Source organism: Blautia sp. Sow4_E7 (assembly GCF_052116245.1).
Classification (GTDB): domain Bacteria; phylum Bacillota; class Clostridia; order Lachnospirales; family Lachnospiraceae; genus Blautia_A.
The window spans coordinates 57,672-157,578 of record NZ_JBQKLL010000005.1; the positions used below are offsets into that span (position 1 = coordinate 57,672).

Consider the following 99,907-nt stretch of genomic DNA (forward strand, 5'->3'; position numbering starts at 1 on the left):
AACTGTTTATCTTCTCACCAACGGCGGCCCTGGAAACCGAACCCAGTTTGCTGCCAACTATCTGTACCAGCAGGCATTCAAGGCATTTAAATATGGCTACGGCAATGCCATCGGCGTGGTATTTATCATCATCTGCCTGATCACAACCGTAGTTTTAAATAAGATTTTTGAAGACCGTGACAGTCGTCCGGTAAAAGCAGGAAGGAGGCACGCATAATGGAAAAAGTTGGCGCAAAACAGACAAAAGCCGGAAAAATCGCATTGTGGGTGATCCTGATCCTGGTTGCCATTATCCAGATTTTTCCGTTGATCTGGCTGCTTGATTTCTCCCTTGCAAGCAGCACCGAAATGTTCACAAGCGGACTTCTGATCATTCCGGAGAAAATCCAGTGGGGCAACTATGTAAAAGCTTTTGTAGACGGACATTTTCTGTTATACTTAAGGAACAGTGTACTGATTAATGGACTTGCAGTAGTTCTGGTAATCGTAGTGTCCATTATGGCATCCTTTGCCTGCAGAAGAATGGAGTGGAAGCTCAGCGGTTTTGTGAAAACCCTGCTGCTTATGGGAATGATGATCCCCATTCATGCAACCCTGCTTCCAAACTATAAGATTTACAGCCAGATTGGTCTGACCGACACCATCTGGGCACTTTTGATCCCCTATGTGGCATTTTCCCTGCCCCAGGGCCTTTTCCTGATGACAAGCTTCCTGGAATCCATTCCGGTGGAGCTGGAGGAAGCGGCAGTTATGGATGGATGTGGAATTTACCGTATTATTTTCCAGATCATTACCCCAATGCTGAAGTCCTCTATTGCAACCGTGGCGATCATGACTTTCCTGAACAACTGGAACGAGTTCATGATGGCAAGTACGTACCTCAGTTCCCAGAAGTGGAAAACACTTCCTTTTTCAGTGCTTGAATTTACAGGACAGTATTCTTCCAACTATGCGGTCCAGTTTGCAGTTATGGCACTGACAGCGGCACCGGCGGTAATCGTGTATATCGCGTTGAACAAGCATATTACAAAGGGTGCGGCTATAGGAGCTGTGAAGGGCTAAGAACGAAAAAAAGGAGCAACAGGCTTATGAAGAAGATAAAAAACTGGGTAGACCACCTGAGCGTGAAAAAGAAGCTGGTGTTTTATGGCTACGTGACCATTGCGCCCGTACTGATCCTCATATGCCTGTTCCTTTTCCTTTATAACTATCAGAAGATCCAGAACGACAAGCTGGAAAATGACAAATCAGGAGTCGAAACTCTTGCGGAGAGCCTTGGTATCCTTCAGACGGATATCAAGGATTTTTCCACGTATATCTGTATAAATAATGATATCCACACCTTGCTTACCACAGAGGATGTGGAGGAGAAAAATAAGAATGCCAGACTCTGGTTTGAGGAGGCACCCATGGCCATCGTGCAGGATATGATGGCGTTGAAAGGCCATATCAAGACCATTGCCATTTATCCGGAAAACGGTATCCGCCCCTACCTTCGCTGTATGGACGCCAGTGCCTACATATCGGATCTGGACGTGATCCATGCCACAGATATTTACCAGGAAACTGGGAAAAGCAAAAATAAGATGATCTGGCGCAGCGTGCCCAAGGGAAGCGGAGACACCTACCTTACAAACCGTTCCGACAAAATCGTTCTTTACAGGGAGATTTACGATCTCACCCAGAAGAAAACCCTAGGTTATGTTGTGATCGGCGTGAGCCAGGAATATTTCCAGAACCTTTGCAAAAGCATTGTAAAAAACAGTGATGAGAGTGTGCTGGTACTGGATCCAAATGGCGGCGAGCTGGTAAAAATGGGAGATGTACCGGCGGCTGTTGAGGAAGAGCTAAGCGGGAAGGATTTTATAGAGCAGAATTATAAGGAACGGGAGGTTCATTTTACCAGAGGTGACTGTGAAGTCATCTGTACCCAGCTGGAGAAAAATTCCAGCATTGTGTGTAAAATCGTACCACGGTACAGCCTGCAGACCCAGATATTGGACATTGCCTATATGCCGGCGATTTTGCTCATAGGGTTACTTATTGGACTTTTGCCCCTGCTTCTGATCATTTCCAATATTGTAACCAAGCCGCTGCGGAAGCTGACAACTGCCATTAATGAGGTTTCTACAGGTGACTTTGAGCAGCAGGTGGAGGTTATGACACATGATGAAGTTGGTGAGGTGGCAGAATGCTTTAACCGCATGGTTCACGCCATCCGGGATCTGATCAATGAGAATTATGTGATTACCCTTCAGGAAAAAGAGAGCGAGCTGGCGGCGTTACAGGCCCAGATCAATCCCCATTTCCTGTACAATACATTGGACTCTCTTTACTGGCAGGCCATTGAAGCGGACAATGAGGAAATCGCAGAGAGCATTCTGGCTCTTTCCCAGCTTTTCCGTCTGGTGCTTAGCCAGGGAAAGAGAGAGGTGTCTGTGGGTCAGGAGGCGGAGCTTGTTTCCAGGTACCTCCAGATCCAGAAAATGCGTTTTTCCAAGAGATTGGAATACCGGGTGGAGATGGATGAGGCGATCAAAAAGGCGAAGATACCGAAACTGATCCTTCAGCCTTTTGTGGAGAACGCCATTGTTCATGGTTTTGAAAATGTAAGCACTCCCTGCGAGCTGACGGTGACAGGACAGCTTCAGGGAAGTATGATCCGGTTTGAAATTGCAGATACAGGTATTGGCATGCGGCAGGACCAGATTGATGAGATCTGGGAAGAAGAGCCGGATCAGTACCGGAAACAGCGTATTGGAAGATATGCTATCAAGAATATCAGAGAGCGTCTTCAGCGAAAGTATGGAGATCAGTTTTCTCTGGAGATTCAAAGTGAAGTAGGAAAGGGAACCAGGGTGATCCTTATGGTTCCGTATGAGGAGGAAGTATAGAAATGGGTTTGAAGCTTTTGATCGCAGATGATGAAGATACCATACGAAAAGGTGTGGCAAAATATATCCGCCTTCATTCAGACCGTTTTGCTCAGATTTATGAGGCGGAAAACGGGGAACAGGCACTTGAGTTCCTTTTGCAGTACCAGCCGGAGGTGGTTTTGCTGGACGTGCAGATGCCTCTTAGAAATGGGATTGAAGTTATGAAAGCAGCCAGAAAAGCAGAGCTGAATCCGGTTACGGTGATTCTCAGCGGATATGATGAATTTGCTTATGCCCAGCAGGCCATCCGCTTCGGGGCAAGGGAATATCTGTTGAAGCCGGTGCGGGCGGCGGATATTCTGGCATGCCTGAATAAGCTGGCAGATGAGGAATTTGGGTCAGAAGAAAGAGGAGAAGCTTCCGGGGAAAATGAGCAGGCCAATCATTTTGTACTGGAGGCCAAGGAATATATCGCAGAGCATTACGCTGAGGATATTGCTTTGTCCCAGGTGGCGGAGAAGCTTGGAATTTCCGGAGGTTATCTTTCCACCCTCTTTTCCCAGACTCTGGACTGCAAATTCGTGGATTACCTGAACCTGGTAAGGATTGACCGGGCATGTACCTATCTGAAACAGAATTATCTGAAGACCTACGAGATCGCTTACAAAGTGGGCTTCCGGGATGAAAAGTATTTTTCCAAGGTGTTTAAGAAGATAAAGGGCGTTTCGCCGAAAGAGTATAGGAGCGCGTGAATTATGAGAGAGGGGACTGTAGCTGTGGGAGGGACGGTCCCCTTTTTGCTGCACAAGGGGAATTTTAACTTGAAGAAGTTAAAGTTGAAATTGAGTACGAGTACGCTATAATATAAGTAGCAAAATCGCATATCTGTTTATGCGGAAATCACAAATATGAGAGTCAGCAGTCACATTTATAGCGTACTGTCGATGATTTTCATAGTAATTTACTTAGAAAGGGGATTTTACCATGGGAAAAACAATTCAGGAATTAACAGCGGATTTACTTGCCGCACCATCTGCGTGCAAAGAAGTAAAAGAGGCAGCACAGAACTATCTGGATTCTGTTGGAAAAGAAAATGAGGCAGAGGCTGCCAAAGCTTATGTAACAGAGCTGGAAGCTGACATTATGCCGATTGACGGACTGATCTCCTTCGCAGAATCTGACATGGGCGCAAAGGTTTTCGGTGCTGACGGCGCCAAAAACATCCTCGCTCACGCCAAAGACATCAAAGCTGCCGGTGCGAAATACTGCGACTGCCCAGCCTGCGCAGCATGTGAGGCACTGCTGGATAAAAAGGGTGAGATCTTACAATAACTGGATTGGTTAGGAAAACGGTGAGAGAAAGAGTCTGATGGGATTCTTTCTCTCTTTTTCAAATTTAAAGTCTGGTCATTTGAAGAAGGTTGTAGTATAGTTGCTGTAAATGAAACGAAGTGGAGGCGTAAAGATGGCGGGATATTTAATCGCAGAAACGACCCGCGAAGAGCGGGAGAAGATCGTTGCAGAATCACTGGGAAACATTGAAGCGAACTGCGACGGCTGTATGGCAGGTCTGGCAGAAATGTATCAGGATTATATTGACGGGAAGAAAGAGCTTCGCCAGATTAACATGGAATTTAACGCAAGATACGTAAAAGGTGAGGACATGCCAGGCAGAAGCCGGTGTCCAATGTAAAGTTATACGAGGAGAAATGATTATGAAAACAATAGCAAGAGATGAGGCATTCAATTTACTGAAAAAATATAACCAGGATCCATTCCACATTCAGCACGCTTTGACTGTGGAAGCCGTTATGAAATGGTACGCAAATGAACTTGGCTACGGTGAAGACGCAGAATACTGGGGAATTGTAGGACTTCTCCATGACATTGACTTCGAACTTTATCCGGAGGAACACTGCCTGAAAGCACCGGAACTGCTTCGTGAAGCAGGCGTTGGGGAAGATGTGATCCACGCAGTTGTATCCCACGGTTATGGAATCACCGTTGGCTGCGGCACCACTCTGGACGTAGCACCGGAACATGAGATGGAGAAAGTCCTTTTTGCAGCAGACGAGCTCACTGGACTGATCTGGGCAGCCGCCTTAATGCGTCCCTCTAAGAGCACGAAAGATATGGAACTGAAATCCCTTAAGAAAAAATATAAGAGCAAAGGCTTCGCCGCAGGATGTTCCCGTGAAGTGATCGAGCGCGGAGCTGAGCAGCTTGGCTGGGAACTGGAGAAGCTTCTTACCATGACACTCCAGGCAATGGCAGCAAGCGAAGATACCATTAACGCTGAGATGGAAGCAGAAAGCGCAAAATAACGGGATAAGAAATATCTCAATATTTGAAACTTTTAAGATGGACAATTCTTTACTGGCTGTAAAGGATATTAACTATAAATATATTGTAGTAGGAGGATTTTTGGTAAATGATACTTGAAACATGGTACTATGAAGTAGTTTCTATCGACGGAGACTACGCCAACCTGCGCCGCACCGACATAGATTCCCCCGAATTAAAGCTGGTGGCCCGGGCCCTTTTACCTGCGGAAATCAAAGAAGGCACCAAACTAAAATATGAAATGATGCAGTACGAAGTAATAGAATAAGGAAGCAACAAAAGCAGAAGTTTTCAGCAAATGTAATGAAAACTTCTGTTTTTTTTAACCAATTGTTACTGGTTCTTTTTTTATACTGGTGTTATTATGTAAAAAAGTCATAATATAGGCATATTAGAATATACTGTAACTGTTCAATGGAGAAGAAAATATGGACAAAAACGTATTAAAGGTTCGCATGCTTGGAACCTTTTCACTGGAATATAAAGGAAAAGAACTGGTGCTGGATCGAAATAAAGCGTCGAAGACCACACAGCTTTTTCAGCTGCTCATGCTTCACACCGAGGACGGCGGAATTTCCAAAGCGGCCATGATAGAAGCTCTTTATGGAAGAGTTGAGGTGGAGAATAAGAACGGAAGCCTGAACAACACCATTTTCAGGCTTCGCAAACAGCTGAAGGATATTGGACTTCCGGACAGCAAATACATAAATATCCAGTCCGGAATGTGCTGCTGGGACGAAAACATCCCGGTTCAGGTAGATGTAAACGAGTTCAAGAAGCTGGTAGAAAAAGAGCGGGCGGAGAAAAGAGAAGAGGACAAGATCCACCTCTGGATGCAGACCTGGAAAATTTATAAAGGTGAATTTCTCCTGGATATGATCGGTGAGGAATGGGTTGCCGTGGAGAATGTCCAGTGCAGAGATGATTACTTCCATATTACAGAGGAACTGTGCCGCTGGCTGAAAAACCATGAACGGTATGAAGATCTGCATAAAGTAGCCCACAGGGCCGCCGAGATTTACCCCTTTGACGAGTGGCAGGTCTGGGAAATCGACAGCCTGATCGGAATGTCCCGGTATAAGGAAGGCCTTGAGGTCTACAAAAACACCGAAAAGCTTTTGTTCGACGAAATGGGAGTAGCCCCTTCGGAGAGACTGTTAAAGCGTTTCAAACTGATGGGAGAGCGAACCTCGCAGGCAGCAGGCGCCCTCACCGATATCAAGGAAAGACTTCGGGAAAAAGAAGCCGCAGTGGGTGCGTACTTCTGCCCGTTCCCCAGCTTTATTGATATCTACCACGTATTCAGCCGTATGGTGGAGCGCTCGGGCCTATCTGTGTTTGTCATGCTTTGCACACTGGATTATAAGACCAATAACGTTTCGGAAGAGAAAGAACGTGAAAAGTCCGAACTCCTTAGACAAGCCATCCAGTCCTCCATACGAAAGGGGGATTTTTACACCAGATACAACGTTCGGCAGTATATTGTCATGCTGATCGAAATCAGCCAGGAAAACTGCCCTATTGTTTCCAAACGGATTGCCAAGGCCTTCAACAAGCTGTCGGGGGATAAGAAATCCACACAGGTTGATTTCTATGTGGCATCCATTGGAGAAATGTGCGAAACAGAGGTGTAAATTACAGTTCACCTTGCGGTCTGCGACAAGAGTGAACATATTTATCAATAATTTATAAAAAAGACGTGGAAAATGCTAAAATTGCCATATAAAATCTCACGTTTTCGCGACTCTTTCGGGAAATGAAAGAGTTGGAGAAAGAGCTAAAGTGATACAATAAACATAATAATCATATACTATCTTGCAACCGAAAATAATTCCCAATTCGGTTAAAAATAAATCTACATATCCAAAGAAAGGAATGAGAAATTATGAAAAAGAATGGGTATTTAAGAAGATTCCTAGCACTGTTTCTCGCTCTCGTGATGATCATGGCCGATTCATCCGTGACAACCTTTGCGGCGACGGTGGGAAGGGTGAAACAGCAGAATGCGACAGTGATTGATGTTACTATTAATGCACCAGATGGTACATATTATTTGGCGGCATTGCAATCACACGATTCTTGGTATGAGAAAAAGTCTAAGGTTGTTAAGGCTGAGGTAACTGGTGGTAGAGCAACAGTATCCTTACAACCTTTTTCAGATATTAGCAATGCTCAGATTGTATTGTTATCATTAAAACAGGGTAGTTATAAGGAAGACTACGATGGTAACGATTATAAAGTTATACCGAATAACAGTATATTAGATTATAGCAAAAAAGTATCATGTGGAGAAATTATTAACAATAGCGCAGAGGTAAATATTACCCAATTAGGAAGCAATACAGTTTCAAACGTATTTGGTTCATTAGGCTCTGCAACAAATTATGCAGTATTTGCTGGCGAGTTCCATAACGCTGGTGACATGGAAGGTAATATTGCAACAGATTCATTTTATTCAGACGGTGGCGACATTGGCGACAGTGGAAATGTAGGTAAGTATACAGATGCATTAACAGTTCATGTGACTAAAAGTGTTTCTGGATTAAAATCTGCTGAAACGTTCAATTTTGGACTGTTTGATAATAGCGACAAGTTAATTGAGGTAAAATCACTTACATTTAATAGTGATGGAACAAGTTCCTTTGACTTTACACAGATAAACACAAATAATTCAAACGGAACAAGTGCTTCTTCCTATAAATATTCAGTATATGAACTTGAAGAAAATACTAATGGAAATTATGCATATGGCAGCAAGAAATACAATAAAGTAGCTGACAAGTATAAAGATTTTTCTGTTTCCTATAATGAGAATACTGCAATTGAAATTTTTAATAATGATAACTTTGTTGGAACAGCAACAGGTAAAGTTAAATTAAGAGATGGAAATCTGTATACGAGAGCGAAAGCGGGTGAAATCACTGTAGAAGGTCAGGTAAATAATGTAAAGTATGGTTTATCTGAGAGTGATTTTACGTCAAGAGTTACCAATGGTGAGTATACTTCCGGTGGGGTAAATGCTATGATTTCCGGAAAATTAAACACATTGGCTAGTAATTTGGGAAAAGCTAAAACGGGTGATGGTACCCAGGTTATTTACATTACACCGGATGTTTTGACAGGAAATCAGGTTGATTTACCGTATAATGGAAATATATTATCTGATTCTGCACAAACATTGGTAATAAATGTGATTGCTCCTAACGGCACATCAGAGCTTAATTTATTAGGAACTAATATTGGACAGCTAAATGTTGGCGGAACCAATATTATGAATGAAAAAGAGTGGTCTAAAGCTGGACTTCATATTCTATGGAATTATATTGATGAAGCCGGAAACCCATTTACTGGAACTGTTAAGTTAGGCGGTGGCCAGGCTCCTGGTATTCAATTATTACCTGCGGGTACATTATACTCTGGAAATAATATTTCTCAGTTGGATATTGCGAAGGTTTTACATCAGTCTGGTGGAGAAATTCATAAGGCTCCTATTCAGGGAGAACATCATGCTTATGTAAGAATTTCCAATGCTACAAAGGAAAAGAATGGAACATATACTCCAGTTGTTAAGAAAGTACTGAATGGCCGTGAATTAAAAGAAGGCGAGTTCAGCTTTACAATTACAGAAGTTGATAAAGATGGAAAAGAGGTAAGTGAAGGCTATCATGATACTGCAAGCAATGCAGCTGATGGAACTGTAAACTTCAAGAAGATCACCTATACGGAGAAAGGAATCCACTACTATAAAGTAGTAGAAAACATTCCGTCAGAGGAAGAGAAGCTTGACGGAGTAACTTACACTAGCCAGGCTTATACAATTACCGTGAAGGTAGAGGATAACGGAGACGGAACGCTGACCGCAACAGCAGACCAGAAACTGAAGGATCTGGAATTCGTCAACGAATACAATGCAAAGGGAACTTATACACCGTCCGTGAAAAAAACTCTGAGGGGCCGGGACCTGAAGGCAGGCGAGTTCAGTTTCACAATCACAGAGGTAGATGAGAACGGAGCTGAGGTATCCGGAGGATATACAGACACCAAGAGCAATGCAGCGAACGGAACGGTAACCTTTGATGAGATCACCTATAGTAAGAAGGGAACCTACTATTATAAAGTAGTAGAAAATATCCCGTCCGAGGAAGAGAAACTTGACGGAGTAACTTACACCGACAAGACCTATACGATTACCGTAACCGTAAAGGATAACGAGGATGGAACATTGACCGCAACAGCGGACCAGGAACTGAAGGATCTGGAATTCGTCAACGAATACAATGCAAAGGGAACTTATACACCGTCCGTGAAAAAAACTCTGAGGGGCCGGGACCTGAAGGCAGGCGAGTTCAGTTTCACAATCACAGAGGTAGATGAGAACGGAGCTGAGGTATCCGGAGGATATACAGACACCAAGAGCAATGCAGCGAACGGAACGGTAACCTTTGATGAGATCACCTATAGTAAGAAGGGAACCTACTATTATAAAGTAGTAGAAAATATCCCGTCCGAGGAAGAGAAACTTGACGGAGTAAGTTACACTAGCCAGACCTATGCGATTACCGTGACCGTAGAGGACAATGGAGACGGAACGCTGACAGCGACGGCAGACCAGGAACTGAAGGATCTGGAGTTCGTCAATGAATACAATGCAGCCGGAAGCTATACCCCATCCGTGAAGAAGAAACTGACCGGCAGGGACCTGAAGGCAGGCGAGTTCAGCTTCACGATCACAGAAGTTGACGAAAACGGAAAGGCCGTAGAAAACGGATATACAGACACCAAGAGCAATGCAGCGAACGGAACGGTAACCTTTGATGAGATCACCTATACTAAGAAGGGAACCTATTACTATAAAGTAGTAGAGAATATCCCGTCTGAGGAAGAGAAACTTGACGGAGTAAGTTACACCAGCCAGACCTATACGATTACCGTGACCGTAGAGGACAATGGAGATGGAACGCTGACAGCGACGGCAGACCAGGAACTGAAGGATCTGGAGTTCGTCAATGAATACAATGCAGCCGGAAGCTATACCCCATCCGTGAAGAAGAAACTGACCGGCAGGGACCTGAAGGCAGGCGAGTTCAGCTTCACGATCACAGAAGTTGACGAAAACGGAAAGGCCGTAGAAAACGGATATACAGACACCAAGAGCAATGCAGCGAACGGAACGGTAACCTTTGATGAGATCACCTATACTAAGAAGGGAACCTATTACTATAAAGTAGTAGAGAATATCCCGTCTGAGGAAGAGAAACTTGACGGAGTAAGTTACACCAGCCAGACCTATACGATTACCGTGACCGTAGAGGACAATGGAGATGGAACGCTGACAGCAACGGCAGACCAGGAACTGAAGGATCTGGAGTTCGTCAATGAATACAATGCAGCCGGAAGCTATACCCCATCCGTGAAGAAGAAATTGACCGGCCGTGACCTGAAGGCAGGAGAGTTCAGCTTCACAATCACAGAGGTTGATGAAAACGGAAAGACCGTAGAAAACGGATATACAGATACCAAGAGCAATGCGGCCGACGGAACGGTAACCTTTGATGAGATCACCTATACCGAAAAGGGAACACACTACTATAAAGTAGTAGAAAACATTCCGTCTGAGGAAGAGAAGCTCAAGGGAGTAACCTATAGCAGCCAGAGCTATCTGATCACTGTAAAGGTAGAGGATAACGAAGATGGAACGCTGACAGCAACGGCAGACCAGGAACTGAAGGATCTGGAGTTCGTCAATGAATACAATGCAGCCGGAAGCTATACCCCATCCGTGAAGAAGAAATTGACCGGCCGTGACCTGAAGGCAGGAGAGTTCAGCTTCACAATCACAGAGGTTGATGAAAACGGAAAGACCGTAGAAAACGGATATACAGATACCAAGAGCAATGCGGCCGACGGAACGGTAACCTTTGATGAGATCACCTATACCGAAAAGGGAACACACTACTATAAAGTAGTAGAAAACATCCCGTCTGAGGAAGAACAAGTCAAGGGAGTGACCTACACTAGAGACAGCTACATTATCACGGTATCTGTAAGTGATAACGGAAAAGGAAAGCTGCTGGTAACCGCTGACAAGAGTTTGGAAGATCTTGTATTTACCAATGTCTACAACGCAAGCGGAAGCACAGAGCTGAAAGCAAGCAAGAGTCTGAGCGGCCGTGAATTCCAGGAAGGCGACAATTGGACATTCACCGTAACTTGCAATGATGCGAATGCCCCACTGCCAGAAAATCCAGTTGTTACCACAACTGCAACTAGTGGAATATCCACAACCCTTGACTTTGGCAAGATCCACTACACTATTGCAGATGTCAATAAGGATTACGTTTACACCATCACCGAGTCCGGAAATGTAGAAAACGTAACAAACGATCCAGTTGCTGCAAGAACTGTAACAGTAAACGTCAGAGACAACGGAGACGGAACTCTTAACGTAACTCAGGAAGTTACTGAAAACGGACTGACATTTACCAATAAGTACGCCGATGGCGAAACAACTCTTGGCGTAACCAAAGTATTAAGCGGTCGTGAATTCCAGGATGGAGATGAATGGACCTTTACATTAACCGCGGCTGAAGGCACTCCAATGCCAGCACAGACAGTTGTAAAGACAAATGCAACAAGTGGCTACAGCCAGTCACTGAGCTTTGGAACTATCAAGTACAGTCTTGAAGATGTAGGAAATACTTACACCTACACAATCCAGGAGACTGGAAGTGCAGAAGGTGTAACAAACGATCCGAATGCGACTCGTACAGTAACAATAACAGTAAGTGAGGGCAAAGACGGAAAACTGGATATTGCAAGAACTGAATCCGCTGGTGGAACCGTATTTACCAATACTTACGCTGCAAATGGATCCTTGACACTGGAAGCAAACAAGACTTTGAAGAACAAAGATCTTGAAGTTGACGATTTTAGCTTTGTGCTGAAAGATGAGAACGGAGAGACCATTCAGACCGTTGCCAACGATGCAAATGGAAATGTAACATTCAGACCGCTCAACTATACTCTTAAAGATGTTGGACTTCATACTTACACAGTATCAGAGGTTCAGAAAGCGGATGCTGAAGTTACTTATGATACTACAGTATATACTGTAGAGGTAACTGTAGCAGATGCTGGAGACGGAACACTGAATGTAAGCAAGACAATCAAGAAAGGCAGCGATACTCCTGGTACAATGACTTTTGAAAACATTTACAAAGGAGTAATTGAAATCAGCGGAACCAAGACCTGGAATGATGCAAACAACCAGGATGGAATGAGACCTACCAGTATCACTGTAAACCTTTTGGCAAATGGAACGAAAGTTGCAGATCAGAAGGTAATTCCTGATGCAAATGGAAACTGGAGTTACGTCTTCAAGAACTTGCCACAGTATGATTCTGAAGGAAAAATTGCTTATACAGTAAGTGAGGAAAAAGTAAATGGCTACGAAACAAGCGTAGATGGTTACAACCTTATTAATACTCACAATACTGAAAAAACAAAAGTTGAAATAACTAAAACCTGGAATGATGCAGATAACCAGGACGGAATGAGACCGACCAGTATTATTGTTAATCTCCTGGCAAATGGAGAAAAGGCTGCAAGCCAGGAAGTAACACCTGATGCAAACGGAAATTGGAAGTATACCTTTGACAATCTTGATAAATTTAAGAATGGAAAGGAAATTACTTATACCGTAGAAGAGGAAGCTGTTAAGGGATATGAGAGTAAGGTAGACGGCTATAACATCGCCAATACTCATATACCAGAAACAACTTTCATTGCCGGAAATAAGATTTGGGAGGATGCAAATAACCAGGACGGAATCCGTCCAGAACGCATTACCGTAAACCTTCTGGCAAACGGTACTCAGATCAAGAGCCAGACCGTAAGCGCTGATACAGACGGAAACTGGACCTATAGCTTCACAGACCTTCCGAAATATGCAAATGGCCAGGAAATCATCTACACCGTAACCGAGGATGCAGTTGAAGGCTACACCACAGAGCTTGATGGCAACAATATCATCAACACTCACCAGCCAGAGACCACCGAGATTACCGGAACCAAGACCTGGAATGATGCCAATAACCAGGACGGAAAACGTCCAGAGAGCATCACTGTAATCCTTCTTGCAAACGGAGCAGAAAAAGATCGCCAGACCGTAACCGCAGATGACGCAGGAAACTGGACTTACACCTTCAAAGATCTGCCGAAATATGCAAACGGCCAGGAAATCACCTACACCGTAGCTGAGGAGGAAGTAACTGATTACACTACAACCTATGATGGCAATAACATCACCAACAGCTACACTCCAGGAAAGACCAGTGCAACGGTAACCAAGATCTGGAACGACGCAGAAAACCAGGATGGAAAACGTCCGGAGAGCATCACCGTAAGTCTTCTTGCAGACGGCGAAGCAACCGGCGAGACAGTCACCCTGAGCGCCGAGAACAATTGGACACAGACCGTATCTGATCTTCCGGAAAAAGCAGACGGAAAAGCAATCGAGTACACCTGGAAAGAGGAAGCTCTTCCAGAAGGCTACGAACTGACCGATAACAGCAAGAATGGAACCGTAACCACCCTGACTAACACCTACGCTCCAGAAAATGTTTCCATCACCGGAACCAAGACCTGGGATGACGCAGACAATCAGGATGGCAAGCGTCCAGAGAGTATTATCATCAATCTTCTTGCAAACGGCGAGATCGCAGCAAGCCAGACTGTAACCGCAGACGGAGCAGGAAACTGGACCTACACCTTCACAGATCTGCCGAAATATGCAAATGGTGAAGAAATCACCTACACCGTAACCGAGGAAGCTGTGGAAGGCTACGAAACAAGTGTAGACGGATTTAACATCACCAACGCTTACACAACCGAGACAACTGAGGTGAAGGGCTCCAAGACCTGGAACGATGCAGACGATCAGGACGGCAAACGTCCGGAGAGCATTACGGTAAGACTTCTTGCAAATGGCGAGGAGAAAGACAGCAAGACCGTAACTGCAGATGAAAATGGAAACTGGACCTACAGTTTCGAAAACCTGCCGAAATATGAGGCTGGAAAAGAAATTGCATACACCGTAACCGAGGATGCAGTTGCAGATTACACAACCGAGATCACCGGCTACGATATCACAAACAGCTATGCACCAGGAAAAACCAGCGTCACAGTTACCAAAGCATGGGCTGACAACAATGACCGCGACGGCCATAGACCGAAAGAGATCAAAGTTCAGCTGAAAGCAGATGGCGAGAACAGCGGCGAGGAAATCACCCTGAATGCAGAGAACAAGTGGACTTACACATGGTCCGATCTTGACCAGAAGAAAGCTGGAAAAGATATCGTCTACACCGTAGAAGAAACCAGCGAAACAACTGGTTACATTTCTGCAGTAACAGGAGATGCTGCCGAAGGATTTGTTATAACAAACACAATTACCTCCGTCAAGATCAGCAAAGTGGATATCACCGACCAGAAAGAGCTGGCAGGTGCCCATATCCAGGTGATCGACAAGGATGGAAATGTTGTAGATGAGTGGGATTCCACTTGGGAATCACATGAAGTAACAGGTCTTAAGATCGGTGAGAAATACACCCTTCGCGAGACCGTAGCTCCAGACGGCTACACAGTTACAGCTGACACAACCTTTGTGCTGAAAGAAGACGGAACTCTTGACAAAGACAATACCAGCACAACCATTGCAGATGATGGAAGACTTCTGGTAGAAGACAGCAGAACTTCTGTAAAAGTAAGCAAAGTAGATATTTCTGACGGAGAAGAGCTGGAAGGCGCTCACATCCAAATCATTGATGAGGATGGAAATATCGTAGACGAGTGGGATTCCACGAAGGAAGCTCACGTTACCGAGAAACTGAAAACCGGTAAGACCTACACCCTTCGTGAGACTGTAGCTCCAGATGGATATTTACTTACAAACGACACCACATTTGTTCTGAAAGAAGACGGAACAGTTGATACCGAAAAGACAACAACTGTTTCCAAAGAAGGCGTATTGCTGGTACAGGATAGCCTGGCAACATCCGCATCTATTGCAGTAACCAAGAGACTTACCTATGTAGGTGAAAATCTGGTAGCAAAAGATCAGACCTTCTACGTAGCCCTGTATTCCGATAAAGAATGCACAAAGAGAGTATCTGATGTAAAAGCTCTTGAGTTCAAGAATTCAAATGCTTCCACCGTAGTATTCTCAGAGAATATTAAGGCAGGAAAGACCTACTACATTGCAGAGTGTACAAAAGACGGAATTTCTCAGGTTATTGGAGCGCTTGCAGATGGAACCACCTATGAAGCAGTATTTGGCGATGGTAACTCCACAACCGTAACCGAAGCCGATGGAACAACAACGGTTTCCTTCGAAAACGTATTCAGCAGCTTCCCGCCAGACGGTTTCTACAGACAGGGCCAGCTGACAATTACTAAGAGAGTTCTGGGAGCAGACGGAGATACCAAGAACAGCGATAAAGTATTTTATGCAGGTATCTTTGATGACGCAGCTCATACACAGCTTTCACAGCAGGTTGAGCAGAATATTATCGAACTCAAGATGGATGGTGGTTACGAAGTAAGCGAGATTATCAATGTTGGTCTTGCCCAGCCAGGAACAAAGGTAACTCTGTACGTAACCGAAACCGATTCCAACGGAAAACCAATTGCAGGATCCGAAGACTTTGGATATAAAGTTTCCGTAAGTGCAGACTCCGTTACAATCGATGATACCAATATGACAGCAGAAGTAGTTATTACCAACCAGGAAGAAGCTACAGAGACCCCAACCCCAACACCTTCTTCCGATGACGGAAATGGCGGTGGTTCCGAAGATCATTCCAGCAGCTACGGCGGCAAATCACCGAAGACCGGAGATGACACACCGATCGGAACCTACCTGATGCTTCTCCTTGCAGCCGCAATGCTTGCTGCTGAGACAGAGAGACGCCGCAGAAGAAACAAAAGATAATAAGGCATGAAAAGGTTTCTGGCCAGATCAGAAACCATAACATGGCAGGTACAAAGGAAGGCGGTCCGCACACAAAGCGGATCGCCTTTTTCCTGAAAAAAAGTCAAAAAAACATCCTGAAGAAAGAGTTGACGAAACAGCCCTGCTGGTATAATGAAGTTAAATTAAAGGATATTACATTTGGAAATGGCTTAATAGATTTCAGGAGGTTTCCATTATGAGAAAGAATACATTAAAAAAAGCAATGGCAGTTATGATGTCAGCAGCAATGCTGGCCACTGGATATACAGCAGCTTCCGCAGAAGGTTTCACAGATGCTGAGACACTTGCAGAGATGGAGGCTTTTAACGCAGGTGATGAAGCTGTATATGTAGAAGAAGTTCAGCCGGAGCAGACTCAGACAGAGGTTCAGCCAGAAGCCGCACAGACTGAGGAGGTTCAGGCAGAAGAAGCCCAGGAAGAAGAGGCTTTTGTTGATGGATTCACAGATGGCTCCGCAGAAGCTGAGACAGCTGAATTTACAGATGGAACAGGTGAGGTTGGAGAGGCAGAGGAAACTACAGCAGCTTCCGATTTCCGTTTTGAGAACGAGGAGGTTATCATCACTGCAAAAGTTTTCGATGAGACAGCTCTCCCAGAAAACGCAGAAATGAACGCTGTAAAGCTTGAAGCTGGCAGCGAGAAATACGAAGAAGCAAAACAGGCTTCCATCAGAGACCTTGGCACAACAGAAGATGACGAGTACACCTTCTATGATGTAACCTTCACAGTAGACGGCACTGAGATCGAAGTTCCAGACGAAGCAGTTGTGATCAACATCGAGTTCAAAGATGTTGCAGCAGAAGAGAACACAACCCAGAGTGCTCTTCACATCCAGGAAACCGAGGAAGGCGTAGTAGCCCAGGACGTAACCGCAGAGTCCACAGACGGAACGCTGAAATCCGTAGGATTTAACTTCTAAAATTCAATAACAACAAGCAGACACAGGACTTTCTGAAAAATCGGAAGGTCCTTTTTATTTTCGCGAGCAACGAGCCAAAGTCCATGCCTGCATGAGACCTTGGCGGCGGTCAGATATGCCCTTTTCTTCATTTATGCTGCTCCCGCCACGCACGCGGGGAAATCCCATATACATTTTTAAAAGCCCGGGAGAAGTGGAGGGCGTTTTCGTAGCCTACGGCGGAGCCGATATCCCCTACAGATAAGGTGGTTAATTTCAGTAATTCCGCCGCTTTTGTCATTCGGTAATGAATAAGAAACTCCTGTGGAGAATGTCCTGTGTTGGTGCGGAAAATCCGTCCCAGATAGCTTCTGTTAATGCCGCAAACAGCGGCCACATCCTCAATAGAAATATCATTCTGGAAGTTCTGTTCAATAAAATTGATCGCCTCTTTGATATAATAATCACTCATTTTACTGCTGGAGGCAGGCTGTGGCCTGGCAACAGATTGTGCAAGCAGATCCGCAAAAAGATAGAAATGTCCCATCAAATGAAAGGGGGATTGCTCTGAATTTTGAGAAATATAAATCAGTTCATCAGCCATTCTTTTTCGCATTTCTCCAGATCGGGCGGTATAGACTGGAGCATCCTTGGAAAAGCCGCAAACATTGAGGATTTCTGTAGTACGCAGCCCGTCAAACTCCACCCAGACGTATTCCCAGGGTGCCTGAATATCTGCCACATAAGTGGTGATCTGCCCGGGAAAAATCATAAAGCCCTGTCCACTTCGAATCTGATAATTTACATTCTGTCCCTTGGAATTGGTGGCCATCAGGGTGCCGGTTCCGGAAATGATATAGTGAAAAAGATAGTGATTCCGCGTCGCCGGACCAAATAAATGCCCCGGTGTACACTTCTCATGACCATATTGGTAAAGGCATAGATCGATGAAATTTTCGCTTGGAAAAATGTGAAAGTTGTTGTTCATATCTGGAAATCTCCCGTTTTATTTTTGAAAATTCTTTCTTTAACAGCATTTTAATAGAATTACTTAATTCAAACATGTCATAATACGATATTACATTTCATTATACCATAATAAAACATCATAAAGATATAAAACAAGAAAAATTAAGCTATTTAAGTGCTGATTTTGGTATGTTATACTTAACACATCATAAAAAAGGAGGTCCCCCACCCATGTCAATCACCTTCAACGAAAACACCCGAATTTTCACCCTCACCACCGCTCACACCACCTATCAGATGCAGGCGGATGCCAAGGGTTACCTTTTGCACCTGTATTACGGTGCCAGAACTGCTGGAGAGATGGATTATCTGCTGAACTATGCAGACCGCGGTTTTTCCGGAAATCCCGATTCTGCAGGCAGCGACAGAACCTATTCTCTGGATGCTCTGCCGCAGGAATATCCCTCCCTTGGCACCGGTGATTTCCGTAATTATGCGGTAAATATCCAGAACGGGGACGGTTCCAAGTGCTGCAATCCGGTTTACATAAGCCATAAAATTACATCAGGAAAATATGCACTGAATGGTCTTCCAGCTGTCCGCGCTGGCGAAGACGAGGCAGAAACACTGGAGATTATTCTGGCAGATCCGCTCACAAAAGTGGAACTTCATCTGCTCTACGGAGTGTTGGAAAAAGAAGACATCATCACCAGAAGTATAATCATTAAAAATGCTGGAGAAGCACAGATAACCATAAAAAAAGCCCAGTCTGCATGCCTGGATTTCCTTCACGGAGACTACGATCTGATCCAGTTTTACGGCAGACATGCCATGGAAAGAAACATGGAACGTGTACCTGTTTCCCATGGAAGCATCCGCATTGGAAGCCGTCGTGGAAGCTCCAGCCACCAGCACAATCCTGGGGTGATCCTTGCAGGAAAAAACACAACTGAGGACAGCGGAAGCTGCTATGGAATGCTCTTTGTATACAGCGGAAATTTCCTGGCAGAAGCAGAAAAAGACCAGTATAACCAGACCCGTATCCAAATGGGACTGACTGACGAGTTATTCGAATACCCGCTAGCAGCAGGGGCTGAATTTACCGCACCAGAGGTTATTTTATCCTATACCAACAAAGGACTTGCCAGGCTTTCCCAGCAGTATCACCATTGCATTATGAACCATATCTGCCAGGGAAAATACGTCCATGAGAACCGCCCGGTGCTGATCAACAGCTGGGAAGCTGCCTATTTCGACTTCACCGGTGACACCATCGTAGAGCTTGCAAAGCAGGCAAAAGAGCTTGGAATCGACATGGTTGTTATGGATGACGGCTGGTTTGGAAAGCGAAATGATGACAATTCTTCTCTGGGAGACTGGTATGTAAATGAGGAAAAATTAGGTGGAACTCTTGCCAATTTGATTCAGCGAGTAAATGCGGAGGGCGTGAAATTTGGTATCTGGATCGAGCCGGAAATGGTAAGCGAAGACAGTGATCTTTACCGGGAACATCCGGACTGGGCTATTGCGATTCCTGGCCGTAAACCTATCCGTTCCAGAAACCAGCTGATCCTGGATTTTTCCAGAAAAGAAGTGCGGGATGAGATTTTCAAACGCATTTGTGATGTGTTAGACCAGGGAAATGTAGAGTATATCAAATGGGATATGAACCGCAGTATGGCGGATGTTTATGGTCCAAAAGTGACCTATGATTACGTTCTTGGAGTGTATGATTTCCTGGAAAAACTCACCAGCCGATACCCGGATATTCTCATTGAGGGATGCAGTGGAGGCGGCGGAAGATTTGATGCTGGAATGCTGTATTATACTCCGCAGATCTGGTGCAGTGACAATACAGACGCCATCAATCGCACCCGGATCCAGTATGGAACCTCCTTCTTCTATCCAGTAGCAGCAATGGGGTCCCATGTCTCTGCAGTGCCAAATCACCAGACCGGAAGAGTGACCAGCATGCACACAAGAGGCGTGGCAGCTATGTCCGGAACCTTTGGATATGAGCTGAATCCTGCACTTTTAAGTGCAGAAGAAAAAGCAGAGATCCGTACCCAGCTGGCGAAATACCGGGAGCATCAGGAGTTGATCCGTGAAGGCAATTATTACCGCCTTTCTGATCCATTCCAGGATGAAATTGCTGCATGGATGGTGGTATCTGAGAACCAGGAGCAGGCACTTGTAAGCGTGGTAAGACTGAGTGCCGAAGCCAATGCACCAGCCACTTATGTAACCTTAAAAGGGCTTGCTGAGGATGCTTTTTATCTGGATAAAACTACTGGAAAAGTGTATCCGGGTGCGGCCCTTATGGAGGCTGGAATGCTGCTTCCTGTGGCTGGCAGGGAGTATGAAGCATACCAGATCGTATTGCAAAAAGTGGACGAAAAGTAAGGCTTTAAAATAAAAACGCCAGAATAGCAGAAGAACTTTTTTATAATATCTCCTGTGTTCTGGCGCTTTTTAGTTCATGAATTTTGATTAAGTGTGGTAGTACATATAATTATTGGTGACGGGATACTTCTGTCTTTACCAGTCCTGCTCAGTGACTATGTGTCCGCCGGTCAGCCTTCTGATAATAAGCTTTTTTCGCCTCATACATCCTGTGATCGGCTTCTTTCATCATCTCTTCCAGATCTGAGCAGCTTTCTTTCCACAGAGATCCAATGGAGATACTGACTTGATTCTCCTGCATCTCTTTCTGAAGCCTGTTTATCTTATTCTGGAAGTCTGCCTCTTCCAGATCCGCAGTCATAACCACAAATTCATCACCGCCGATGCGGTAAGAATTCTCTGGAAAAATACCGGAGAGTACCTTGGCTGCAGTACGGATAAATGTATCTCCGGCTTCATGCCCCTGGTTGTCGTTGATCTGCTTCAGACCATTCAGATCGATATAAGCAGCACCAACTTTTTCAATGATTTTGCCCTTGTAGGAATCCAGAACTTCGATATATTTATTACGGTTATACAGGTATGTAAGCATATCGTGATAGCTCATAGCCTGCAATAATGCCTGCTGTTTCTTGTTGGCAAGACTGTTGGTCAGGAAGAACTGGATAGAGGATAACAAGGTCGCATCATCATAAAATTGTCTTGGATTATCCACGCCCACAAAGCCAATTACCTGTCCCTTTTTTCCAAGAGGAACTGCAATAAGCTGGTTCACTTCCTGGGGCTTCAGCAGGTCATAGGAGGGATATCCTTTCTCCTGTTCCAGGTCGGAAATATAGTAAGGCTGGAATTTATAGAAGGTTTCCATCCAGTTTGGAAGTTCAGAAACAGGTACCTCCTGAAGGTTGTCAATTTGAGGTGTGATGCCCTCTTTTACATATTCGTAGGTATTGTTCAAAACATCCTTGGCCGGGTCAATTTCGAATATATAGGTCCGGTCAGAATTGAAGTACTGGGTGATGATTTCCAGCAGATTCTGAATGGAAATATCAATGCTTTTATTGGAAGAAAGCGCTGTGACACACTGGATCAGCGTGTTGGAGATCTTAAGCTGTTCTTTGGTCTCTTTCTCACTTTTGGCAAGCTGGTCTACAGTGTAAAAGTTCCATATAATGTAGAGAACCAGCAGCAGAAGCTCGATGATTCCGGCGAAGATCATCAGCTTTTTCAGATAAAGAAGACTGGAAAAAACAACGTCATCCTGTGCTATGACCAGAAGCTCCCAGTCGAAAAGACCAACAGGGGTATAATACATGTAACTGTCTTTCCCATTGGTGTTTGATTCAAAGGCGATCACGCCGGTTTTTAAAGCTTTTATTTCGCTTGTCAGATCAACGTTTTCGTAGCCCTTCAGCCGGGTGCGGTCAGGCATATCATAGGCGTTTCCAAGAGTGGGATGCCAGGTGTCAAGAACGTAATTTCCGTCTGCGCTGTCCACAAGACAGATAGCTGCGTGATCGTCATAAAGGGAAAACTGAAAGATGTCTGCCAGATCGGTGGTGTCGATCACTCCGGTAAGGATGGCTTTGATCTCGCCGTCCTTTTCCACAGGCATATAGTAATAAAAGGATTCATTTCCAGTTTCAACGTCTGCCAGTCTGTGGGAAATGTGCTCGCCAAGGGCTGCGATATCGTTGAAATCCACGTCTTCACGCAGGATGTCTTTCCGTCCGTCTTCATATAAAATGGTGTTGTCTGGATAGAGGACATCGATTCTGGAGAAAATTGTGTTCTCTTCAAATGCGTCAAGGTGAACGGAACCAATCTGCTCTGGCTTTAGCTTATCCTCCTGCACCATGGCGTTGGCCGCCAGTCCAAGGGTGGTGATATTGTCCTGGAATTTCATCTGGAACTCAGCTGAAATAGCTTTGGCGGAATCGCCAAGGGCTTGCCAACAGCGCTCCTTTTCCCGGTCCATAACTTTATCATACAGAAGAAATGAAACAATAATAGTAATTCCGATTACGATTGATACAGGCAGCAAACGCTTGAGATTCTGTTTCATGATAGAAAGGGTACTCCTTTTTGCATAGTCGTTAGAATGATTGTAGCACTCTTTTGCGAATAAAAAAAGGAGAAAAAAGGTTTTGAAGGGAAAGATTGTATTTTCATATGTTCTGAGATATACTTTCAGTATTCCAAATGGGAAGCGGGGTGATGACGGTGGTTTCAATGGTTCCTTTCGGGCTTCTTGCCGGATTTGCCGGAGGCCGGGAAGTTCGGATCACAGAGCTGGATGAGACGGGATTTTGCTTCCGGATCCGGAAAAAGGACAGCTGGAACATGGCTTCAGAAGAGTTGAAAGTGAGCTTTTATGATATAGAGAATAGCGGTTATCGAGAACTGGAAATTTCGGAATATGACATACAAAGATGTGATGCAGCAGGCACAGATCTCCAGGGATTTTACGTGAAATATAAGGTGAATGTGAAGGAAAAAGAGTATGCAAAGGCGGTTCAGAAGCTTCTTTACCAGTACAATCGTTACATTCACCTGAAGCTGGAGGAAGATGACAGTACACTGGCGAAAAGTATGACCGGATATCCGGGAGAACGGGATGTGGTGAAGTGTAGCAGCCTGGAAGAACAGATGAAGATATGGCAGGAGGAGCTTAAAACAGAGCCGGAGAGGGAAAGGCAGCCACTGTTGGAAACTGGGCTTGGAAGAGAAGACCAGTCATTACTGGAAAATGCCCCTGTGGAACTGGCTTTAGAAGTAGATTGCCCGGAATTATACCAGGCATATTTAAGTAGTACTTTAACAGAATTTTCGAAAATATTTGCAGAAAAAAGTATGGGAATCTGCGGCAGTCTGCTCAGAAAACGCCAGGTACCAGACCGACTTTACATTGGAAATCAGTTCTGTCATTTATTGTTTCCTGGAAAGGAATTGCTGTTTCAAATGCTGGAAAAAGCAGCAGCGGAACAGGTAAAGATCACCCTTGTTTTTTCATATATACGGGAATATATGCTAGATCAGGTACAGGCACTATTAGAAGAAGTGGACCGCTGGTGTGAACGCTGGCAGACTTGTATAGAGGTGGTTGTAAATGACTGGGGAATGGCGGATCTGGTAAAAAATAGGACCAGGAATCTGACTCCAAGTCTTGGAATATTGCTGAATAAACGTAAAAAAGATCCGCGGATCTCCTTCAAAAAAGGTGACCAAAGGTTGTTTGAAAAGAACAATCTTAACGCTGGATTTTACCGTGATTTCCTAAAAGAAGAGTTTGGAATTGAGAGATTTGAATGGGAATCCTGTGGCTATGAACAGGATTTTCCAGAGGAAAAAAACAGTCTGCATATTCCACTGTATCAGACCAATACCTCCCAGTATTGTCCCCTTCGGGCGGTCTGTTTGAATGGGGAAAGAGGCGCCCAGAAGCTGGAAAAGTCTTGTCCTCATTACTGCGCAGAGCGTGTATTTTTGTACCCGGAGCATCTGCATATGGTGGGAAGATATAACTCTTTATTTGGAATAGATATGGAGATTCTGAAGGACAGGAAACTGCTGGAGAGGTGTGCCCAAAAGGGTGTGGACAGGGTTGTGATAAGTGCTTTTCCTACACAGGGGCAAGATCCGTTTTCCCCTTGACATTATAGTATAAAAAGAAGGACAGGTTGGAAAAAACAGTATGAAAAACTGGATTGAAATAAAGAATTTTGAAGCACCGGAGCTGAATATTTATGCCAGACTTTCGGAGGTGCAGCTGTTAAGATACAAGGAACCAGAGCCAGGGCTTTTTATTGCGGAAAGTCCGAAGGTGATCCAGCGTGCGCTTACTGCCGGGTATGAACCCATTTCCTTTCTTGTGGAGCACAAGGATCTGGAAGGCGAAGCCCGGGAAATTCTGGAACAATTCCCGGAAATCCCGGTTTATACAGCAGAATATGAGGTACTGGTAAGGCTGACCGGCTTTGCGCTTACCCGGGGAATGCTTTGCGCTATGAAACGCCGGTGCTTGCCTTCTGCAGAAGAAATATGCAAGGATGCGCACAGAATTGCGGTGATGGAAAATGTGGTAAATCCAACAAATATAGGCGCCATTTTCCGCTCGGCAGCAGCCCTCCATATGGATGGAGTGCTTCTCACAGGTGGCTGCTGCGATCCCCTTTACCGCAGGGCTGCAAGGGTGAGCATGGGAACTGTTTTTCAGATTCCCTGGACCTATTTTCACAAGAAAATGGAGTGGCCTAAGGACGGAATGGAGCTTCTTGAGAAGCTGGGGTTTAAGACAGTTGCAATGGCACTTCGGGATGATTCAGTGAGTATTGATGATCCCCGGCTTCTGGCGAAGGAAAAGCTGGCTATTATCCTGGGAACGGAGGGGGATGGACTGGCAAATGAGACCATCGCAGACTGTGATTACACGGTGAAAATTCCCATGTCCCATGATGTGGATTCCCTGAATGTGGCGGCAGCCAGTGCCGTGGCATTTTGGGAGCTGGGAAAGCGGAATTTGTGAGGCATACAGGATGAAAATAGTAGCAGGATTGGGTTCCATCGATGAATATAGAAGGTTTGCAGATGCTGGAGCAGATGAGTTCTTTTGCGGATATGTGCCGTACTCCTGGGCGAAAAAATATGGCACTGTACTGCCCCTGAACCGTCGGGAAGTACTTTGCTATAACGTACAGCTTGGGGCATTTAGTGAGCTGGAAATCCTGTCAGAACTGGTGAAAAAATACGGAAAACCGGTCCATCTCACCTTTAATTCTTTGTATTATATCCCGGAGCAATACCCGGAAATTGGAGGGATTATAAGCAGGTGCATGGAGCTTGGTTTTCTTAGTTATATCATTGCAGATCCGGCTTTAATGGTGTATTTGCGGGAAAAAGGTGTAAACTGTGAGATCCATTTAAGCGGTGAATGCGGCGAGGTGAACGGCCGGATGGTAGCTGCATTTGGCAAAAAAATAGGGCTGAAGCGTGTGATTTTTCACAGGAAAAATACCTTTGAAGATATGAGAGCAGTTGCAGAAAAATGCGAAATTCCGGAACGGGAGGCTTTTGTATTAAATGAAATGTGCCAGTTTACAGGTGCCTTTTGCAACTCCTTACATTGTGATGAGATGGGGTATCTTTGCAGGGTTCCCTATGAATTAGGTACTGTAAAAACTGTGAAAACGGATGGCCAGGGATTGGAAAAAACTGCTTCTGCGTCGGATAAAATGGCATCTGTTTCCCAGTTAGAGACGCCAGATCCTGTTTATGATCCTACAGGTTATCTTTGCGGCGAAACTGGCTGCGGCCTGTGCGCCCTGTACCAGCTGAAACAAGCTGGAATTACCCATTTGAAGCTTGTAGGCCGGGGAAATTATACCGATTATATGGAAAAAGATATCCGCAATCTTCGGAATGCGTTGAGGATGCTGGGAGAATCCGGGGATGAAGCAGAGTTCAAGTTAAAACTGAAATCCGGGATTTTTCCAGGTGGGTGCAGTGGAAATTGCTATTATCGCTAATGGGGCTGGAGCGTGCAAAAAAATAGTCCCGCAATTTGCCTGTCCCACCAATTATGCCGTACATCTTGCAGGAAGCATTTTTCAAAGATGTTCTAGTATTGGGGATATACGAATGACGGATAGTAAGATATTTTTTATTTTATATCTTACTATCCGTCAATTTTTTTATCTGGCTATTTTATTATCCAATAGGCTCGAAATCTGCAGCTCCATGCTTGCACAGCGGGCAGATGTAGTCATCCGGGAGCTCGTCGCCTTCGTAAATGTATCCGCAGACCTTGCAGACAAAGCCTTTTTTGCCCTCTGTTTCTGGCTGTGGTTTTACATTTTTCTGGTAATAGGTGTAGGTCATGGTGTCAAGATCGTTCATTACGCGGGCCTCGGTAACGCTGCAGATGAACATACCGTGTGTGCCAAGATCTACATACTGCTCAACCTTCAGGGACATAAATGCGTTGATATATTTGTCCAGGAATACCAGTCCGTTATCGGAACGGTAGACCTTCTGGCCGGCAAATTTATCCACGCTGCGTCCTGTCTGGAAGCCGAACTGCTGGAAGACAGAGAACGGTGCGTCTACGGACAGGCAGTTTACATTGAGAACGCCAGTCTGTTTGATCACATGGTGGGAATAGTTTGCCTTGTTGATGTTTACGGCAATGCGGTTTGGAGTATCGGTGAGCTGGGTCACAGTGTTGACGATCAGTCCGTTGTCTTTTTTGCCGTCATTGGAGGTAACTACATAAAGACCGTATCCGATTCTGAAAAGGGCTGTCATGTCATTTTTATTTGCCAGCTCATCACTCTGGGCAATGTATTCTTTGCAAAGCTCACCTGCCATGGCTTCCAGCTGATCCTTATTTTCCTGGTTCACAGCAGAAAGTACCTTTACGGTAGTGTTCAGCCAGTTGATCTTTTTGCAATTGGAAAGCATTTCTTTCATCACCTTCGCAGCCAGAGGCGCCCAGGAACCGTTTTCGATAATGCCAACGGTGCGGTTCTGGAAATTGTGCTCTACCAGACGGGTGATGTAGTCGTGCATAAACGGGTAAATGCTTGCGTTATAAGTGGTGGTAGCCAGTACCAGCTTGCTGTAGCGGAACGCGTCGGATAAAGCCAGGGACATATCGTCTCTTGCAAGGTCGTAGACAACAACCTTTGGACATCCTTTGCCGCGGAGCTTGTCTGCCAGCATTTCAACGGCTTTCTTCGTGTGGCCGTAAACGGAGGTGTAGGCGATCACAATACCTTCGGTTTCTGGTGTGTAGGAAGACCAGGTGTCATAAAGTCCGATATAATGTCCGAGATTCTCGGTAAGGACAGGTCCGTGAAGGGGACAGATGATCTGGATATCCAGTCCTGCGGCAACCTTCAGCAGTTTCTGAACCTGTGGTCCGTATTTTCCAACGATTCCAATGAAATATCTGCGGGCCTCGTTGTCCCAGTCTTCCTCCACATCAAGGGCGCCGAATTTTCCGAAGCCGTCTGCGGAGAAAAGAACCTTATCTGTGCTGTCATAGGTTACCATAACTTCTGGCCAGTGTACCATTGGGGCAAAAACGAAGGTCAGGTTGTGGTTTCCAAGGTTGAGTGTGCCACCGTTTGTAACTTCCAGTTTCTGTCCTTCCAGGTCGAGACCGAAGAAGTTCTGGATCATAGTGAAGGTTTTGGCGTTGGCAACGACGGTAGTTTCCGGGTAAACCTTCAGGAAGTTTGCCACGTTTGCTGCGTGGTCGGGTTCCATGTGCTGTACGATCAGGTAGTCTGGATTGCGGCCCTCCAGAATGCGGTCCAGGTTGTCCAGCCATTCATGGGTGAAGTTGGCATCTACGGTATCCATGACTGCAATTTTGTCATCTAGGATCACGTAGGAATTGTATGCCATGCCGTTTGGAACTTTGTACTGGCCTTCGAAAAGGTCAACCTGATGATCGTTTACGCCTGCGTAGCGGATGGTGTCTGTGATTTTCATATGGGGTTCGTCTCCTTTTTGGTAAGATAATTTATTATTTGTGGTTTTTTGGTGATTATTTATTTTTTAGACTTTGTTATTTCTTTAACATGGTTTTAGTATACCAGAATTTGGAATAAATTCTGTTGCAAATACAACAAAAAGGTGTATTCTATAAAATAAAGTAGTAGAAAGGAATGGGAAAAATGACCCCGGTGACACTTTTTTCATATATAACTCCGGAAGAGCAGGAGCGCATGCGCGTCTGCTTCTGTATGCGTGAGGTGGTTTATCAGAATAACGAAACGATCATGGAATATGCCAGTTCCATGAAAAAAATTGGCCTGATCCTGGAAGGTCAGGCGGCTCTTTATTGCTGTGATGAAGAAGGAAACCAGTATATGCTGGACGATCTGAAAAAGGACAGCGTCTTTGGCGAACCCTTTCTTTTGCCCGAGGAATCCCAGCATTATTATGTCTGTGCAAAAGCAGCCACAAAAGTGCTGTTTATTGACTATGAACATGTGATCAAGCGTTGTGAAAATGCCTGCCGCTTCCACAGCCAGCTGGTAAGCAACCTGCTCCAGATGATCGCCATGCGTGCCAGCCAGCAGGCCAGCCGGATCTACGTGCTGTCAAGAAACAGCACCAGGAAGAAGATTATGGCCTATTTAAATTCTATTGCTGTGGAAAAGCAGACCAAAACCTTCACCCTCCCCATGTCCTACACCACTCTGGCGGAGTACCTCAGCGTAGACCGCAGCGCCATGATGCGGGAATTGAAGAACCTGGTGGATGAAGGAATCATAGAGCGGGATGGGAAAAAATTGCGGATTTTAAATGCTAAATAAAATCCTCCTAATTATCAGTTACTGCTAACTGATAATTAGGAGGATTGTCTCAGATCAAAAATTACAGCAAAAACGATTGCTGGAATATGTTCTACAAGCGGTTGTTTTATGTCACATAACTGCTGATTTTCTCCTGCGCCAGTTTATACTGCTCCAGAGACATGACTACTTTGCCCTTGCGGGTGTCAATGAGCCCGTCTTCTTTTAGCTTGGTGATGGTGCGGTTGATGGTTTTTACAGTCATTCCCAACTCTTCACGGATTCCCTCCCGGGTTTTTCGAAGCACAATTTCTCCGGAGGCTTCAATATGATGATTAGTTGCGTATTTCAGCAGATAATCCAGAAAAAGGAAAGTTGGTGGGTAAAAGAGCTTGGCACCCCGGTTATAGGAGGAGCGGTATAGCTTATAGGCAATTTTGTGCGCAACAAGCCGGAGCAGATGAATGTCCTGGGAAATCCACATTTCAAAATCTGCTCTGGAGATCATGAAAACTACGCATTCTGTCAGCGTTTCAATGGAGACAGAAGTGGTAGCCTTCTCCGCCAGAATAGCAACTTCCCCGATAAAGTCAATTGCCTCATTTTTCTCGATCATAAAAATATTGCCATTTTCAAATTCATTGATTACCCGGTGATCACCGCTTACAACGATGCCGAAATAGTCAAGAAGATAATCTTTCTGGTGGATAATGGTTCCGGGAGGAAATTTACGGATGGTATAGCGGGTTTTTAATTCCTCGGGCATGTATTTGAAATAAGTTTCCACATCTGGATAAGTTTGAATCAGTTCTTCAAGAGTCATGAGGTGCCTCCTGTAAGTGTTTGAGTGAATTTCTTTTGCGATTTACTGGGAATGTTCTGCGAAATGTTTTTGCGAATACAGTTCACAGAAAATCCGAGAGCTAAGTTTGCATAGCCATTAGTAACTGTTTCTCCACAGGAACGTGCACTTTTGGCTGAAAACGGTGGAAAAGTCGTGCATTGTCCCTTCAGCAATTGTGGAAAAGGTGTTCCAAATACCCCGGATCTTCTGGAAAGAGGAATTCCTGTGGGACTTGGAACGGACGGTGCAGCCCATGGCGGACTAAGCCTTTGGAATGAAATGAAGATTTTCCGCTCTGTGATGAATGCCTTCTGGGGCGTGAAGAATGCAGATCCAGCAGTAATGCCTGCAAAGAAAATTCTGGAAATTGCAACCAGAAATGGGGCGATTGCCCTTGGGGAAGAGCAGTCTGGTCTGCTGAAAGAAGGTTTTAAAGCCGATATGATTTCTATTAACTGGGATCAGCCGCAGCTTTTTGCTACAAATAACCGGGTAAATACCCTTCTTGAATGTGTATGTGGAAATGACGTGCAGGACAGCATTGTAAATGGTAAAATCCTTATGAGAAACCGCCAGGTGCAGACGGTGGATGAGGAGAAGATTATGTGGCAGGCGAAGGAGTATTTTGAGGATGGGGAGGTAAAAGCTTGAGTGAACTGACAATATTAACCATTATTATCATAGCAGCCGCGAATATGGCAGTAGGCGGCTGCATCGGAATCTGCGGAATCGCTGGATTCCTTTTGCCTATGCTGTATACTGGCGGACTTGGATTCGACGTTACCTACGCCCTGGCGCTCAGCTTCCTGGCTTTTCTTGTTTCCGGAATCATCGGTTCCCGAAACTATTACAAAGCTGGAAATCTGGATGTGAAAATGTCCGTGAAACTTGGAATCGGTAGCCTGATCGGTGCAGTAGGCGGTGTTTTCCTTCAATCCATGATCGAGAAAAGTACAGCGAAGACCATTCTTTATCTGGTGGTTCTGTTTTCCGGGGCATCCATACTGGTAAGAATGTGGAATGAGAAAAAACGGGAAAAGAGCAATTCAAACAAAGCATCAACTGAAATCGCTTCTGGATCCCTTACAGACAATGTTATTTTCCTTGTCCTCCTGGGCATCGTCACCGGCACAATCTGCTCCCTTTCCGGGGCTGGCGGCCCCGTTCTAGTCATGCCCCTGCTGGTAGCCTGCGGTGTCTCCGCCCGAATCGCAGTAGGCGTAGCCCTTTTCGACTCTGTATTCATCGCCATCCCAGCCTGCATCGGCTACCTCTCCCGAATCGACTGGATGAGCGCTCTGGGCCTTCTTGCCCTGATCATCGCCACCCACGGCATCGGTGTCTGGCTCGGCAGCCGCTTCGCCGGCAAAGTCCCCGTCCAGGGTCTGAAGATTTTCGTGGCGGTATTTTCGGTTTGTATTGCAATCTATATGTTGTTGTAAGAATGCATGTTAAGCCTGTTTCAGTTTTAAATATTTATAAAAATAAAAGCTCCATTCAGAAATACGCCAAATGGTGTGCTATCTGACGGGAACTTTTTAATTTGTCAGGAAGAACAGGATATTAGGTTTATATTTATTTAATATTTTTACTGATTGACTTAGCCTGTACTTGAGAGTTATACTAAATTAATCAGATATCTGAAAATCATTTGGAATTTCAATTTAAGATCTAATTTTTGTCAGTGTGGTCAGATCGACCTGGTAACTCAATTTTAACAACATAAATAGGAATAAAACACTTGTATTGGTGTGTACATAGATGTATAATAAAAATATAAATTATATATCAATAAGAAACACAAATGAATAAGTGTAATATTCCGGAAAGGAGCTTATGCAGCCACAGAATGCGGTTTCTATAGAGTTTTTTAAGAACCCGAAACGGTTTGCAGATCTTTTAAATGGTTATTTTTTCAATGGCGCTGAAGTAGTTCATTGGGAAAGCGTCCAGGAAAGAGATCCTGTGCTGCAAAATATAAAAGGAAAAGGTACAAAAGTATCAACGAAAGCAAATATTGTGGATCTATTTCGCAACGTGGAAATTGATGGCTGTAGAATAGGTGTTTTTTTACAAAATCAGACACAAATACATTATGCTATGCCGATTCGGGTGATGAATGAGGAAGCAGAAGAATATTATAGCCAATGGAAAGAACTAGAGAGAAAACACAGGGCGAAAAAGGATTTAAAAGGAGCAGAATTTTTGTCCGGTATGGGCAGAAACGATAGGATTGATCCTTTGTTAATTTTGATTGTGTACTTTGGAGAGGAAAAATGGGATGCTGCAGAAGCTGCGCAGAAACTATTTGGAAAAGCGGTAGAATCAGAGAAAATGAAAGGAATTCTTACCAAATATCCTATTCATATTTTAGATATGCGAAGGTTTGAAAATGTAGATAATTTTCGCACAGACCTGAAATGGATTATAGGATTTTTGCAAAAGGTTCAAAACAAGGACGAATTGCAAAGGTATGTGACAGAGAATAGAGAAATCTTTGAAAATCTGGCGGAAGATACATACAATCTATTGGCAATAATGGCGAAGTCTCCAATATTGGAGACGCTAAAAGACGATGTGAAAAATTTGGAAGGAGGATGGAATATGTGTAAGGCTCTTGATGATATGGTCAAAGACGGAGAGCGCCGGGGAGAACGCCGAGGAGAGCGCCGGGGAAAACATCTTGGGAAAGATCAGATTAACAAATTGAATCGTTTATTGTTGGCGGATAACCGGCAGGAAGAACTGCTTCGGTCTGTTTCGGATCGAAAATTTCAGCAAAAACTGTTGCAGGAATATGCTTTATAAGTGGTAACTGTTTGGCTGAAACTTTTTCAATTGCTTACAATATGGTTATTACTGGTGAACGATGTTAAGAATATTTTGTTGCAGGAAAATTCTCTAAAATCCAGTTGACGTAACCCAATTTCTACAACATAATATAATCATAATCGTTGCCAGGCAAAGTCTGCGCAGCAAAAGTGAAACAAAACGGAGGTTTTTTACATGAAGGTATTAAATTACGGCTCACTAAACGTAGATTACGTCTATTCCGTAGACCACATCATCATCGGAGGAGAGACCCAGCATTCTTCCAAGCTGGAGGTTTTCAGCGGCGGAAAAGGGCTGAACCAGTCTATTGCGCTGGCGAAGGCAGGGGTGCCGGTTTACCATGCGGGAATCGTGGGAAATGACGGGGACATTCTTCTGGAGGCTTGTAAGGAAGCGGGGGTAAACACCAAATATATCCGCAGACTTCCGGTAAAAGGCGGCCATACCATGATCCAGGTGGACAAGAATGCCCAGAACTGTATCATTCTTTACGGCGGAACCAACCAGATGCAGACAAAGGAATTTGTAGATGAGGTTCTGGCTGATTTCGGCGAAGGAGATTACCTGATCCTGCAGAACGAGATCAATATGCTGGACTATATCATCGACCAGGCTTATGAGAAAAAGATGAAGATCGTCATGAACCCGTCACCTTTTGATGACAAGCTGAGCACCTGCGATCTCAGCAAGGTTTATCTGTTCCTTGTAAATGAGATCGAGGGCGAGCAGATCACTGGCTGCAAGGATAAGGACCAGATCCTGGATGCCATGGCTGCGAAATTCCCTAATGCACGCTTCGTGCTTACACTTGGAAGCGACGGCGCGGTTTATTACGATGGCAAAGAAAAAGTTTTCCAGGACATTTTCAAGGTAAAAGCTGTGGACACCACAGCGGCTGGTGATACGTTTACAGGATATTTCATTGCAGCAACTATCGAGGGCAGATCTATCCAGGAGGCACTGAGAATGGCTGCGAAGGCATCTTCTATTGCAGTTTCAAGACCAGGCGCTACACCGTCTATTCCGAGAGCGGACGAAGTGAAGAAAGAGCTGGGAATGCTGTAAATTGCATAAGACTGTATCGGTACATGCTGCTGATTATAAAAAATATAAAGAGAAAAATCCCATGGGGACGGATATAAATCCGTCCCCATAATTTGTTTATAAATGTTTATATAAATGTTTACATAAACAAACAGCAAAAAAGTTGAAAATACCACTGCTTTATAGTAAATACTTACTAAAAACAAACCAAAAACCTTGTGCATTCATACAAATTCACATATAAAACTAAAATGGTTATTGAAATATTTATGCAAATGTTTATAATAAAATTATCAACAGTTCGGAGGGCTCCGAACAATATCAAACATATTTTTTCAAGGAGGACGTATTTATGAAAGCAAGAAAAGCAATGGCACTGGCTATGACAGCAGCGATGGTTGGAGGTTTAATGACAGTTCCGGTAATGGCTGAAGAGAATGCAGAATTACTTCCAGGCGGCGGAAGCAAGATCATTTACTGTATCACACCTTCCACATCTAACCCATTCTTCAACACAGAGCAGGTAATTGCGAAAGAGAAAGCTGAAGAACTTGGATACGAAGTAAAATGTGCTTCCCACGATGACGACGCTGCTACACAGCTTGAGCTTTTCGAAGCAGCTATCAATGATGGCGCAGCAGCAATCATTTGCGATAACGCTGGTGCAGATGCTTCCATCGAAGCAGTTCAGAAAGCATATGACGCTGGAATCCCGACTTTCCTTATCGACCGTGAGATCAACCAGTCCGGACTTGCAGTAGCACAGATCGTTGCAGATAACGCACAGGGTGCAGCCGCAATCGCAGAAGTATGGGTTGAGGCTATGAACTACGAAGGCAAATACGCAGAGCTCCTTGGACTTGAATCCGATACAAACTGCCAGGTTCGTTCTGACAACTACCATTCTGTAATTGATGAGTATGAAGATCTTGAGATGGTAGCTCAGCAGTCTGCTAACTGGGATCAGACAGAAGCTTATGAGAAGACAGAAGCAATCCTTCAGTCCAATCCAGAGATCACCGGTATTATCTGCGGTAATGACACAATGGCATGTGGTGCTGTTCAAGCTTGCCTGGATGCAGGACGTAATGATATTAAGATCATCGGTCTTGACGGATCTGACGAAGCAAACGCTTACATCAAATCTGGCGACATGGTTGGTACCGCTCTTCAGCAGATCGCTCTGATCACTGAGATGGCAGTTGAGCAGGCAGACGCTTACCTTAACGGTACAGCTCCGGAAGAAGAGAAACAGCTTGTTCCTTGTGTAGCAATCACAGCTGACAATACAGATTGCCTGAACGCATTTGTTTACACAGAACCAGAAGCTAAATAATCTGGCTGCCAGGAAACATATTTTTATAAAAAATGAACGAGTGTTTGAAAAATTATTCGCACAATCTGCATGCCCCACTTTGTGGTATATTTTGCAGAAAGTCTTTTTAAACACGCTTTGGAAGGCGGTGCGCCAGCGCCGCCTTTTATAATAGAAAGCAGGGAGAGATGATTATGAAAAGCAGAAGAATTTTGGCAGTTCTGGCCGCATGTACAGCAGTAACCTTTACCGGCTGTGGTGTTGTAACTGTAGTGCCCATTGGCGAAGAAGCTTCTTATACAGGAAAACAGGAATTTGATTCCGCAGCAGAGTCCCAGGGTGACTGGGGAGCCGTTGTAGCGGACATTTCCGACAAGGCACAGGATCTTTCTGAATTATTAAATGGTGATGGCATTACAGAAACAACTGCAGTAAAAGGCACAGGAAAAATCAAAGAATACAATACAGACACCCCGAAACATTATCTGATAGTAGAACTGGATGGATATACCGGAACTACAGAGGTTCAGGTCCGGACAGATGGACCGAACTCCAGCACAGCCATCCGTGATCTTCAGTCTCTGAAGAATTTTGAAAGCTTTACCAACCAGACAGAATGGTCAAGCTATGGAAAAGAACTGAACAAGCAGGCGCTTGCACAGGTAATTGACCCACTTGGAATCGACGAAAATGTAGTTGGCAAGACTGTTACATTTACAGGCGGCGCAGAAGCCGGTACAGATGCAGTATCTGTTACAGCAGTTGAGCTGACGATTGAATAAAAGGAGGAAGCATTATGTTTGATGATCCGAATGTTGTTCTCCATTGTGAAAAAATTGATAAGATTTATCCCGGAACCAAAGCTCTGGATCAGGTTTCCTTCGATCTTCTGAAAGGAAAGGTAAACGTTCTGATCGGTGAGAACGGTGCCGGAAAATCCACCCTGATGAAGATGATCGCCGGAATCGAGCAGCCTTCAGCAGGTAAGATGTACATGGACGGCCAGGAGGTTTACTTCAAGGATACCAATGCAGCCCGTGCAAAAGGTATCGGAATCATCCACCAGGAGCTTTCTCTTTTCCCGAATATGACAGTTTACCAGAATATTTTTATGGGACATGAGAAAAAGAAAGGCTTTTTCCTGGATGACAAGGCCCATTCAGAGGGGGCGAAAAAAATCCTGCAGCGTCTGGAACATGAAATTCCACCGGAAACCATGGTTGGAGATCTTCGTGTAGGACAGCAGCAGATGGTGGAAATTGCACGAAACCTGAACCAGGATGACTTACGTGTCCTGATCATGGATGAGCCTACGTCCTCTCTTTCTGCCGCAGAGGTTAAGGTGCTTTTCAAGATTATGAGAGAGCTTCTGGAAGCAGGAATTTCCATCGTATATATTTCCCATCGTCTGGAAGAAATTATGGAGATTGGCGATCACGTTACCATTCTTCGTGATGGAAAATACGTTGCAGATGCTGATGTAAAGGACATTGAGCTCAGCTGGATCGTAGAGAATATGGTTGGAAAGAACACCCAGTATCACCGTTTTGAGAGAAGCATTGACCTTTCCAAACAGCCGAAGGTGCTGGAAATTAAGGATATGTGCCTTCCGAAAAAAGGCGGCGGCTGGACTCTTGACCACGTAAGCCTGGATCTGAAAAAGGGCGAGGTCCTTGGTGTTTACGGACTTCTGGGAGCTGGACGAAGCGAGCTGTTTGAGTGCCTGATGGGACTTCATCCGGAGCACACCGGTGATGTACTCTATGAGGGCAAAAAGCTAAATATCAAAGATGTTGCCGCCCAGATCAAAAACGGTTTTGCTCTTGTACCTGAGGACCGTCAGAGCCAGGGCTTGATCCAGACTCTTGATATCGGCAAGAATACCGCTATTTCTTCTATGAAGGATTATGTAAAAGGTCTGTTCCTTGACGAGAAAGCAGAGAATGCGGCAGTTGACGAGCAGATCAAGGATATCCATATTAAAGTGGCGGACAAGAGACTTCCAATCCTGTCACTGTCCGGTGGAAACCAGCAGAAGGTTGTAATCGGCAAAGGACTTTTGACCAAGCCGAAGATCTTACTTCTGGATGAGCCTTCCCGTGGTATTGATATCGGTGCAAAGACTGAGGTCTTTGAGATCATTCACGACCTTGCGGAAAAAGGACTTTCCATTATCGTTATCTCATCTGAGCTGAAAGAGATCATGGCGATTGCAGACAGGATCGTTGTATTGTCAAATGGCAAAAAGACCGGCGAGCTGACCGGAGATGAGATCACAGAAGACACACTTGTACGTACATCTTATGCCGGACTTGGAACCGGAAGAAATGCGTAAGCCGGGGAGGAGCAGAACAATGAATAACAAAAAATCAAATAATAATCAGTTGTTAATGACACTGTTAAAAGGACGTACCTTTATTGTACTGGTACTCCTGGTCATCTTTTTCACCATTGTAAAAGGAACTACATTCCTGTCAGCATCTACACTGACCATGGTTGCCAAGCACGTAGCCCTGTACGGAATCCTTGCACTTGGTATGACATTCGTAATCATTACCGGTGGTATTGACCTTTCCGTTGGTTCTGTAGTCGGACTTGTTGGTATGCTTGCCGGCGGTATGATCCAGGAAGGCATCACACTGAAATTTGCAGGCGTAACTCTTTACTTCAGCGTTCCGGTAATCATTATTACCATGCTGGTTGTTGGTTGTATCATCGGTGCAGTCAACGGTCTTATTGTAACAAAATTAGGTGTAGCACCATTTATCGCTACCCTTGGTACCATGTACATCTGCCGTGGTTTTGCAAACCTTCGTTCCAACGGTGCAACATTCTCCGATATCAAAGGTTATGACGGACTTGGCAACACAGGCTTCAAGATCCTTGGAAGCAACATTGCTGGTATTCCTACTGGTGTTTACATTTTCGCAGTACTTGCAATTATTTCTGTTATCATCCTGAAAAAGCTTCCATTTGGATGGTATGTACTTGCAGTCGGCGGCAACGAGAAATCTGCCCGCCTTTCCGGTATCAAAGCAGACAAGATTAAAATTATCGTTTACATGATCTCCGGCTTCTGTGCAGCATGGGTTGGTATGATCAACACCGCACAGCTTTCCGCAGCACATCCGGCATCTGGTGATGGCTGGGAAATGAATGCCATCGCAGCTACCGTACTTGGCGGTACTTCCATGAGCGGTGGTTCTGGAACGATCATCGGAACTGTAGTTGGTGCATTCGTTATCGGTGTTATCAATGATGGTATGACAATGTGTGGTGTATCTGAGTTCTGGCAGAAGGTTATCCGTGGTTTGGTTATCATCCTTGCAGTTGTAATTGACCAGACACAGAGAAATCTTCAGGCGAAGATGGCACTTCAGGCAAGAAACGAGAACAAATAAAGAGAGGCAATAGCATGAAAAAATCAGGGATTTTAAATGCCCAGCTGATCCGTTGCATCGCAGAGCTGGGACACAAAGATCTGTTTATGATCGGTGATGCAGGAATGCCCATTCCAAAGGGTGTGGAGATTGTAGACCTGGTTGTATGCGGAGGAGTTCCCACCTTTAAACAGGTGATGGATGCGGTGCTGGCGGAGACAGAAGTGGAAGCCTACACCATTGCAAATGAGATTGAAGAAAAAAATCCGGAGCTTCTTGCATATATTCAGCAGAGCCTTCCTGAGGCAGAGGAGAGCAGAATTGACCATGTAGATCTGAAAAAGATGTCTGCACAGTGCAAATTTGCAATCCGTACAGGTGAGTTTACACCTTATCCGAACATAATTTTAAGAGCGGGAGTTGCTTTCCCGGCATAAAATGATCAGAGAAGACGCTGCGAATAACAGGTGATGGCTTGTTTTTGCAACGTCTTTTTGTGGCTGGCAGGAGTGGGACTGGCGGGAACTGCGGATGACCAGTCCCAGCCGGCAGCAGATGTAAGGCATTATTTTTACTGACAGAGGAGGACCTAAAATGAAAGTGAGTGTGAGGAAAATCAGTGAGATCACAGGATTTTCTCCAGCAACTGTTTCAAATGCATTAAATTACAAAAAAGGTGTGAATGCTGAAACCTCTGCGAAGATTTTTAAAGTGGCGCAGGATCTTGGGTATTTCGAGGAGAACCACATTCGGAAGATAAAGTTTGTCATGTTTAAGCGGGATGGTTCTGTAGTCGAGGATTCCCCATTTTTTATCCAGCTGATCTCCGGGGTGGAGCAGGAATGCCGCGCCTGCGGAATGGAAATGCAGATGTGCAACCTGGATAAAAGGAATCCGGGGTATCAGGAGCAGGCGAAATGGATCATGAATGACAAGGCCTCTGCGGTGATCCTTCTTGGTACAGAAATGGTGGATGCGGATATTGACCTGATCCGTGGAATGTCCTGCCCGTTTGTTGTGATTGATTACTGGAAAGAGGACATGAGTTTTGACGCCATGTTGATCAACAATGCGGATTCCGCGCGTATGGCTACGGAATATCTTATCGCCAATGGACATAAAGAGATTGGTTATCTGCGGGGAGATTTCCGGATCAAACCTTTCCGGTCCCGTTTTGCAGGATATCAGACAGCGCTGCAAAAGGCGGGACTTCCCTTGAATAAAGACTATATTTTTACAATGGCAACTACTATCGACGGTGCTTACGAGAATATGAAGCGGTATTTGTCTGAAAAAGTGAAGCTGCCTACAGCTTTCTTCGCAGACAATGATATGATCGCCCTGGGGGCTATGAAAGCCATGGCAGAATTCGGGATCCGGATTCCGGAGGACGTCTCTATTGTAGGATTTGATGATCTTACGTTTTCCTCAATTTCTTATCCGCCTCTGACTACACTCCGGGTGCCGAAGCAGGAGATGGGAAGAGCGGTTGTAAGGCGTCTGCGGGATATTCTGAAAGACAATGACGGGATTAAGATTAAGATGCAGATGTGCACGCAGTTTATTGAGCGGGAGAGTGTGAAGAAGATATAAGGGGGATGCGGTTGGGCAACTAATATTTCGCGCAGGTCGGTGCAGCGCACCTGAAATGCCCTGCTTAGGAATATCAGTTGCCCAACTGCTGTGTCTACAGAAACCAGATGAAAAATGAGACTTGTTTTCTATGAGATAGATAAAAAGCAAGTCTCGTTTTATGTTAACCGTTAATTACATTCATAATTGCGTCATACAGTTCATCGTAAGTCTCGTAAGCCGGGATCTCCGGATATTCAGCCTTGATCGCGTCGGTACTCTTAAACAGGAATCCGGCCTTGCTTGCCTGGATCATGCCAAGGTCATTGTGGCTGTCTCCGCTGGCAATAGTGTCATAGCCGATAGACTGAAGTGCCTTGACTGTGGTGTATTTGGATTTTTCACAGCGCATTTTGAAATCGGTGATCTCGCCGTTTTCGCCTACCACCAGAGAGTTGCAGAAGATGGTGGGGTAGCCCAGTTTTTTCATAAGAGGGCCTGCAAACTGGGAAAATGTGTCACTGAGGATGATAACCTGGGTCTGTGCCCTTAATTTGTCCAGAAATTCCTTCGCACCAGGAAGCGGATCAATCTTGGCAATGGTCTCCTGGATTTCCTTCAGGCCAAGACCATGTTCCTTCAGAATGTTCAGGCGGTATTTCATTAATTTATCGTAATTAGGCTCGTCCCTTGTGGTTCGTTTCAACTCCGGAATGCCGGTCTCTTCGGCAAATGCGATCCAGATCTCCGGGACAAGCACACCTTCTAAGTCTAAGCAAACAATTTCCATAATCTCCTCCGTTCTGCAGCTGCTGGGTATGGCTGCGGGTTATTTTTTCGAATTATGTAAAGTGGATAAGGTGGGAGTAACCGGGATGATTACTTTCACACGCTATCTCATTATAGCGTAAAAATAGAGGAAGCGCTATACCTAAATTTTAAATATGTAAATCGGGTAATCAGTTGTCAGAATTTGCAGAAAAAACAGAGAAAAATTGTCTGGTAGAAATTTGTCGGTTATATTGCCGTTTCGTGAAAAATGTGGTATATTAATTATATCTGTAGTAATAATAGACAAATTTAACAGAATAACAATGGCAGGAGTGGTTAAAATGTATAACGAAGAGTACAAGCGCTGGATGGCAGCGGATCTCGAGGATGCAGATCTGAAACCAGAATTATCTAAGATTGAAGGAAACGACGAAGAAATCAAAGAACGCTTTGCAGTAGCTCTGAAATTTGGTACAGCAGGACTTCGTGGAGTTCTCGGAGCAGGTACCAACCGTATGAATATTTATGTAGTACGTCAGGCTACACAGGGTCTTGCGAACTGGGTGAAAACTCAGGGCGGCACTCAGACAGTTGCTATCAGCTACGACAGCCGTCTGAAGAGCGATGTATTTGCCAAGACAGCAGCAGGAGTTCTGGCTGCCAATGGAATCAAGGTCAGAATTTATGATGCATTAATGCCTGTACCGGCACTTTCCTTTGCAACACGTTACTATGAGTGCAACGCAGGTATTATGGTTACCGCATCCCATAACCCTGCTAAATATAATGGATATAAGGCTTACGGTCCGGATGGCTGCCAGATGACAGACGACGCTGCAGCAATCGTTTATGACGAGATCCAGAAGACAGATGTTCTGACTGGTGCGAAATATATGTCCTTTGCAGAGGGCGTTGAGGAAGGTCTGATCCGTTTTGTTGGCGACGACTGCAAACGTGCCCTTTATGATGCAATCGAGTCCCGCCAGGTTCGTCCAGGTCTTTGCAAGACAGCAGGTCTGAAGCTGGTTTACAGCCCGCTGAATGGTTCCGGACTTGTACCGGTAACTCAGATTTTGAAGGATATTGGAATCACAGACGTTACTATCGTTCCGGATCAGGAATATCCGAACGGATACTTTACCACATGCAGCTACCCGAACCCGGAGATTTTCGCAGCTCTGGAGCAGGGCCTGAAGCTTGCCAAGGAGACAGGAGCAGACCTTATGCTTGCTACTGACCCGGATGCAGACCGTGTTGGTATTGCTATGAAATGCCCGGATGGATCTTATGAGCTGGTTAGCGGTAATGAGGTTGGCGTTCTTCTTCTTGACTATATCGCTGCTGGCCGCATTGAGAAAGGCACAATGCCGAAGAATCCGGTTGCAGTAAAATCTATCGTTTCCACACCTCTTGCAGACGCAGTTGCAGAGCACTATGGCGTAGAGCTTAGAAGCGTACTTACCGGATTTAAGTGGATCGGCGACCAGATCGCACAGCTTGAGGCTGCTGGCGAAGTGGACCGTTTCATCTTTGGATTTGAGGAGAGCTACGGATATCTTGCTGGACCATACGTACGTGATAAAGATGCGATTATCGGATCTATGCTGATCTGCGAGATGGCTGCATATTATAGAAGCATTGGAAGCTCTCTGAAGCAGAGACTTGAGGAGATTTATGCACAGTATGGCCGTTACCTGAACAAGGTTGACAGCTTCGAATTCCCAGGGCTTAGCGGAATGGATACCATGGCAGGAATCATGCAGAAATTCCGTGACAACCCACCAGCTGATATTGCAGGCTACAAGGTTGTGAAGGTTACGGATTATAAGAAACCTGAGGAGACAGGCCTTCCGGCAGCAAACGTTCTGATCTACAAGCTGGAGAACAATGAGACTGTAGTCGTTCGTCCATCCGGAACAGAGCCGAAGATCAAGATCTATTACACCACCCTTGGCAAAGATCTTGCAGAGGCTGAAGCTGAGAAAGAGAAACTGGCTAAGGCACTTGAGCCGATGATGGCTTAAGCGAAGTATATAATTGTATAGTAAACGAGATAAAATGTGCTCGATGAAATTTGTCTCGTTATCGCGGCAATCGCCAAGGTTCCATGCAAGCATGGACGTTGGTTCGTTGCTTGCGTAAATGATCGCCCCCTTGCGGAATATTCCGCAGGGGGCTTTTTGCGGGAATCATAAATTTTATTGATCTCTTGTAGGGATTTGCTTACATTGTTTTTGAAAATGCCATGCTCTTAGGATTATGTTTGGAAATTTTTTTCTTTATTTGAAGTGAAAATTCTCAGTAAGTCGTTAATTACAGTAAAGGGCAGACCATAGTGTATAATGCCCGAAAAGAAAACGAGGTGACAATTTATGTTGACGCTGCTATTTATCATTTTAATGTTTGGTATATTTGGCAAAATGATCGGACTTGCCTTCCGCGCAACCTGGGGAATCACGAAAATCTTTTTTCGTCTGATCTTTCTACCCCTTGTCCTGATCGGATTAGTCCTGGGAGGCTTGATTTACATAGCAATTCCCCTTCTAGTGATAGTCGGGATCGCAATGCTGGTATTGGTGTAATATATTCATAGAATAAAAAATAGATGAAAATACAATCGAAAATATGTTCACTTTGCCAGGTGACAAAAGACGACAGATATGGTAGTATAAATACATCAACGAAAGAGAAATACGAAAAACACTTAAGAAATCTGAGATACGAAAGAAAGTCATAAAGTACAAAAGAATCTAAAAGTACAAAAGGTCCTAAAAGTACAAAAGAACTTAGAAGTACGAAAGTTCTGTGTTCTACCAAAGATTTGTAAATTACTAAAGATTCATAAGCCACTAAAGATCAACCAAAATACCTAAGATCAATAAGAAAACGAAAGATTTTCGAAACACATCCGATAACATTATAACAAAACACATCAGAAAAATGGCTGGGAACTAGCTTCCCAGCCATAAATCATAACAATGTCGAATTAATCCCATTTGGAAATGACTTTATCCCATTTAAGTTAAACTGGAAATTTATAGCCCTTTGTAACAAAATAAGGTATACTGAAAAAACATCATAAACAAAAGTTATAGAGAAAATAAAAGTAATAGGAAGACATAAAATGAACAGGCAGCAGGCAATGAACCTTCTTGGTATTACCCAGGAGGATGATGAAAGGGAGATTAAGCGAAAATATCATAAGATGATCAGCCGTTTTCATCCGGACTCATTGAATGAAGTAGGGGAAGCGCATATTCAGCGTGCACAGGAGATAAATGAAGCGTACCGGATACTGAGCCAGAGCGATAAGTGGGAAACGAAGAGCGTACAGGGAACAGAAGCCCATGGCACAGACAATCATAGATCTGGGAAGTGGGAGCAGCGCCAGGAATGGTCTGGTGAACTGAACGAGGCTGCTTTTATACCAAGGAATATTTATCTGCACTATAGTATGAATCTCTCTGAAGAAGAACGAAAGGAAGCCCAGGGGAAGCTGTATTATCAGGCTGCCCACGGGAAATATATGTGGGATCCGGAGGAAGAAGATTTCACACTTTTTCTTACCAGTCTTCGTCATGCTACCGCCGCTCTTCTTGAGAGAACGGAGAATGCTATAAACGTCGAAGATCTATCCTGTATGCCAGATTTGAAGGAGTACCGTTTTCGCGTCCAGGCGAAACTGTTTGAATATCTTTCTATGCAATATGTAAATCCATTACTGGTTTTAGATTCCCTGACGAAACCAGAGAGCACGGATGGAAAAGGTCAGAGAATTTATCGATTTAAGGCATTTGTGGCTTCGGAAGAATCCTCTCCAGAAGGCTGGCTTATAGCCAGTTTACGCCCAGGCGAATATCTTTTTCCAAAAGCCTTCCACGGGAACCAGATCCAGCTTATGAATAAAAATAGACAGGTATTAGGGTATCTTCACATGGAAGACGACCGGCTGTATTTCTGTATTATTCCGCTGCTGAAGAAGCATGCAGCGCAAGTGAAACTTCTGGTGAAGGAAGAAGACACAGGAGCGCAAGGAAAAAATAATGGAATTAACAATAAGACGAATGGTAATAATTCCCGAAACAGCGGTAGAGGAATCACGCGTGGAAATAATAAGCGAAAAGCTAATATAGATTTCTATTTTCGGCTAGAGGATGAAAATTATACTTATAACAGTTCGGATCTCAACCTGAAAATAGCGGAAACACTGGCTGGTTATGAGAAATATTTGCGAAAATATAGTCCGGAACAGGAACGGTTTTGTGATTTGTTTGCCCGCCTGTCCCGCTCAAATTTCCGCAGCCGCTTCCATTTGAAGGACAAGGATATACAGTATATCCAGGAGAAGGGAATGGATACCATCCGCAGCCATGCCGCAGATTTTGTGCGAACGCGCCTGGCTCCGGCCCAGATCCCAAATGATGGCAAACAGACTCCAATGCGAGGACATCCTGTATTCCTGGCTCAGCATGCTACTGGCTGTTGCTGTCGGGGATGTCTGTATAAGTGGCATAGAATTCCAGCAGGAGTGCAGCTCGCAGAAGAGCAGCAGGAATACATAGTAGATGTGTTGATGGCTTGGATTGAGAAAGAATATAACAGAAATGTATAGGGCTATGAAGTTGGTTTTATATATGCAATCGGTAAATATATAGTTTAACTGGAATTTTGAGAAGATAAGAATGGGGAACGGTTTATGAGAATATTTCACTTATCAGATTTACACATTGGTTTGAAGTTAATTAATCGTGATCTCAGAGAAGATCAGGAATATATACTGGATCAAATAATTCAGAAGGCCGCAGAGAAAGCACCTGATGCGATCGTGATCGCAGGGGATATCTATGACAAAGCAGTTCCGTCAGCAGAAGCGGTGGAGGTGTTTGATCATTTTATCGGAAAGCTGCGAAAAGCAGTTCCAGATTCTGTGATTATGATGATCAGCGGAAACCACGACAGCGCGCCCCGTGTGAATTGCTTTCGGAGTGTACTTGACCGCCAGAAGATATATATGATCGGAATGCCGCCTCAGACAGAAGAAGATCACATTGAGAAAGTAGTGCTCCAGGATGAATATGGTCCAGTGAACTTTTATCTGCTTCCCTTTGTGAAGCCTTCCATGGTGAAGATGATCACTGGTACAGACGGGAATGGAAACAATCTTTCTTACAATGATACGATCCACAGATTGATAGAACGTGAACAGGTTGACATAACCCAGAGAAATATTCTGGTCAGCCATCAGTTTTATTTGCCGGTAGGGGAGAATGCAGAAGAAGTAGAGCGAATGGATTCAGAGATCCGTACTGTGGGAAATATTGACCAGGTATCTGCTGATATTTTGCAGAAATTTGACTATGCGGCGTTGGGACATATTCACAAGCCAATGAAAGTTGACAGTGAGTTTTACCGTTATTGTGGAACCCCTCTGGCATGTTCTGTAAGTGAAGCAGGTCAGAATAAGGGAATTATAATGGTTGACATAAAGCAAAAAGACGAAATTACCACAGAAGTAATTCCATTGGAACCATTGCGTCAGATAAAGGTGATCAAAGGCGATTTGGAGAGTGTTCTGGCACAGAGCTGTAGAGACTACGTGACAGTAATTCTTACAGACAAAGTAGATCTGGATGTGATTGATATGCAGGACCGTCTGCGTCTGGCATTTCCTGGACTTCTGGAGATACGCCGTGAGACAATACGGCAGGCAGACTATACCAGACGCACTTCTGGCGAGCGTGAGCTGAATCCTTTTGAGCTTTGCTGCCAGTTCCTGGGAAATACGGACATGGAAGAGCAGGAAATTCTTCAGGATATTATCAATACAGTACAGGAGGTGACGAAATGAGACCTGTGAAACTTACGATGCAGGCATTTGGCTCCTACGGAAAACTGACACAGATTGATTTTCGGGAACCTAATCAGAATTTGTTTCTTGTAACGGGAGATACCGGTGCAGGAAAGACAACTATATTTGATGCCATTGTGTTTGCTCTTTACGGCGAGGCGAGCTCCAGTACCAATAAGAAAGAGGGCGTTGTACTGCAGAGCCAGTATGTGGAGCTGAATGTAGAGCCATTTGTAGAACTTGTTTTTTCAGAAGGGACAGGAGCAGATTGCCAGCTCTATACAGTGCGGCGTGTCCCAAGGCATCTGAAGCTTCTCACAAGAGGCGCTGGGAAGAATACGGGTAGCCGTGAAGTTGCCGGTTCTGTCAGTCTGATCATGCCGGATGGTACCGAATATCCCCAGAAGGAAGCCGACAGTAAGCTGGGAGAGATCCTCGGTCTTACCAAAAGCCAGTTTATGCAGGTAGCCATGATCGCACAGGGAGAATTTATGGAGCTTCTTCGTGCGAAGTCTGACGATAAGAAAGTAATCTTTCGGAAGTTATTTAACACGGAACTTTACCAGAATATTGTGGATGAGCTGATGAACCGCAAGCGTGCATTGGAGAAAGATATTGCGCAGATTAAGACGGCCTGCCAGACCGAAGCTGCTCATGTGGTAATTCCCCAGGAATATGACCAGTGGCAGGAAATAGAAGGGTTAAAAAAGCAGGTTTTGAATGGTGAAATTGTAGTGATGGATTGCTTCCTGGAGCATCTGGGAGAGCTATGCAGAACACTGGAGAAAAGTGTGAATTTTACCTCGGAAGAATTACAATCCGCATCAAAACTCCGTGACGAAAAAAGGGATATCTACAACAGTTCCATTCAGCTGATGAATTTATATGCGCAGCTAGAAACCGCTGAGGTTCAGCTCTCTGAATGTGGGAAAACGGAAACACAAATAGGGGAAAAGACCATCCTGTCAGAGAAAATTAAGAAAGCATACGAAATAAAAGGTGAATACGTACGCTGTCAGGATGCCTTGCATAATATGCAGACCTGTGAGAGTGCCTTAAAGGAGCAGCAGGAACACGTTCCTTTATTAAAGGAACAGTCACAATCTGCCATTTGGACAGCGAAGGCTGCGAAAGAAACAGCGGAGAGGGAACTTAAAGCATACACCACTATTTATGAGCGTGTAAATAAAGAGGTGAAGCTCCTTAAGCAGATCAAGGAAGCAGAAAAAAGTGTAAAGACCAGCCAGCAAAATCTGACCGCAGCGCAGGCCGCAGACCGCAAAGCCAGAGAAGATCTGGAGAAAATAGAGAAGCAGGAAGCAGACTGGAGGGCTCAGTCAGAGAAGCTGACCGACACTAATGAGAAAATTGCTGTCTGGAAAGGGAAAAATCAGGAACTGGAAGTACTTGGCATTGAAGTACAAGAAACGGAAGACCTTCTTAAAGGTGTAGAAACACAGAAAAAACTGGCGAAGAAAGCACGAGAGACATACCAGAAGAATAGAACCAGATATGACGCAAAGAGCCAGGAATATGAGTCTATGCGGAGAATTTTTCTGGATGAGCAGGCTGGTTTTCTGGCGCGAGAACTTCAGCCGGGGAAACCATGTCCTGTATGCGGCGCAATAGAACATCCGAATCCATGTATAGCTTCTACCCTTCATAGAGATCTTACCCGTGAGCAATTGGAGCTGGCAGAAAAAGAAGTTTCTGAGCTTCGAAACAGGCAGGAACAGTCTGCCGGTGAAGCAAGGTCAGCCGTAGATATAGTTGCAGAAAAAGAACGACTTTTGGAAGAGACAGGAAGGAAGCTGTGCACGCGTATTTTAAATGATCATGAGCAGTTCCCGGAAGCTGGAATGCTGAAAGTATTTGATTCTTTGGGAGACAATATAAAAAAATTCCAGGAGAGCAGAAATTCCGAAGGCACTGGTGCAGCTCTGAATCAGATGGCGGATAAAGAGTGTAATTGGAATGCCTTGCTGAAGCAGATACAAACACTTCTTGGAGCCTGGAAAACTTTATTGCAGGAAGAGGGTATAAGACTTAATACAGCCCAGAAAACATTGCGTAATCTTCAGGATGCTTTGGGACAGGTAGAAGAGCAGAAGAAATCAGGAAAAACTGCCGTAGAGGAATGTGGACAAAAGCTGACTGCGGCAGCTGCGTCAGCCAAGAGCGCAGAAGCTCTTCTGAAGCAGCTGAATGATTCCCGGGAATACCCATCAGAAGAGGCAGCTATGACAGAGTTTAACCAGGCAAAAGAAAAATGGAAAGCTGCAGAAGCTGCTTCCAAGGAAGCTGAAAAGAAAGAAAAAGCGTCTTCTGAAGAGCTGGTTAACTGTACCAGCCTGATTAAGCGATTTGAAGGGGAGCTTCCGGATCACCAGAAGCTTTACCAGGAGCGGCAGGCCTTTTATCAGACTCTGATGAATGAGAAGAATATGACAGAGGCAGAATGGGCGGATATAGCAGAGAACTATACCCGTGAAACAGCGGAGCTTTTGCAAAAAGAAGCAGATAGCTGGCAGCGAAAAAAACTAGCCGCACAGACCACTGCAGAAACAGCTGGAAAAGCCATAGATGGCAGGAGCAAGCCAGATCTGGAAGCTGCGAAGTCCCAGATGGAGGAAGCTGAGAAAATACGGCTTCAGACCCAGACGAAGCTGGATCTTTATAAAGAACAGTATAAAGCTGATAAAGGGGCATATGATATTCTTAGTCCCCAGATGGAGAAGCGGGGCAAGATCATTGAAAAGCATACCAAGCTGGAAACTCTTTATAAGCTGTTGTCTGGAAATATGTCTGGAAACCGTATGGATCTTGAAACCTATGTGCAGAGATATTACCTGGAGAAGATTCTTTATGCGGCCAATCGCCGTTTTGCAGATATGTCTGCCGGACAGTTTGAGCTTCGTATGGTGGACGAGGAGAATGCGGGGAAAGGAAAGAACCGCGGTTTGGATCTTATGGTATATTCTAATGTTACCGGCAAAGAGCGTGAAGTCCGTACCCTTTCCGGAGGAGAGTCCTTTATGGCAGCTCTGGCATTGGCACTTGGAATGGCAGATCAGATCCAGGAGAGCTCTGCTGCTATACATTTGGATGTGATGTTCGTGGATGAAGGATTTGGTTCTCTTGATGAGCATTCCAGGGAGCAGGCTGTGAAGGTTCTTCAGGAACTGGCGGGAGGAAGCAAGCTGATTGGAATTATCTCTCATGTGACCGAGTTGAAGCAGGAGATTGAAGATCAGCTGATCGTCAGCAAGGACGAGAGGGGCAGTCATGTGAAGTGGCAGATAAGCTAGAATCTGTTTGAAAAATCATTCCTGCAATCTGTACGCTCCACTTTGCGGTATATTTTGCCCGAATTCAGTTGCCGTAGCTCGCTACGGCTCCTTCCTCCATCTTGCATATGAAGAAATCATCCTGCGTCAATGTAGTAGATACTTGGTTGAATAAAGAATATCGGGAAGCAATTAAGCTTCCCGACAAATAAAAAGTTCTATAGATTTTTTGTAAAATCAATAAACTCTTCCGGTTCACCGTAATCATGAATCCGACAGTTTGCCAGACGCTGTATTTCCTCTTGATTTTCTTCATGAGAGTCGTACACAGCAGTGGTATAGAAGCCATCTTTCTTAGCTGTAGTAAGGGCATGAAGAGAATCTTCAAAGACCATGGTATTGGTTCGGTCAGTACCAAGAAATTTCAAGGCTTCCCGATAAATGGTTGGTTCGTCCTTTCCGGCACCCACAGAGGAGCAGGTAAAGATTTCGCTGAAATAATCAAGCACTCCGCAACGTGCCAGGGCAGCTTCCACGAGGGAGCGCTCTGTAGCAGTGGCGATACACATTTTGACTCCGGTCTCATGAAGCTGAGCCAGAAATTCTTTCAGATGAGGCTTCAGCTGAGCTTCATAGCGGTAGAAATCATCTACAATTGCTACAGCACTCTTGATCAATTCATCTCGGGTCTGTTTTACACCATAGTGCTCAATAAAATAGTCAGCTGCCTGGTGGAGACTCATAGTGGCGATTGCTTCATCCAGATCCGGTTCAGGTTCAATTCCCTGGTTTCGCAGGTAATTTTCGCCTACATGATCCCAGGCTGACATAGAATCCAGAATCGTACCATCCAGATCCCAGATGGCACCCCTTAACATGAAATTCCTTTCCTGGAAGATGCATTGTCTTTGGAAATACAAGTAGAATCTTTCATTTTGAGAGTAAGCTCTTTAAGCTCTCTGGTTGCTTTTGTAATATCTTCAGCTGCAAAGATGGCACTTACAACTGCAATTCCACAGATACCGCTTCCAGCCAGTTCCATTACATTGTCATGTGTAATTCCGCCAATGGCAATAACGGGAATATTTACAGCCTCACATATTTGTTTTATAGTTTCATGGCTGATATTGCCGGCATCTTTTTTGGTTCCGGTTTGGAATGCGGCACCTACTCCCAGATAATCTGCGCCATTTTTTTCAGCAAGAACAGCCTCTTCAACTGTATGCGCAGAAACGCCGATGATTTTGTCAGAACCGAGGATGGCTCTGGCATTACCAGCAGCCATATCCTCCTGCCCTACATGAACGCCATCGGCATTGATTTCTTTTGCAATTTCTACATTGTCATTGATCACGAATGGTACATGATAGCGCGCACATAACTCTTTGATTTCCGCAGCTTCTTTGAGAAAACTATCTGTATCCAGATTTTTTTCGCGTAGCTGAATGAAGGTAGCTCCACCTTTTAAGGCTTCTTCGACCTGGTCATATAAAGTTCTGCCATTTAACCAGCTGCGGTCAGTAACGGCATAAAGTAAAAGATCTTTTTTATTGCAGTTCATTGGTAAAACCTGCCTTTCACATGTAACTTGTGCTTCAAACACACTCTAATACATTATATAAAGCTGAATCTGGAAAGTAAAGGTAATTATTAAGCTAGAGCCTGTTTCTGCGAAGATCGAGAATCGTAACCCATAATGTTTGTTACACGAACAGGAACCTGTACATTGAAAAACGAAAGGTGATATGTTAGACTAATATTAAAATTGTGTTTTTGTTGGTTTGCAAAAAAAGAGAGGCAGGTCTGATTATGGATCAATTTGAGAGGATGAAGGTGACACGGCAGGCGATGAATGGCAGGATGTGTCTGATGTTTGGCGGTATTTTCCTGATGTTTTCAGCCATTACCTCCACGATTATGTATGGAATCAATTTCTTTATGACAGCGTTGGAAGCAGATAAAGGAACAGCAGAGTATGTAGAACTTCTTGAGAATGCCGGTGTGGGAAGTGGGCTTCTGAAAGGGATTGGTATTTGTTTTATTGCAGTAGGAATCTGGGAAGTTGTAGTTGGATTTCTATCTGTAAAAAATTCCAACAGAGTAGATAAGAGCAGATTTTCTGTGAAACTGGCCATATCTCTTCTTATAACAGAGATTGTCATGCAGGTAATTCTGTTTTTTGCAGGATTGATGAATCTGGGGCTTCTTTTTACAGCCATTGTACTTCCGCTGTTTTTACTTTGGGGTGCCACCCGTTTAGGCAAAGTTGCCAAGGCTGAGCCGGAACGCAAATTTGCAGTAGACCCAGCCAGGAAGAAATCCTCCCAGCAATCTCAACCGGCCGCCCCGAAGAAGAGCATTCGTGAGAGAGCCGCTATGCAGGCGCGAGAAGATGCAGTGGTACCAGAGAAACAAGATACTGTAGATGAGGAAAATATTGCAGATTCAGAAGAGTCAAATTAGAAACTCAAAGTATGAATATAAGCATTATTGGAAAATGCAGTGGGTATAAGCGTCATAGGAAAATGCAGTGGGAAAATTGTTAAAGATATATAACCTGTGAAATTGTATGAGCGGTAGTTGGTTGTTGCTCCCGATAATATGATTTGCATGTAGCTATCAAGGTATAAGAATTTGAGCCTTTTTATGATTCAACATCGGATAAAGGAAAGAGAACCACAGTATATGGACATGAAAGAGATCATCGCAGAAGCAGCCCGTAAGCTGATTCTGGAGAAAAAGGTAAAGAAGCTTACAGTAAAGGATATTGTGGAAGAGTGCCAGATCACCAGGCAGGCATTTTACTACCATTTCGAAGGAATACCGGATCTGATCCAGTGGAGCATAAAGCAGGGAACCAGGCGGTTGCTGGAGGCGTGCAAAGAGCAAGGCGGCGCAGAAGCAGCGCTGAAGTATCTGTTTGTTTTTGCCATCAATGCTATACCCGAAGTGCGGAAAGGCATAGAAAGTAATTATGGCAAAGAACTGGAACAAACCCTTATGCAAGGAACCTACGAGTTGTTTGAGAGCATTGTGGAAGAAAAAAATCTGTACCAGAATTATAGCCGCCAGGAGCTGAAACTGATCCTCCGTTACCACAGCCATGCTATCTTTGGTATTTTCCAGGACTGGACACCGGAGGATACGAAGAATCTGGATATGATCGTACACGAAGTCTATTTGATTATGATGGGAAAGAATGCTCCAGAAGAACTATAAAATATCGTTTGACTGTATTTGCAGGAAATGGAGGCGGCAAAGTATGGGCTATGATCTTCCGGAAAGGGTTGTAAAAGATATTGTAACGTTTGCTAAGAGGTATTCTGTCAGGAAAGTTATATTGTTTAGATCGCGTGCAAGGGGAAACAATACAGAAAGAAGCGATATAGATATAGCGGTATATGGCGGAGACTGACTGGAAATAGAATCCAGAGGCCGGATGCAAATACATGGAGGAAACTAAATAAGAGATCAAACGGGCGAGGTGTATTTTTTACACTTTGCCCGTTTTGTCTATACACGGTGAAATTTCTGACTATCGACACTTTCTTTTGCTTGTACTAGAATAAAATTATTAGGATTACGGAGCGTGATTGTGACGCACATTTTGCAGAATGCCTTTTTCAAACACGCTTTAGATCCTGTTTGAGGAAGGCTGGAAGTGATAACGTAATCCGCAAGGAGAGGAGGGAACCATATATGGCACATGAAATTTTATCCGTAAAAATGTACGAGCTGGATAAAAAACTGGAACAGACCCACAGCCGGATTCAGCTGGCAGAGAGTATGGATGCGGAAAGACTCCACCAACAGATCCAGAATCTCCGGCAGGAATGTCAGGAAAGCCGTATCACTTTGGAAAACAGACTTCGATATTCCAAGACAGACTGTGTAATGAAGCTGGCAGGTGTCTACGACCAGGTGGAGGCAGCAGTTGGAAAAGTGCTGGAGGAAGAAAACATAAAATTGAAAAATAAGGAGCCAATATTTGGAAATGTGCTCCCGGGAACGGAGGAGAAAATCCTCACCGCAGAATACGCCCTTGATTTTGCCATGCAGGCAGTAAACCGGGCGCTTCTGGTATCGCTGGAGGCTATTGAAGCCCAGCGCCTGGAAGAGAAGAAAGAGGCAGAAGAGTAGACACTATTAGTTTACATAAGAAAGGATTACAACCATGAAAGAAGTAAAAACCCCAAAAAAGCCGTTGGTCTACTACTACAGCATTGTGCTTCTGGTGCTGATCGTCTTTAACCTGGTGGTTTCCCCAATCTTGATGGAGCATCAGGTAGAAGAAACCGATTATGGTACCTTCATGAGCATGATCAATGAAAAAAACATCGGTAAAGTAGAAGTAGAAGATAACCAGATCGTCTTTACCGATAAGAACAACGAAAAAATTTATAAAACCGGTCTTATGAATGACCCCGATCTCACCGACCGTCTGTATGAGTGCGGTGCCACCTTTACCAAGGACATCGACCAGCAGACCTCCCCGATTCTCAGCTTCCTGGTAACCGGACTTCTGCCGTTGATCATTTTCATAGTTCTTGGAAATTATATGGCGAAGAAGCTGATGGAGCAGGCTGGAGGCAAAAACTCCATGGCATTTGGCATGGGAAAAAGCAATGCAAAGGTTTACGTCCAGTCCAGTGAAGGAATTCGTTTCTCCGATGTAGCCGGAGAGGATGAAGCCAAGGAAAATCTTGCAGAGATTGTAGATTATCTTCACAACCCGAAAAAATACACAGACGTGGGAGCTTCCATGCCGAAAGGTGTTCTCCTTGTAGGCCCTCCAGGTACCGGTAAAACAATGCTTGCCAAAGCCGTTGCCGGAGAAGCGAATGTTCCATTCTTTTCCATGTCCGGCTCTGAATTCGTAGAAATGTTTGTAGGTATGGGTGCCTCCAAGGTTCGTGATCTTTTCAAGCAGGCGAAAGAGAAAGCCCCATGTATCGTATTCATTGATGAGATTGATGCCATCGGTAAAAAACGTGACGGCCAGGTAGGCGGCAACGATGAGCGTGAGCAGACGCTGAATCAGCTGCTCACAGAGATGGATGGCTTCGAAGGCAACAACGGTGTTATCATTCTGGCAGCAACCAACCGACCGGAATCCCTTGACCCGGCACTTACCCGTCCAGGACGTTTTGACCGCCGCGTACCGGTTGAGCTTCCCGATCTTGCAGGACGTGAAGCAATTCTGAAGGTTCATGCAAGAAAAATCAAAGCATCCGATGATGTGGATTTCCACACCATCGCACGTATGGCATCTGGTGCATCCGGAGCCGAGCTGGCAAATATCATTAACGAGGCAGCTCTTCGCGCAGTCCGCAGCGGACGTACAGTGGTTACAGAAGCAGACCTGGAAGAGAGTATTGAGGTGGTAATCGCAGGTTACCAGAAGAAAAACGCAGTTCTCTCCGACCAGGAGAAAAAAGTGGTTTCCTATCATGAAATCGGACATGCTCTGGTGGCAGCCCTTCAGAGCCATTCCGCTCCTGTTCAGAAGATCACCATTATCCCCCGTACCTCCGGTGCGCTCGGCTATACCATGCAGGTAGAAACTGGTGATAAGTATCTGATGACAAAGAAAGAGCTGGAAAATAAGATTGCAACCTTCACAGGCGGACGTGCTGCAGAGGAAATTGTTTTCGGCGAGATTACTACTGGCGCTTCTAACGATATTGAACAGGCCACCAAAATTGCAAGAGCCATGATTACCCGCTATGGAATGACTGACGAGTTTGACATGGTGGCTATGGAGACTGTTACCAACCAGTATCTCGGTGGTGACGCATCTCTTTCCTGCTCAGCAGACACCCAGAAGGAAATTGATGAAAAAGTGGTAGAGCTTGTGAAACGGGAACACGAAAAAGCTAAAAAGATTTTGACAGACAACCGTAAAAAACTGGATGAACTGGCCATGTTCCTTTACGAAAAAGAGACCATAACCGGTGAAGAGTTTATGGAAATTTTGAACAAAGAGGAGAGTGAGGAAAAATGAGAAGACGTTCACGCTATGGATGGCTGGAACTCATCGAGGGAATCCTGCTGATCCTTCTTGGAATCTACACCTTATTTAATCCTGGAAATACTATCCGGGGAATCACCGTCGTATATGGCATTCTCGCTGTGATTACAGGAATCTCAGATATCGTATTTTATGCAAAGACGGAGCATTATGTTGGTTTTGCACCTACAGTTGCCCTGATATCCGGTATTTTGAGTCTTCTTGCCGGCTTAATGCTTCTGATGTATCCAAACGCCGGAGAACTGATCATGACCTTGCTTCTCCCAATCTGGTTCATCGCCCATTCCGTTTCCAGACTGACCCACCTCCCGCTGGTCCGCCTGGCAGGAAAATTTTTCTGTTACTTTACTATGATCGTAAATATTTTTGGAATCATCCTGGGCTGTTTCATGATCATCTGGCCTGCCATAGCTCTGTTTTCCGCAGGCTTCATCATCGGCGTCTATCTGATCCTTCTGGGAATCGACAGTGTGGTGATGGCATGCAGCAATATGGATGCCGGGTGGATGTAGAAGCAGAATATATTTATCGGTTGACACAAGAAACTACGAGGTGATAAAATCAAGATGAAATTAAAAAATTACTGTAGCTCGCAATAAAGGAGATTTATATATATGGCAACACTTAAGGATGTGGCGAAGGCCTCGGGTCTGACGGTAGGAACGGTTTCCAGAGTCCTGAATAACAGAGGCTATATCAGTGACAAGACCAGAGAGAAAGTATATCAGGTGATGAAGGAACTGAATTATCAGCCTAATGAGACAGCCCGTGCTCTGTCTAAACAGAAAAGTAATACCATCGGAATTATTCTGCCGAGTATTGAACATCCTTATTTTTCCAAGGTGTTAAGCTGCCTGGAGAGAGAAGCTGCGAAACGGGGATACCGCATCATGCTCTTTGTTTCCAGATATAAGGAAGAACGTGAAGAACAGTGCATTGAGATGTGCAAAAGCGAAAGAGTTGCAGGTGTGGTTCTCTGTAGTGGAAGCTTTGAAACAGAGAAATTCGAAGGCCTGAATTTCCCATTGATCACACTGGAGCGTTCCATGGATGAGGGAACCTCCGGAATTGAATGTGATAACTATCAGGGCGGGGTGCTTGCAACGGAGCTGCTGATAGAGAAGGGCTGCAGGAAGCTGATGTTTATCGGCGGAGTAAGTGCAGGGGTCGACATCCATATGCCAGGAGATCTTCGTGAGGTTGCATTCCGTGATATCTGTAAGAATCGAAATGAAGAAAATGTGGTTATGGTAACGGATAACCGTCTTTTTGATTCTCTGGAATATTATGAATATGTAAGACAGGCACTGGTAGACAATCCTGAGGTGGATGGCGTATTTGCCAGTTCAGATGTTATTGGTGCCTATGTACTGCATGCATGCGCGGATCTGGGAATTAAGGTTCCGGAGCAGTTGAAAATCGTAGGATTTGACGATGTGAACATTGCGCAGTTTACCAGTCCGGGACTTACGACGATTCATCAGCCTGTGGAGCAGATGGCAGAGATGGCAGTTGCTGCCATTGCGCAGATCGATGAGGGAAAAATGGTACCCACCAAAGCCGTATTTCCGGTTACCCTGGTTGAGCGGGGAACAACCTGAAGGAAACAGGAGTTTCTTTAAGATGATTTGGGAATTTCCAAAATAAAAAAATACAAGTCAGCTGTTATAGTAATTGCCTCTGGTTTTTGCGTAGCAGCTGATTTTTTTATGCAATAGGAATCTGTCCGCTAAAGCAGGTGGCATCTGGCACGCAAAGGGTAACAAAGCTTTTGCACATGTTGTTCAGCATAACAGATATGATATACGGTTGCGATATTAAAAAGAGCGAATTTTAAGAAAAAACAGAAAAAACTGAAATTACACAACATATCAATATAAAACACATGTAAAAATGCACAAAATAAGATGCTTGAAATAGTATAAAACTAACGAAATGACTTTAAAACCACAGAAAAATATGACAACCGCTTGACATATTAGAAGCGCAATGCTATCATACAATCATCAAGAAAACGTCTCAATAAGAACGTAAAAAACAGGAGGAAGCAAAAATGAAAAAACGTATTTCAATGGCAATTGCAGTTGCAACTGCAGCAGCAACAATGGCAAGTGTATCTGTACCGGTTATGGCAGACGATGTGAACATCACAATTTTTAACTCCAAGATGGAGGTTCAGAGCCAGTTCGAAGAGTTAGCTGCTCAGTATGCAGAAGAGACCGGCGTTGGCGTAGAGGTTTATTACAACAGTGATACAGTATCTGCTCATCTGGCTACCAGATATTCTGCGAATGATCCATATACAATCTCTATGGTAGACCCGAAAGATATCTATTCACTTGCAGCAGACCATGCAATTGATTTAAGCGATCAGAGCTGGGTTAATGAGACTGATTACGCAATCGGAGTTGACGGACAGATCAATGGTTTCCCGACCTGCCTTGAAGCACGCGGTGTTATTTACAATGCAGATGCAATCGAAGCAATCACAGGCGAGACCTTCAATCCGGATGATTACAAGACACTTGATTCTTTTAAAGAGCTTCTTGAGAAACTGAAAGAAGGCGGAATGGAAACACCTACCGGTATCATGAAAGAGGATTGGTCCCTTGCAGCTCACTTCCTTGCTGAGGTTTACGAGCAGCAGCCAGATGTAGAAGCATTTGTTTCCTCTCTTTATGAAGGAACAGCAGACCTTGCAAACAATGAGAAATTCAATTCTCTTATGGACTTCTTCGATGTAATGATGGAGAATAATTACGCAAAAGATTCTGCAATCGCTGCAGAGCGTGAGACAACCGAGATGATGCTTGCTGAAGGACAGATCGCATTCATGTTCGGAGGAAACTGGGACTGGTCCGTAATCAATGCATATGATTATACAGAGAATATGGGAATGATGCCAGTACCGCAGAACACAGATGACGGATCCAATGAGAAGCTTGTTGGTGGAGGTTCCAAATTCATGATGATCGATTCCTCTGATGCAACAAGTGATGAGCAGCGTCAGGCAGCTAAGGACTTCCTTACATGGCTTGCTGATTCCGATGAAGGACAGAGCTTCATTGCTGAGACATGTGCACTTGTACCTGCATTCTCCAACAATGAAAAAGAAGTATCCGATCCACTTGGAAAATCTGTTAAGAAATATGCTGATGAAGCAGCTCTGATTGATAACTACAATTACCTTCCGGATGATCACCTTTCCATTTGCGGTGCAACCTTCCAGAAATATCTGGCAGGACAGATTGACAGAGCTGAGTTTGCAGCAGAGATTGAAGACTACTGGAAGAACACAACTCCTGTAGAGCACTAAGAATTATCCTTTGGTAACAACTTATTAATTTAACAAACATACTGTAGTTTTATAGAAATTTGCCACCCCTCAAGAGGCTGCACGCCTGTGCCATGCGGCGTGCGGTCTCTTTCCCTCACAAAAAGAAAAGTACTGGATTATAGAGTTTCGGAGGCAGCGGGAAAAGGGTGGAGACAAAAAAGAAAAGGGAAAGGGGATCGTGATTATGGAACAAAACACCATGAAATATAAAGTAAAACAGTACTTGATGTTCGCTGGCGTTTCCACTGTCCTGTTTAGTGCAGTTGTAATCCTTCCATTTATCTACGGATTATATCTTACATTTACAAGCTGGGACGGTGTTTCAAAAGACAAACCATTTGTTGGACTGGCAAACTACATTGCTACATTTCAGGATGCAGCTTACTGGCAGGCACTTGGACGTACCTTGATTTATTCTGTTATCGCCGTAATCCTGGTAAACGTGGTAGCATTTTTCCTTGCATACCTTCTTACCAGCGGAATTAAAGGCCAGAACTTCTTCCGTGCAGGCTTCTTTGTTCCGAACCTGATCGGTGGTATCGTACTTGGTTATGTATGGAAGTTCGTATTTAACCGTGCATTTGTATCACTTGGAAAATCTCTTTCTGTAGGTGCTCTTTCCACATCCTGGCTGGCAACCACCAACGGTGCAATGGCATGTCTGATCATCGTATCTGTGTGGCAGTACGCAGGATATATGATGCTGATTTATGTAGCCGGATTTATGAGCGTATCCAAGAGCCTTATGGAAGCTGCCCAGATCGACGGCTGCACCAAGACACAGGCAACCATTAACGTAACGATCCCGCTTATGAGATCTTCTTTTGTACAGTGTCTTTTCTTAACGATCACAAGATGCTTTATGGTATACGATGTAAACCTTTCCCTGACAAAAGGTGAGCCATTTAACTCTTCTGTAATGGCAGCTATGCACGTATACAATCAGGCGTTTACTTACAAAAACTACGGTACCGGCCAGGCAGAGGCATTGATCCTGTTTGTTGTCTGCGCAATCGTAGGAGTTACTCAGGTTTACATTGGTAAGAAAGGGGAGGTGGCAGCATGATGGATGAAAACAAAAAAGCAGCTCAGAAGAAAAAAGTCAGCCATTTTATTACAATGGCAGTGCTGGTTATCCTGTTCCTGGCATTTATCTTCCCGTTTATCATGGTAATTTTCAATGCGTTTAAGACAAAAGGTGATATCACGGCAGATCCGCTGGCACTGGTTGGCTCTCACGGCTTTATTCTGACCAACTTTACAGATGCCATGAAGAAGATGAACTTTGCAACATCTTTTACAAACTCTCTTTTGATCACCACAGTTTCTACGATCTTTACAATTATGCTTTCTGCAATGACAGCGTTTGTAATCGTTCGTAACAAATGGAAAGCATGCGGTATTTTGTTTTCCCTGATGATCGCATCTATGGTTATTCCGTTCCAGGTACTTATGATCCCACTGGTTTCTCTTTACGGTGGTATCTTTGGAGTACTGAACAGCCGTATTACTCTGATTCTTATGCATGTGGGATTTTCCCTTTCCATGGCGACCTTCATGTTCCATGGTGCAATTCACACCAGCGTTCCGATGGAGCTGGAAGAAGCAGCATTTATTGATGGATGTACCAGATGGCAGACATACTGGAAAATTGTATTTCCGCTTCTGAAACCAACCATCGCAACAGTTGCGATTATTGATGCAATGGCATTCTGGAATGATTACCTTCTTCCAAGCCTTGTTCTCGGACGTAAAGAACTGTATACTCTTCCGATTGCAACACAGGCATTCTATGGTACTTATTCAACAGACCTCGGACTGGTAATGGCCGCCCTCCTTCTGGCTATGCTCCCGATCCTGGTTCTGTATCTGTTCCTGCAGCGTTACATCGTTGAAGGTGTTACCTCCGGAGCAGTAAAAGGCTAAAATCAAGATGGGGTCCAATGATAGTGATATTTTTGGGCCCCATAATTACTATTTTGAAATATGTTTTGAATAATAAATAAAAACAGGAGATATGATTATGATAAGTCAGACTTTAAGAGATGCCAGAAGATACGAAGATGCAATGGCTCAGAATATTACACCTTTGGAGAGACCGGAATTTCATTTATCTCCAAAAGTTGGATGGATGAATGACCCCAATGGTTTTTCTTATTACAAAGACAAATTTCATTTATTTTACCAGTATTATCCATATGATTCCCAGTGGGGACCAATGCACTGGGGACATGCGGTAAGTGATGACCTTCTTCACTGGGAATACCTTCCGGCGGCCATTGCCCCGGACATGCCATATGATTACGTAGGATGTTTCTCCGGAAGCGCCATTACTCTTCCAGATGGAAAACAGCTTTTCATGTACACCAGTGTGCGTAAGGAGGCACAGCCAGGCGGAGGTGTCCGCGACATACAGACACAAAGCCTTGCAGTTGGCGATGGAATGGACTATGAAAAGGATGTACGAAATCCGATTCTTACAGCAGAAGACATGCCGGAAAACAGCAGTCCTTTTGATTTCCGCGATCCGAAAATGTGGAAATGCGAGGATGGCACCTACCGCTGCGTGATCGTAAATGACAGGGCGGACGGAACAGGCGGCCGTATTCTTCTGTATAGAAGTGAAGATGGGTTTAACTGGGAGTTTGAATCCGTAATGCTTTCTAATGATGGCAGATTCGGAAAAATGTGGGAGTGCCCGGATTTCTTTACCCTGGATGGAAAAGATGTAGTACTTGTAAGCCCTCAGGATATGCTTCCAAAAGGCTTTGAGTACCACAATGGTGATGGAACTCTTTGCCTGATTGGTAAATTTGATGAGGAGACCAAAACCTTTATCCCGGAAAAAGACCAGGCAGTGGACTATGGTATCGACTATTATGCAATGCAGACAGTGGAAGCACCAGACGGAAGAAGAATTATGATCGGCTGGATGCAGAACTGGGATACATGTGCGAATAACAGAATTCCGAAGGGAAAATGGTTTGGACAGATGAGCCTTCCAAGAGAGCTTTCCATTAAAGACGGCCGCCTGATCCAGAAACCGGTTCGGGAAATTGAGAAGCTTCGCACAAATAAGACAGAATATAAGAATGTTGCTTTTGAGGATGTAATTCGTCTGGATGGCATAGAGGGAAGATGCGTGGATATGGAAATCACTCTTCGTCCGGCAGATGCGCAGAATATTTATAAGAAATTTGCAGTGCGTTTTGCCCAGAATGATACGTACCATACAGCAGTAAGCTTTCGCCCTTATGAATCCGTATTGAAAATCGATCGTAAGTTTTCAGGCTCCAGACGCGCAATTATCCATCAGAGAAGAAGCCTTGTGAACAGTGAAAATGGAGAGATTAAGCTTCGCCTGATTCTGGACCGTTTCAGTGCTGAGATTTTTGTAAATGATGGAGAGCATGTGATGACTGCAACGATTTATACAGATCTGGAGGCAGATGGAATTTCCTTCTTTGCAGATGGCAAAGTGGAGATGGATGTTACAAAGTACGAGCTGAAGCTTTGAGAATTGCCGGCAGATACGAGGAGGATATAAAGTGAAGCAAAGAGAGAAAACAGATAAGATCTTTCAGGATCGTATGGCAAAAAAAACAGATGAATTACGCTGGCTGTACATGGAGCTTTATGGAAATGATTCCATGTTTTTCGAGTTATGCGATCAGCTGCACCGCTTCTATGAAGAACGAAGCAGCACATTGAAGGCACTGGATCAAAAGCGTGAAGCAGATCCGGGCTGGTATAAGAAAAATGACATGCTTGGCATGATGTTTTACATAGACAATTTTGCAGGAAACATGAAAGGTGTGGAAAGCAAGCTTGACTATCTGGAAAAAAACAACGTAAATTACATTCATCTGATGCCGTTTCTGGATACGCCGAAAGGCCGTTCTGATGGCGGTTATGCAGTGGCTGATTTCCGTAAAGTACAGGAAAATCTGGGAACGATGGATGATCTGGAGGCACTTGCCGGTGCCTGCCACAAAAAAGGCATCAGCCTGTGTATGGACTTTGTTATGAACCACACTTCGGAAGACCATGAATGGGCAAAAAAAGCCCGCCAGGGCGACGGGGAATATATGAGCCGTTACTTCTTCTACGACAATCCGTATATTCCGTCCCTTTATGAGAAAACAGTGCCCCAGGTATTTCCAACCACAGCTCCGGGTAACTTTACCTGGCTGCCGGAAATCGGGCATTATGTAATGACCACCTTTTACCCCTATCAGTGGGATCTGAACTATGGAAATCCCCGGGTTTTTAATGAGATGATGTATAATTTCCTTTTCCTTGCAAACAAGGGAATTGATGTAATCCGAATTGATGCAGTTCCCTATATCTGGAAAGAGCTGAACACACCATGCCGGAATCTTCCGCAGGTACACACCATTGTGCGTATGATGCGCCTGATCAGCGAGATTGTATGCCCGGGAGTGATTCTTCTTGGAGAAGTAGTTATGGAGCCTGAAAAGGTTGTGCCATACTTTGGAACTGTAGAAAAACCGGAATGCCATATGCTTTACAATGTAACTACAATGGCTACTACATGGCATACTGTTGCCACCAGGGATGTACGTCTTCTGAAAAAACAGCTTGATATTGTCAATGGTCTGCCGAAGGATTACGTATTCCTGAATTATCTGCGCTGCCACGATGATATTGGCTGGGGACTGGATTATGCCACACTTCAGCAGGAGGGCATTGCAGAACGTTCTCATAAGAAATATCTCAATGACTATTTCCAGGGCTTTGCAGGGGAGAGCAACAGTCGCGGAGTGCTTTACAATGAGGATCCGGTAACTGGAGATGCAAGATTCTGCGGAACCACCGCTTCGATGTGCGGTATTGAGAAGGCGGGATTTGAGAAAAACAAAGCGGCAATGGAAAAAGCAATCCAGATGGATGTTATGCTTCATGCCTATATGTTTATGCAGTCCGGAATTCCCGTGATCTACAGTGGAGACGAAATCGGACAGGTAAATGATTATTCATACAAAAATGATCCGGACAAAGCTCCGGATTCCCGATACATTCACAGAGGGGTTATGAATTGGGAGCGCGCAGCCATGAGCAGCAACGCCAGAACTGTGGAGGGTAAATTGAACAAACGTCTGCTCCAGCTGGAAAAAATCCGCAAAACAGAGAAGGCATTTATGACAAATGCAGATACCTGGACTGTGGATACATGGGATAACAGTATTCTCTGCATTGGCCGTTATTATGAAGGGGAGAAAATTTACGGCCTGTTTAACTTCAGCGAATATGATAAGACAGCATGGATTAATGAACGTGATGGAATTTACAAGGATCTGATCACCGGACAGGAGATGGAAGCCGCAGGTGTAAATGTACCTGCATATGGATTCTTCTGGCTGAAAAAAATAAACTGATAAAGAAATACCCGGGAACAGAGGATTGTCTCTGTACTCCCGGGTGTTTTTTGTGAACAAAGTTCACAGAAAACCCGAAAATTGCGGTGAAAACACTGGATTTCCAGGTGCTCGAGGAGCAGGAAGTATCCAAAGAGGTACCTGCACTCAGTGCAGAATGCCTGTTTGAGAAGGAATACAGGGAACTGAGAAAGCAGCCATTGAACTCAATGTTGCCGGGCTGTTACTTAGCAGTAAATTTCTGGCGGAATCTGTCCAAAGGGAATTACATCGGGCTGCCTGTGGGGATGAGCGGCGATGATTTTTTCCATCCAGACCATATTGTACCAACGGCCGAACTTATAAGCACATTTGTGGAATTCGCCTACCATGGAGTAGCCAAGATGTTCGTGAAAGTGAATGCTGTTATGGTTCAGGTATTCGTCATCCACAACAGGGCTGGCGATGCAGGCATTTAGATTGGTCATATTCTGGGCGGCAAGCGCTTTTTCCAGAGAAGCGTAAAGCGCCTTGCCGATTCCGGATTTCCTCTCAGATTCTCTTACATAGATGGAAGTTTCCACAGACCAGGCATAGGCAGCCCGGGCGTGGAGCGGTCCTGCGTAGGCGTAGCCTGCGATTTCAGTACATGCACTGCAGTTCCCCTCATCCTTGACACCAGGTGTGGAACGGTTTATTACCCGTTCGGCTACAAGATAAGGATAATGCTGTAGTGTGTGTGCAATCCGCTTCCGAAATTCCTCCAGAGACGGAACATCATATTCGAAAGTAATTGCGGTATGCGCTACATAAGGGGCATAGATGGAAAGGAGCGCCTCTGCGTCTTCTGGCGTAGCAGGGCGAATGATAACTGGTGATGGCATGGCAGGATTCCTCCTTTGTAATTATAAACGAAAATTTTAGCTGTATTATGGCACATATAATGAATTGTGGTTCAATTTTTTGGTTACTGTTCCTTCCGTGGATAGTAACCATTTTTGTAAATTTCGTTTTGACATTAGGCTTAGTTGGGACGATGGTCGCGGTTAGCAAATGCGAAGCAGATTTTCCAGTGAAAACAGCTTATTAATGGAAAGTAAATCTTCAAACGTATTCAGATTCAGATCCGAATGCTCCAGCTCTCTGGAGAAGCGGTAACAAATATCTATCTGGTCTTCCAGACAGAACACCCTCCCATTTCTCAGGTAAGCGCCCATATCCAGCTCATGGATCAGCAGGGTGCAGACCACAGCCATTTTTACCTTGGCAAAAATTTCGCCGTCATAAACAGCGCCGCAGAAATACGTGTAAATCCAATATACAAGCAGCTGCTCTTCCTGAATATTCCAGCCCGGGTAAGCCTTTTCGAAATCGGCACGATTCTGAGAGTAAACGGAAGCGGGGGAAACGCCGGAAGCCTTTGCGCCGCCGTAAAGCGCCTGTAAATTTGTCTTCAGAAACTCCTGCCAACCCGGTCTGAGAACCTCCATTTTGGGAACAACCGCCTTCCACATGGCCTTCAGAAGTTCATCTGGCGTAGCCTTTTTGTTCATATGCTTCTGCACCTTCGAGGTAAAGACTTCGCCATATCCGGAGGCTTTGTGACGCTCCCGGAGCTCTTCCCATTTGAAAAGCTGGCTCCGGTCCACACAGCGTTGGAAATCACTGGCTGCAGCCAGTATCTTCCACATACGAAGCCGCATGGGAATCTGCCGGTTCTGCAGCACCTCAAGAAAGTATTCCCTGGTATCTTCAAGGGCAGTGAAAAGCATATAGTCAAAATCATCATAGGTTTCTTCCGGGGAGGGAACCTCCGCTGTCTGGAAGGTTACCTTTTCCCTTCTGCCAAGCAGAATCCTGGCTGCCTCCGGACAGGAAAGAGACAGGGAATATTCCCGCAGACCTTCAAATTCTTCGATGTGCCGCGGATATTTCCGGCAGGTATCGCAAAGCATCCGTTTTCCAACCTCGCTGTAGATGTCGCAGAGGCTGTCCTCATTTAAAAATGCACACCGCTTCCCATACTGGCGGAAAACCTTCTCCTTCCAGTCAATATCATTATGAAGACGGTTCCGGAAAGCTCCCTTCACACGCTTATATTTTTTCAGGCTTTTGTCATCAATGGCGATCTGCCAGCCGGCACAGCAGGTGTCGGGACAGGCACCTGCGATACAGGAAAAATCTTTATAATAATCAGGTCTTGTAATTTCCATAAAAAAACCTCCTGGTAACAGTAATCAGTATATCTGTGTAATTCAAATACAACTATTGTAACGGTATTTCAAAGCTGTGTAAATCCTCTGAACAAAAAAAGTTACAGATGGTTGACATTAATGCGGCGGACTGTTAAACTCATATAAGTAAAGGTGGAATCGGAAAGAATTTAGGTATCTATTGATCAGTCCGCGAACGATAGCTTTCTGATACCTGCACTGCGATAATTAAATCTTGACAGTTCTGTTGAAAATTCCAAAACAAATCAAGGATTTCAGACCGAAGAAATAATTCACATGAAACGACAGAAATATCAGGACATGATAGCACCCATATTATAAAAGCTGTCAGCTTAACAGTAAAACGGAAACTGGCGTGGGGGGTACCTGCACCAGCGAGGGAAATTATAAAATGAGTGAAGTTATAACGAAACAAAAGATTCTTATAGCGGATGATTCAGAAATGAACCGCGAACTTTTAACTGCAATTTTGGAAGAGGAATATGATATCATACAGGCGAAAGACGGGGTGCAGGCAGTTGACTGCCTTCAGAAGCATGCCGAGGAGATTTCGCTGCTTCTTCTGGATATTGTTATGCCCAAAATGGATGGCTTCGAGGTTCTTTCTTATATGAATAAAGAACACTGGATTGAGGCTATTCCGGTTGTGATTATTTCGTCAGAAAATTCTCCTGTTTACATAAAACGTGGGTACGATCTGGGTGTCACCGATTTTATCGGAAAACCTTTTGATGCAAACATGGTATTACGCCGTTCAGCCAATGCTATACTTCTGGGAGCCAAGCAGCGCCGGATGACCAGTATTGTTTCCAATCAGATTTATGAGAGAGAAAAAAGCAGCAAGCTGATGATCAATATTCTTTCTCATATAGTGGAATTCCGCAATGGAGAGAGCGGGCTTCATGTGCTGCACATTCAGACGATCACAGAAATGCTGCTTCGCCAGCTGGTTCAGAAGGAAAATAACAGGTATGCCCTGAGCAAGGAACAGATCCGGATGATTACCACAGCCTCTGCGCTCCATGACATAGGCAAGATCAGTATTCCGGATGAAATCCTGAATAAGCCGGGCAGACTTACAGCCGAAGAATTTGCAGTAATAAAGGGACATTCCATGGCAGGTGCCAATATGCTGTCAGAGCTGCCCCTTGACCAGAAGGAGGAGCCTCTTGTCAAGACTGCATACGAGATCTGCCGCTGGCATCATGAACGTTACGATGGAGGCGGATACCCGGATGGATTAAAAGGGGAAGAAATCCCTGTTTCAGCACAGGTTGTGGCGTTAGCTGACGTATATGACGCATTGACCAGTGAGAGATGCTATAAAGATGCCTATTCTCATGAAAAAGCCATCGAGATGATACTGGCAGGACAGTGTGGTGCATTTAATCCGCTGATGCTGGAGTGCCTTCTGGATATTTCTTCCTCCCTGAAGAAAAAAATGGGCTATAAATCCAAGGAAAGGTATGAGCAGACAGACCTTTCTGATATTGCCAGCAGATTTCACGATTTTGAGATGGATTCCTCAGAGAAAATTGTGCAGCAGCTGGAAGTTGAGAGAATGCGCTATAATTTCCTGGCAGAGGGCAGCAGAAATATTATTTTTACTTATACCATTTCACCACCGCTTCTCACCTTTAACCAGGCTGGCTGCAAACGAAGCGGGATTACGGAACCTTTATTTTCCCCATTGCAGAGCGGTGTGCTGAAAGATCTTGTGGAGGAGCAATCCCTGAAACGGCTTATCCGGAAGATTACCCAGGCCACCCGGGAAACGCCGGACGTGTCAAGCAATCTTTTGCTCAAAGATGGAAAAAGTCCCTGCCACTACCGGTGCGAATGCAGGGTGATCTGGACAGATGGTGCTGAAAAAGGTTATACAGGTGTTGTTGGAAAGCTGACAGATATTACGGGTGATTATACGGTTATGGAAACCGTCCGGGAGGAGGGCCTGAAAGTCTTGAAAAAAGACCGCAGTGCAGAATTTTCCAGTTTTTATGACCGGTTTAAGAAATGCGGCTTTTCTACAGATGGAACTGAAGCGTGGCTTCTGCTTCAGTACCTGCAGATCTCCTATGATCTGGTACGGTATGTAGATCCCACAACAAATAAGGTTATCCATATAGAAAAAGACGGAAAAATGTGGGAGAGTGAAACTTCCTGTTCAGACATATGGAATTGTCTGGAAAAATGCAGCAACTGTATTTCCAGGCTCAGCATGCAGACCAGGAAGCGCATGACAAAGCTTGAGGTTGCAGGGGATGCTCCCTATCAGGTGGTATCCATGTATGTGGAGATTGATGGGAAACCCTGTTGTCTGGAAATGGCTTCCAGGATAGATGGTGATTTTATGCCTGATGGATATTCCGAAGATGAGATCCTGTCATCTGTAAGGATTCATAAGGAGAAGGTTTATATAGACCCTGTAACCGGAGTTTATAATAAGCGCTATTATGTGGAGAAGCTGAGCAAAATGGACAATGCAGCAGCTCTTATGTTTGCAGATATTAAGAACTTTAAAAGAATTAACGAGAATTTCGGACATCAGGCTGGAGATGATGTACTTCGCCAGGTTGCAGGTGTGCTTCGGGATGTTGCGGCTGGCAAAGGCGATGTGCTCAGATATTCCGGCGATGATTTTGTGACAGTATTTTTTAAGGCTACGGAAGAGGAGCTTTCCGAAATCCAGAAGGAAATGTGCAGAAGAGTAGAGGCTCTGAGATTTCCGGAGCTGCCTGGAGTGCAGCTGAAGCTTGTTACTGCCGGTACCAGTATACCGGGCAGGCTAGAGGAAATGCTGGAGCAGGTAAGAATATAAAAAGAAAGTCCCGGCGGGCAAAACCGCTCGGGACTTTTATTTTTTGGAAGTGTAGCTGATTTTCCAAACAGGCTCTGGAGTGCAATGCTTACAGAATATCTCTTCTCTTAATATATCCAGGAAGTGCCGGATCGGAGACAACCTCCTTCACATGAAGGATTTTGACCATCTTGTCTACTACCTGGTTCTCTATATGTACGCCTTCGCCGATTTCAGCACCGGAAAGAATAACACTGTTTTTGATCACGGCATCCTTGTGAATAATGCAGCCACGGCCGAGAATGGAATTCTCAATGGTTCCCTCCACCTGGCAGCCGTTGGAAACAACAGAGTTGCGGATCTGGGCGGTCTCATAATAATGAGTCGGACAGGAATCATTGGTACGGGTATAAATTGGCCATTCCGGATCGAAAAGTGTCTGTGCAGCCTTGATATCGATCAGATCCATATTGGCATCGTAATAGCTCTGGAAATCTGTGATGGAAGCGAAGAAGCCGCGGTGGGAAATTCCTCTTACATCCAGCTCATTATGAAGCTCGTTGATAATGTCTGCAAGAGTAAAGGCTGAAGAAATTGCCTTTGCCTTGCGGATCAGTTCAATAAACAGCTCCCTCTTCATAATGTAGGTGTCCATGAAAATATTGCGGTTCTTGGCATTTCCGTGGTTTGGCTCAATGGAGAGCACACCCTTCTGCTTGTTCAGATTCAGGATATTACAGTTCAGGTAAGCATCCTTCGCATTGTCTACTGCGTGATAAAGCAGGGTGATGTCAGCTTCGGACTGGATATGCTGCTCGATCAGCCTGGAAAAATCTGCGGTATAAACCATATAATCAGGGGTAATTACCACATACGGATGATGCATTTCTTCGATACATTCCATATTTTCATAATAGGAAGCAATATCGGTGTTATAGATATTGTTTCTCTGGTCGCTGTCAGTGAAAAGAATCTGCAGCCGTCCGCTCTTGGAGTTAATGTTATAATGGCGTCCGGTGCCGATATGGGAAACCAGAGTTCTTGGCTTCTCTTTTACGTAGATCTGAATGCGGTCAATGCCGCTGTTGCTCAGGTTGGAAATCGGGAAGTCGACCATACGGTATCTGCCCAGGAATGAGAAAGCTCCGATCGGACGGTAGTCCTCAAGTCCCTCTACACGGATGTTTCTGGATGATGAGTTTACAATTCCAAATGCTTTATACATATTATTCGGCCCCCTTTACTCGTTTCGCAATCAGCTCGATGTGCTCACTGTCAGCACTTCCTACAAGAGCACCCTTGCCGATGTTTACGCCATTGGCAACAAGGGCACGTATTACGACAGCACCATCCTCCACAATAGCACCTGGCATAAGTACACTGTCAATTACCTTTGCACCTGGTCTTACCTTAGCTCCGGTAAAGATTACGGAATTGGTAACCTCGCCTTCAATTACACAGCCCTGGGTTATGTAAGCGTTCTGGATTCTGGCCTCTGTGCCAATATACTGCGGAAGTGCAGTTACATCTTCGGTGTAAATCTTCCAGGTAAGGTCGCTTAAATCCAACTCGTTATCCGGGCTGAGAAGATCCATATTTGCCTCCCAGAGAGAATCTATGGTTCCAACATCCTTCCAGTAGCCTTTGAAACGGTAAGCGAAAAGACGCTTCTCATCGCCAAGAAGAGTAGGAATGATGTCCTTACCAAAGTCATGGTTGGAATCCGGGTTCTTCATATCTGCAAGAAGCAGCTTGCGAAGCAGCTTCCAGTTAAAAATATAGATACCCATGGAGGCAAGATTGCTCTCAGGTACCGGCGGCTTCTCAACAAACTCGGTGATACGGTCTGTCTCGCCGTCTGTGTTCATAATACCGAAACGGCTGGCTTCCTTAAGAGGAACCTCGATAACGGCGATGGTAGCATCGGCCTGTCTCTCTTTATGGAAGGCAAGCATCTTGTCGTAATTCATTTTATAAATGTGGTCGCCGGAAAGTACCAGAAGGTATTCCGGATCATACTGATCTATAAAATCAATGTTCTGGGAAATCGCGTCGGCTGTTCCGCGATATACGTCGAGTCCGGTGTCTGCTTTCTCACGAGGCGGAAGTACATATACACCGCTGTCCTTGGAATCCAGTCCCCAGCGTCCGCCAGCTGCAACATAACTGTTCAGTTCAACTGACTCATACTGTGTCAGTACGCCTACTACGTCGATGCCACTGTTGGCACAGTTACTGAGGGGGAAATCAATGATGCGGTATTTACCGCCGTAGGAAACTGCCGGTTTAGCCACTTTGTTGGTAAGATCGTGAAGACGGCTGCCACGGCCGCCTGCCAGAATCATTGCTAACATACTGTTCTGTTTCATGGTGAACCCTCACTTTCATTTCTTTAAGGTTACTATTCATAGCAATGAATCTGTGAATAGTAATACTTTAAGTTATATTATACAATATTTTTACTGAAAGTACAATTTTTTTTGTGCAAAAATATTGTAAAATACAGATGAAATTTAACTAAATATTCATTGGTAATTCTGTAGACTTTTCACAGCCTCGATGTCTTCCGGCTGTACTTTCAGGTTGGAAGTGAAGGTTCTGCCATCCGGTGTGGTAATCTGAACCTCGATCACGGTTCCTTCAGAAATACCGGCCTGCTGCACAGCGGAAATAAATTGTGGGAATTTCGGGTGACGCCTTGTAAAAGCGCTCCAAAGGTTCTTAAGTTCAAGTAATTTCATGGGGTTAATTGCCATTTTTTATCCTTCCTATCAGGCGTCAGAGTGTGTTTGAAAAATCGTTTCCGCAAGCTGCATGCTGCACTTTGCAGAAAGTCTTTTTTAATATGCTCTGGGACGATTGAAACGGTTCCCTTTATAACCGATAAAGTCCAATTCTTTACTGCTTTAATTTGCAGATGTGTGCTTGATGTCTAAAGTATACCAGAAAAAAATCTGCTCTGCAATGAGGGGGTAAAAGATTCACATATTTAGCGAAAATTCACAAAAGCGACTTTACATGCTATAGGAAACATTGTTATAATAGACGAAAGCCAAAAGCTGATTTTGGATAAGACAGAACGTAAAAACAGATAAAGTGCCATATGAAGGAGAAAGAAAAAATATCAAATTTTTGCAGCAAGCAGAGGTGTGAAGATGGAAGAAAAAAAGAGGTATAATCTTGGAGTCCTTATCGGAGGAGTGCATACCTATTTTCCAAAAGAGCATATCAAGGGGATTTCTGAGGCGGCGGCAGAGCTAGACGTAAATGTCTGTTTTTTTCTGGGAACCCGAACTAAGGACTTTTTCGAAGATGTCCTGGGCAGCAAACAGAAAAATTCCTATGACTATCAATTTAATACCATACATGACTACAGCCTGGTCGGCGGACTGGATGGTCTGATCATTAATTATGGAACACTGGGAATCCAGCTGCGGGAGGATGATCCCAATGAATTTGCCCGGAAATACAACGGGATTACCACGGTTTTTCTTACGGAAATCGTGGATGTGCCTAATTGCCACTCCCTGATCTGTGATAACAAAGGCGGTATTGCGATGGTCATTTCCCATCTGGTGGAAGAGCATCATCTGTCCAGAATCCTGTTTGTGGCAGGACCGGAGCACAACACAGATGCCATTGAGCGTAAGGAAGCTTATCTGGAAACCATGAAGAAATACGGGCTTCCTGTAACCCCCGGAATGATTGCCCAAGGGGACTATTCTGAGTTTGTGGATAGACAGGTGGAACGCCTTCTGGACAGCAACCCGGATGCCCAGGCCATTGTGTTTGCCAATGATGAGATGGCTTTTGCCGGTTATCGTGTCTGTGAGAAGCGTGGGCTTGTGATTGGCAGGGATATTATGATTACCGGATTTGACGACTGCGAGCGTGCCTCCGGGATGGAACCGCCTCTTACCACGGTTCAGCAGGACGGGGAGCTTATGGGCAAAATGGCAGTTTATGATCTGGTGAACCGCCTGGATGGAAAAGACCCCGGAAAGGGAGCGGTATCCAGACGGGTGCCGGTTTCTCTTGTAAAAAGAGAGTCCTGCGGCTGTGTGTCAGAGGATGCTTCGAAGAAAGGGACGCCAGTGGGACTTGGTGCCCAGGTGCACAGGCTGAATAAGACTATTGCCAGAATGAAGCTGGAGCTGATCAGTTTCCAGAGGAAATCCTGGTTTATTCCGGTCCTTGCCCGGGATTTAAACGACTGCATGGATGACGAGCAGGCTTTTCTGAAAGAGATCATGGAGAAAATGCGGGAGCTTCATACAAGATGTACTCATCTTTTTCTTCTGGATGAACCGATTGTTTACGATGGAAAACGGAAGTGGACCTGCCCTTATAATCTTCATCTTGCTGCCAGCTATGAGAATGGCAGGATCATTACCAAGGCCGCTTATGAAAGGCCGCTGGTCATGAAGGAAAACGGAATCTGTAATCTAATGGAGGACGAAGAGCGCCACCAGTTTATGGTTTTTCTTCTTTTCTCCGGCGAGAAGCAATATGGACTTCTGGCTTGTGATATCGATCAGGAGGATTTTCCGTTTTTCTACGTGATCAGTCTGCAGATCGGTCTGTCCTTGCATTATCTGGAAATCAGCAAGGCTGAGGCGGCCAGACGGCTGGAGATGTCCAGGGATATGGAAGAGATTAAGGAGAAAAACCGTGTTCTTGGTATTATTTCCGAGTATGACGAGCTGACCGGACTTTTGAACTTGCGTGGGTTTATGGAGCACACCAAACGGGTTTGCCAGGCCGGGAATGGCCAGAGAGCTTACATGATCTACGGTGATCTGGATCATTTAAAAGAGATTAACGACACCTGGGGGCATCCGGCGGGGAACTTTGCCCTTAGGAGTGTTGCCGAAATATTAAAGGGATGCCTTCGCAGCAATGATATTCTGGGGCGTGTGGGCGGTGATGAGTATATTATCATGCTGGAGTGCGAGGAAGCAGATTTCGGGGAAAAATTCCGGGAGCGTGTGAAAATGGCGTGCAAGCTGTTTAATGAGAAATCCGGCAAGCCGTTCCTGGTGGAGATTTCCCTGGGAATCGCCGAGTTCCGCCCCAATAATTCTACAGACATCCAACAGGTGATTTCCCTTGCAGACCAGCAGCTTTATGAGGCGAAGAAGTACAGGAAGAAGTCGGTGAGCAGGGTGAATAACGAAGGTGCGTGAGGGGCAAGCACGGTTTCCTGTAGTGATCTGTCCAGTTCCGGATTCCCTATGAAGTCTAATTTTGGTAGTCCGGATATGCTTTTATAATCTCCAGATATTTTGCATAATCCCTGGAATCCTGGAAAAAGGAGGCGTCCTTTCCCTTAATTCCCAAGTCCCCGAACCATTCCTGCACCAGCTTTTTCTCCAGGGTGGTGCGGGTTGGCTCAGCGAGAGTCTCCAGATTCCAGAGACAGGAACGCAGGGAATAGTTGATAAAATCTTTCTCCAGCTCTGGGAAAATCCCTTCTTTTTTTAATTTTTCCCGGATTCCACATAAGGCATTGTAAAAACATTGCCAGGATTTTTCCCTTGTTTTGGAGAGGGAGTCCGCAGCATCAATGCGGTAATGGACAAAAAGCTTGTCGATTACCGCTATTTTTTTTGCAAGTGCAGTAGCGGAAAAGCCGAAATACATATCGTTGCTGGTGCGCTGCTCCTGGAAAAGCAGTCCCTTTTCTTCCACAAAGGACCGGAGATAAAGCTTGTCCCATACCCAGCCCTGGAAAACCCGGAATACGTTCATGGTCAGCTGCCTGTGGGAAAATGGCTCATATGGAGGAACATGCTTGATACGCAGAGTCCATGGGATTTCCTTATATTCTCCGGTTTCAGTGAAGTACTGGTTGCACCGGAAAACCACCAGATCTGCGGAAACTTCTTCAGCCTTTTGATAAGCTTCTTCTAACATAGCTGGTTCAAAGAAGTCGTCGGAATCCAGAATGGAAAGGTATTTTCCATGTGCATGGCGCATGCCGTTGTTGCGGGCTGCTCCGGCACCTCCATTGGGCTGTGTGAGGATCTGTATTCTGGGATCCCGGGCAGCATACTCTTCCAGGATGGAGAGAGAATTGTCCGGGGAACTGTCATTCACACAAATAATCTCAATCTCCTTTAAAGTCTGGTTCACGATGCTGTCCAGGCATTGCCGCAGGTAAGGTTCTGTTTTATAAACGGGAAGGATTACTGAAACTTTTATATTTTCCAAGATAGTCACCTGTTTTGTTATTTTTTCTTATAGTCGGTTGTGCTGCATTTTTCATATCTTCTTGCTTTTCGGACAGGAAGTATCCCTCGCTTAGAAAGTTCGGTCACATACTATTTAAGGATCTTCTTTAATTTGTTTTTTAATTTGTGAAAAAGTCCGGATCTGCCAGCAGAAACTTCGTAATAGGTTCTGTAAAAGCGGTTAGGCTCTTTCATAATAAACAGCAGGCGTTCTTTTTCCTCCGGGGAAAACCAGGCAGGATCCAATTCCCCCAGGTCCTGTGCACGTTTAAATTCCCGGCTGAAACGCTGGAGATATTCCTGGCGGAAGGCTGGCTCTGTGTGCTCCAGGGTGGAAAGATAAGCCTGATATTTTTTTACATGGTAAAGGTATTTATGCTGGTTCCAGATGGCGTAATCTTCCATAAGAAGATCCCGGATGGAATCGTAAACCTGGTTGGTATGGTAAGCCTGCTGGCGGGTGAAAAGCGCGCTGCTGGCATCACAGGAATTTTCAGCGTAGGAAGCTCCAGCTTCCGCAGCGTTTTTCGGGGGCTTGGGTTGGGTATGGAGATCTCTGCCATCTTGTATTAAGTTTTTAAAATAAAGTATGTCATCATTCAGAAAAGATTCTGACATGTGGATCCTCCTTAAAAATATTGCTGATTACGGCTTTCGCAGCTATTATAGAGATCCTTTCTCATAGCGATTAAGGACGCTGTATTCCGTGAAGAGTGTAACTGTGAAGGTACGGAACTGTTACCCTTTATCTTTATTTCTTCCAGCGTTCTGGGTGAATTTCAGTCCTGTAAGCTCTGACGGCAGCTCCGGACTTCCAGCATCCTTCAGCAGTCGGCAAAGAAAAGCGATCTGGCATCTGTAAGGCCTGGAAGTGCTGTACCGCTCCGGACTAAAGGTATCGAAGGTATAGGAGGCAGACGGTGCGGCTGCCAGAAGAGTGGCAACGGTTTTAATGCTGTCTGTGGAGGTAATGACCACTTCATCAAACTGGGCATTTCCAAGATATTTTTTGCACTCTTCTTTCCCAAGGTTCAATATATGGGATAGTGGATAAAGAGCATGAAGCCCCATTCTGCTGGTGAGTACGCTGGCAAGCTTCCAGCGGTTGCCCTTCTCCGGATCTGGCTTTAAAGGCAGATAGGAACATTCCGGCGCCAGCTGTGCCAGATATCTGGCGGAGTCTGTATTGCGGAAGTCGTTGTAAGCCAGCCAGAATTCCTTGTCCGGAGCCTGGGCAGCCAGGGCATTGAAATCGCGGATCAGGTTCCTGGAAAGCTTGCGCCCGGTGAAGAAAAGAACACGGGGGCGGGGCTGGCTGGAAACAGGAGAATCTGGCTGTGCAGCTGCTTCGGCTGCAGTAAGCGCAGAAGAGGCTGGAGCCACCTGGTTATCATAATAAGGCAATGGCCTGCCATGAAGTAAGAAGTCTACAATGTCCGTAATAAGGTACTGTTCTTCCGAAGGATTCCCGGTTCCATTCTCAGCTTTCGCAGATGCACGTACCAGCCTGTTGGTGATCTGAAAACCGCTTTGCTGGATGGCATCGGAAACCTGTTGCTCTTCCTGTCCAATATATCGGACTAACTGCGGCGCATTGCTGAATGCGGCAAAGTCCTGGAAAAATTCATCTACGATCCGCTCGTTTCCATTGAAATCCACGAATTTAAAGTGCTGTTTTCCGTAAATTGTGCAAAGGAACCGCAGAACCTGGGTGTCCGGGCTGTACTTCGCAGAAAGGGCACTGTGATAATCAGAAACAAAAAAGTCACAGGCGGAGGCAAAATCTGAGACATCAAAGTCAGAAGGCATTTCCCTGACATGGGTAAAAACGGAATAGTCCAGCTGTTTTTCCCCGTCAAGGTGAAGATACATAAACTGATGATCTTCAAGCTCCTGGTCGATTATGTAAAGGGCAGACATAAAATTGCGGAAAGTCTGGGCGGAGTCGGTTACGTAGGAGCCGGGAAGAAGGGGGGCATACAAAATAGTCTGCATGCCGTCCATCTGCAGGCTGCGGCGGATCTTCTCCCTGTGGGACTGCTCCGGAACAACCGGGGCATCTGCGGAATTTCCGATAATATAGGGTGTGGGGCAGATCCCATCTGTCATACATTCGTTCATATAGATATTGCGGTTCTGCATGCTGTTAAAATACAAGGCATCTGCCATAAACATGGTGTGCTGCCAGAGCCCGGTATCTGCTGTGGAAGCAGGGGTATTCTGAACCGTTTCCGGATATAGCCCGTGACCACAGTGAAGCAGTACAAACTGCCCGGTTTCCTTCTGGAAATAATAGGGCAGAGGGCTGTCTGTGATCACATAGCCGGAAAGGGCAAGGGCTTTGCCATATTCTTCCGTATCAGGGCAGATCAAAGTGAGGTTGTCCGGCAAAACTCCGCTGCCTGGAAGATAGCGGTTCAAAAGTGCCTGGAGCAGAGGATGTTTCTCTTCTGCAAGAGACAGTACAATATGGTGTTCGCTGAAATTCTGGATCAGGTGAGCCAGTAATTTGAGAATCCACGGGGAAATCTCATTTCCCCGGCTGGACTCCAGAAAAATCTGCTCGGGATCTGGTGCCAGGCTTCCAGTGTAAGCAAAGCGGTAAAACTGGGCCGCTGTTTTTTCCCGGCGGAGCATTTCGACTGGCTGGATGCCAGGTTCGGTTCTGTGAGAGGCCTTGTAATCTTTAATCCAGGCTTTCTGCTGGGAAATGGTCATGCCAGTGCAGGCTTCTACAAACTGGATCATTTCCTGCCGGGAACCGTAAAGGCAAAGGAGACGCACAATATGGGGCGGAAGGGAATAAAGAACATAGTGATTGTTTTCCCAGTCCGGGATTTCGGTCTCCATATAGTCAAAAAGTTCATTGATCAATTGCAGCTTCAGTTCCTTCTGGTCTGCTTCATAATTGGTAAGCAGCTTCCAGAAACGGTAAAAAAAGTGGCGGACTGCGATAAAATCCAGTTCCGTCCGGTATCGGTCAAAAAATCCCAGCTTCTGCATCTCTTCCTTCATAAAAATGATGGCGTCCTTTATATGAAGGGTGGATGGGGTGAGATGGCTGAGAAATCCTACGTTCTTGCGGTAATTATAGAAGCAATGATCCAGATAACCGATGGAGCGGGCCTTCACTGCCAGAAGATATGCCACCGGGAGATCCTCGAAACGGATTCCCTCCGGGAAGTGAAGTCCATAAAACAGGTCTCTGTGAATAAATTTGATCCAGGGGTAGGGGGAGATGGCAGGAAGCTCGTACGGCTTATCTGCTATGCGGAAATTCTGGTTATAGCAGGAATTCTCGTATTCGGTGCGTTCGCCGGTCTCAGAATCTACATTATAATAACGGAAAAGTACAAGGTCATTGCCGTCTGTCACAGCCTTCTCATAGAGGAGCTGGCAGGCGTCGGTCTCCACATAGTCATCGCTGTCCACGAACCATACATATTCCCCATGAGAGTGGGCAAACCCGTAATTTCGCGCACGGCTTACTCCATGATTCTCCGTAGAATAGATAAAAAGCTTCTCCGGGTGTAACGCCTGATAAGCCTGCAGAATCTGCAGGCTTCCATCTGTACTGCCATCGTTGACAGCTACGATCTCTATGTCCTCAAGTGTCTGTGCCAACAGGCTGTCCAGGCAGGCACCCAGGTATTTTTCCACGTTATACACCGGTAAAATGATGCTGACTTTAAAAGACTTCATCAAAAACTCCTATCTCCCATATCTCTTGACCAAAAGGCCAGAAATCCCGTTCATTCGTCAATCTGTATCTATAATAGTAACAGTTCGACAGGGGGATTTCAAGGGGAAAAGGGGTGGCTTTTTATTACTTACGCGCCTGGAGGTGCTGAATCATTCCATTTATGAAACGAAAACCGGCAAGCCAATCCACAACATACAGTACCGGGGCAAAAAGAAGGACAGCATCGAAGAAAAACTGGTGCGCGTATTATCTGCTATTTCGCTGGCGATGTGAACAATCTGGTAAACATGTTGAAAAAACAGCCGGACCTTATTTTTATCCGCGAGCGCAACTATATCGAGAATTCAAAGCCCAACGGCTACCGCAGCCATCATGTGATCCTGGGCGTAAACGTATGCTGCCTGGATGCCAACGAATACTACCCCGTGGAGATCCAGCTGCGCACCATCTCTATGGATTTCTGGGCCGCTATGGAACACCGCGTTTCCTATAAGAAACAATACGACAACAAAGAACAGCGCGTAGCCGAACTCCTCAGTTATTCCAATATACTGGAAAAGATGGAGAAGGAGTTCGAGAAATATAATGATCACCCGGTTGAAATGTGAGAGCAAAACTGGTAAAATAGAGAAAACGTTTGTTCGAAGGAGGGCAATATGGTATTTGTAAATGAAGCATGGAATGGAACTGGAGAAATTGTGGTTTACAGTAACTATCATAAATACTGGCTTGACAGAGAACGAAGGATAAAGAATCCATTATTTGATGTGTTTAGTGGGAAGATATTGGATTTAAAGGATGAGAAACCAGCTGCAATAAGGTATTTTTACAATTTATTGGATTGTGAAATATATCCAGGTGTAACAATTTGTGTAGTACCTTCCAGCAATGCAGAAAGAAGAGAATCCGGAATCGGAAAATTAGGAGAAATGCTTGCTGCAAATGGAAGAAATAATAAAGTATATTTTCTTAGGAGAAGCCGCTCTATTAACAAACTTGCGACTGGCGGAAGCAGAAATCTATCGGTTCATATGCAGTCTATTGATACAGTGGAGGATATGGATATAAGTGGGGACATTGTATTGTTGATGGATGATGTTACAACAACTGGAAATTCTTTATACGCATGTAGGGAAATTTTGCTAAACCGTGGTGCTGTAAATGTAGAGATGTTTGCTTTGGAAAAGGCAATTTAAAGAGGAAATTGTCATGGAGAAAAGAAATTTAGGGCTCGTACAGGAAATAAGATCCTGTAGAGAAGATGAACCGATTTACCCCAAGGATTTAAAAACTCTAAAAGATTATCCGCGCATTTTGTATTATAAGGGAAATATTGAAATCTTAAATCAGCAAAAAAGTGTTGCAGTTATAGGATCTCGGAAAATATCAGAAAGCGGCGGTAAACTTTCTTATATGGCAGGAACAATTGTAGGGAAAAAAGGTTTTAATCTTGTAAATGGACTTGCTCTTGGATGCGATACGGAGGCTTTAAAAGGAGCATTGGCAGTTGGTGGAAAATGTGTGGTGATCCTTCCCTGTGGAATAAATGAAATATATCCAAAATCAAATGAGAAACTGGCGGATAAAATATTGAGTCAGGGAGGTTGTCTTATTAGCGAATATCCAGAAGGAACCAGACCGGATAAATTCCGCTTTGTGCAGCGGGACAGACTTCAAAGTGGTATAGCACAGGGGATTCTGGTAGTAGAAGCTATGGAAAAAAGTGGGACAATGCATACTGTAGAATATGCAAGGCGGCAAAAGCGGCGTCTTGCATGTTATTATCATGGACTTTTAAAATATTCCACGGGAAATAGTAAGCTGGAAGATTTGTATAAAGCTAATATTATTAAAACAAATGATGACCTGGAACATTATCTGGAAACTCTTTCGGAAGAAGATCAGTACACGCAGCTGAAATTTGATTTTGTTTGATGTGGTTAATGAAAAACGTGAGAAACTTGCAAATGTTTCTCACGTTTTTTTCACAATCAGACGGTTGCGAAAGGCTAACCCATGTTTTATAATGAGATATGTTGAATTCTGTCTATTTTTAGGCAAATTTACAATGGTGAATATTATAGAGTATATTGAGGTGAATTTATGACTTCATATTATAGAAAAAATGGAAAAAAAGGATACACTCTGGCCGAGGTGCTGACGACGGTGATGATTCTCCTGATCCTGATGGCGATTGCTGTTCCGGCGATTTTTTCCATCCGGAGAAACCTGCGCCAGAAGGCTTTGGATAATAAGGCGGAGCTGATCTATACGGCGGTGCAGAATAATCTGGTGAAGCTGCAAAATAATGGAAATAGCTCCAAGTATGCAGGAAAGAAAGCTGATGCCGTGAAGGCGAATCCAAGTGATGCAGATGGAGATAAAGCCTCTGTTTTATTCTTTGTAACTTCTGACCGTAAGAATGATCCAGACAATGCGGTAAGCAGTCTGGTTACAAAGGATATAATTGATGATGAGCTTTATAACAACTACTGGGTTGTGGAATATAATCCGGACAGTGCCAGTGTATATGCAGTATTTTACAGCGAGACAAGTGAGATAGAAAAGTACGATACCATAAGCTACAATAATCTCAGATACAAGAAAAACCGTCTTGCGGCAGGGGCAAAGATTGGCTACTACGGCGGAGACATCATTGCAGGAGGAAATACTTCTACTCTTGCACCAAGCCTTACGGTCACAAATGAAGAAAAACTGACTGTTGCCATCAGTTGCAAACGTCCTGACGCAAATGGCCTGACTTTTGAGGTGACCTTAAAGGATCAGGACGGACATTCCCTTACTTTGAAATACAAACCAGACATTTCCGGAATGAAGCTGGTACATCAGACCGATGATCTGTATCTGGATAGTCAGGAGGGAAAAAAGAATGAGTCAGGTACCATCAGTGGAATCCGTTATGATCTGAAACTTACGTTGGATGACCTGACGGATGATACAACACGTTTTTATTCACTTTATGGTGCAGGGAATAAGAGTCTAACAGATCCCAATAAACAACTGACGCCCGGAAGTGCGCTTACGATCACGGTAACTGTAAAAAGTGAGGGGTCTTTTACCGACTCGGCAACTGCATCTGCAACAACGAACAGTCTTTTTGCAGACAGCACTACTTCAGAGACTGCTGTGATCCAGTATGGACGGCATTTACAGAATCTTGACGAGAAGTCTGGAGTGACTGAAAGGATCACATCAGCTGTACAGCAAAGTGATATCCATTTTGAAAAACAGGATGACCTGGAAGAAGACACAGAGGACACAACTTCTTGGTATAGCTGTTATAATGGAAAAATAACATTTACGCCAATCACAAATAATCGGCTGAAAAGCTATAAAAGCTCCTTCGCAGACGGAAGCACAGGCAATACTTCCCCGACAATCTATCACCTTAACGTTCAGGGTAAGGAAAAAGCAGGTCTTTTTGCAACTCTTACAGATGGAATGACGGTGGACTCAGTTCGGATGTCAGGAACCAGGATCACAGGAGATGGTGCTGATAAGCTGATTTCCGGGAAGTCCAGTGCAGGAGCAATTGCGGCAGAGACAGAAGGAAATGTAACAATTAAAAATTGCCAGGTATTTTTAAGTAATGAAGACATTGCCGGAAAGACAGACGAGGATTTCTGGATCACAGGTGCAGCTGTGCAGGGAGGTCTTGTTGGAAAAACTGATGGAAAGCTTGAAATCAGCAACAGCTTTGCAGCAACGGTTATGGGCTCCACAGCAGCCAGACAGGCCGGCGGTCTAGTGGGGCTTGCCAGCGGAGAAAGCATCCGCATTACAAATTCCTATGCGGATTCCTATATCACAGGTGAAATTGTGGGCGGATTGATTGCGGAATCCAGCTCTAATACTGAAGTCAGCATAAGTTCCTGCTATGCTGCTGGTTATCTGAAGCCAGCCAAAACAGGCGGCGGCTTCATGGCAGCAGGAACTGCCAATATAGAGAAGTCTTATACTGCAGTACAGTGGGTGAAATTTTACAGCGGAGAAGAAACGAACTCATCAGCCATAAGATATTCTACTATTCCGTCCGGAAAAGCAGACAACAAGGTATTTTTCTTAAATGGTGGAACTGATTATAATGTAGATGAAACAGAAAAAAATTGGGTAGGCGATAAAGTATCTTATAAAAAACTGAGTAAACGTACAGAAATGGCAGAATTGTTAGGCGAACCATTTTCCAATTCAGCACTGGCTACGAATGCATATAATCTGAAAAACCAGGGTCTTACCGGTTATTCCTATCCGTCTTTATCCGGCCTGGCACATTATGGTGACTGGGAAGCTTCTTTTGATGCGGGAAGTCTTGTTTACTACGAGATCTATGCGGAAGAAGATGGAGATCTTTCATACGGCTTTTACGGCGGAAATATACCATCCACACTTTCTAAAGAAAAAACGATTGTGGGAGATGGATATGGAATTGCATATGGAATTGCATATGAAGAAGGCGGTTCCGACATTCCGCAAACGGAGATCCGTGTTACCTATCAGGCTTCTGATAATACAGAAAAGGAAATAAAAATTGCTACCAAGGGAGATTCTGTAAAAAAATATTTTGTGGATGTAAAGGGAGATATGTATATTATCTATCCACTGCCAGACGAGTGCGTAAACGGCGAAGCAACAGATACTTATTACCAGAAACTTACGGTTTATGGCGAAGCAGCAGTGGGTACAGCGGCAGATGAAACAACGGATGGGGATAATTCAGACGATGTAATCACTGGAAATGTATTTTATTACAATCCTCACTTTGCGAAAACAGCGGTAAATGCAAACGAAGCACCGGAAGTACCGTCAGAAATCAGCATTCGAACTGCAAGACAGCTTTATCATCTGAGCCTGTACTATCCTAAATATGCTGAGCAGGTGAAAAACAGCTCTTTTGTTCAGGAGGTGAATATTGATTATTCAGCTTACGGGTGGACAAGCTATGCCAATGAAATTAAGGATATTTCCATTCAGGAACCTATTGGAGTAAAAGGAACACAGGTTACTCCATTTACATCTACTTATAACGGCGGTTTCCATGAAATCCGTGGAATCAGTTTCTCCACAAGCGGAACTGTAGTTGGATTTATTGGAGAAAATGCAAAGACTGTACAGAATGTGTTCCTGGTTTCTGATTATGAGGAAGGTGGATCGAATCCATATCTGCAATATACAGAGAAGATCGGAACCAATAAGACGGTCTATATGGGTGGCATTGCAGGTGTGAACAGCGGAAGAATCCAGAACTGCGCTGTCAGCGGATATTCCATAAGCGGATCTAAGAAAATTTATGTACGAAGCAATGGAACATTCTATTTTGGTGGAATAACAGGAAGCAACCGTGGAACGATCACGAACTGCGAAGCGGATACTCCGCTTATTAATTCTGAAATCCTTTATGGAAATGCTTATATTGCGGGTTTTGCCGGAGAAAATGCCTCTGGAGGAAGAATCCGTAACAGCTATGCAATTGGACATGTTATGGTAGAAGATGCCAAAGGCGGAAAAACTGTGATCAGTGGATTTACTGCAAGAAATGCAGGATATCTCAGGGGGGATTATTGCGCTGTGGCATTGACTGCTTCTGGTGCTGCAACCAGTTCTTATGGATTTGCACCAAGAGGAGGAAGTATTGCTTCTGATTGCAGTTACCTTAGCGGAGGAACCTTCCGGTATCTTGGTTCCCTGTATGCCTTTGACAATGAAAGTGGAGGCGGAACAAAAACAAAGTATAAGGATCTGAAGAACGGGAATGCAATACATTCCTACTGTAAAACGGGCACTGCTTCTGAGGAAAGCTATCCATTTAAGGCGGTAGTTACTGATGAAAATAAAAATCTGATCCATTATGGAAATTGGGAAACAGCAGTAGATCTTGGAGCTATCGGTGTTATGTACTGGGAACTTGAACAAGGCGGTTCCAATGATGGTTATCATTTTTCCTATCTTGGCTATCAGGGAGATGCAGTAAACACAACGGATACGCTGGACACTATGCAGGGAAGCACACTTTGTACACAGCATGATGATGGCGGCATCATTACGCAGTATGGGTATGGATATTATTATGCAAGTGCTGCAGATAGTGACTGGGATGAAAGTGCGGCTGTAGGACAGGGAACACCGGATGCGACCGAACACGAAAACTTTGATCTTGGTGATATTAACATTGCTGCTTCCAAGTCCTTAAGTGATCGTTTAGCGGGATTTACAGTAGTTGCATACACGACTAAGCCATCTATTGAGGGAACTGCTGCAGCGGATAAAAAATATATGCAGATGACCTCTGATTCAAGAAAGGATATCAACGGTGTCTGGAAAATTAAATATCAGAGTTTCAAATATGTTTTTACCATTAATCCGTTTTTTGCAAATGCAATGCAATACGGTACAGCAGATGAAAGCGGTGTGTCCAGGGCGTTGAATGTGGTAGATGATGGTGTTGCCGTAAAAGCAGGTACCACCTACTCAATGCCAGGAACTGCCGGCTGCCAATACGAGATTCGTTCCGCGGATCAGCTGCAGTATCTGAATTGGAACTGTGTGACGAAGGATGCGACGACAGTGCTGCAAAGTGAGGCTGATTATGGGACAATTGAGGCAAAGGTTAAAGGCTATATATATTTAGGATATATGTATTCCGAGTCTGAGAAGAAGTGGGATGCTTATATTAAGGGAGATAAAGATATTTCTGGTGCTTCTCATATAGAAAAGGCACCGTATCTCTGGCAGCAGACGCATGATGTAGACGCGAAAATGGAGCCTCAATCAACCGAAGCAACGTTTACACCAATTGGTTCATTATATGACACAAATGGCGCATTAGCAGTAAAAGATGCGAATGCGTATATGTCTTACTTAAATGGTTCCTATAATGGAAATACCTATTCGATAAAAAATATTGAAATCAATAGTACTGGAACATCAATTGGACTATTTGGAGGAATTATCGGAGCAGATGTACGGAATATTATTCTGTATTCGGATAGAAATAACTATATTCAACGTGCTTCAGATAGCCCTAAATCGTGGTATGTAATGGGAGGATTGTGTGGTTTTGCTGCGGTCGGACAGGAGAATGATGCTGGTTCAGTTGTAATTGAAAACTGCACAGTATCCGGATATACCATTTGGGATAGAAGTACCAAGGGAGCATGGGGAGATGCCTGTGTTGGTGGTATGTTTGGCATGAGCACGATGGATTTAAAAAATTGTACAGCGGTTAACAATATTTATTTGGATACTGTATTTTCGGATAAAGACGGAGAAAAAAAGTCAGATGGAGTATCTGTAAGAACAGGTGGACTTGTAGGCAGTATGCGAGGAAATATCAGCTATTGTTATACAGGTGGAAAGATTTCCTGCTCGGCGGCTTGCTTAAATAATACAAGGTACGGCTATGGTGCTAAATTGTTTCTTGGAGGAATTACTGGTGGTATTTGTATGAAAAGCGGTAATTTCCTGTCGCTTATGGGAAAAAGTGTTAAAGGTGTAACAGGGTGGACGTCAGATACAAATAATGACGTAAATACAAAACAATGTGAGAATGCAACAACGTTCATTTATAATTGTTATACCTATATAAAAATGCCAATTCCTACTTCCGATGCTGAAAAGAAGCTATATAAATCTATTGAGCCAATTGGAAGTAATGGAGAAACTCCTTTTGAAAATGCTAATAACTACCATGTAAAAATTTTGATCCGAAATTGTTATTATTATGCTGCAAACATGCCATTGGAGAGTGTCAGACCTGAATTTAGGGTATGTGACTTCATTGGTAAATATAAGAATGAAGGGGGAACTGTATTGTCTAATCGTGACTGGACGAACATTGACAGTAATGCAATGGCAATTAGTTGGAAACAGCTTGCAGGACAGGAACTGATAGATGGAAAAACTTTAACAGAACTTTTGGAGCAGATTCCTAAGGAAGCTGTCGATCTGAAATTGATAAATGACAGAACCTTTTCAACAGTTACAACTTGGGAAAATAATCAGGAAGTAGACGGCAAATATACCTTCCCTGGAAATAACCCGGAACTGGAAGGTGAGAACTACCCATTCCCTACAATCCTGAAACAGGGCAACACCATTAATGTTCATTATGGCGAATGGCCTCTGGAAGGTATATACTGGGAAGAAAGCCGTGCCTCTATGGACATCTTTGAAGATATGCAGTTGGATGGAGCAAATGCTGGTTCAGCTGTGAAGACATTTAACCTGATTGATCCTAAGCCAGTTCTTTCAACAGGGTTAAAATTCAGCAATGGTGATTTTACTGTTACCTACAGCAATGGAGAAAAAGACACCACTACGGCTGAATTTGTGGCAGACAATAGTGAAAATGTTGTATTTTCAGATGGAACTGATGATAGCGAAAGTGAAGATTCCGATGGATTTTCCAGTGGAAGTACGCAGGTTCAGACTATTGACTCTTCAGAAACAGAGGAAGAACCAGGAACTGTAATGTTGACAGGTGATGATCGTATTGCGGAAATTACAGATATCGTCTATGATAACAATGCAAAATGTTACGTGGCAACGGTTAAGGCTTTAAAGACAGGAGCTACAATTATTACAGTAACTGTGAAAGATGGAGCTGGAAAAGAATACAGTGCATCCTTCAATCTTAGTGTCAGTGCAGATCTTAGTGTGTATACAGATGAAGATACAATAGAACAAGGTGTTGAGGAATCGAAAGATGTAACGCTTTATGCCGTTCCTGCCTCTTTTAGCTCTGGTGTGTCTACAGCTTCTGTTGATGAAGTACAGGCTGTGGATATAGATGGCTGGGAAAGTGACGGCGATTCAGAAGAAATGGAAAATTCAGTGGGAGACAGTGATATTTCTGTGACTGATGACAGTTCCTGGAATACAGATACTTATATAGACATGGAAAATGACCAGGAAGCTGGTATTGAAGCGTTTGCAGGTACAGCCCAGGCGTCAACCCCCAATTTTGCATCTCAGATGAAATGGACGATTGAGTCCAGTCAGGACGGTTATGTAACCTGGACAAATGTATCAAACGGCAAATTTAAAGTAACAAGTCATGCTGTTTCAAATGTGACATTGACCATTACAGGAACTTATACTTATAATGGAATTGATTATACAGGAGTTACCTGGGTAGATGTAAATACTACGCAGTATACAGGAATCCGCTGGACAAAAGAAGCGGACACCCTGATGCTTAGTGGAAGAGGAACAAGTGGTGCTACAGCAGTTTACCATTTGGAAGATAAATCAGATTGTCTGGCAAAAGTGCTCGATGAAAATGATTTTTCAGTAGAAGTTTATCAGAATCAGAACACTTATGCTGAGGATGGAAGCGTAGTTCAGAGTGATGAGTCTTCTTACCTTCCAAAGATAAGCGTGGCGAAGGAAACTGGTGGATATGCAGTAACAATAACAGCCTCATGGTCAGGAAAATATATAATCAGTGTCAGTGCAGAAGGCAAAGACGGAAAGAATTATTCCGCGTCATTTATTTTGAGAACTACTTTTGAGTCTGATCAGTCAGATGTCCAGGAACAGCCTGACAGTACCGGGGAAATTATATCATCCGATACGCCGCAGGAAGATCTCGGATTTACTTCTGATGATGCAAGTGATTGGGGTAATCAGAGTGACGATGCTGTTGATATGATTCCAGATCAAAGCTCCGAAGAGTTCGCAGATGAAAGCAGTGGCTGGGAAAGCTGATCATGGATACTGCAAGGATAAAATGTAAAAGAAAGGAGGTGCTTTGAAATGATTCGAAATAAAATAAAGAAAAAACTACGGTCAAAACAAGGCACCTCTATCTTTTTTGGACTGCTGCTTTTTCTGATCGCATCCATATTGAGTACGGTTATGCTAAGTGCTTCCGTGACTGCAGTAAAAAGCGTAGAATCCGACCGGAAAACAGAGCAGAGTTATCTGACTTGTTCAAGTGCGGCGAAGATGTTGAGAGATGCGATTCAGAATACTTGTGTTGTGTATAAAAGGACAATAGTTACTCAAAAGATAGGGAATGGTGGGACACAAACAATAGAGGACACAAGTACCTGGAGCTCAGAGAGCAAGGATGAGACAATTGCAAAATCCAAGTTTGCAGAGTTTTTGAAAGATTATGTTGAGGCGTACGAAGAACGTAATTTAGCCGCAGGTGACGAACTGGAAAGAACTTATACAATTTCAGTTCCAGCAGACGATGCTGCTGATATTGATACGGTAACTGCAAAGTGTACTATAAAAAAAGGAAATGACGGCAATGATATAGTCATAAAATTGAAGACTGGAGATACAGTTAATGATTGTCAAATTGTAGTAAAATTGGTTGGAAAGAAAAAAACTGAAAAAACTACAACTCCTGGTTCATGGGATAATGGTGGGAAAACAACTACAATTAATCAAAATATTTATACCTGGGATGTTCGTGATTTTATCTACGGAGATCAGGAACGTACTTCGGAGGCTGGTATATGAGAAAGATTAAAATAATAAAATTTTTCCAAAAGAAAATCAGTAATACAGCAGGAGAAACCATTGCAGAAACTTTGGTAACAATGATTATTCTTTCAATGGCAGTTTTGATGCTGGCTGGAGCTGTGGTTACATCTGCCAGAGTTAATAAACAAGCAGATAATACAGATACAGCTTTTTCTACACAAAATGAAAATATTTCAGATAAAAATGTAGAAATCACAGACAGCACGAAAAGCGGTACCGATGCCACAATTAGGATTACTACTGAGTTTCATACCACACAGAATAACTATAAATATTACGAAGCAAAATAACTTCCCGCACGACAGACATTCCACAGGAGAAAAGCAATGAAACATACAGCGAAAAGACGATTGATAAACAGAATACGTAGTAAGCTGTCCGATAAACAGGGCTTTTCCCTGGGGGAACTTCTGGCTGCTACAGTGATCCTGCTTCTTGCAAGTCAGGTAATGGCACAGGGGATTGGCTTTGCAACGCGAATGTACAACGAAACGTTAAGCCGTTCCCACGCGAAGCAGCTTTGTTCTACCTTAACAAATACAATAGAGACAGAACTTCGATATACTACCAGTATATCTACAACCGGTATGTCGGCAGATGGCTCATCACAATTAACAGCATATTTCAGCCCTGTTTACGGTCAGACCCTGAGCGGCTTTCTGATGGTAGACAGTGATGACAATGAAGTTACAGGTGCTCCTGGCGGAGAAATTGCCATAAGAGTTACCGACAGGGAAAACCAGGTTGTAATCCAACGGCTGATTTCGTCTGCAAGCTACAGTTCTTATGAGCTGAAAGTGGAAGTGCAGAATGTGACCTATAATATAGCCGCGAATACATTTAGTGCAACACTTAAGATTAACGATAAAAATGGAAATGAACTTGTTGCCAGCACATTTAACGTGATTCCGGTAAACAAGTTGAAAATAAATGAATAACAGAGAAAATTATTAAATTTCATATATAGATTTTAGGATATCAGTGCCAAAACATCTTTTGACGCTCATGCTGCTTTAATCATTTATCATACACCGATTCTAAACACAAAGGAGAGACACCCAAATGGCATACAAACGTCTTGGAGACCTGCTGATTGCAGCGGGTACCATTACCCCGGAAGAGCTGGACATGGGACTGCAGAGACAGAAGGAGACCAAGGAACGACTTGGTGCGGCCCTTATTTCTGCGGGAATCATCACAGAGGCGGAGTTGATTGAGGCCCTTCGTCTCCAGCTCGGTATTGAATACATAGATCTTTCGAAAACTACGATTCCCATTTCCATGGCACAGACTGTTCCGAAAAATATTGCGAAACAGTTCCAGGTAGTGCCGGTGCGCATTGAGAAGGATGAGCTTTACCTTGCCATGAGCGACCCCATGAACTTCTATGCAATCGAGGAGGTTAAGAAGGCGGTCCGTAAGAAAATTGTGCCGATGATCGCCACCGCAGAGGGTGTGGAGCATGCCATTCTGGTACTTTATGGAAACGAGGGTGCCGCAAGAGCCATTGAGGCCATGAAGCGTGAGGCTCCAACAGAAGATAAAAATCTGGAGGAGGCACAGTTTACAGGAAACATCCTTAACGACAACATAAACGACGCGCCGACCATCCGACTGGTAAACTCCATTATCGAACGTGCCATTCTGGAGCGTGCCAGCGATATTCATATTGAGCCCAAGGAAAAGGAGCTGCAGGTGCGCATGCGTATTGACGGTGTGCTCCGTAAGATTTTGACAATTCCCAAGAACCTGCAGAACTCCGTTATTTCCCGTCTGAAGATCATGAGTGGAATGAACATTGCAGAGCGCCGTATTCCACAGGATGGACGTTTCAATGTTAAGAACAAAAAGCGAGAGTACGACCTTCGTGTTAACTCCCTTCCAACCGTATACGGTGAGAAAATCGTTGCCCGTCTTCTGGACAAAAGGGCTGGCTACCTGACTCCGGATTCCATCGGTCTGATCGGGGACAACCTGAAGAAATATCAGCGTGCCATTCACTGTAACAGTGGTGTTATCCTGATCGCCGGACCTACCGGAAGTGGTAAGTCCTCCACCATGAATACCATGATCTCCCAGCTGAATACTGAGGAAGTGAACGTAGTAACCCTGGAGGATCCGGTAGAGTACAACATCGACGGTGTCAATCAGGTACAGATCAACGAAAAAACAGGAATGGATTTTGCCAACGGTCTTCGTGCCATCCTGCGTCAGGACCCGGATATTATTGCTGTAGGAGAGATCCGAGACGGCGAGACCGCCCAGATCAGTATGCGTGCAGCCATCACAGGCCACGTTGTACTTTCCACAATCCATACCAATGATGCGGTAGGAACTATTGAGCGTCTGGAGGATATCGGCGTTGAGCCATATCTGATCGCTACTGCCCTTCGCGCTGTTATTTCCCAGCGGCTTGTCCGCCGGATCTGCCCGAAATGTAAAAAAAGCTATGAGGCAACGGACGAGGAAGTAAGACGCCTTGGTCTTAGCACCGAACATAAGCACATTTTCTATCGAGGTGAAGGCTGCGCTGACTGCTTTAACACAGGTTACCGTGGTCGAATCGGTGTATTCGAGATCCTGGAGATCACGCCGGAAATCCGCCCGTTGATTTCCCAGCAGGCAGGAAGACCAGCCATTGAGGAAGAACTGGCAAGCGACAGAAGCGATTTCAAAACCCTGCGCGAAAATGCTATCGAACTGGTGGAAACCGGAATTACCACTGCGGAAGAAGTGCAGCGAGTGATTTACGAAACTGGGGATATGAAGGTTGCAGAAGAAGAGTAATCTGTTTTGTGTGCTGGAGTTTCAGCCAGTACACAGCATTTGGGCAATGGGTATTGCTCTAGCGAGCCATTTCAGGCGCGTTCTTAGCGTAGGCGAAATCCAGCGCTTACGAAGACTTATGCGTGAGGGCTTTCCCGAACGTATTAGTCGCAGTTAGCGATTAGTTTGCTGGAGCGTTGCGCCGGCGAGTGAGTAATACCCATTGTCCAAATGCGTCCCTTTTAGACGAACTTTTAACACAAAATAAAAAAGTCAGGAGACTAAAACTATGTACAATATAGAAGACTTAACCGAACAAGCCAAACGAAACGGCGCCTCCGATATCCATCTGGTATGCGGCCTGCCGCCCAAATACCGTCTGGACGGACAGTTGGAAAACATGGCAGACGAACGCCTGACAGAAGAGGACTGTGAAGCCCTTTGCCAGGAGCTTGCCAAAGACGCCATGTACGAGAAACTGGAATACACGGGAGAGCTTGATTTTTCCCGTGAACTCCACGGAATCCGCTGCAGATGCCATGTATTCAAACAGCAGGGTAAAGTATCCGCAGCCATCCGTCTCCTCAGCGAATCCATCCCAAGACTGGATTCCCTTGGCCTGCCTCCGTCAGCCCTGGAATTTACCAAACTCCACAAAGGAATTGTCCTGGTAACTGGAGAAACCGGTTCCGGTAAATCTACCACTCTGGCAGCCATGCTGGACGAGATCAACCACACAAGAAAGAACCATATTGTAACTCTGGAAGACCCAATCGAGTATGTTTATACCCCGGATCTGTGCGTCATCAACCAGCGTGAAGTAGGCAAAGACACCGCAAGCTTTTCCGAAGGCCTTCGTGCCAGCCTGCGAGAAGACCCTGACGTAATCCTCATTGGTGAGATGCGAGACAAAGATACCATTGAGACCGCCATTACCGCAGCTGAGACAGGACATCTGGTATTCGGAACCCTGCACACAGGAAGCGCCTCTGATGCCATTGACCGTATGGTGCAGGTTTTCCCGGAAGGCATGCAGAACCAGATCCGTCTGCAGCTTTCCATGACCCTTATGGCAGTTATTTCCCAGCAGCTTGTGAAGAAAAAAATGGGCGGCCGTGTGCTGGCAAGTGAAGTTATGGTAGTTACTGACGGTATCCGAAACATGATCCGCGGCGGTAACACCCCGCAGATTGCCAACGCCATTGCCACCAGCGCTGCCATCGGCGGACAGACCATGGACCAGTCCCTGGTAAGCCTGGTAAGGTCCAGACAGGTGGACAAGGCTGTGGCTGTGGAGTATAGCCATGATCCGGCGTATGTGAAGAAAAACGCGTAAATATGTGATAATAACAAGTAGAAGGGCGATTCATTAGACCTATTGTTGTTTTGCTTATAAAGTATTTTGCAGAGCATTGGCTATAAAATAGTAAAATATAGAGTTGTATCCGATTTTCGAAAATTATATGTTGCAAAAACAATTCGGAAACGACATTAGTTGAAATAAGCGCAGTAAGGCAAAGATAATCTGCGCAGGAAAGGTGGACAAGAATTGGCAACCTACAAATATACCGCCATCTCCAAGGACGGAGTAAAAGTCTCCGGCGTGGTAGAAGGCTTCAACGAGTTTGACGCGGTTGACCGTATCAAACAGGACTGCGATATTGTTCTGAAGCTTACAGAAGTGGAAGAGAAGAAGCCCGGGCTTCTGAATATGGAAATCGGCGGCAACCGTCTGAACGCCAAAGCCTTTTCCCTGATGTGTGCCCAGTTCTCCATTATCCTCCAGTCCGGTATCCCAATCGGCCGTACCGTCCGGCTGATCGGCGATAAGATGACAGACAAAAAGCTGAAAGGTATTTTGAAAAAAGTTGCGGAGGACGTAGAGGCAGGACGAAGCGTGGCAACCAGCTTCCAGGAGCGGGGAGGCAAGCTTCTCCCAGCTGTTTTTATTGAGACCATCCGTGCCGGTGAGGAGTCCGGTAACCTGGCCAGAGCCTTCGAGACCATGTACCAGCATTACGACAAGCAGGTAAAAATGCGCGCCAAGGTGCGAAACGCCCTGATCTACCCGGTGTTTGTCCTTGCCCTTGCAGTCTGCGTTGTAATCGTCCTTATGGTAAAAGTTGTGCCGACCTTTATGGACATTTTCGCATCCTATGATGCGGAGCTGCCGCTGATCACCCAGTCCCTGATCTGGGTATCCAACTTTTTCCAGAAATATATTTTGCTGATCATTGTTGTGATCGCCGCTATCGTCATCCTTTTCAAGCTTTATGCGAATACGGAAAAAGGCCGTATGAACGTGGCGAAGCTGGCGCTGAAGCTTCCAGTGCTTGGAAATGTAACCCTTCTCAGCGCAGCAAGTGAATTTGCGGCCAACCTGACCACCCTGATCGGCGCTGGTCTGCAGCTTACAAGAGCTGTCAGCATCACCGCAAGGGTTATCAACAATTACTACATCAGCCAGAGCGTTGGAAAAATGACTTCCCGTCTGGAAGAGGGACACACTCTTGGGGAGTGCATGCGCGAGGCAAACTGCCTGCCGGATATTCTGGTGGATATGACCGCTGTCGGTGAGGAAACCGGTGAGCTGGAAGGCACTTTACATACCGTCTCCGGTTATTATGAATCGGAACTTGACATGGCAGTACAGGATGTTCTAAAAAAACTGGAGCCAACCCTGCTGATCTTCATGGCGGTGGTTGCAGGTTATATTGTTTTGGCTGTTTATATTGCTATGTTCCAGATGTACAGCGTTATGTAATAGAGGAAGAATTGGCGAAATTATGCAAAACATGACTTTCTGTACATCGTGAAGCGTGTTGCTGTGTACAGTAAGAAGTGCTATAGAACGTTAGTTGTGACTCTCATAACTGAGAAAATTTGTAAATTAAGTAGAAAACAGGTAAAAAATTAAAATGTCTATATATGAAGATACCTTTTTTATGATATACTGTTGTGTGTTAGCAGGCGTTTTTGGCGCGGTGCTGGGATCCTTTCTCAACTGCGCGGCGTGGCGGATCGCCCACGGAGAATCTTTTGTGAAAGGAAGAAGCCATTGTACAAGCTGCGGCCATGTGCTGGGCTTCCTGGATCTGATCCCGGTTTTTTCCTGGGTTTTCCTCGGCGGAAAATGCCGTTACTGTAAAACAAAAATCAGTCCCAGATATATGCTCACCGAGCTGTTTTTTGCCCTGGTAAGCGTGCTCACCCTTCTTCGGTTCGACCTTTCCCCGGAATTCGTGCGCAATATGGTGCTGGCCTGCTGTCTGTTCTGTCTTTCCCTGGTGGATCTGGAAATCTTCGAGATCCCCAACGGATGCGTGCTGATCCCGGTGATCGCCTGGTTCGCGGCAATCCCGTTTGTGGGAATGAGTGGAATGGATGTACTGTATCATGTGCTTTCGGGAGTGGGCTACGGAGCAGTTCTTCTTGCTCTGGTCCTGCTTTTTGATAAAATCCTTGGAAAAGAGTCCATGGGAGGCGGCGATCTGAAGCTTTTCGTGGTAATGGGTCTTTACCTGGGAGTGGCAGCGTCTCTGTTTGCCCTGTTTTTCTCCTGCATTCTCGGCCTTATTACAGGCCTGGTACAGAAGCGGGGAAAAGAGGGAAACGGACCTCAGATTCCCTTCGGTCCGGCCATTGCGCTGGCTTTTTATGCCATGCTTTTGTACGGGGACGGACTGGTGAACTGGTACATGGGACTGCTGTGAATTAGGAAGTGCAAGGGCAGAAAGCTTGCGGAAACGAAAAACGCAGTGGGAGTTTTGCCTGTCTAAAAAGAATGAAACAAGATAGAGACATAGAGAGAGGAAAAATATGGCAAAATCATGTCTTGGAATTGATATAGGTAAGGATCAGCTGAAACTGGTGCTCATGAAAGGAGAAACCATTCAGAAGGCGGTTTCTGTGCAGATGCCGGAGGGCCTTTTGAAGGAAGGCAGGATCGTTTCTGTAGAGACCACAGGAGAACTTATCCGCAAAACCATGAGGGAAAACAAGATCCGCTGCAAAGAAGCGGCTGTTGTGGTGTCTTCAGGAATCTGCTTTCTTAGAAATGTGACCATGCCGGAGATGACGGCAGATCAGCTGGTTTATAATCTTCCCTATGAATTCCGTGATTATATTACAGATGAACTGAAAAAATATGTGTTCGACTATTCCTGGGGTTCCGGGGAGGAGATGCCGAAGGCGAAGAAGCCGAAAAAGCAGCCTAAGAAGAAAAAGGGCGAAGAAAAGCCGGATGAGAAGGCTGAGGATTCCGAAGAGAGGCGGGGCGAGATGGAGCTCCTTGCTGCAGCAGCCCCTCTTGAGGCCATAGATGACCTTCGCCTTATGGCAAGAAAGGCTGGCCTGAAGCTTACTTTTGCAGCACCGGAGGTTTCTGCCTGCGAGAACCTTCTTCATTATAAATTGAAGGAGGAATCTGACAAAGACAAAGAATACGGAATCCTGGATCTGGGAAGTACCTCCAGCCGTCTTCTGATCTTCAAAGGAGACCGGCACCAGGTTACCCGTATTATCGAGCGGGGCATGGAGCAGGTGGAAGAGCTGCTTGCAGACAGCCTGCATATTGACATTCATCTGGCGCATACCTGGCTTTTGACCAATCATGAGGACTGTGGGAACAGCGAGATATGCCAGGATGCTTTTTCCCAGATTAGTGTAGAGCTGATGAGAGCGCTGAATTTCTATCAGTTCAGTAATCCGGACAGCCGCCTGGAGGATATTTACATCTGTGGCGGCGGTGCATCCATTGAGAGTATGCGGGAGAGCCTGAAGGAGAATCTGGACGTGACCATTCATGATGCCAGTGAGCTCATGGACGGACTGGGCGGAGGTCGCGTTTCGGAGGCACCGTCTCTCTGGATGCTCGCAGCTGGTACAGCACTTGGACGTACTGCGAAGGCACCGAAGAAGCAGATCAACCTGGCACTTGCAGGGCAGAAGAAAAAGCATTATTGGGTTGCGGTTCCGGCAATCGGCGGCATTGTTATGGTGGCCGGAGTGATCGGAAAAGTGGCAGTTGCAGACCGGCTGGTGCAGATGAGCGAGGCCCAGAGCGCTGTTTCCCAGATGCAGCAGCAGGTAGATGATATCACGGCATATATCGACAGCTTTGGAGATCTGCAGGAGACGTATGCGCATTATACATATCAGGGCCTGACAGGGGACGAGCTTAGTTTTCTGAACCGTCCGGAGGTTTTGAAGCTGATGACGGATATTATTTTCCCGAAGGTGATGGTAAGCAGCTGGAGTGTAAGCGGAAATCAGCTGTCTTTGCCGGTGACAGGAGAAAATCTTTCCGATATTAACAGCCTGGTCCAGGAACTGGAGCAGGAGCCGATCGTGGATTATTGTAATGTGATGACTGCAGTTACCGATGGAAACACGGAGACGGAGGCAGCTGCGGATAAGGTTACGGGACAGATCGTGATTTATCTGCTGGATCCGCTGACAGTGCAGAATGGTGCTGAGGGAACGGATGGTGCGGTTGCCGGGGATGGAACGGTCGCTGGAGATGGCACAGTCGCCGGGGATGGTACTGTTGCTGGAAATGGTACAGAAGGAGGGGCACAGTAATGAAGATAATGAGCCGTGATTTTACTGTAAGAGAAAAAATTATGCTCCTGGTGCTGACCTTGATCCTTCTGGCGGTGGGTTATTATCTGGTAGTAGACCAGCCCATCCGGACAGCCATTAATGAGGCGAAAAGCCAGCAGGAGGAGCTGAGTACCGAGATGATGCTTCTTCAGACAAAGGCGGCTTCCTTGTCCAGAATGCAGAGCGAGCTGGACTCCATCGAGCAGGGCACAGACCTGGGAAAAATGGGAAGCTACAACAATTCCAAGGCAGAACTGGACGAGCTGAACCAGCTTCTTCAGGATGCCAATACATACGATATCAGTTTCAGTGATGTGACAAGGGACGGAGACCTGATCCGCCGTTCCTTCAGCCTGACTTTTTCCGCTTCGGATTATAATAAGGCAGCTGATTTGGTGAACAGCCTTTGCACAGGGGAATGGAGATGTATTGTAAGTGATCTCCGGTTCGTGGCAGGGGATGACAATCTAGAGACTGGAAGCGTGAATGTAGGCATCACAGCTACTTTTTACGAGACCATGCAGGGCGGAAAAGCGGACAGCGGACTTCCGGCAGATACATCTGCAGCTGCGGGGGCAGCGGCTGGGTATTGATGATATAAATTTTGTGGATTACGGGGGATAACGTATCATGCTGCGGGCAGCAATTGTGGAAAAGTCAAAAGAACACAGAGAATATATCCGCGCTGGCCTTATGGGTGCGAATCTGGATATTCAGGTGAGTGAATTTACAAATGAATATGACTATCTGGAAAATCTAAACGAAGACGCTTCTTCTTTTGATATTCTGATTTTGAACACCACCATCCGTCACGAAGGGGATGGTCTGAAGCTGGCAGCAAACATCCGCGCCCGGAACCGCAAAGTGATGATCTGTTTCATCACAGATTCTCAGAGATATTACGCGGAGGCCTTTTCCGTGTTTGCTACCGGGTATCTTCTGTATCCATTTGATGTAAGCGAGCTTCATAACTGCATCACCTTTTTCTGGCAAAAGCCAAATATGGAGCGGCGGGCTTCCCTTATGCTGAAAGAAGCAGGCGGCAGCTACCGCCGTGTTTACTGCCGCAACATTCTCTATGTGGAAAGCGCCAACCGAAAGGTGATCCTTCACATGGAGGACGGCGAAAGCATGGAAAGCTACGCCAAGCTGGACGAGCTGGAACAGCAGCTCCCTGGCAAACTGTTTTTCCGGTGTCACCAGAGCTACATCATCAGCATGTACTTTGTGGAAAAAATGGACGCCAGCAAGTTCGTAGTCCAGTCCCATGAGATTCCTATTTCCAGGAAATACCAGCGTGCGGCACGGGAAGTTTATTATGATTATATGTTTGAGAAGATGTGAGAAGAAATAAATATAAAGAAAAAATCAAGGGCGTGTGTTAAAGTGAGAAATCATTTTGGCATATGCTCTTTTTTTCGGGAGCAATTCAAATGCAGATATTTCTCTAGACGAGGTGCGGCATTCCAGGTATAAAAGTATATGGTAAATAACTGGTCCTCCCCAAAAAGATATGCCAGCCCAAAGGCTGGCATGGAGCTTTACCTTGATTTAGTTTTTCGACAGTGATCCGGCAGTTCTTCAGACCA

74 protein-coding genes and 3 pseudogenes (1 of these 77 running past the window's edge) are annotated in these 99,907 nt (G+C 44.8%); 59 read left to right on the forward strand and 18 right to left on the reverse strand.

Translation table 11 applies throughout. The annotated features are described in order from the left end of the window. The 11 genes from ACTQ50_RS04825 to ACTQ50_RS04875 form a co-directional block, all read left to right on the forward strand. A protein-coding gene (locus ACTQ50_RS04825) for a carbohydrate ABC transporter permease (RefSeq protein ID WP_441483204.1) crosses the window boundary here: on the forward strand, positions 1–217 show its end. Its footprint begins 686 nt before the window's first position; 217 of the gene's 903 nt are visible here — the last part of the coding sequence; its start codon lies beyond the left edge, outside the window; it ends in the stop codon at positions 215–217. Continuing rightward, entirely contained in the window at positions 217–1,062 is an 846-nt protein-coding gene (locus ACTQ50_RS04830) for a carbohydrate ABC transporter permease (protein WP_441483205.1), read from the forward strand. The genes ACTQ50_RS04825 and ACTQ50_RS04830 overlap by 1 nt, the downstream gene beginning before the upstream one ends. A 26-nt stretch (positions 1,063–1,088) precedes the next feature. Then, a complete protein-coding gene (locus ACTQ50_RS04835; RefSeq protein WP_441483206.1) occupies positions 1,089–2,894 on the forward strand; it encodes a histidine kinase in 1,806 nt (601 codons plus the stop codon). 2 nt (positions 2,895–2,896) lie between these two features. Further along, on the forward strand, positions 2,897–3,628 hold the full coding sequence (locus ACTQ50_RS04840; protein WP_441483207.1) for a response regulator transcription factor: 732 nt from the start codon (positions 2,897–2,899) through the stop codon (positions 3,626–3,628). Between the two features lie 232 nt (positions 3,629–3,860). Further along, a complete protein-coding gene (locus tag ACTQ50_RS04845) occupies positions 3,861–4,208 on the forward strand; it encodes a molecular chaperone Hsp90 (protein WP_441483208.1) in 348 nt (115 codons plus the stop codon). A gap of 133 nt (positions 4,209–4,341) precedes the next feature. Further along, the gene (locus ACTQ50_RS04850; protein WP_226822179.1) at positions 4,342–4,569 is read left to right on the forward strand and encodes a purine biosynthesis protein PurH; all 228 of its coding nucleotides are present in this window, start codon (positions 4,342–4,344) and stop codon (positions 4,567–4,569) included. 22 nt (positions 4,570–4,591) lie between these two features. Beyond that, positions 4,592–5,200 (forward strand): HDIG domain-containing metalloprotein, encoded by a 609-nt coding sequence (locus ACTQ50_RS04855; RefSeq protein WP_441483209.1) that lies wholly within the window; start codon positions 4,592–4,594, stop codon positions 5,198–5,200. Positions 5,201–5,307: 107 nt separating this feature from the next. Continuing rightward, the gene (locus ACTQ50_RS04860) at positions 5,308–5,487 is read left to right on the forward strand and encodes a chorismate--pyruvate lyase (protein WP_441483210.1); all 180 of its coding nucleotides are present in this window, start codon (positions 5,308–5,310) and stop codon (positions 5,485–5,487) included. Positions 5,488–5,647: 160 nt separating this feature from the next. Beyond that, the gene (locus ACTQ50_RS04865; RefSeq protein ID WP_441483211.1) at positions 5,648–6,853 is read left to right on the forward strand and encodes an AfsR/SARP family transcriptional regulator; all 1,206 of its coding nucleotides are present in this window, start codon (positions 5,648–5,650) and stop codon (positions 6,851–6,853) included. 251 nt (positions 6,854–7,104) lie between these two features. Further along, a complete protein-coding gene (locus ACTQ50_RS04870; protein ID WP_441483212.1) occupies positions 7,105–16,209 on the forward strand; it encodes a Spy0128 family protein in 9,105 nt (3,034 codons plus the stop codon). A gap of 217 nt (positions 16,210–16,426) precedes the next feature. Continuing rightward, a complete protein-coding gene (locus ACTQ50_RS04875) occupies positions 16,427–17,170 on the forward strand; it encodes a hypothetical protein (protein WP_441483213.1) in 744 nt (247 codons plus the stop codon). Between the two features lie 127 nt (positions 17,171–17,297). On the opposite strand, the gene ACTQ50_RS04880 is transcribed toward ACTQ50_RS04875, so the two are convergent. Beyond that, on the reverse strand, positions 17,298–18,137 hold the full coding sequence (locus ACTQ50_RS04880) for an AraC family transcriptional regulator (RefSeq protein ID WP_441483214.1): 840 nt from the start codon (positions 18,135–18,137) through the stop codon (positions 17,298–17,300). A gap of 212 nt (positions 18,138–18,349) precedes the next feature. Between ACTQ50_RS04880 and ACTQ50_RS04885 the strand changes: the two genes are divergently transcribed. Then, the gene (locus tag ACTQ50_RS04885; RefSeq protein WP_441483215.1) at positions 18,350–20,521 is read left to right on the forward strand and encodes an alpha-galactosidase; all 2,172 of its coding nucleotides are present in this window, start codon (positions 18,350–18,352) and stop codon (positions 20,519–20,521) included. Between the two features lie 148 nt (positions 20,522–20,669). Here ACTQ50_RS04885 and ACTQ50_RS04890 read toward each other — a convergent pair whose 3' ends face one another. Next, positions 20,670–22,586, reverse strand: a complete 1,917-nt coding sequence (locus ACTQ50_RS04890) for a sensor domain-containing diguanylate cyclase (protein WP_441483216.1) — start codon at positions 22,584–22,586, stop codon at positions 20,670–20,672. A 152-nt stretch (positions 22,587–22,738) separates the two neighbouring features. Between ACTQ50_RS04890 and ACTQ50_RS04895 the strand changes: the two genes are divergently transcribed. The 3 genes from ACTQ50_RS04895 to ACTQ50_RS04905 are packed head-to-tail and all read left to right on the forward strand — an operon-like array spanning position 22,739 to position 26,046. Next, positions 22,739–24,175 (forward strand): hypothetical protein, encoded by a 1,437-nt coding sequence (locus ACTQ50_RS04895; RefSeq protein ID WP_441483217.1) that lies wholly within the window; start codon positions 22,739–22,741, stop codon positions 24,173–24,175. A gap of 40 nt (positions 24,176–24,215) precedes the next feature. Further along, the gene (locus ACTQ50_RS04900) at positions 24,216–25,046 is read left to right on the forward strand and encodes a TrmH family RNA methyltransferase (protein ID WP_441483218.1); all 831 of its coding nucleotides are present in this window, start codon (positions 24,216–24,218) and stop codon (positions 25,044–25,046) included. Positions 25,047–25,056: 10 nt separating this feature from the next. Continuing rightward, the gene (locus tag ACTQ50_RS04905; protein WP_441483219.1) at positions 25,057–26,046 is read left to right on the forward strand and encodes a U32 family peptidase; all 990 of its coding nucleotides are present in this window, start codon (positions 25,057–25,059) and stop codon (positions 26,044–26,046) included. A 181-nt stretch (positions 26,047–26,227) separates the two neighbouring features. Here the strand turns inward: ACTQ50_RS04905 and ACTQ50_RS04910 are convergent, their stop codons facing one another. Further along, positions 26,228–28,018 carry a flavin reductase gene (locus tag ACTQ50_RS04910; RefSeq protein WP_441483220.1) on the reverse strand — a complete coding sequence of 597 codons (1,791 nt, stop codon included), beginning with the start codon at positions 28,016–28,018 and terminating at the stop codon, positions 26,228–26,230. 176 nt (positions 28,019–28,194) lie between these two features. On the opposite strand from ACTQ50_RS04910, the gene ACTQ50_RS04915 reads away from it, so the two are divergent. After that, positions 28,195–28,848: a Crp/Fnr family transcriptional regulator gene (locus tag ACTQ50_RS04915; protein ID WP_441483221.1), complete on the forward strand. Its 654-nt coding sequence runs from the start codon at positions 28,195–28,197 to the stop codon at positions 28,846–28,848. A 106-nt stretch (positions 28,849–28,954) separates the two neighbouring features. On the opposite strand, the gene ACTQ50_RS04920 is transcribed toward ACTQ50_RS04915, so the two are convergent. After that, positions 28,955–29,650 (reverse strand): Crp/Fnr family transcriptional regulator, encoded by a 696-nt coding sequence (locus tag ACTQ50_RS04920; RefSeq protein ID WP_441483222.1) that lies wholly within the window; start codon positions 29,648–29,650, stop codon positions 28,955–28,957. Positions 29,651–29,782: 132 nt separating this feature from the next. Here ACTQ50_RS04920 and ACTQ50_RS04925 point away from each other — a divergent pair. The 5 genes and pseudogenes from ACTQ50_RS04925 to ACTQ50_RS04945 all read left to right on the forward strand — a co-directional run. After that, positions 29,783–30,322 (forward strand): annotated as a pseudogene (locus tag ACTQ50_RS04925) (amidohydrolase family protein); the annotation flags it as partial. Next, complete coding sequence (locus tag ACTQ50_RS04930; RefSeq protein ID WP_441483223.1) at positions 30,319–31,113, forward strand: sulfite exporter TauE/SafE family protein; 795 nt, start codon at positions 30,319–30,321, stop codon at positions 31,111–31,113. The pseudogene ACTQ50_RS04925 and the gene ACTQ50_RS04930, both read left to right, overlap by 4 nt. Positions 31,114–31,507: 394 nt before the next feature. Continuing rightward, on the forward strand, positions 31,508–32,479 hold the full coding sequence (locus tag ACTQ50_RS04935; protein ID WP_441483224.1) for a hypothetical protein: 972 nt from the start codon (positions 31,508–31,510) through the stop codon (positions 32,477–32,479). Between the two features lie 198 nt (positions 32,480–32,677). Then, a complete protein-coding gene (locus ACTQ50_RS04940; protein WP_441483225.1) occupies positions 32,678–33,568 on the forward strand; it encodes a ribokinase in 891 nt (296 codons plus the stop codon). A gap of 331 nt (positions 33,569–33,899) precedes the next feature. Beyond that, positions 33,900–34,883: a D-ribose ABC transporter substrate-binding protein gene (locus tag ACTQ50_RS04945; protein WP_118582021.1), complete on the forward strand. Its 984-nt coding sequence runs from the start codon at positions 33,900–33,902 to the stop codon at positions 34,881–34,883. Between the two features lie 23 nt (positions 34,884–34,906). Here the strand turns inward: ACTQ50_RS04945 and ACTQ50_RS04950 are convergent, their stop codons facing one another. Next, positions 34,907–35,173, reverse strand: coding sequence for a DUF6783 domain-containing protein (locus tag ACTQ50_RS04950; RefSeq protein WP_441483262.1), 267 nt, complete (start codon positions 35,171–35,173; stop codon positions 34,907–34,909). On the opposite strand from ACTQ50_RS04950, the gene ACTQ50_RS04955 reads away from it, so the two are divergent. The 5 genes from ACTQ50_RS04955 (at position 35,057) to ACTQ50_RS04975 (ending at position 39,835) form a co-directional block, all read left to right on the forward strand. Further along, positions 35,057–35,644 carry a DUF2291 family protein gene (locus ACTQ50_RS04955; RefSeq protein ID WP_173716075.1) on the forward strand — a complete coding sequence of 196 codons (588 nt, stop codon included), beginning with the start codon at positions 35,057–35,059 and terminating at the stop codon, positions 35,642–35,644. The genes ACTQ50_RS04950 and ACTQ50_RS04955 overlap by 117 nt on opposite strands. Positions 35,645–35,658: 14 nt before the next feature. Further along, positions 35,659–37,197, forward strand: a complete 1,539-nt coding sequence (locus ACTQ50_RS04960) for a sugar ABC transporter ATP-binding protein (RefSeq protein WP_148463203.1) — start codon at positions 35,659–35,661, stop codon at positions 37,195–37,197. Positions 37,198–37,216: 19 nt separating this feature from the next. Then, positions 37,217–38,263, forward strand: coding sequence for an ABC transporter permease (locus ACTQ50_RS04965; protein ID WP_118582012.1), 1,047 nt, complete (start codon positions 37,217–37,219; stop codon positions 38,261–38,263). Positions 38,264–38,277: 14 nt separating this feature from the next. After that, positions 38,278–38,679 (forward strand): D-ribose pyranase, encoded by a 402-nt coding sequence (rbsD, locus tag ACTQ50_RS04970; protein WP_173716076.1) that lies wholly within the window; start codon positions 38,278–38,280, stop codon positions 38,677–38,679. A gap of 157 nt (positions 38,680–38,836) precedes the next feature. Next, positions 38,837–39,835 (forward strand): LacI family DNA-binding transcriptional regulator, encoded by a 999-nt coding sequence (locus ACTQ50_RS04975; RefSeq protein WP_441483226.1) that lies wholly within the window; start codon positions 38,837–38,839, stop codon positions 39,833–39,835. Between the two features lie 163 nt (positions 39,836–39,998). On the opposite strand, the gene thrH is transcribed toward ACTQ50_RS04975, so the two are convergent. Further along, the gene (gene thrH, locus ACTQ50_RS04980; protein ID WP_441483227.1) at positions 39,999–40,604 is read right to left on the reverse strand and encodes a bifunctional phosphoserine phosphatase/homoserine phosphotransferase ThrH; all 606 of its coding nucleotides are present in this window, start codon (positions 40,602–40,604) and stop codon (positions 39,999–40,001) included. A 322-nt stretch (positions 40,605–40,926) separates the two neighbouring features. Between thrH and ACTQ50_RS04985 the strand changes: the two genes are divergently transcribed. The 4 genes from ACTQ50_RS04985 (at position 40,927) to ACTQ50_RS05000 (ending at position 49,741) form a co-directional block, all read left to right on the forward strand. Then, positions 40,927–42,609, forward strand: coding sequence for a phospho-sugar mutase (locus tag ACTQ50_RS04985; protein ID WP_441483228.1), 1,683 nt, complete (start codon positions 40,927–40,929; stop codon positions 42,607–42,609). A gap of 1,100 nt (positions 42,610–43,709) precedes the next feature. Then, entirely contained in the window at positions 43,710–45,197 is a 1,488-nt protein-coding gene (locus ACTQ50_RS04990) for a DUF4186 family protein (protein WP_441483229.1), read from the forward strand. An 84-nt stretch (positions 45,198–45,281) separates the two neighbouring features. Continuing rightward, positions 45,282–46,433 (forward strand): exonuclease SbcCD subunit D, encoded by a 1,152-nt coding sequence (locus tag ACTQ50_RS04995; protein WP_441483230.1) that lies wholly within the window; start codon positions 45,282–45,284, stop codon positions 46,431–46,433. Next, the gene (locus ACTQ50_RS05000; RefSeq protein ID WP_441483231.1) at positions 46,430–49,741 is read left to right on the forward strand and encodes an SbcC/MukB-like Walker B domain-containing protein; all 3,312 of its coding nucleotides are present in this window, start codon (positions 46,430–46,432) and stop codon (positions 49,739–49,741) included. The genes ACTQ50_RS04995 and ACTQ50_RS05000 overlap by 4 nt, the downstream gene beginning before the upstream one ends. Here the strand turns inward: ACTQ50_RS05000 and ACTQ50_RS05005 are convergent. After that, positions 49,695–49,805 carry a DUF6783 domain-containing protein gene (locus ACTQ50_RS05005; RefSeq protein WP_441483263.1) on the reverse strand — a complete coding sequence of 37 codons (111 nt, stop codon included), beginning with the start codon at positions 49,803–49,805 and terminating at the stop codon, positions 49,695–49,697. The genes ACTQ50_RS05000 and ACTQ50_RS05005 overlap by 47 nt on opposite strands. On the opposite strand from ACTQ50_RS05005, the gene ACTQ50_RS05010 reads away from it, so the two are divergent. After that, positions 49,791–49,895 carry a hypothetical protein gene (locus ACTQ50_RS05010; RefSeq protein ID WP_319017145.1) on the forward strand — a complete coding sequence of 35 codons (105 nt, stop codon included), beginning with the start codon at positions 49,791–49,793 and terminating at the stop codon, positions 49,893–49,895. The two genes, ACTQ50_RS05005 and ACTQ50_RS05010, sit on opposite strands and share 15 nt — an antisense overlap. Before the next feature lie 43 nt (positions 49,896–49,938). On the opposite strand, the gene ACTQ50_RS05015 is transcribed toward ACTQ50_RS05010, so the two are convergent. Together ACTQ50_RS05015 and thiE are read right to left on the reverse strand one after the other, a co-directional pair. Continuing rightward, on the reverse strand, positions 49,939–50,598 hold the full coding sequence (locus tag ACTQ50_RS05015; RefSeq protein ID WP_441483232.1) for an HAD family hydrolase: 660 nt from the start codon (positions 50,596–50,598) through the stop codon (positions 49,939–49,941). After that, the gene (gene thiE / locus ACTQ50_RS05020; protein ID WP_173772274.1) at positions 50,592–51,281 is read right to left on the reverse strand and encodes a thiamine phosphate synthase; all 690 of its coding nucleotides are present in this window, start codon (positions 51,279–51,281) and stop codon (positions 50,592–50,594) included. Before thiE ends, ACTQ50_RS05015 begins: the two co-directional genes overlap by 7 nt. Positions 51,282–51,529: 248 nt before the next feature. On the opposite strand from thiE, the gene ACTQ50_RS05025 reads away from it, so the two are divergent. The 12 genes and pseudogenes from ACTQ50_RS05025 (at position 51,530) to ACTQ50_RS05080 (ending at position 64,487) form a co-directional block, all read left to right on the forward strand. After that, positions 51,530–52,183 (forward strand): hypothetical protein, encoded by a 654-nt coding sequence (locus ACTQ50_RS05025; protein WP_441483233.1) that lies wholly within the window; start codon positions 51,530–51,532, stop codon positions 52,181–52,183. Positions 52,184–52,405: 222 nt separating this feature from the next. Next, positions 52,406–52,939 (forward strand): TetR/AcrR family transcriptional regulator, encoded by a 534-nt coding sequence (locus ACTQ50_RS05030; RefSeq protein WP_441483234.1) that lies wholly within the window; start codon positions 52,406–52,408, stop codon positions 52,937–52,939. 43 nt (positions 52,940–52,982) lie between these two features. After that, a pseudogene (locus tag ACTQ50_RS05035) lies at positions 52,983–53,132 on the forward strand (nucleotidyltransferase family protein); the annotation flags it as partial. Positions 53,133–53,419: 287 nt separating this feature from the next. Continuing rightward, positions 53,420–53,860, forward strand: coding sequence for a hypothetical protein (locus ACTQ50_RS05040; RefSeq protein ID WP_441483235.1), 441 nt, complete (start codon positions 53,420–53,422; stop codon positions 53,858–53,860). A gap of 34 nt (positions 53,861–53,894) precedes the next feature. Further along, positions 53,895–55,724, forward strand: a complete 1,830-nt coding sequence (ftsH, locus tag ACTQ50_RS05045; RefSeq protein ID WP_441483236.1) for an ATP-dependent zinc metalloprotease FtsH — start codon at positions 53,895–53,897, stop codon at positions 55,722–55,724. Then, positions 55,721–56,263 carry an HdeD family acid-resistance protein gene (locus ACTQ50_RS05050; RefSeq protein WP_368361512.1) on the forward strand — a complete coding sequence of 181 codons (543 nt, stop codon included), beginning with the start codon at positions 55,721–55,723 and terminating at the stop codon, positions 56,261–56,263. Before ftsH ends, ACTQ50_RS05050 begins: the two co-directional genes overlap by 4 nt. Before the next feature lie 102 nt (positions 56,264–56,365). Continuing rightward, positions 56,366–57,352: a LacI family DNA-binding transcriptional regulator gene (locus ACTQ50_RS05055; RefSeq protein ID WP_441483237.1), complete on the forward strand. Its 987-nt coding sequence runs from the start codon at positions 56,366–56,368 to the stop codon at positions 57,350–57,352. A gap of 452 nt (positions 57,353–57,804) precedes the next feature. Then, the gene (locus ACTQ50_RS05060) at positions 57,805–59,067 is read left to right on the forward strand and encodes an ABC transporter substrate-binding protein (RefSeq protein ID WP_195983219.1); all 1,263 of its coding nucleotides are present in this window, start codon (positions 57,805–57,807) and stop codon (positions 59,065–59,067) included. Between the two features lie 205 nt (positions 59,068–59,272). Beyond that, positions 59,273–60,154 carry a carbohydrate ABC transporter permease gene (locus ACTQ50_RS05065; protein ID WP_118581952.1) on the forward strand — a complete coding sequence of 294 codons (882 nt, stop codon included), beginning with the start codon at positions 59,273–59,275 and terminating at the stop codon, positions 60,152–60,154. Then, entirely contained in the window at positions 60,154–61,014 is an 861-nt protein-coding gene (locus ACTQ50_RS05070) for a carbohydrate ABC transporter permease (protein ID WP_441483264.1), read from the forward strand. Before ACTQ50_RS05065 ends, ACTQ50_RS05070 begins: the two co-directional genes overlap by 1 nt. Positions 61,015–61,111: 97 nt before the next feature. After that, positions 61,112–62,605, forward strand: coding sequence for a glycoside hydrolase family 32 protein (locus ACTQ50_RS05075; protein ID WP_226820614.1), 1,494 nt, complete (start codon positions 61,112–61,114; stop codon positions 62,603–62,605). 73 nt (positions 62,606–62,678) lie between these two features. Continuing rightward, positions 62,679–64,487, forward strand: coding sequence for an amylosucrase (locus tag ACTQ50_RS05080; protein ID WP_441483265.1), 1,809 nt, complete (start codon positions 62,679–62,681; stop codon positions 64,485–64,487). A 227-nt stretch (positions 64,488–64,714) separates the two neighbouring features. Here ACTQ50_RS05080 and ACTQ50_RS05085 read toward each other — a convergent pair whose 3' ends face one another. Continuing rightward, the gene (locus ACTQ50_RS05085; RefSeq protein ID WP_441483238.1) at positions 64,715–65,350 is read right to left on the reverse strand and encodes a GNAT family N-acetyltransferase; all 636 of its coding nucleotides are present in this window, start codon (positions 65,348–65,350) and stop codon (positions 64,715–64,717) included. Positions 65,351–65,512: 162 nt separating this feature from the next. Continuing rightward, on the reverse strand, positions 65,513–66,679 hold the full coding sequence (fliB, locus tag ACTQ50_RS05090) for a flagellin lysine-N-methylase (protein WP_441483239.1): 1,167 nt from the start codon (positions 66,677–66,679) through the stop codon (positions 65,513–65,515). A gap of 412 nt (positions 66,680–67,091) precedes the next feature. Here fliB and ACTQ50_RS05095 point away from each other — a divergent pair, with 412 nt between their 5' ends. Then, positions 67,092–69,518, forward strand: a complete 2,427-nt coding sequence (locus ACTQ50_RS05095) for an HD domain-containing phosphohydrolase (protein WP_441483240.1) — start codon at positions 67,092–67,094, stop codon at positions 69,516–69,518. Between the two features lie 88 nt (positions 69,519–69,606). Here the strand turns inward: ACTQ50_RS05095 and glgD are convergent, their stop codons facing one another. The 4 genes and pseudogenes from glgD to ACTQ50_RS05115 form a co-directional block, all read right to left on the reverse strand. Then, the gene (gene glgD, locus ACTQ50_RS05100; RefSeq protein ID WP_226820606.1) at positions 69,607–70,722 is read right to left on the reverse strand and encodes a glucose-1-phosphate adenylyltransferase subunit GlgD; all 1,116 of its coding nucleotides are present in this window, start codon (positions 70,720–70,722) and stop codon (positions 69,607–69,609) included. A gap of 1 nt (position 70,723) precedes the next feature. After that, positions 70,724–71,866, reverse strand: a complete 1,143-nt coding sequence (locus tag ACTQ50_RS05105; protein WP_195478790.1) for a glucose-1-phosphate adenylyltransferase — start codon at positions 71,864–71,866, stop codon at positions 70,724–70,726. A 156-nt stretch (positions 71,867–72,022) separates the two neighbouring features. Further along, positions 72,023–72,253, reverse strand: a complete 231-nt coding sequence (locus ACTQ50_RS05110; protein WP_202031468.1) for a hypothetical protein — start codon at positions 72,251–72,253, stop codon at positions 72,023–72,025. Positions 72,254–72,268: 15 nt separating this feature from the next. After that, a pseudogene (locus tag ACTQ50_RS05115) lies at positions 72,269–72,328 on the reverse strand (DUF6783 domain-containing protein); the annotation flags it as partial. Positions 72,329–72,652: 324 nt separating this feature from the next. Here ACTQ50_RS05115 and ACTQ50_RS05120 point away from each other — a divergent pair. Beyond that, positions 72,653–74,683 (forward strand): diguanylate cyclase domain-containing protein, encoded by a 2,031-nt coding sequence (locus ACTQ50_RS05120; RefSeq protein ID WP_441483241.1) that lies wholly within the window; start codon positions 72,653–72,655, stop codon positions 74,681–74,683. 55 nt (positions 74,684–74,738) lie between these two features. Here the strand turns inward: ACTQ50_RS05120 and ACTQ50_RS05125 are convergent, their stop codons facing one another. The 3 genes from ACTQ50_RS05125 to ACTQ50_RS05135 all read right to left on the reverse strand — a co-directional run bounded on the left by ACTQ50_RS05125 (position 74,739) and on the right by ACTQ50_RS05135 (position 79,432). Beyond that, the gene (locus ACTQ50_RS05125; RefSeq protein WP_441483242.1) at positions 74,739–75,710 is read right to left on the reverse strand and encodes a glycosyltransferase family 2 protein; all 972 of its coding nucleotides are present in this window, start codon (positions 75,708–75,710) and stop codon (positions 74,739–74,741) included. 110 nt (positions 75,711–75,820) lie between these two features. Then, entirely contained in the window at positions 75,821–76,348 is a 528-nt protein-coding gene (locus ACTQ50_RS05130; RefSeq protein WP_441483243.1) for a hypothetical protein, read from the reverse strand. Positions 76,349–76,468: 120 nt separating this feature from the next. Then, complete coding sequence (locus tag ACTQ50_RS05135) at positions 76,469–79,432, reverse strand: bifunctional glycosyltransferase/CDP-glycerol:glycerophosphate glycerophosphotransferase (protein ID WP_441483244.1); 2,964 nt, start codon at positions 79,430–79,432, stop codon at positions 76,469–76,471. Positions 79,433–79,720: 288 nt separating this feature from the next. Between ACTQ50_RS05135 and ACTQ50_RS05140 the strand changes: the two genes are divergently transcribed. The 14 genes from ACTQ50_RS05140 to ACTQ50_RS05205 all read left to right on the forward strand — a co-directional run bounded on the left by ACTQ50_RS05140 (position 79,721) and on the right by ACTQ50_RS05205 (position 99,662). Then, a complete protein-coding gene (locus tag ACTQ50_RS05140) occupies positions 79,721–80,041 on the forward strand; it encodes a GTP pyrophosphokinase (protein ID WP_441483245.1) in 321 nt (106 codons plus the stop codon). Between the two features lie 48 nt (positions 80,042–80,089). Continuing rightward, complete coding sequence (locus ACTQ50_RS05145) at positions 80,090–80,629, forward strand: phosphoribosyltransferase (RefSeq protein ID WP_441483246.1); 540 nt, start codon at positions 80,090–80,092, stop codon at positions 80,627–80,629. A gap of 13 nt (positions 80,630–80,642) precedes the next feature. Further along, complete coding sequence (locus ACTQ50_RS05150) at positions 80,643–81,368, forward strand: DNA-processing protein DprA (protein ID WP_441483247.1); 726 nt, start codon at positions 80,643–80,645, stop codon at positions 81,366–81,368. Positions 81,369–81,536: 168 nt separating this feature from the next. Beyond that, a complete protein-coding gene (locus ACTQ50_RS05155; protein WP_441483248.1) occupies positions 81,537–89,159 on the forward strand; it encodes a type II secretion system protein in 7,623 nt (2,540 codons plus the stop codon). A gap of 48 nt (positions 89,160–89,207) precedes the next feature. Next, positions 89,208–89,924, forward strand: a complete 717-nt coding sequence (locus tag ACTQ50_RS05160) for a hypothetical protein (protein WP_441483249.1) — start codon at positions 89,208–89,210, stop codon at positions 89,922–89,924. Beyond that, entirely contained in the window at positions 89,921–90,238 is a 318-nt protein-coding gene (locus tag ACTQ50_RS05165; protein ID WP_441483250.1) for a type IV pilus modification PilV family protein, read from the forward strand. The genes ACTQ50_RS05160 and ACTQ50_RS05165 overlap by 4 nt, the downstream gene beginning before the upstream one ends. A 36-nt stretch (positions 90,239–90,274) precedes the next feature. Then, positions 90,275–90,886, forward strand: a complete 612-nt coding sequence (locus ACTQ50_RS05170; protein WP_441483251.1) for a hypothetical protein — start codon at positions 90,275–90,277, stop codon at positions 90,884–90,886. A 124-nt stretch (positions 90,887–91,010) separates the two neighbouring features. Beyond that, a complete protein-coding gene (locus ACTQ50_RS05175; RefSeq protein WP_441483252.1) occupies positions 91,011–92,735 on the forward strand; it encodes a GspE/PulE family protein in 1,725 nt (574 codons plus the stop codon). Between the two features lie 268 nt (positions 92,736–93,003). Then, a complete protein-coding gene (locus tag ACTQ50_RS05180; RefSeq protein ID WP_441483253.1) occupies positions 93,004–94,050 on the forward strand; it encodes a type IV pilus twitching motility protein PilT in 1,047 nt (348 codons plus the stop codon). 213 nt (positions 94,051–94,263) lie between these two features. Next, a complete protein-coding gene (locus ACTQ50_RS05185) occupies positions 94,264–95,478 on the forward strand; it encodes a type II secretion system F family protein (protein WP_226820578.1) in 1,215 nt (404 codons plus the stop codon). Positions 95,479–95,659: 181 nt separating this feature from the next. Continuing rightward, positions 95,660–96,427, forward strand: a complete 768-nt coding sequence (locus ACTQ50_RS05190) for a prepilin peptidase (RefSeq protein WP_441483254.1) — start codon at positions 95,660–95,662, stop codon at positions 96,425–96,427. A gap of 106 nt (positions 96,428–96,533) precedes the next feature. Beyond that, positions 96,534–98,297 (forward strand): pilus assembly protein PilM, encoded by a 1,764-nt coding sequence (gene pilM / locus ACTQ50_RS05195; RefSeq protein ID WP_441483255.1) that lies wholly within the window; start codon positions 96,534–96,536, stop codon positions 98,295–98,297. Beyond that, positions 98,297–98,911 carry a type II secretion system protein GspM gene (gene gspM, locus ACTQ50_RS05200; RefSeq protein WP_441483256.1) on the forward strand — a complete coding sequence of 205 codons (615 nt, stop codon included), beginning with the start codon at positions 98,297–98,299 and terminating at the stop codon, positions 98,909–98,911. Before pilM ends, gspM begins: the two co-directional genes overlap by 1 nt. 37 nt (positions 98,912–98,948) lie before the next feature. Beyond that, positions 98,949–99,662, forward strand: coding sequence for a LytR/AlgR family response regulator transcription factor (locus ACTQ50_RS05205; protein ID WP_441483257.1), 714 nt, complete (start codon positions 98,949–98,951; stop codon positions 99,660–99,662). Positions 99,663–99,907 lie beyond the last annotated feature (245 nt).

Excerpts from the sequence above, each read along its gene's own strand:
- ACTQ50_RS04830 (WP_441483205.1), top strand. The coding sequence starts at position 217 with ATGGAAAAAGTTGGCGCAAAACAGACAAAAGCCGGAAAAATCGCATTG.
- ACTQ50_RS04835 (WP_441483206.1), top strand. The coding sequence starts at position 1,089 with ATGAAGAAGATAAAAAACTGGGTAGACCACCTGAGCGTGAAAAAGAAG.
- ACTQ50_RS04840 (WP_441483207.1), top strand. The coding sequence starts at position 2,897 with ATGGGTTTGAAGCTTTTGATCGCAGATGATGAAGATACCATACGAAAA.
- ACTQ50_RS04845 (WP_441483208.1), top strand. The coding sequence starts at position 3,861 with ATGGGAAAAACAATTCAGGAATTAACAGCGGATTTACTTGCCGCACCA.
- ACTQ50_RS04850 (WP_226822179.1), top strand. The coding sequence starts at position 4,342 with ATGGCGGGATATTTAATCGCAGAAACGACCCGCGAAGAGCGGGAGAAG.
- ACTQ50_RS04855 (WP_441483209.1), top strand. The coding sequence starts at position 4,592 with ATGAAAACAATAGCAAGAGATGAGGCATTCAATTTACTGAAAAAATAT.
- ACTQ50_RS04860 (WP_441483210.1), top strand. The coding sequence starts at position 5,308 with ATGATACTTGAAACATGGTACTATGAAGTAGTTTCTATCGACGGAGAC.
- ACTQ50_RS04865 (WP_441483211.1), top strand. The coding sequence starts at position 5,648 with ATGGACAAAAACGTATTAAAGGTTCGCATGCTTGGAACCTTTTCACTG.
- ACTQ50_RS04870 (WP_441483212.1), top strand. The coding sequence starts at position 7,105 with ATGAAAAAGAATGGGTATTTAAGAAGATTCCTAGCACTGTTTCTCGCT.
- ACTQ50_RS04875 (WP_441483213.1), top strand. The coding sequence starts at position 16,427 with ATGAGAAAGAATACATTAAAAAAAGCAATGGCAGTTATGATGTCAGCA.
- ACTQ50_RS04880 (WP_441483214.1), bottom strand. The coding sequence starts at position 18,137 with ATGAACAACAACTTTCACATTTTTCCAAGCGAAAATTTCATCGATCTA.
- ACTQ50_RS04885 (WP_441483215.1), top strand. The coding sequence starts at position 18,350 with ATGTCAATCACCTTCAACGAAAACACCCGAATTTTCACCCTCACCACC.
- ACTQ50_RS04890 (WP_441483216.1), bottom strand. The coding sequence starts at position 22,586 with ATGAAACAGAATCTCAAGCGTTTGCTGCCTGTATCAATCGTAATCGGA.
- ACTQ50_RS04895 (WP_441483217.1), top strand. The coding sequence starts at position 22,739 with ATGACGGTGGTTTCAATGGTTCCTTTCGGGCTTCTTGCCGGATTTGCC.
- ACTQ50_RS04900 (WP_441483218.1), top strand. The coding sequence starts at position 24,216 with ATGAAAAACTGGATTGAAATAAAGAATTTTGAAGCACCGGAGCTGAAT.
- ACTQ50_RS04905 (WP_441483219.1), top strand. The coding sequence starts at position 25,057 with ATGAAAATAGTAGCAGGATTGGGTTCCATCGATGAATATAGAAGGTTT.
- ACTQ50_RS04910 (WP_441483220.1), bottom strand. The coding sequence starts at position 28,018 with ATGAAAATCACAGACACCATCCGCTACGCAGGCGTAAACGATCATCAG.
- ACTQ50_RS04915 (WP_441483221.1), top strand. The coding sequence starts at position 28,195 with ATGGGAAAAATGACCCCGGTGACACTTTTTTCATATATAACTCCGGAA.
- ACTQ50_RS04920 (WP_441483222.1), bottom strand. The coding sequence starts at position 29,650 with ATGACTCTTGAAGAACTGATTCAAACTTATCCAGATGTGGAAACTTAT.
- ACTQ50_RS04935 (WP_441483224.1), top strand. The coding sequence starts at position 31,508 with ATGCAGCCACAGAATGCGGTTTCTATAGAGTTTTTTAAGAACCCGAAA.
- ACTQ50_RS04940 (WP_441483225.1), top strand. The coding sequence starts at position 32,678 with ATGAAGGTATTAAATTACGGCTCACTAAACGTAGATTACGTCTATTCC.
- ACTQ50_RS04945 (WP_118582021.1), top strand. The coding sequence starts at position 33,900 with ATGAAAGCAAGAAAAGCAATGGCACTGGCTATGACAGCAGCGATGGTT.
- ACTQ50_RS04955 (WP_173716075.1), top strand. The coding sequence starts at position 35,057 with ATGAAAAGCAGAAGAATTTTGGCAGTTCTGGCCGCATGTACAGCAGTA.
- ACTQ50_RS04960 (WP_148463203.1), top strand. The coding sequence starts at position 35,659 with ATGTTTGATGATCCGAATGTTGTTCTCCATTGTGAAAAAATTGATAAG.
- ACTQ50_RS04965 (WP_118582012.1), top strand. The coding sequence starts at position 37,217 with ATGAATAACAAAAAATCAAATAATAATCAGTTGTTAATGACACTGTTA.
- rbsD (WP_173716076.1), top strand. The coding sequence starts at position 38,278 with ATGAAAAAATCAGGGATTTTAAATGCCCAGCTGATCCGTTGCATCGCA.
- ACTQ50_RS04975 (WP_441483226.1), top strand. The coding sequence starts at position 38,837 with ATGAAAGTGAGTGTGAGGAAAATCAGTGAGATCACAGGATTTTCTCCA.
- thrH (WP_441483227.1), bottom strand. The coding sequence starts at position 40,604 with ATGGAAATTGTTTGCTTAGACTTAGAAGGTGTGCTTGTCCCGGAGATC.
- ACTQ50_RS04985 (WP_441483228.1), top strand. The coding sequence starts at position 40,927 with ATGTATAACGAAGAGTACAAGCGCTGGATGGCAGCGGATCTCGAGGAT.
- ACTQ50_RS04990 (WP_441483229.1), top strand. The coding sequence starts at position 43,710 with ATGAACAGGCAGCAGGCAATGAACCTTCTTGGTATTACCCAGGAGGAT.
- ACTQ50_RS04995 (WP_441483230.1), top strand. The coding sequence starts at position 45,282 with ATGAGAATATTTCACTTATCAGATTTACACATTGGTTTGAAGTTAATT.
- ACTQ50_RS05000 (WP_441483231.1), top strand. The coding sequence starts at position 46,430 with ATGAGACCTGTGAAACTTACGATGCAGGCATTTGGCTCCTACGGAAAA.
- ACTQ50_RS05015 (WP_441483232.1), bottom strand. The coding sequence starts at position 50,598 with ATGTTAAGGGGTGCCATCTGGGATCTGGATGGTACGATTCTGGATTCT.
- thiE (WP_173772274.1), bottom strand. The coding sequence starts at position 51,281 with ATGAACTGCAATAAAAAAGATCTTTTACTTTATGCCGTTACTGACCGC.
- ACTQ50_RS05025 (WP_441483233.1), top strand. The coding sequence starts at position 51,530 with ATGGATCAATTTGAGAGGATGAAGGTGACACGGCAGGCGATGAATGGC.
- ACTQ50_RS05030 (WP_441483234.1), top strand. The coding sequence starts at position 52,406 with ATGGACATGAAAGAGATCATCGCAGAAGCAGCCCGTAAGCTGATTCTG.
- ACTQ50_RS05040 (WP_441483235.1), top strand. The coding sequence starts at position 53,420 with ATGGCACATGAAATTTTATCCGTAAAAATGTACGAGCTGGATAAAAAA.
- ftsH (WP_441483236.1), top strand. The coding sequence starts at position 53,895 with ATGAAAGAAGTAAAAACCCCAAAAAAGCCGTTGGTCTACTACTACAGC.
- ACTQ50_RS05050 (WP_368361512.1), top strand. The coding sequence starts at position 55,721 with ATGAGAAGACGTTCACGCTATGGATGGCTGGAACTCATCGAGGGAATC.
- ACTQ50_RS05055 (WP_441483237.1), top strand. The coding sequence starts at position 56,366 with ATGGCAACACTTAAGGATGTGGCGAAGGCCTCGGGTCTGACGGTAGGA.
- ACTQ50_RS05060 (WP_195983219.1), top strand. The coding sequence starts at position 57,805 with ATGAAAAAACGTATTTCAATGGCAATTGCAGTTGCAACTGCAGCAGCA.
- ACTQ50_RS05065 (WP_118581952.1), top strand. The coding sequence starts at position 59,273 with ATGGAACAAAACACCATGAAATATAAAGTAAAACAGTACTTGATGTTC.
- ACTQ50_RS05070 (WP_441483264.1), top strand. The coding sequence starts at position 60,154 with ATGGATGAAAACAAAAAAGCAGCTCAGAAGAAAAAAGTCAGCCATTTT.
- ACTQ50_RS05075 (WP_226820614.1), top strand. The coding sequence starts at position 61,112 with ATGATAAGTCAGACTTTAAGAGATGCCAGAAGATACGAAGATGCAATG.
- ACTQ50_RS05080 (WP_441483265.1), top strand. The coding sequence starts at position 62,679 with ATGGCAAAAAAAACAGATGAATTACGCTGGCTGTACATGGAGCTTTAT.
- ACTQ50_RS05085 (WP_441483238.1), bottom strand. The coding sequence starts at position 65,350 with ATGCCATCACCAGTTATCATTCGCCCTGCTACGCCAGAAGACGCAGAG.
- fliB (WP_441483239.1), bottom strand. The coding sequence starts at position 66,679 with ATGGAAATTACAAGACCTGATTATTATAAAGATTTTTCCTGTATCGCA.
- ACTQ50_RS05095 (WP_441483240.1), top strand. The coding sequence starts at position 67,092 with ATGAGTGAAGTTATAACGAAACAAAAGATTCTTATAGCGGATGATTCA.
- glgD (WP_226820606.1), bottom strand. The coding sequence starts at position 70,722 with ATGTATAAAGCATTTGGAATTGTAAACTCATCATCCAGAAACATCCGT.
- ACTQ50_RS05105 (WP_195478790.1), bottom strand. The coding sequence starts at position 71,866 with ATGAAACAGAACAGTATGTTAGCAATGATTCTGGCAGGCGGCCGTGGC.
- ACTQ50_RS05110 (WP_202031468.1), bottom strand. The coding sequence starts at position 72,253 with ATGGCAATTAACCCCATGAAATTACTTGAACTTAAGAACCTTTGGAGC.
- ACTQ50_RS05120 (WP_441483241.1), top strand. The coding sequence starts at position 72,653 with ATGGAAGAAAAAAAGAGGTATAATCTTGGAGTCCTTATCGGAGGAGTG.
- ACTQ50_RS05130 (WP_441483243.1), bottom strand. The coding sequence starts at position 76,348 with ATGTCAGAATCTTTTCTGAATGATGACATACTTTATTTTAAAAACTTA.
- ACTQ50_RS05135 (WP_441483244.1), bottom strand. The coding sequence starts at position 79,432 with ATGAAGTCTTTTAAAGTCAGCATCATTTTACCGGTGTATAACGTGGAA.
- ACTQ50_RS05140 (WP_441483245.1), top strand. The coding sequence starts at position 79,721 with ATGTTGAAAAAACAGCCGGACCTTATTTTTATCCGCGAGCGCAACTAT.
- ACTQ50_RS05145 (WP_441483246.1), top strand. The coding sequence starts at position 80,090 with ATGGTATTTGTAAATGAAGCATGGAATGGAACTGGAGAAATTGTGGTT.
- ACTQ50_RS05150 (WP_441483247.1), top strand. The coding sequence starts at position 80,643 with ATGGAGAAAAGAAATTTAGGGCTCGTACAGGAAATAAGATCCTGTAGA.
- ACTQ50_RS05155 (WP_441483248.1), top strand. The coding sequence starts at position 81,537 with ATGACTTCATATTATAGAAAAAATGGAAAAAAAGGATACACTCTGGCC.
- ACTQ50_RS05160 (WP_441483249.1), top strand. The coding sequence starts at position 89,208 with ATGATTCGAAATAAAATAAAGAAAAAACTACGGTCAAAACAAGGCACC.
- ACTQ50_RS05165 (WP_441483250.1), top strand. The coding sequence starts at position 89,921 with ATGAGAAAGATTAAAATAATAAAATTTTTCCAAAAGAAAATCAGTAAT.
- ACTQ50_RS05170 (WP_441483251.1), top strand. The coding sequence starts at position 90,275 with ATGAAACATACAGCGAAAAGACGATTGATAAACAGAATACGTAGTAAG.
- ACTQ50_RS05175 (WP_441483252.1), top strand. The coding sequence starts at position 91,011 with ATGGCATACAAACGTCTTGGAGACCTGCTGATTGCAGCGGGTACCATT.
- ACTQ50_RS05180 (WP_441483253.1), top strand. The coding sequence starts at position 93,004 with ATGTACAATATAGAAGACTTAACCGAACAAGCCAAACGAAACGGCGCC.
- ACTQ50_RS05190 (WP_441483254.1), top strand. The coding sequence starts at position 95,660 with ATGATATACTGTTGTGTGTTAGCAGGCGTTTTTGGCGCGGTGCTGGGA.
- pilM (WP_441483255.1), top strand. The coding sequence starts at position 96,534 with ATGGCAAAATCATGTCTTGGAATTGATATAGGTAAGGATCAGCTGAAA.
- gspM (WP_441483256.1), top strand. The coding sequence starts at position 98,297 with ATGAAGATAATGAGCCGTGATTTTACTGTAAGAGAAAAAATTATGCTC.
- ACTQ50_RS05205 (WP_441483257.1), top strand. The coding sequence starts at position 98,949 with ATGCTGCGGGCAGCAATTGTGGAAAAGTCAAAAGAACACAGAGAATAT.